We start from the raw sequence: 96,899 nt of genomic DNA, 5'->3' as shown, positions 1-96,899 counted from the left end.
CCAGCTGGTGACGAATTTGTCGAGGCCTTCGGTTTCGAGTTTGTCGACGATTTCGTCGTAGGAGATGCCGATCGCGTCGAGCTGGTTGAGGATTTCGTTGGATTCGGTGTAGGTGCCGGTGATGGTGTCGCCCTCGACGACGCCGTGGTCGGCGGTGGCCTCGAGGGTCTTCTCGGGCATGGTGTTCACGACGTTCGCGGCGACGAGCCCGGTGACGTAGAGGGTGTCGGGGAGGTTGGGGTCCTTGACGCCGGTCGAGGCCCAGAGGGGACGCTGGGCATTCGCGCCGGCGGTCTTGAGGACCTGCCAGCGTTCGGTGGAGAACTGCTCCTCGAAGATCTGGTAGGCCAGGCGTGCGTTGGCCAGGCCTGCCTTGCCCTTGAGGGCGGTGGCCTCGTCGGTGCCGATCTTATCGAGCCGTGCATCGATCTCGGCGTCGACGCGGGAGACGAAGAACGAGGCGACGGACTGGATCTTGGTCAGGTCGTGGCCGTTGTCCCTGGCCTGCTCGAGGCCGGTCAGGTAGGCGTTGATCACGGCACGGTAGCGCTCGAGGGAGAAGATCAGGGTGACGTTGACGCTGATGCCCGCGGCCAGGGTCGAGGAGATGGCCTCCAGGCCCTCGAGGGTCGCGGGGATCTTGATGAGCACGTTGGTGCGCTGGACCTTCGCGTGGAGGCGCTTGGCCTCGGCGATGGTGCCCTGGGTGTCGCGTGAGAGGCGGGGATCGACCTCGATCGAGACCCGGCCGTCGGCGCCGTTGGTGCGCTTGGCCTCGGCGGCGAAGATATCGCACGCCTGGGCGACGTCGTGGGTGGTGATGTCGAACACGGCCTGGTCGACGTCGGCGCCGGCCTCGGCGAGGGCTCCGACCTGGGAGGCGTAGGACTCGCCCTTCTTCAACGCCGCGGCGAAGATACTCGGGTTGGTCGTCACACCGACGACATCGAGGTCCTCGATGAGGTGCTTGAACTCACCGGAATTGATGCGCTCCCTCGAGAGGTCATCGAGCCAGATGGATACGCCGGCGGCCGAAAGATCAGCTGTGGGTGTTGTCATGATGTACTCCTTGTCCGCTCAACGCGGAGAAATATACGCGGAAGAAAGGTAACGAATATGTGTGGCTGAAGAAATGTACTGAAGAAGTGTGCTGAGAGTTATGGCTGGAGGGTGCATTGGAGAGTGCGGGACTCGTCCCGCACTCTCCAATGCACCTGTCCCCGCACCGGTAGTTGCAGTGCGATGCTCCTGCAACTACCGGTGCGGTGCTTCTGCTGTCAGTGCTGCTGGTGTTAGAGCTGGTCGCCGGTTTCGGTGGCTTGGTGGCCGGAGGCCATGGCGGGTGTGCCGTTGGGTGCCAGGGGGTCGGTGGTGGTGGCTTCGATGGAGTCCTTGGCGGCTTGGACGACGGCGTCGGCGGTGATGCCGAACTCGCGGTAGAGGGTTTTGTAGTCCGCGGAGGCACCGAAGTGTTCCAGGGACACGCTGCGTCCGGCGTCGCCGACGATGCCTTGCCAGCTCTGGGAGACACCGGCCTCGACGGACACGCGGGCCCGGACGGTGCGCGGCAGGACACTGTTGCGGTAGGCGGCGTCCTGGGCGTTGAACCATTCCAGGCACGGCATCGACACGACGCGGGCGCTGATGCCCTGGGCTTCGAGGGTTTCGCGGGCCTCGACGGCGAGCTGGACCTCGGAACCGGTGCCGATGAGGATGACGTCGGGGGTGTCGGTGCTGGCCTCGGCGAGCACGTATCCGCCCCGGGCGACGCCCTCGGCGGAACCGAACGTGGTTCCGGTCGCCGGACCGTCACCGCGCTCATACACGGGGATGTTCTGGCGTGTCAGCACGATCCCGGCGGGGTTCTGGGTGTTCTCCAGGATCGTCCGCCAGGCCACGGCGACCTCGTTCGCGTCACCGGGGCGGACGACGTCGAGCCCGGGAATGGTCCGCAGCGACGCGAGCTGCTCCACCGGCTGGTGGGTCGGCCCGTCCTCGCCCAACCCGATCGAGTCATGGGACCACACATAGATCGCCGGAACACCCATCAGCGCACCCAGGCGCACCGCGGGCTTCTGGTAGTCGCTGAAGATCAAAAACGTCCCCGAGAACGCCCGGGTGCTGCTGTGCATCACGATGCCGTTGACGATCGCCGCCGCGGCGTGCTCGCGGATACCGAAGTGCAGCACCCGCCCGTACGGGTTGCCCTTCCACGACGCGGTCTGACGGCTCTCGGGAATGAACGACGCCGCTCCCTCGATGGTCGTGTTGTTCGACTCCGCCAGATCAGCGCTGCCACCCCACAGCTCAGGCAGGACCGGGCCGATCGCGGTCAGGACCTTCCCCGACGCCGCACGGGTCGAAAGGTCCTTACCGGCCTCAAACGACGGCAGGCTCGCATCCCAGCCCGCCGGCAGGGTCCGTGCCTGGATACGCTCCAGCACGGCCGCTTCCTCGGCGTGCGAGGCCTGCCACGCATCGAAGCCCTCCTGCCAGGCCGCGTGCGCCTGAGCGCCGCGCTGCACCACACCGCGTGCGTGCTCCAGGACCTCCGGATCGACCTCGAAGTGCTTCTCCGGGTCAAAGCCCAACACTTCCTTCAACGCCGCGACCTCGTCCTTGCCCAGGGCCGAACCGTGGATCTTGCCCGTGTTCTGCTTCTTCGGCGCCGGATACCCGATGATCGTGCGCAACGACACGATCGAGGGCTTCGAGGTCTCGGCCTTCGCCGCGACCAGAGCCGAATACAGCTCCGCGACGTCCTCGACATACTTCCCGGTCTTCGTCCAGTCCACCCGCTGGGTATGCCACCCGTACGCCTCGTACCGCTTCAGGACATCCTCGGTGAACGCGACATCGGTGTCGTCCTCGATGGAAATATGGTTCTCGTCATAGATCACCACAAGATTCCCGAGCTCCTGATGCCCGGCCAGCGACGACGCCTCCGACGTCACACCCTCCTGAAGATCACCATCGGAGGCAATCACCCAGATCGTGTGATCAAAAGGACTCGTCCCCGCCGCAGCCTCGGGATCGAACATCCCCCGCTGCCGGCGCTGCCCATAGGCGAACCCCACCGCCGTCGCCAAACCCTGACCCAACGGACCCGTGGTGATCTCCACACCCTTGGTATGCCGGTACTCAGGATGACCCGGCGTCAGCGAACCCCACGTCCGCAACGCCTTCAAATCATCCAACTCCAACCCATACCCCGACAGGAACAACTGGATATACAACGTCAACGACGTATGACCCGGAGAAAGAACAAAACGATCACGACCGGTCCACTCCGGATCCGACGGATCATGACGCAACAACTTCTGAAACAAAACATACGCAGCCGGCGCCAAACTCATCGCCGTCCCCGGATGCCCATTCCCCACCTTCTCCACCGCATCCGCGGCCAGAACACGAACCGTATCAACCGCCCTCTGATCAAGCTCGGTCCAGGTCAGTGTTGGGTCCTCGGTGAGCGTCGCATTTGCTGTCGGATTCACGATTTATCTCCTTTGATTTCGGTCATCGGGCCTCTAGCGGCCGTACGGATGCTTTGTGGCTGGTATCCATGATGGTGAATCAAACGGGTAGGGGTAACACTGTTTTCTGACGGTTCTGCCTACCCTTAAGGGTTGGAAGCTACGTCTACTCAGATACACTGACACGATGAGTGCCGCAACCGACCATCCCCTGACGGAAGTATTCGGTCACACCCCAGACCTGCCGTGGCCGTTCCTGCAGGCCGTAGCGGCTCTGGCCGATGCTCCCCTCACCGACATCGCGGAGCGACTGCGTGAGGCGATATCTCCCTACCTCGCAACCAGCGCATTGGTCATCTTCACCGAGGAGTGCACTGGGCGCCCCCGAAAGAAGGCGGGTGAGGAGGAAATCATCTCCCGAGTCTCGATCGCCGAACTCGATGCACTCCGCTCAGCCCTTTCGGACGAGGAATCTTTCTTCGGCGAAGCCGAGCTCGCCGGTCGACCTCGCCCCGTACTTGCCCTGATACACACCTCCAGCCGCGCCCTTCTCGTCCTCACGGATCCTCGCTCCGTCGATCCGAAGCGCGAAGTGGGAATGGACGTGGTGTCCTATCTGTGGCGCATTGCCGCCCAACGGATCCATGAGAAAGTAGCTGACGCGCCGCCGTCCTTCCTGCTGGAATCACGGGCAGCCTCAGCTGAACGAGTCCGCGTGACGGCGGAACTGACCGATCTACACTCCACGACCCTGGAGACACTCCTGGCTGCTCTGCGATCATCCTCCCTCGACGATGCGGCAGCCCGCTCCACCGTCACCGACCTCACAGCCAAAGCCCTGATCGGGATCCGCACTCTCAGCGACCGTACGACGGACCTCATAGAGCAGCCCGTCGCGACAACTTTCGAGCGCCTGCGGGAGGACCTGCGACCGCTGACGCGCTTCAGCGGAATCAAGGTCGAGTTCGTCGAACCGCCGCTCAACGGAAGGGCCCTTCCCGGCGAAGTCGCCCACGCGGCGCGGGCCATCGTCCGAGGACTTGTGCTGGCCATGGTGGAGCAGCCCGACGTCAGCCGAGTACGAATCCATTGGGACTGCGATGGCGAAAACCTTCTTATCAACGTACGCGACGACGGCGGCGGTGCACTTGCAGCCGACTCGCCCAATATCAGCCGCTTGGATCGCCGGGTACAGGCGCTCACCGGACACCTGCAGATCGATGTCATGCCTGGTTGGGGTGCAGACGTCTTCGTCACGCTCCCGCTGGACCTACCGGCGCGTCCGGCAGGGGATGTCGCTGAGTGGAACCTCGCAGCGCGAGAACTCGAAGTGCTTCAGCACCTCGTCTCCGGAGAACGCAACCGCACGATCGCCTCACTACTGGGTATCAGCGAGAACACCGTCAAGTTCCATGTGCGGAACCTGTTCAAGAAGCTCGACGTAGGCTCACGCACAGAGGCCATCGCCCTGGCGCATAGCAACGGGCTTCGCTGACGGAATGACGACCGGTTGCACCGGACTGGCATGGAGCCCTGAATCAGTGGTTCGATGACTTGGCTGACTTACGGTGGGGGATCTTCGGGCACGACGTGGCAGCGGTTTCGGCCTCCGAGGCGGTAATGCGCGTCCTTCTATGACGCGATCTAGCCGAACAGGACCGCGGCTTCGTCGTAGCGCTCTTGCGGAACGGATTTCAGCTGACCCAACGCCTCCTCGAAGCTCACTCGTAGAATTTCAGTGCCTCTCAGGGCGACCATGGTGCCCCAGGAGTCCTCGACGACGGCGTCAATAGCGGCCATGCCGAGCCGAGTGGCAAGGACACGGTCGAAGGCGGAGGGCACACCGCCGCGTTGGATGTAGCCCAAGGTGGTTGCACGGGTTTCGATGGTGGTCCGGGTCTCGAGCTCCTGCGCCAGTTTGTCCGCGATTCCGCCGAGCCTCGGGCGGCCGAAAGTATCCAGCCCCCGCGGAGAGTGTGGTGATTCCAGGTGCTCTGGAACAAACCCTTCTGCAACTACTACCAGCGGCGCACGGCCGCGGGCGTTGGCCTGGGTGACCCACTGGGCTATCTGCTCAACGCTGACTTTCTGTTCCGGGATGAGGATGGCGTGGGCGCCCGCCGCCATGCCGGCATGCAGGGCGATCCAGCCGACGTGACGGCCCATCACCTCGACGACCATGCACCGGTGATGTGATTCGCCGGTAGTGCGCAGCCGGTCGATCGCCTCCGTGGCGATCTGCACAGCGGTATCGAAACCGAAGGTGTAATCCGTCGCATCGAGGTCGTTGTCCACCGTCTTCGGTACGCCCACAATCTTCAATCCGACGTCGGTGAGACGATTCGCTGCAGCCAGGGTTCCCTCACCGCCGATGGCAATGATCGCATCGATACCCAACCGGACCAGGTGAGCTTCGATGACTTCGGGACCACCGCCGTTGTCGAAGGGATTGGTGCGGGAGGTGCCGAGGATCGTGCCGCCCTGCTTGGCGATACCACGAACCATGGTGCGGGAGATGTCGATGACGTCACCCTGCACCACACCACGCCAGCCGTCACGGAAACCCACGAATTCGTGTCCGTGCACAGTAATGCCCTTCAATACCGCGCCGCGGACAACAGCGTTCAGTCCGGGGCAATCACCGCCGCTGGTAAGGATTCCGATTTTCACGTATGTACTCAGATCATGGGAGGGAATTGCAGGGACAAGGTGGCGTCATGAGAGAAGAAATGCGTTTCGAGTGCCGAGATCTCCCGCGTCATTGCGATTTCCGCAGTGACGACACGGACGGTGTAGCAGGACGGAGGCTAGGCGGGCGCCCACGTTGCGAGTACCGACATTGCCTCCTCGACGATGTCTGTAGCTGGGAGGGACGGCCGGTGGACGCCGGCCATCTGCTCCATGACCCGCACCACCTGGCAGCTGTAGCCGAACTCGTTGTCGTACCAGACGTAGAGAACAAGATTGCGGTCCGTGGAAACGGTAGCAAGGCCGTCCACGATGCCGGTACGACGGGAACCGACGAAATCCGAGGAAACCACTTCGGGCGAGTCGATGTAGTCGATCTGCTTGCGCAGGCCGGAGTGCAGCGACATTTCTCGAAGAAAATTGTTGACTGCGTCCTTGGTTGTCGCGTTCTCCAGGCCGAGATGCAGGATGGCCAGGGATACGTCCGGAGTGGGCACTCGGATGGAGCTACCGGTGAGCTTGCCCAGTAGTTCGGGCAGAGCTTTCGCGGCTGCTTCGGCTGCACCTGTTTCGGTGATCACCATGTTCAGCGGAGCGGACCGCCCACGACGATCACCCTTGTGGAAGTTGTCGATCAGGTTCTGGTCATTCGTATAGGAGTGGATGGTTTCCACATGGCCGTGTACCACGCCGAACCTCTCGTGAATGGCCTTCAGGACCGGGGTGATGGCGTTCGTCGTGCAGGACGCAGCGGAGATGATCCGATCCGTGTCCTCGATCGTGCGGTGGTTGATGCCGTGGACGATGTTCTTCAGATCACCTTCGCCTGGTGCGGTCAGGAGCACCCGAGCGACACCTCTGCTTCTCAAATGTTGGGACAGACCCTCGGCGTCGCGCCAGCGGCCGGTGTTATCGACCACCAGGGCGTTGTTGATGCCGTATGCGGTGTAGTCGATGGCGGCGGGGTCATCCGAGTAGATGATCTGGATCTGCACGCCGTTGGCCGTGATGGTGTTGGCATGGTCATCGATTCGGATAGTGCCGTCGAAGGGGCCATGGATCGAATCGCGCCGCAAGAGACTTGCCCGTTTGGCGAGGTCGTTGTCGGATCCTCGGCGAACGACGACGGCGCGCAAGCGTAGTCCATTACCACCACTGGCCTTCTCGATCAGGAGACGGGCCAGCAGCCTCCCGATCCGACCGAAGCCGTAGAGCACGACATCGGTGCCGGTACCGTCGCCATCGCCGCGCCTCCCTAGTATGCCGGCGAGCTCGGCACGAAGGAACTCCTCCAGGTCGGCTTCGTTGCCCTCGTCCCTGAACTTCTGGTGCAGGCGCGCGATATCTATCGCGGCCGAGCCGAGGTCGAGCTTCGCCAGGATGTTCAGTAGCGGGGCAGTCTCCTCCAAGGCCAATTCATCCCCACTGATCCGGCGCGCGAATCGGTGCGCCTTGAGGATATGCATGGTGGATTTGTTGGTCAGACTCCGACCATGAATGCTCACAACCACGTTGTTCTCGCGGTACAGCCGGCCGATCACCGGGATCATGGCCTCGGCGAGAGCTTCGCGGCCCATCCACGTATCGAGATAGGGGTCTGGTGTCTGTAGCATCGATTGCTCTCCTAAGGAGGGTCGGTCTGTTGACGAGCATCTGGGCACCCACTCCAGCGATGCGGACACTGACATCAGCTGCTCATCGATGAGTACTGCGGTCGTGTTCGCAATTTCCTCGACACCGGGCGTTGCTGCCACGTGGTTCGTTGCTTCGGAGGCAGGTTCCACCGGATCGTCGTTGGCGTCCGCTGCTCGAAGGTGGGCTCAGTGCTCATCGTCCCGCCGAGTCCGGGTAGTGAAAACGCTGTTTCGGGATGGTTTCGACCACCCTTTCGGGCAGCAGAGGGTGGTGGTGTATGCCGCGGGGCGGGTGTTGGGGGTGGGTGCGGGGTGGGTGTTGGGGGTGCGGGGTNACTCATCGCCGTCCCCGGATGCCCATTCCCCACCTTCTCCACCGCATCCGCGGCCAGAACACGAACCGTATCAACCGCCCTCTGATCAAGCTCGGTCCAGGTCAATTCCTGCTGTTGCGTCTGTGGCACGTTTCCGGGCCCCTCTCTGTCCGGAACGGCCATCTAGCTGTTGACGGGAAATGCCTCCAGGCACGCCGTCAGGCTGGCCGTTCACCATTGAATCCTGCAAAGTTCGGCTCCGACCGGAGACAGCACTGAGCCCGGGTGACTCATTCCGGGCATGCTTCCACAGTGGGCTTTCAAACCACACTATCCCTTCGGGCCTGCGTTGGGCCGTGGGAGTCGAAGAATGTCGTTCCTCACACCAGGACATTGCGCGGGACGCGTAACGACTCCCCATTGTCGGTTCAGTGCCTTCCATCGCTGCCGCCGCCATAGGGCGGCGGCAGCGAAGGGGAACGAGGGAGCGGACGTCGGCGCGGGCGATCACGACGACGGCGGCGGCGGAAGCGGAAAGGGCTCCGATTTCTACACGGTGTAAAAGGGTATGATGGGCACTGTCTTTTACTCCGGAAGAAACGAAAGTGTTGCCTTGTGAAGACCCAGCAGGTTCCTGCTCCGGCGCGTTCCCCGCAGGCCCGTCAGGGTTTCGGACGCAAAGCGAAGGCATACCTCGCTCTGACGAAGCCCCGCGTGATCGAGCTTCTCCTGGTGACCACTCTTCCCACCATGATCTTCGCCCAGGGCGGGTTCCCTCCGCTCGGCCTGATTCTCGCGACGATGGTCGGCGGAGCGTTTGCCGCCGGTAGCGCAGGAGCCTTCAACTGCTACATCGACCGTGACATCGACAAGCTGATGCACCGGACCGAGAACCGGCCGCTCGTCACGGGTGAGGTCACGCCCCGTGAAGCCCTCGTCTTCTCCTGGATCCTCGGCATCGTCGCGATCGGGGTGCTCTGGTTCGGAGCGAATCCGCTGGCGGGCATGCTCGGGATCGCCGCCATCTTCCTGTACGTAGTCGTGTACACCCTGGTGCTCAAGCGCCGCACCTCCCAGAACATAGTCTGGGGCGGGGCCGCAGGGTGCATGCCCGTCCTCATCGCCTGGGCCTCGGTCACGAACTCGGTGGACTGGCCCGCCGTCGTGCTGTTCCTCATCATCTTCCTGTGGACACCGCCGCACTACTGGCCGCTTTCCATGAAGTACAGCGACGATTACAACGCGGCCAACGTGCCGATGCTCGGCGCCATCGCCGGCGCGCGCGTCGTCTCGGTCCAGGTGGTCCTCTACGCGTGGGCGATGGCAGCATGCTCACTCCTGCTGATCCCCGCCGGGGCCGGCTGGGTCTACTCCGTTGCCGCCGTCATCGGTGGTGCGTGGTTCATCCGCGAGTCCCATCGCCTGTACTCCCTCGCGCAGCAGGGCGAGCTGACCAACAAGGCCGCCATGAAGGTCTTCCACGGGTCCATCAGTTACCTGACGGTCCTCTTCCTGGCCCTGGCCGTCGACCCGTTCGTCGGATCGGCAGTTCTGCCCTGATCCCGACGGCCGGGGCAGGTCCGACAGCGAGCGAGCGCCGGGGGACCGCTGTTCCCCTAGGCTGGCAGTCATGGACTTCACCGGCCTGATCGCCTACCCCGTCACACCCTTCCATGAGGACGGTTCCGTTTCGCACGGGGACCTCCACAACCACATCGAGGGTCTCGCGGCTGCGGACGTCGACGCGATCACGGTCCTCGGATCCTCGGGCAGCTTCGCCTACCTCGACCGGGGGGAACGCGCGGAGGTCGCGAGGACCGCGATCGACGCCGTCGCCGGCCGGGTGCCGGTTGCTGTGGGTATCAGCTCCGTCGGCACCCGGGAGGTACTCGAGGCGGCCGTCGACGCCGAAGCGGCGGGCGCTGCGGGACTCGTGCTCTCTCCTGTCTCCTACGTACCCCTTACGGATGACGAGGTACTGGCTCAGGTGCGCGCGGTCTGCGCCGCGACGGACCTTCCGATCTGCCTGTACAACAACCCGGGTACCACCCAGTTCGACTATTCCCTGCAGGTGGTCGCCGAACTCGCCGCCATCCCCCAGGTGGTCGCCTTCAAGGACACGGCGCCAGACGCGCAGACCTTCAACGCACGGCACCGCGAGTTGGAGGCCCTCGTTCCCGGCCCCTTCAGCCACGGGGTGAGTGGTGACGTCCTCATGCTGACGGGCGAGGTTCCGGCTGATGCGTGGCACAGCGGCCCGGCCGCGATCCTCCCGAAGTACTACGCGCGCCTGCGCCTTGCCGTCGTCGCCGGGGACCAGCGCGAGGTGGACCGCGTGCGGCACGTCCTCGGTCCACTGGTGGACCACGTCACGGGCCTGAGGAAGATCAGCGGTCTCCATCTGCTGGCGCGGGCCTGCGGGATCGCTGCCGGTGATCCGAGGCCTCCGCTGCTGCCGAGCCCGGGGTCCGAGTTGCGCGAGCTGGGCCGCCTCCTCGATGTGCTCGAGACCGAGTTCGACGACGACTGAGCGATTCGATTTCGTTACCACCGGCCCTGATGGCGGCGCGAGTGGCGTGGGCGTCATGAGCCTAGGCGACGGCCTGCGGGAGCCTTGATTGCGCGGTACTGCCGGGAAGGGTCCTCCGCGTGGTCCCCGTGTAGTGCGCGTGGATCGCCGCCGACATGAGCAGCGACGCCCCGAGCATGTGCAGCGCCACGAGGACGACCGGCAGGTGCAGGAAGTGCTGGGTATAGCCGATGGCTCCCTGGGCGAGCACGACGGCGGCCAGCAGGAGGAGCGCCCTGCGCAGCTTCCCCTCGACCTGGGCGCGGTAGGCGACGACGACGGCGAGCGCCACCGTGGCCACGAGCAGGTAGACCGGTAGCGCGTGGAGCCGTGTCATGAGATCGGAGTCGAGCCCGTTCCGGGCGGCGCCCTGGTCTCCTGCGTGTGGCCCGGATCCCGTCACGATCACGCCGAGGACGACGGCGACCGACGTCAGCACGGTCGAGGTGACGAGGAGCTGCCGCAGCAGGGGAGGGGCGGCCGGTGCGCGACGGAGCCGGTACTGCTCCGTGGACAGGCGGGCGCGATCGACGAGGACGGTCGCGAGCGCCACGAGGATCATCGAGACGATGAAGTGGAGTCCCACGACCCACGGGTTCAGGCCGGTCCACACGGTGATGCCGCCGATGACGGCCTGCGCCGGGATGCCGAGGAAGAGTCCGACGGACAGGCGGAACAGGTCCTTGCGCTCCCGCCGCAGGCCCAGCACGGACACGATCATGGCGACCGCGATGATGACGAGCACGAAGGTCAGGAGCCGGTTGCCGAACTCGATCACGCCGTGGAAGCCCATCTCGGGCGTGGTCACGATCGACTCCGGCGTGCAGCGCGGCCATTCCGGGCACCCTAGCCCCGAGGCCGTGAGCCGCACCGCACCGCCGGTCACGACGATGGCGATCTGCGAGACCAGGGACGCGATGGCCAGGCGGCGCACGAGTGGCGCGGTCGTCCGGGGTAGAGCGTCGGTAAATCGGGAGAGCGCGGGAAGGGTCATGTCGTCAGCTCCATTTGAACCAGCGGATGGCCGCCAGGCTAGCGAGGGAGGCCCAGGCGAGAAGCACGAGGCACGCGATGGGATCGAGGACGCCGTCCAGCAGGGCGCTCCGCAGGCCGTCGCCGAGAGCAGCGGACGGCAGGACGGAGATGAGCGGCTCGACGGCGGTGGGAAGGCCCGATGCCGGGATGAGGATTCCTCCGGCGGCGGCGAGGAGTATCCACACCAGGTTGGTGACGGCGAGTGTGGCCTCCGGGCGGAGGGTGCCGGCCACCAGGAGACCCAGTGCGGTGAAGGCAGCGGATCCGACGAGCAGCAGGAGTGCCGCCGGCAGAATACCCTCGGGCCGGGGGGACCATCCAAGCAGCACGGCCGCACCACCGATCACCACGAGCTGGACGGCCAGGACCGCGACGACGGCTACCGCCTTGCCGAGGATCAGTCCGGATCGGCCGAGTGGTGTCGTGGACAGGAAGCGGAGGACGCCGTATCGCCGGTCGAAGCCCGTGGCGATACCCTGGCCGGTGAAGGCCGTCGACATGGTGCACAGGGCGAGTACGCCGGGCGCCGCGATGTCGATGCGGCTGGGTCCATGAGCGTCCAGCAGCGGAGTGATCACCAGGGCCGCGAGTGCCAGGAGCGGCAGGACGATAGCGAGCACCAGTTGCTCCCCGTTGCGGAGCATCGCCAGGGATTCGTACGCGCCTTGGCGCAGGATGCGCGCGGGCAGGCCGGCAGCAGATCCACTCGTCGCCCTCGACGGCGACGTAACCGCTGCGCCCTGCGTACCGGACGTCGCCCTCATCGGATGCTCCGTCCGGAGATGTCGAGGAAGACGTCCTCGAGGGAGCGGGGGGCCAGGGAGATGGTCGTGGGCATGACTCCGCATGCGGCCCACCACTGGGCGAGGTGTGCTACGTCGGAAGCGGTGAGTTCTCCGCGAAGGACGTACTGCCCGGGCTCCGATTCGAGCTGGCGCAGGTGGGGGAGGAGCTCGGGCGGGAGCGTGAGCCCGGGCACCGTGTCGAACCGCAGCTCGCGCACGCCGTCGGAGTCCTTGTCCGCCGTGAGCTCGGCGACCGTACCCTCTGCGACGGTCCGGCCACCTTCGACGATGTACACGTAGTCGGCAAGTCTCTGCGCGTCGTCGAGCAGGTGCGTCGTGAGGATCACAGCGAGTCCGTCGGCTCGGAGCTCACGGATGAGGTCGAACACGATGGTGCGGGACTGCGGGTCGAGTCCGGCGCTCGGCTCGTCGAGGAACACGACCTCCGGCCGACCCACGAGGGCGCAGGCGAGGGCCAGCCGCTGTTTCTGCCCGCCGGAGAGCCGCCGGATGGAGACGGCGCCGAATTCGTCGAGGCCGAGCCGTTCGGCGAGGGCGTCGACGGGCAGGGGGGCGCTGTACATGGACGCGACATGGCGGAGAAGGGCGAGCGGGCGCACCGACGGCGGGAGTCCGCCGTCCTGCAGCATGACTCCGACGCGCGCCCGGAGGTGCGGCGATGCCCGGTAAGGGTCCTCGCCGAGAAGGCGCACGAGCCCGCCGTTGGCACGCTGCAGTCCCTGTGCGCACTCGAGGGTCGTCGTCTTGCCTGCTCCGTTCGCGCCCAGCAGCACGGTGACCGCTCCGTGCAGGGCACGGAGGTTCACGCCGTCGAGCACACGCATCATCCGGCCGTCGAGGGCGCCGACGGGGCCGAAATCCTTGATCAGGCCATCGATCTCGAGGGCAGGGGCGGTAGTCGGCACGCCATGATTCTACGTCAGGTAGTAGTCCATCGAAGGGTGCCTGATGGGTAGCCTCGCCTAAGTGGTGTGACGGAATACATTACGTCATGCTTATGTTGTGTATTTTGTCGCCAACGGAAGGATCGGACTGTGACCGCAACACCGCATGCCGCCGTTGCGCCCTCCGGTGGCGTCCTGGCCCATAGCGCGCCGGAACCTGAACTGACAGCGCAGATCGTCTCCCCCGACCCCGACGAGCGCACGCGTGACCGCGTGCTGTCGGCGGTCCTCGAGCGCGGTCCGGTGAGTGCTGCCGAGCTCGGCGACCGCCTCGGATTCACACCGGCCGCCATGCGCCGCCACCTGGATGCGTTGTCTCATGACGGGCTCATCGAGGTCAAGCGGGTCCGGAGTTCCGCGACCGGCGCCGGTCGCCCGGCCCGTCGCTACGTCCTCAGCCGACGCGGACAGACCAAAATGGGAAACGACTACCTCGATATCGCCATAGCCGCCCTGAGCCAGCTCGGCGAAGCTGCAGGTCCCGAGGCCATCGAGGAATTCGCCCGCATACGCTTCTCCGGAATGGAGGAGCGCTACCGTCCCCTCGTCGAGGCCGCAGGCCCGGATGTGGAGGCGCGTGCACGTGCCCTCGCAGGGGCCCTGAGCACGGACGGCTTCGTCGGGTCCACCAAGACCGTCGGACTTCCCCAGGGACGCGGAGCCCGTACCGCCCCACATGCCATCCGATCCGCGATGCCCAGCGTCCAGCTCTGCCAGGGACACTGCCCCATCCAGGGACTGGCCTCCGCCTTCCCTGCGTTCTGCGAGCAGGAGACCGGCGTGTTCGCCCGCCTGCTCGGCGTCGACGTCCGCCGCCTCTCCACCTTGGCCGGTGGCGGTCACGTCTGCACGACCCACATACCCCTGGGACGGACGACGGCGGCTCACGCCGCACCGGCCAGCCCGGACGCTCCCGGGAACGCCGCTCAACCGGCCGCCCCTGAAGCCGCGCCGCCCAGCACACCAGCAACGTTATCCATCCATCAGCAAGGAAGGCCATGATGACGGATCAAGTAGACCGCAAGCCAGCCGCGTCGGCAGTGCCGGAGTCGGTGATCAGCGACATTCTGGAGAAGAACCCGGAGCTCGAGGGCATCGGCACCTACCAGTACGGCTGGGCCGATAAGAACGAGGTCAGCGACAACGCGCGCCGTGGCCTGAGCGAGGACGTCGTCCGCGACATCTCCGCGAAGAAGAACGAGCCCCAGTGGATGCTCGATCTCCGGCTCAAGGGCCTCAAGTACTTCGACCGCAAGCCCATGCCCGCCTGGGGTGCAGACCTCTCCGGGATCGACTTCGACAACATCAAGTACTTCGTGCGCTCGACGGAGAAGCAGGCCAACACGTGGGAGGACCTCCCCGAGGACATCCGCAACACGTACGAGAAGCTCGGCATCCCCGAGGCGGAGCGTGCGCGCCTCGTCTCAGGCGTCGCGGCGCAGTACGAGTCCGAGGTGGTGTATCACCAGCTCCGCGAGGACCTCGAGCGCCAGGGCGTCATCTTCCTCGACACGGATACCGCACTGCGTGAGCACCCGGAGATCTTCAAGGAGTACTTCGGCTCGATCATCCCCGTGGGCGACAACAAGTTCGCGTCGCTGAACACGGCTGTCTGGTCCGGCGGATCCTTCGTCTACGTCCCCAAGGGCGTCCACGTCGAGATCCCCCTGCAGGCCTACTTCCGCATCAACACCGAGAACATGGGCCAGTTCGAGCGCACGCTGATCATCGCGGACGAGGACTCCTACGTGCACTACATCGAGGGCTGCACCGCCCCGATCTACACGTCGGACTCCCTGCACTCGGCCGTCGTCGAGATCGTGGTCAAGAAGGGCGCCCGCGTCCGGTACACCACCATCCAGAACTGGTCGAACAACGTGTACAACCTCGTTACCAAGCGTGCGATCGCACACGAGGGCGCGACGATGGAGTGGATCGACGGCAACATCGGTTCGAAGGTCACCATGAAGTACCCGGCCGTCTACCTCGTGGGGGAGCACGCCAAGGGCGAAACGCTGTCCATCGCCTTCGCAGGCGAGGGACAGCACCAGGACACCGGATCGAAGATGGTGCACATCGCACCCAACACCAAGTCCTCGATCGTCTCGAAGTCTGTCGCTCGCGGCGGCGGTCGGGCCGCCTACCGCGGACTCGTCCAGATACGCGAGGGTGCGAAACACTCCGCGAACACGGTCCGTTGCGACGCGCTCCTGGTGGATACGATCTCGCGATCGGATACGTACCCGTACGTGGACATCCGTGAGGACGATGTCACCATGGGCCACGAGGCCACCGTCTCGCGCGTCAGCGAGGAGCAGCTGTTCTACCTCATGTCCCGCGGGCTTCCCGAGGACGAAGCCATGGCCATGATCGTGCGCGGCTTCATCGAGCCGATCGCACGTGAACTGCCCATGGAGTACGCGCTCGAGCTGAACCGGCTGATCGAACTGCAGATGGAAGGGGCCGTAGGCTAGCGATGGCTGAAACCACCCACACGGAATTCACGCCCAACACCGCACCCGAGGGCGAGGTCACCGATCTCGGTGACCTCGACGAGAAGGCCCGCCTCGGTGCACCGTCAGGGGCCATCGACAGGTCGGCTGCGATCGACGGCTTCACGGAGCAGGGCGAAAGTCTCTCCGCGCAGAACGCCGGCAGCGAGCAGCTCGGCCTGAAGAAGCACAGCCACGGCAACGCGCCCGTAGTTCCCGAGGCGTCCCGGGGAGAGCGTCGCAGGTCCTTCGACCTCGCCGACTTCCCGACGCTCACGGGGCTCGAGGAGGACTGGCGTTTCACGCCGCTCAAGCGTCTCCGCGGCCTGCACACCGAGGAACTGAACGGCTCAGCCCCGTCGATCGAGGTCACGGGTGCGGGCAATGTCACCGTCGAGACCGTCGGTCGTGGTGACGCCCGCCTGGGAGCGTCGGCGACCCCCGAGGATCGCGTGTCCGCAGCAGCGTGGCACACCTTTACCGAAGCCACGGTCATCACCATTCCGAAGGAGACGGTGGCCGACGGCGAGGTCATGGTCAGCGTCACGGGCACGCACGCCGAGGCAGCTGCCCAGCACATCCTGATCACGGCCGAGGCATTCTCCAAGGCCGTGGTGGTCATCGACCACCACGGGTCTGCCACACTCGCGCAGAACGTCGAGATCGTCGTCGGTGACGGCGCGGATCTCACGGTCGTCAGCGTCCAGGAGTGGGACGACGACGCCGTACACGTCTCCTCGCAGCAGGCGAAGATCGGCCGCGACGCGCGCTACAAGCACGTCGTCGTCAGCCTCGGCGGTGACCTCGTGCGCCTCACGCCGTCGTCGATCTTCACCGCTCCCGGTGCCGAGGTCGAGATGTACGGACTGTATTTCGCCGACGCCGGCCAGCACCTCGAGCAGCGCCTCCTGGTGGATCACGCCGTACCGAACTGCAAGTCCCGCGTGACCTACAAGGGAGCGTTGCAGGGTGCGGGCGCGCACACTGTCTGGGTGGGTGACGTCCTCATCCGCAAAGCGGCCGAAGGCACGGACACCTACGAGACCAACCGCAACCTCATCCTGACGGACGGCGCGCGCGCGGACTCCGTCCCGAACCTCGAGATCGAGACGGGTCTCATCGAAGGTGCGGGCCACGCCAGTGCCACCGGCCGGTTCGACGACGAGCACCTCTTCTACCTGATGGCCCGCGGCATCCCCGAGGTGACCGCTCGCCGGCTCGTGGTGCGAGGGTTCCTCAACGAGGTCATCCAGCAGATCAAGGTGCCCTCCCTCGAGGAGCGGCTGTCCGAATCGGTGGAGCGCGAGCTCGCCGCAGGCAACCTCTGATGTCGGTGGAACCCCGCGGCGAGCTGATCTGCAACGTCGACGACATCGAGGTCAAGCAGGCTCTGCGCGTCCTCATCGACGACTACCCCGTCGTCGTCGTCCGCGATTCCGACGGGCAGATCCACGCGCTGGGAGACACCTGTTCCCACGCGGACATCTCGCTCTCGGAGGGCGACGTCGAGGGCTGTGCGATCGAATGCTGGGGCCATGGTTCCCAGTTCGACCTCCGCAGCGGTGCGCCGCTGCAGCTCCCGGCGTACGAGCCGGTCCCGGTATTCGCCCTCGAGATCCATGACGGCAACGTCTACGTCGATGTCTCGAATGTCACCAACGGAGCGCCGGCACCGCAGTTCGGCTGACCGCCGCCGCACACGCACTTCCTGCACACTTCCTGCACAGCAGGCGAAGGAGAAAGAACACGATGTCCACACTTGAAATCAAGGACCTGCACGTCAGCATCGACACCGAGCAGGGCAATGTCCCTATCCTCAAGGGCGTCACGCTGACGATCAACACCGGTGAGACGCACGCGATCATGGGCCCCAACGGCTCCGGCAAGTCGACCCTCGCCTCGACCATCGCCGGCCACCCCCGCTACAAGGTCGACGGCGGAACCATCACCCTCGACGGTGAGGACGTCCTGTCGATGAGCGTCGACGAGCGCGCACGGGCAGGCCTGTTCCTGGCCATGCAGTACCCCGTCGAGGTGCCCGGCGTGACCATGACGAACTTCCTCCGTACGGCCAAGACCGCGCTCGACGGCGAGGCGCCGAGCCTGCGTCACTGGACCAAGGACGTGAAGACGGCAATGGCGCAGCTGCGTATCGACGCCGACTTCGCCCAGCGCAACGTCAACGAGGGCTTCTCGGGCGGTGAGAAGAAGCGCGTCGAGATCCTGCAGCTGGAACTCTTCCGACCGCGCTTCGCCATTCTCGACGAAACCGACTCCGGACTCGACGTCGACGCACTCAAGGTCGTCTCCGAGGGCGTCAACCGCGAGCACTCGAAGGGCGAGATGGGCACGCTGCTAATCACGCACTACACGCGTATCCTCCGCTACATCAAGCCTGACTTCGTCCACGTGTTCGTCGCCGGGCGGATCGCCGAGCAGGGCGGGCCCGAACTCGCAGACCAGCTCGAGGCAGAGGGCTACGATCGGTTCACGGCGCAGACTCCGGTCGAAGCCTAGGACCACTCCGATTTCCCGGTCTTCGCTGCCGGGACGCTCGAAAGGAACAGTTCGATGAGTGATGTGCAGCAGGCGCAAACCGCGCTTGACGACGTCGAGGAAGCGCTGCGGGACGTGATCGACCCGGAACTCGGCGTCAACATCGTCGACCTCGGCCTTCTGTACGGCCTGAAGTACGCCGACGACGGCGCCCTCCTGATCGACATGACGCTCACGACGGCAGCGTGCCCGCTGACCGACGTGATCGAGGAGCAGGTCGGTCAGGCTCTGGACGGCGTCGTCGATGAATGGCGTCTGAACTGGGTATGGATGCCGCCCTGGGGTCCCGAGAAGATCACCGAAGACGGCCGCGATCAGATGCGGGCCCTGGGCTTCAACATCTGAGCAGCATCACAGGCACCCCGCCTGTCGAGGGGCGGTTCCAGCGAAGGCTGGGGCCGCCTTTCGTCGTTTCCGAGGGAAGTGGCTGCCCGGGCCGGTGCCGTCAGGCGCCCGGGTCGTGGGGATCCATGCCCCTGTCCCGGTCGCCGTCGTGCTCGCCCAGACCCCGCGCGGCAAGGGCCTCACCTGTCCGGTGCGCGTACGCGACGGCGCCGATGACAAGGGGAGTGACGGCGACACGTGCATTCCTCTCGAGGCCGCGCGCCCGAGCCGCCTCGCGCACGTCCATGAACAGCCCGGCGAGGTAGGGGATGCTCCGAAGCATGATGGACAGGGCGAGGGCGAAGCGCTCCGGGTCGGCGCCGACCACGCGGAACGGCCGGACAAGCCTGACCACTCCGTCGAGCAGGGACTGCATCGGGGTGGTGAGCGTCACCGCTCGGGCCGCCAGGAGGCAGGCGGTGATGCCCCCGACCACGGTGAAGGCCCGGAGCCAGCCCTGTGCCAGGCCCTGGTACAGGGCCAGGATCGCCAGCATCGGCGCCGCCGGAGCTAGCATCCGCAGGATGCGCAGGGGCGAGAGATGCGCGCCGATCAGGAGTGCACACAGTGTCACCGTCAGGGTGATCGCCGTCGTCGACGGCGATCTCCAGGTGACGACGGCGACGGCGCAGGCGAGTGAGGCGACGGCCTTCAGGGACAGGGGCGTGCGGTAGAGGAACCCCTGACCGTGCTGGTAGAGGCCGAGCGTGCTGCCGTACCCCCTCATGGCCCGTTCGTCCGGTCCAGGCCCGGCGCGTCAGCGGATCGTCCTGCCAGTGCGCGATAGCGGGCGACGGCGTCCGGGGGCGGACCGTCGAATACGATTCGCCCGTCGTCGATGACGAGGGTCCTCTCGCTCTCGAGCGCGAAATCGAGATTGTGGGTCGTGAAGACGACCTGCTGGTCGAGCCCTGCGATCAGCGCACGGACGAGGGCGTCATTCCGCAGGTCCAGCAGCGTGGTCGGCTCGTCGGCCACGAGGACACGGGGCTCCACGGCGAGGACCACCGCGAGTGCGAGGACCTGCCGCTCGCCACCCGAGAGGTCGTAGATGCTGCGGTCGGCGAGGTGCTGTATACCGAAACGCCCGAGGACCTCCTCGCCGCGGCGCAGGCGCTCGGCCGTCGGCAGCTTACGGGCCCTGAGCGAGAGCTCGACGTCCTCGCGTCCCGTAGGCATGACGAGTTGGGACAGGGGATCCGTGAAGACGAAGCCGACCGACTGCCGCACGGCACGGGCGTCGGTCCGGGTATCCCTGCCGAAGACAGCGACGGATCCCGCCGAGGGTGTTCGGAGTCCGTTGATGAGGCGCAGCAGGGTCGACTTGCCCGAGCCGTTGGCGCCGATGATCGATACGCGCCGTTCGGACAGCGTCAGCGTGAGCGGCTGCAGCAGCATCCGCTGGTCGTCGTCGGACCGGACCTCTGCGGCCCGGAACTCAATCACGCCTCGACCAGGATCTACTCACGGGCTGCTTCCACTACGCGCGCCGCGAGAGGAGGCGCGGGAATGCCCGGTGGACCGATACCGCGAGCAGGGCGGCGAGGATGTTTTTGAGGACGTCGCCAGGAAGATAGGCGGCGTCGATGAGGATGGCGTCACGGAGGGGCAACCCGGCATTGACCATGAGTCCGGCCACGCCCAGGGGATGGATGGTCAGCAGGCTTGCTGCGAGGCACGCCAGGAACAGCAGGGACGCCCGGAAGCGCGTGGCTCTGCGGATGATGACAACGGCGATGAGTCCGGCGACGAGGGCCGCGAGAGGGAAGGCCACCAGGTATCCCGCCGAGGGTCCCGCGAGCACGCCGAATCCGCCACTGAAGCCGCTGAAGACAGGTAGGCCGATGAGTCCGGCGACGAGATAGAGCAGGACGGCGGCGGTCCCGCGGGCCGGACCGAGGACGACGCCGGCCAGCATCACCCCGAGCGTTTGCAGGGTGATGGGCACGCCGAGCGGACCCACCGGGATACCGGGTACGATTGCAAGGGCGGCGATGAGGGCGGCGAAGACCGCGACCAGCGAGAGATCGGTGGTGTCCCACCGCTTGCGGGATGACGGTAGGCTGCTGCCGGCCGGTCCGGCGACGGTCTTCTCGGTCGGCTGCATGGCTTACGCTCCTTCAGCGGGCCGGAGTCGCACCGGTTGCTCCGGTGATATGTCGACTTCCTCCAGCCGTAACTGCTTCTGTACCGAGACTAGCGCCGGTCACCAGGGAATCCTTTGTGGGATTCCTACAACAAACGCCGTCTCTGGCACCATCGAAAGGCCTCATCGTGATCAACGTGTCGAACCTGGAGCTGCGGGCTGGCGCCCGCCTGCTCATGGACGAGGTGTCCTTCCGCGTGGACAAGGGTGACAAGATCGGACTCGTCGGTCGTAACGGCGCCGGCAAGACCACTCTCACCAAGGTGCTCGCCGGAGAGGCGCTGCCGGCCGGAGGCACGGTGACGCGTTCAGGTGAGATCGGCTACCTGCCCCAGGACCCGCGCACACCGAACATGGAGCAGCTCGCTCGGGACAGGATCCTCTCGGCGAGGAACCTCGACGCCGTCGTCACCGAACTCCGTCAGGCGCAGGAGGACATGGCCAGCGACAAGAACTCGGTGCGCAACAAGGCCATGGCACGCTACGACCGCATCGAGGCCGCCTTCCTCGCCGGTGGCGGTTACTCCGCGGAAGCAGAGGCAGCGGCGATCTCCTCGAACCTCTCGCTGCCCGAGCGCATCCTGAACCAGCCCCTCAAGACGCTCTCCGGCGGTCAGCGCAGGCGTGTCGAACTGGCGCGCATCCTCTTCTCGGGTGCCGAGACCATGCTCCTCGACGAGCCCACCAACCACCTCGACGCCGACTCCATCACCTGGCTGCGGGACTTCCTGAAGAACCACCAGGGCGGCCTGATCGTGATCAGCCACGATGTCGAACTGCTCGAGGCGACCGTCAACAAGGTGTTCCAGCTGGACGCCAACAGGGGGACGATCGACATCTACAACATGGGGTGGAAGCGCTACCAGCTCCAGCGCGAGACGGATGAGCGAGCCCGGAAGCGCGAGCGCGCGAATGCCGAGAAGAAGGCGCAGGTCCTCATGGATCAGGCCAACAGAATGCGCGCCAAGGCTTCGAAGGCCGTAGCCGCGCAGAACATGGCGAAGCGTGCCGAACGCCTGCTCGGCGGGCTCGATGCGGTCCGCACCTCGGACCGCGTGGCAGCACTCCGGTTCCCCGAGCCCTCTCCCTGTGGCAAGACCCCCATGACGGCGGAGGGACTCAGCAAGTCGTACGGCTCACTGGAGATCTTCACCGACGTCGACCTGGCGATCGATCGCGGATCGAAGGTCGTCATCCTCGGACTCAACGGCGCCGGCAAGACCACGCTGCTGCGGATGCTGGCCGGCGTGGACAAGCCCGACACCGGACAGGTCATCGCGGGCCATGGACTGAAGGTCGGGTATTACGCACAGGAGCACGAGACGCTGGACACGCAGCGCTCGGTCCTCGAGAACATGAAATCCTCCGCGCCCGACATGCAGGACGCCGAGGTGCGGGGCATCCTTGGATCGTTCCTTTTCTCGGGCGACGACGTCGACAAGCCCGCAGGCGTCCTCTCCGGTGGCGAGAAGACGCGCCTGGCTCTGGCCACGATCGTGGCGTCCTCGGCCAATGTCCTGCTGCTCGACGAGCCCACCAACAACCTCGACCCCGCGAGCCGCGCGGAGATCCTCGGTGCGCTGAAGAACTACAGCGGAGCCGTGGTGATGGTCAGCCATGATGAAGGCGCCGTGGATGCGCTCGATCCCGAGCGCGTGGTCCTGCTGCCCGACGGCATCGAGGACCTCTGGAACCAGGACTACCTGGAGCTGGTCACCCTCGCCTGACGGACCTGACGGACCTGACGTGCCTGGCGGGCGTCGACGAGCTTGACGGGCCTCAGGAACGCGCCGGGTCGGCCAGCGGGCCGAGCGCGCGTCCCGCGCTAGCGGATCCCCTGGGCGTCGAGGATGGCGTCCTCGTCCTCCTCCGAGGAGGGACGACGGCGCCGTCGGACCGGTCGGTCCGTGGCTGTCCCGTCCTGTTCGGCGTTCGTCCTGCGCTGCAGCCGTGCGGCATAGCCCAGTCCCACGAACGCGAGGACGCCGAATGCGAACCATTGCAGGGAGTACGAGAGGTGTGGGCCCTCGTCGATCGAGGGTTTCGGAGCCGCGACCGGTGTCTGCGCGGCTCCCGGCCGCTCGAGTGCGAGGAGACCGTAGGCGGCATCCTGGAGTGGATAGTCCAGCCGTTCGGACAGGGCGGCGAGGTCGATTGACGCCACCTGCCCCTCCGGTGCGCCGCGGTTGACCGAGGGCTCGCCCGGCTTCATCCTGGCGGTGACCTCGACCTGACCAGCGGGCGGTTCCGGTACCTCATCCGGGCGTCCTGCCTCGGCATTGCCGATCGGCAGCCATCCCCGATCGATGATCACGGCCGTTCCGTCGTCGAGCTTCAGCGGCGTGAGCACCTCGTACCCCGGCTGCCCGTTGAGAGGGCGATTGCGCGCGATGACCTGGTTGGCGACGTCATAGGTCCCGGTGAAGGTGATGGGGGTCCATTCCCGCGACGGTTGATACCGGTCGAACCCGTTCTCGCCCGGCACGTACCGCTCCGGGGTTGCGTCGTAGTTCGCCTCGATGCGCTGAATGTTCTCGACGACGGCCTCGCGCCGGTCCAGCTGCCAGCGACCCAGGCCGACGCAGCCCGCAGCGAGCACCATCACCATGACGAGCCACCCGAACCAGCGTACGGAGAAGAGGAAGCGGTACACCTAGCGGATCTCCGGCGGATGGTCGGCGGTCAGGGGGAGGGTCTCCTTCCACAGACCGCGCTCCCGGAGGTACTCCTCGAACCACTCCACATGGGTCGGGCAGGACGCCCAGGCCTTCCGGCGATCGGGGGTGTGGATGCGCGGGTTGTTCCACAGGAGCTGCCACGAGGCGTCGTCGCGGCACCCCTTACGCGAGCAGACCGGGCTCGCTCCGGCCGCACGCTGGGGAGCCGCGAACAGACCGAGGCCCGCGGTCGAGGCGACCGCGGGTCCTTGTACCGGTGGCACCTCAGGCATCTGTACCCGGCTTGCCGTAGCCGGCGGAATGCGAACCGTGCTGCGCGGGATGAGCCGCGTCGTCGATGATCTCCCCGCTCAGCACGTCATCATCACCGTCGTCGGGACCGGCGTCGACGACCCTGGCCTCGATCTCGCGGACCGGCGCACGATCGATCAGGGCATCGCTGTGCCTGATGTTGCTGGTGTCACCGCCGCCATTGGCGACGATGACGGCGAAATAGGGCAGGAAGACTGCACCGGCGATCATGACCCATTGCAGCCAGACGTAGGGAACCACGAAAACGAGGATGAAGCAGATGAGGCGGATGCTCATCGATATGGTGTAACGGATCATTCGTGTTCGCATCTCATCGCTGTGCGATTCACGTGCGTCTGAAATGCTGTGGACGTCTGTGTTGTGCTTCGTTTGCTTACTCATCACACTCCAAAAAGACTGCCTCTATTATCTCACTTCGGGCCTGGTTCCCGAAGTCGAGGGATGCGCCGCTAGGATCGTCGGGATAGTTTGACGCGTCGCCACAGGCAAGATCCGGGGAAGCTCGGAAGCTCCGCCGGCTCGTGCGCGCGATCGCCGATATGGACAACGTGGACCCCTTCCGGCCCGCAGACAGAGGAGTTCTCCCCGTGGCACCTGGTGCAGACAACACGACGACGGCTACCGGCCGCAGCGTCCTCATTACCGGAGGAAACCGCGGGATCGGTTTGGCCATCGCCAAGGTATTCGTAGCCAACGGCGACAAGGTTGCCATCACCTACCGAAGTGGTGACGTTCCTGAAGGGATGCTCGGCGTCAGGGCCGATGTCACCAGCGAACAGCAGATCGATGCCGCTTTCACCCAGGTCGAGGCGGAACATGGTCCGGTGGAGGTCCTCGTCGCCAATGCCGGCATAACGCGGGACACGCTGCTCATGCGCATGACCGAGAGCGATTTCACCGACGTCATCGATACCAACCTCACCGGTGCCTTCCGCGTGGTGAAGCGGGCGTCACGCGGAATGATCCGCCTCAGGCGCGGCCGCGTGATCCTCATCTCCAGCGTGACCGGACTGTACGGAGCGCCCGGCCAGATCAACTATTCCGCGTCGAAGGCCGGGCTGGTGGGCATGGCCCGGTCCCTCACCCGGGAACTCGGCTCGCGGGGTATCACGGCCAACGTCGTCGCGCCCGGATTCATCGACACCGACATGACGGCGGAGCTGCCCGAAGCCACGCGGAAGAGCTATCTCGCCACCATTCCCGCCGGACGCTTCGCCTCACCGGAGGAGGTCGCGGGCGTCGTGTCCTGGCTCGCCGGCGACGCCGCCGGCTACATCTCGGGTGCGGTCATCCCGGTCGACGGCGGCCTCGGCATGGGTCACTGAGGCACCGCCTCGCCATCCCGCGCGATCTTCTCCCAGCACTGCAACTCTCCACTCCAACCCCCACCCCAAGGAGCACCATGGCCACCCTCGAGGGAACCACAGCAATCGTCACCGGATCATCCAGGGGCATCGGCGCCGATGTCGCGCAGCTGCTCGCAGCGCAGGGCGCCGCGGTCGTCGTCAACTACCGCCAGAAGGCGCCCCGCGCCAACAAGGTCGTAGCGGGCATCGAGGCTGCGGGTGGCAAGGCCGTCGCGGTCGGCGCGGACCTGACCACGCCGGAGGGTCCGGCCGCGCTCGTCGATGCGGCCGTCTCGACCTTCGGGGGGCTGAACCTGCTGGTGCTCAACGCCTCGGGCGGCATGGAGACGTCGATGGGCGAGGACTACGCCCTTCGCCTCAACCGCGACGCACAGGTCGCCATGCTCACGGCTGCCGCCGATGTCATGCCGTCCGGCTCACGCGTCTTGTTCATCACGAGCCACCAGGCGCACTTCATCGAGAAGGTCGAGACGATGGAGGCCTACGAGCCGGTCGCCCGCAGCAAGCGGGCCGGTGAGGACGCACTGCGGGACCTGATCCCCCGACTCGACGAGAAGGGCATCTCCCTCGTCGTCGTCTCCGGCGACATGATCGAGGGCACGGTCACGGCGACCCTGCTCGATCGCGCCACCCCCGGCGCCATCGAGGCCCGCCGCCAGGAGGCGGGGCGCCTCTACTCGGTGGCGGAATTCGCCACCGAGATCGTGAGGATGGCGACGGCCGATGTCCCGACCGGCCACACCGAGTACGTGGGCGGTGCCGAGGACTTCATCGCCAAGAGCTGATCCGGGCCGGAGACGCTGCGCGTCCCGCAGTCCTGCCTCGCGAACGGTACAGGGCGGGACGGTCCAGGGCGGACGATCCGAGGCAGGAGGGCCTGCGCGATAGGTCAGAGACCGGCGAAATGGCGGACGACGTCGAGGTCCGGCAGGTCGAGCGCGGCGTCCGAGGCTGCCCGGACGGCGGGTTTGGCGTTGAAGGCCACGCCGAGCCCCGCCGCCGCCAGCATGTCGAGGTCGTTCGCGCCGTCGCCCACGGCGATCGTCGAGGACAGGTCCACACCCGCGCGATCGGCCTCGGCCCGGAGCACCCGCTCCTTCTCGCGGCGATCGACGACGGCACCGGACACGCGACCGGTGAGGACGCCGTCCTCGATCTCGAGATCGTTCGCGCGTGCGAAGGACAGACGGAGTCGCGCCGCCAGCGGTCCCAGTACCTGCGAGAAACCGCCGGATACGACGCCGACGGTGTGCCCGGCATCAAGATAGGCCGCGACGAGCAGTTCCGCACCGTCGCTCAGCTCGATCCGGCCGACCACCTCGTCGATCACGGACGCCGGCAGGCCTTTGAGAGCGCGAACCCGATGGTGCAGGGATTGGGTGAAGTCGAGTTCGCCGCGCATGGCTGCCTCCGTCACTGCGGCCACCTCCGCCTCCCGCCCGGCATGCGCGGCGAGCAGTTCGATGACCTCCTGCTTGATGAGCGTCGAGTCCACGTCCATGATCAGCAGCTTGGGGCCGGGCAGGTAGACCGGTGCCGGTACGACGGCAGCGTTGATCCCGCTGGAGGAACTCCAGGCCGTCAGGACCGAGCGCAGGACGTCGGGCCCGGTGGAGAGGCGCAGGTCCAGGGTCAGGGTGTCGTAGGTCGGCGATCGCTGAAAAGCTTCGTTCCTGATGGCGGCGCCGAACTCGTTCAGGGCGGTCACCAGCTGGTTCCGGTGGCCATCGTCGAGCTTCGGCGCGAATGCGACCACCCTCGTGTCTACCGACATGCGTATGCTCCCTGTCTGCGCCGCTGTCGGCGTCGTCTGCTGTGGTGATCGACGTAGAACGGTTCGTGACGTCGACGATGCCAACGCTCCTCGTCCGACACCCGCTGCTTCGGATCAACCCGGCGGGGGCGATCAACGCCACGGAAGACCGGCCTCGCAGGTTCGGCGGTTTCGCCACGGAGCCGCTCCTTAGCCTAGTGTCTAGAACCATGTGGAACGTTCTGGAACTGGCAGGCGTGAGCCTCATCAGGGGCGGCAAGACCCTTCTCGACGAGATCGACTGGCAGGTCGGCGCGGGGGAGCGCTGGGTGGTCATGGGACCCAACGGAGCGGGCAAGACCACCCTGCTCCAGCTCGCGGGTGCACGCCTGCATCCCACTCGCGGCGTCGTCGGGATCCTCGACGAGGTCATGGGCGCCGTGGACGTCTTCGAACTCCGCCCACGCATCGGGCTGGCCTCGGCGGCGCTCGCGTCGCAGGTACCGGACCACGAAACCGTCCTGAACGTCGTCGTCACCGCCTCCTACGGTGTCACCGGCCGATGGCGCGAGCAGTACGAGCGTCTCGACGAGCGCCGCGCCTTCCGGCTGCTGGACACGTGGGGCATGTCCCGGTTCATGAATCGCCCCTTCGGCTCGCTGAGCGAGGGTGAGCGGAAGCGCGTGCAGATCGCCCGGGCCCTCATGGCCGATCCGGAACTCCTTCTCCTGGACGAGCCCGCAGCCGGGCTCGACCTCGCGGGGCGGGAGGACCTCGTGAAGCGGCTGACGGAACTCGCCCGCGACGAGGATGCGCCCGCAATGGTGCTGGTCACCCATCACCTCGAGGAAGTGCCGCCCGGATTCACCCACGCCCTGCTGCTGCGTGACGGAAAGATGGTGTCCGCCGGTCCGATCGGCGTCGTCCTCACCGAAGAGAACCTGAGCGCTGCCTTCGACGTCGCCCTCAAGGTCACCGAGGAGAACGGTCGCTACAGCGCGGTCGCCCGGGCGTGATCTCCGCCCCTGACGGCCGCTCGGCAGCGGCAGGGGCGGCCTGATGCCGCTCGTACACCTCGACTCGGCCGATGATCCCCGCCTGTCGGACTACCGAAACCTGACGGACGTCCAGCTGCGGCTGGCCAAGGAGCCCGCCGAGGGGCTCTACATCGCAGAGAGTCCCAAAGTGCTGCGGCGTGCGATCGACGCCGGGCACGCGCCGCGATCCTTCCTGCTGGCGCCGAAATGGCTGCCCGACCTCGACGACGTCATCGCACGGTTCCCTTCCGTCCCGGCCTTCGTGGCGCCGGAGGCCACCCTCGAAGTGATCACCGGCTTCCGCCTCCACCGTGGCGCTCTCGCCGCCATGCAGCGGCCGGACCCTCGCCCCCTGACGGAGGTCCTCGCCGGCGCACGCCGTGTTGCCGTGATCGAGGACATGGTGGACCACACCAACCTCGGAGCCGTCTTCCGCTCGGCGGCTGCGCTCGGTATCGACGCCGTCCTGGTCAGCCCGCGCAGTGCCGATCCGCTGTACCGACGGGCCGTCCGTGTAAGCATGGGCAGCGTCTTCCAGGTGCCCTGGGTGAGGCTCACGTCCTGGCCCGGCGAGCTCGCCATGGTCCGGGCAGCGGGCTTCACCCTTGCCGCCCTTGCGCTCGTCCCCGGAGCAGTTCCACTCGGAGCATTCCCCGCGCAACGGCACGAGCGGCTCGCCCTGCTGCTCGGCACCGAGGGCAACGGTCTCAGCTCCGGCGCCCTTGCCGAGGTGGACGTAGCCCTGACCATTCCCATGCACGGCGGCGTCGACTCGCTGAATGTCGCGGCAGCAGCCGCGGTCGCGTTCTGGGAGTGCCGGTACGACGCCGACGCAGCTGCTATTTCGTGACGCAGGTGCGGCTGCGCTAGTATTGACAGCTGGCACAATTGCCACCCTTTCGTACCCCCCGTGCCTGGCAAAATCCAGGCAACCAGAGAAGGTAGTCCCGTGAAGTCTGATATCCACCCCAAGTACCAGCCCGTCGTGTTTCGCGACCTGGCCTCCGACCAGGCGTTCCTGACCAAGTCGACGGTCGGCTCAGCCAAGACCATCGAGTGGGAAGACGGAAACACCTACCCCCTCATCGAGGTCGAGATCTCCTCGGAGTCGCACCCGTTCTACACGGGCAAGCAGCGCATCATGGACTCCGCCGGGCGCGTCGAGCGCTTCAACGCCCGCTTCAAGGGCTTCGGCGGCAAGAAGTAGTCCCGTTCTTTCACACCGCAGGACACACGGGCGCACGCGCTCCATCCTTCAGGAAAAGCCACGCCGCTCCGGCGTGGCTTTTCCCGCTTAACGCACCGAACACGCGCACAAGGCCGTAACCCGCAGCGGGTCGGCACCAAGGAGGTCCGCAGCATGGAACAGGAATCGGACACGGATCGCCTGCATGGCGAGTTCAAGACGCCCGGCGGGAAGCTCACTGCCGTGGACCTCTCCATACGGGACGGGCGCATGGTCGATGTCTCCGTCAACGGGGACTTCTTCCTCGAGCCGGACGAGGCCCTGCTCGACATCAATGACGCACTAGAGGGGCTGCCCGCCGATACCGCGCCGGGCGAGATCGCGGCTGCCGTCACGGCCCGCCTCGATCCCTCGGTCGTCCTGTTCGGCTTCTCCGCGGGAGCCATCGCGACAGCCGTCCGGCGGGCGCTCGGCAGGGCTACGGGCTTCGCGGACCACGAGTGGAAGATCATCCCTCCGACGCCGCTGTCCACTCCCATGCATGTCGCCATGGACGAGGTCCTCACGCACGACGTCGGAGCGGGTGCACGCAACCCGACGATCAGGTTCTGGGAGTGGCAGTCACCGTCCGTGGTGATCGGCAGCTTCCAATCTGTGCGGAACGAGGTGGACCAGAGAGGCGTGGAGCGGCACGGCGTGACAGTCGTGCGGCGGATCAGCGGGGGAGGAGCCATGTTCATGGAGCACGGCAACGCCATCACCTACTCCATCTACGTCCCGCAGTCCCTCGTGGACGGCTTGAGCTTCGCCGAGTCCTACCCCTTCCTCGATGCCTGGATCCTGGAAGCGCTGGAGCGGCTCGGCATCAGTGCCTGGTACCAGCCACTCAACGACATCGCGACGGAGGTCGGGAAGATCGGCGGAGCCGCGCAGAAACGCCTCGCCAACGGCGGCATGCTGCACCACGTGACCATGAGCTACGACATCGACGCGGACAAGATGCTCGAGGTACTGCGCATCGGCAAGGAGAAGATGTCGGACAAGGGCACCAGGAGCGCCAAGAAGCGCGTGGACCCCCTGCGTCGGCAGACCGGCAGGACGCGCGAGGAGATCATCGAGGTGATGATCTCGACCTTCCGTCAACGCTTCGGCGCCGTCGACGCCACCCTGTCGGAGGATGAGCTCCGCCGCGCCGAAGACCTGGTGGAGCGGAAGTTCGGCACGGACGAGTGGCTCTACCGCGTGCCCTGAGCCTGAGCGGTCAGGGCACGCACGAGATGGTCCCGCTCCTCGAGGATGATGCGGCGGAGTGCGGCCGGGGCATCGGCGTTGGCTTGCAGCCAGTCATCCGTCCGCACGACGACGGGGTGGTCCGCGGGTTCTCCGTCGAGGTCCTGGCGGCCCGGGTACAGGCCCCGGACGATCCTGCCGGCCATCTCTATGCCGCGGGTCGCCCATACGCCGCGGATCGCCTGGAAGTAGGGTTCCTCGTACTGGCCGATCAGGTTCCGCGAACCCAGCATGAAGCCCTCGATCGCGGCACTGAGGAGTTCGTTCGACAGGCGCGTACCGTGGACGGCCTCCTCCCAGGTGGCTTTCTTGATCGCGGCATCCGGAATCGCCGCTGACGCCAGCGTGAAACCGACCCTGCCGGACGCCGTAGCGTCCGCGATCCTCTCCGCCTCGAGTTCACCCGGGAGTACACGCTGCTGGGCTGCGAGCCCCTGCAGGAAGAACCAGCGGAGTTCGGCGTCGAGCCGCAGCCCGCTGACGTTGTCGTCGCCGTCGAGCAGAGCGCGCAGGTGGTCCGCGGGGCGCGGTGCGGTGCGCGCTGCGGCCGCCAGCGCCCTGGCCCAGGCGAGCTGGTGGTCGGACCCTTCGTCGGCGCCGCGAAGCCCGTCCCACAGGAAGTTCCCCACCCGCTCGCGCAGAGCGGCGCGTGCCACCGCAGGGGCGAAGCTCTCGACCGCGGTCCGCGCATTCGCCAGCAGGACCTGAAGGACGCCGACGCCCGTCTCCGCGGGTGCGGCGAGCATCACGGCATCGAGGTAGGCATGGACCGGCAGGGCGGCATCCCTGGTGCTCGACCACAGGGCGGTGAGGCAGGTGGCGCGAGCAAGCGGATCCTTCAGACGGTGGATAGAGGTCAGAAGCGTCGAGAGGGACCGGTCGTCGAAGGAGAGCTTGGCGTAGGTGAGATCGTCGTCATTGACGAGGAGCAGATCGGGCTGCCTCCTGCCCGTCAGCGCCGGTACGAGCGTGCGTCCGCCCGTGACGGTCACGGCCTCCGATGCGGATCGGACCAGCCAACCGTCGGCGTCGAACGTGTAGAGCCCGACACGGATCCGGTGGGGGCGGGGCTCGTCGAGGCCTGTCACCGGGTCGACAGCGTCCTGCACGAGTGCCACGCCACCGTACGCGCTCCCGTCGACCGTGACCTCTGCCCTCAGGGACGGCACGCCGGAGGTCTGCAGCCAGGACTGCGACCAGGCCGTGAGGTCCTGCCCTGTCGCGTCGGTCAGCACGTCGAGCAGGTCCATGAGGGTCGTATTGCCGTATTCGTGCTTTCGGAAGTACTGGCGTGCGGCGGCGGTGAAGGCATCACGGCCGACGAACGCCACGAGCTGCTTCAGCACCGAGGCGCCCTTGGCGTAGGTGATGCCGTCGAAGTTCTGCTTTGCCGCTTCGAGGTCCGGGATGTTCGCGACGATCGGGTGCGTCGTCGGAAGCTGGTCCTGCACGTAGGCCCACGCTTTCCGTCGATTGGCGAAGCTGACCCACGAGGTGCGCCAGCGGGTGGCTTCGGCGAGGGCGAGGGCGCCCATGTAGTCCGCGAAGGACTCCTTCAGCCAGAGGTCGTCCCACCACGTCATCGTCACGAGGTCACCGAACCACATGTGCGCCATCTCGTGGAGGATCGTGTTCGCCCGGCCCTCGCGCTGGGCGTCCGTGACGGCGGACTGGAACACGTAGTTCTCCGTGAAGGTCACGAGCCCCGGATTCTCCATGGCGCCGAGGTTGTACTCCGGCACGAAGGCCTGGTCGTACTTGCCGAAGGGGTAGGGGTAGTCGAAGACGCCATGGAAGAATTCGAGGCCGCGCTTCGTGGTGTCGAAGATCTCCGGTGCGTCGAAGGACGGGGCGAGTGAACGGCGGCAGTAGAGGGCCAGGGGCACCTCGAGGCCTTCGCCCGCGGTCCCGGCCCCGCCCGTCCAGGTGTCGGTCTCCCGGTGGTACGGCCCGGCGAGCACAGTGGTGATGTAGGTCGAGATCCGGCGCGTCGGTGCGAAGACCCACCGCGACGTGCGGGCACCCGGCTCTCCGACCGGTTCCACGCTGGTCTCGATCCCGTTCGAGGCAACCGTCCAGTCGCTGGGGGCGAGGACGCTGAAGGAGAACGAGGCCTTCAGGTCCGGCTGCTCGAAGTTCGCGAAGACACGGCGGGCATCGGCCGGCTCGTACTGCGTGTACAGGTAGGTCTCGTCGTCCACGGGATCGACGAACCGGTGTAGCCCCTCCCCGCTGGAACTGTAGAGGGCCTGACCGGTCACCACCACGGTGTTCCCTGCGGCGAGGTCGTGCAGGTGGATCCGGGCACCGTCGCTGACGGCGGAAGGGTCGAGGGTCCTGCCGTTCAGCTCCACAGCGGTGACGTCACCGATGAAGTCGAGGAAGGTCCCACCGCCGGGCCGCCGGCAGGTGAAGACCACGGTGCTGGTGGTCCGGTAGCTGCGCGCACGGGCATCACGCGCCTGGGAAAGATCCAGTTCGACGGTGTAGCTCTCGGTCTCCAACAGCGCCGAACGGGCGGCCGCCTCGTCGCGGCGCAGGTTCTCGTTCTCCATCGGGCCATTCAACCACGCCCCCGGCAGCCGCCGATCCGGGTACCCGTCGCTTCGTTTCAGGCACGTCGACGCGACCTGTGTCCGCGTGACCGTCCATGTATCGGCACGTTCCGCACGGGGCAGCACGCGCCGTCCTCGACTGGCCGAGGACGCAGATGGACTACGTGCAGGGCGCCACGGGAGTGCAGACCGACGCGCGCAACGGCGAGTGGCGCGGCGAGGATCCGACCAACAGCGGACCCGTCGGCGACTTCCACGTCTCGGTGGCCCACGGGCGCGACTACCGCGACGTGTCGCCCCTGAAAGGCATCCTGTCCGGCGGCGGAGGGTTGACGCTCAACGTCACGGCGGCCATCACCCGCCTGGCCTGAGGCGCTCGTGACGACAAAGGCCCCGGCACGTGCCGGGGCCTTTGTCGTGGATCGGATGCCGCCTCAGCCGGGCTCGATGACCTGGCCCTTGCTGATGATGGTCAGGCCCGACTCCGTGACGGCGAAGCCCCGCCGGCGGTCGAGCTCGGCGTCCACCCCGATGCGCGCCCCGGGCGGGATCCGGACGTTCTTGTCGACGATGGCCCGCCGGACCACGGCGCCCGCGCCGACGTTCACCTTGTCGAGCAGGACGGACCCGGTGACCTCGGCCGATTCCGCGATGAACACGTCCGTCGCCAGCACGGAGCTCTGGACGGCTCCACCGGACACGACTACACCGGCGGAGACGATCGAGTCGTGGGCCTCGCCCGACTTCCCGGAGGAGCTGCGCACGAACTTGGCCGGCGGCGAGACGCTCTGGCGCGTGTAGATGGGCCACTGCAAGTTGTACAGGTTGAACAGCGGCAGCGGCGAGATGAGGTCCATGTTCGCGTCGTAGTACGAGTCCATGGTGCCGACGTCGCGCCAGTACTGGCGGTCCCGGTCCGTGGCGCCAGGGATGTCGTTCTGCGTGAAGTCGTACACCGCCGCGTCGTTGCGCTCCACGAAGTAGGGGATGATGTCCCCGCCCATGTCGTGCTTCGTGTCCAGGCGCGCGGCGTCGTCCTCGAGGGCCTTCACGAGCGCGTCCGTCGTGAAGACGTAGTTGCCCATCGAGGCCAGGAAGCTGTTCGGGTCGTCAGGCAGGCCGGGCGTGGAGTCCGGCTTCTCGACGAACGCGGCGATGCGTCCCGGATCGCTCTGATCCACCTCGATCACGCCGAACTGGTCCACGAGGTTCATGGGCTGGCGGACGGCCGCGACGCTCACGGACGCACCGCTCTTCACGTGGGCGTCGACCATCTGCGCGAAGTCCATGCGGTACACGTGGTCGGCGCCGATCACGACGACGATGTCGGGCTGCGCGTCGTGAATGAGGTTCAGGGACTGGTAGATGGCGTTCGCGCTGCCGAGGAACCAGCTCTTGCCACGGCGCTGCTGGGCCGGGACGGACGCGATGTAGTTGCGCAGCTGGGTGGACATCCGCCAGGTCTCGGAGATGTGCCGGTCGAGGCTGTGGGACTTGTACTGCGTCAGTACCACGATCTGAAGGTAGCCGGAGTTCACGAGGTTGGATAACGCGAAATCTATGAGCCGATAGCTCCCCGCGAAGGGTACGGCCGGTTTGGCCCTGTCCGCGGTCAGAGGCATGAGCCGCTTACCTTCTCCGCCTGCCAACACCACGGCAAGTACTTTCTTCGGTGCCACTTCTGACCCCCCGCTCTTCTTTGAGTGTTCTGCGTCCACGACCGGTGGTCGATCAAGCGTAGGTCTACCCGTCCCGGAACCCTTCCGGTCACTTCACACTAGAGGACTCCGACGCACTGCACTACGTTGGGTGAGTGCGAGTAGACATTGTGACCAAGGAGTTCCCGCCCGAGATCTATGGTGGCGCGGGGGTGCATGTAGCGGAGCTCAGCAGAGTCCTCGCGCCACAGGTGGACCTCCGGGTCCATGCGTTCGGCAAGCCCCGTCCGGAGGACTACCACGGCGCCTCGGTGCTCTCGTACGGAGTTCCCGAGGGCCTGTCCGTAGCCAACGCCGCCGTGCAGACACTCGGGACCGACCTGCAGATGCTGTCGGCCATCGGGGGCGCCGACCTCGTGCACTCCCACACCTGGTATGCCAACATGGCCGGCCACCTCGCATCGCTCCTGCACGGCATCCCGCACGTACTGAGCGCCCACAGCCTGGAGCCCCTCCGCCCGTGGAAGGCCGAGCAGCTCGGCGGCGGATATGCGGTGTCCTCCTGGGTGGAGAAGACGTCCTACGAGGCCGCGGCCGCCGTCATCGCGGTGTCTGCCGGCATGCGGGCGGACATACTCCGCAGCTACCCCGACGTCGACCCCGGCAAGGTGCACGTGGTGCACAACGGCATCGACGTCGCCCAGTGGTCCCGTGATGCGGGGGACGACGCCCTCCTCGCCCACGGGATCGACCCCGACCGGCCGAGCGTGGTGTTCGTCGGTCGCAACACCCGGCAGAAGGGCGTTCCCTACCTCCTGCGTGCAGCGGCCCACCTTCCGGCCGACGTGCAGCTCGTCCTCTGCCTCGGCGCCGCCGATACCCCGGAGCTGGCAGCTGAGACCGAGGTGCTCATCGCGAACCTGCGGGAGCGGCGCGGCTCCGTCATCCTCATCGAGAAGATGCTGCCCCGGCGTGAGGTCATCCAGATCCTGAGCCACGCGACCGTCTTCGCCTGCCCCTCCATCTACGAACCCCTCGGCATCGTCAACCTCGAAGCCATGGCGTGCGGGGCCGCCGTCGTCGCCTCGGCAACCGGCGGGATCCCGGAGGTCATCGACGACGGCGTGACCGGCACCCTCGTACCCCTCGAGCAGGTGCAGGACGGCACCGGGACCCCGCTGGACCCGGAGGCATTCGTCACCGACTTCGCGGCCGCACTGAACGTGCTGCTCGGCGATCCACAGAGGGCAGCAGCCATGGGCGCAGCCGGCCGCGAGCGGGCAGAGCGCCACTTCGACTGGGGATCCATCGCGGAGACGACCCTCGACGTGTATCGCAGCGTCCTCTGACGGCCCTGCCGCTCCGACTACCTTGCCGCTCGGAACACCTCGACGCTTCGGCATCCTCTCGAGGGACTCCACCGGCTGCCGGTGTCAGCGCCTGGCACGGGCGGCTTTCTTCGCTTTCTTCTCCTTGGCGACGCGGGCCAGGAGTGTCTTCTCGTCGATGGGTGCGTCTCCACTGGCACGACGGCGGCGCATGTACTCGGCCGCTTCCTGCTGGCGCTGGTCCTCGACCCCGGTGGCGATTGTCGACCGCAAGTGCTCCTGGCCGTAGCCGAAGGCCTCCACGAGATCCAGGGCGTGGGGGCGGATCTTTGCGAGCAGCCGGTTGATGTAACCGTCGAGCGTCCGTGCGCGCTGCGAGGACAGGCGGCCGTTCATGAGGAACCAGGCCAGGTCCTTCTCGATCAGGCACAGGCCGAACAGGTCGCGGAGTCGCGTGACGACCTCACGTGTCCCCGGATCCTCGATCTTCTTCAGGCCGCGCGTGAATGCCTCCCACTGGAGGAGCTCCGCGTGGGCGTGCGCCACCTCGATGAGCTCGTTCTGGTGCTCGTTGAAGAGCGCCGCTGACTTCTCCTGGGACTTGCCCCTGGCCCCGCGCAGCACGCCCGCGAGTTCGGCCACGCGCGTCTGCACCCGGTCGGTGAGCAGTTCGTGCTGGGTAGCCTCGTCGCGCATGGCGATCGCCGACTTCTTGCCGGATCCGGTGTCCGCGACGGTCTGGGCGACCCGCCGGAGTCCGGAGCGGTGCAGGGTCCTCCCCGCAGCCTGCGAGACGGCGTAGCGGGCGAGGACTCCGAAATCGACGCCCTTGAACTCCTTGGCGTAGTCGGTCAGGAGGCGCTTCGCCACGAGTTGCAGCAGGACGTTGTTGTCGCCCTCGAAGGTCACGTACACGTCGAGGTCGGCGCGCAGCGACGCGAAGCGGTTCTCGATGAGGAAGCCTTGGCCGCCGGTGGCCTCCCTGCACTCCTGCAGCGTGTCGAGCGCCAGCCAGGTGCTCAGTGGCTTGAGTGCCGCGGCAAGGGTCTCGAGGTCCTGGCGGTCCTCGTCGGTGTCGTGTCCGCCGGAGAAGACGTCGTCGAACTTCTCGAGGAGTTCCTCGTGCGCGAAGGAGGCGGCGTAGGTCGCCGCGAGGCGGGGCAGGAGCCGGCGTTGGTGCCGCTGGTAGTCCATCAGCACCTCTTCCCTCAGATCCGAGGAGGCATTGAACTGGCGCCGCTGGGTCGAGTAGGTGATCGCCGCGGTCAGTGCGAGCTTGCTCGCGGCCACGGCGGCACCGTCGAGCGAGACGCGGCCCTGCACCAGGGTTCCGAGCATCGTGAAGAACCGGCGGCCGGGGGAGGCGATGGACGAGGTGTAGGTGCCGTCCTCGGCGACGTCGCCGTAGCGGTTGAGCAGGTTCGTCCGGGGGACCCGGACGTCCGTGAAGTGCAGCCGACCGTTGTCGATGCCGTTGAGGCCACCCTTGATGCCGTCATCCTCGCCCCCCACGCCCGGAGTGAAGGAGCCGTCCTCGTTGCGGAGCTCGACATAGATCCCGTGCACGCCGTGGTTCACGCCGTTGGTGATCAGCTGCGCGAAGACGACGGCGGCGCGCCCGTCGATGGCTCCGTTGCCGATGTAGTCCTTCCACGCTGCGCGGAACGGCGTATTGATGACGAACTCGTCCGTAGCGGCGTCGTAGGTGGCGGTCGTGGCGATGCTCGCGACGTCGCTGCCATGACCGGTCTCGGTCATCGCGAAGCACCCGGGGATTTCCATGTTCATGATTCCGGGCAGCCATGCCTCGTGGTGCTTCTCGGTGCCGAGGTGCATGACGGCGGAGCCGAAGAGGCCCCACTGCACGCCTGCCTTGATCTGCAGCGAGGGATCGGCGACGACGAGCTCCTCGAAGCCTGCGACGTTGCCGCCGTGGTCGTCGTTGCCGCCGAAGGCCTTGGGGAAGGCCCGGTGCACGGCTTGCTGCTCCACGAGGTAGTGGAGCTGGTCCAGGCAACGGAGGCGGTGATCGTGGTGCGTGAGGCCCTCGATCTTGTGGACCTCCGGGCGGCCGGCGAGCTCACGGGCGACACGGCGCACGTGCGCCCATCTGCCAAGGAGCAACTCGCCGAGTGCCGCGGTGTCGACCGTAGCCTGCTCGTCGTCCCTGATGTCTGCGGTGGCGGGGATCTGCTGCGGTCTGGAGATGATCTGGGTCATGGCGTGTCCTTCGCTGGTGGGCGGGTGTCGAGGGAGGAAGCGGGAGTGGAAGCCGGGACGACGGGTGGGTTTGCGGTGTCCAGCGGCACGAACGCCTCGTACCTGCTGACGCCGTCGAAGAGCCAGCCCGTGATGTGGCGGGCCATCTGACCCTCGGTGGGCTTGTCGGGTCCATCGGCGGTCGAGAGCCAGTGCTCACCCGCTGCCCTCACCATGCCGATGGCTGCGGCAGGCCAGTACTCGGGAGCGGCGTCGTCGGGACCGCTCGGCCGATCGGGGGAGAGGAGGTAGGCGCGCATGGGTCGGGACACCATCTCGGTGACCGCGGCGAGGAAGTGGGCGAGGGTGTCCTGGCCACCGTCATCGTTCGTGGTCGACTCCGCGATGCCGACCCGGGTCACGAAGGCGTAGACGTTCGGTGAGGTCCGTGCCATCTGCAGGTAGGCGAGGACCATGGAGCACAGGCCCTCCCGAGGCGTGGTGGCTGCCCTCGCAGCTTCGAGGACCTTTTGCTGCATCTGGCTGATGACCACCTCGGCCACCGCGCGCTGCAGGCCGGTCTTGTCGCCGAAGTAGCGGTAGTAGACCGATTTCGACGTGTCGGCGGCTGCAGCGATGTCCTCCATCGACGCCCCGGGGCCGAGTGCGTCGATCGCCCTTCTCGCGGCCTTGATCAGCTCGCGGCGTCTCTGCGCGCGATGCTCCTCCCAGCGGCTGAACCGGCCGTCCGGAGCCGATGAAACGGCGTCGGACGCCTTGGCTGAGGCGCTCTTGAGAGCGGAGGCAAGCTTCATGATACCAACCGTATCAGGTACGCTAGGTATCGGTAATCCACCCACTCGCATCAGGAGCTTTTCCATGGCAGATCAGGCCGGGGCGCAGAACGCTGCCCAGTCACCCCGCACGGCAGTCGTCATCGGCGGTAACCGCATCCCCTTCGCCCGCGCTGGCGGTGCGTACGCCTACTCCTCCAACAAGGACATGCTCATCGCGGCGCTCGATGGGCTCGTGGCCCGGTTCGGTCTGCAGGGCGAGCGCATCGGGGAGGTTGCCGCAGGTGCTGTCCTGAAGCACTCCCGCGACTTCAACCTGACGCGCGAGGCCGTCCTCGGTTCGGCGCTCTCGCCGCAGACGCCCGCCTACGACCTGCAGCAGGCCTGCGCCACCGGACTCGAGACCGTGGTGGGACTGTCCAACAAGATCAAGCTCGGGCAGATCGAGTCCGGCATCGCCGGGGGTGTCGACTCCGCCTCCGACGCACCCATCGCCGTCAGCGAGGGCCTGCGCCGCGTGCTGCTCGACCTCTCGCGCGCGAAGACCACGCCACAGAAGCTCCGGATCCTCAGCACGCTCCGCCCGAAGGATCTCTCGCCGAACGCGCCAGGCACCGGTGAACCGCGGACTGGCCTCTCCATGGGTGAGCACCAGGCCATCACCACCGCGGCCTGGAAGATCACCCGTGAGGCCCAGGACGAACTCGCCTACCGCAGCCACCACAACCTCGCTGCTGCGTACGAGCGCGGTTTCTTCTCCGACCTCATGACTCCATACCGCGGCCTGACCAGGGATGCCAACCTCCGCGCGGACACCTCGCTGGAAAAGCTGGCAACGCTCAAGCCCGTCTTCGGCAAGGGACTCGACACCCCGGCGACGATGACCGCCGGCAACTCGACCCCCCTGACCGACGGCGCCGCCCTCGTCCTGCTCGGCAGTGAGGAATACGCGACGGCCAACAACCTGCCGATGCTTGCGAATATCGTCGACGCCGAAGCGGCGGCGGTGGACTTCGTCCATGGCGAGGAGGGACTGCTCATGGGAGGCGTGCACGCCGTGCCCCGCCTGCTGGAGCGCAACGGGCTCACCCTCGACGACTTCGACTTCTTCGAGATCCACGAGGCCTTCGCCGGGACGGTCCTCAGCGCCCTGGCCGCGTGGGAGGACGAGGACTACTGCAAGCGCGTCCTCGGACTCGACGGCGCGCTCGGCAGCATCGACCGCTCCAGGCTCAACGTCCACGGTTCCTCGCTCGCGGCCGGGCACCCCTTCGCCGCGACCGGCGGCCGCATAGTCGCGTCGCTCGCCAAGACACTCTCGGAGCAGGGCGGACGAGGCCTCATCTCCATCTGCGCCGCAGGCGGCCAGGGCGTCGTCGCGATCCTCGAGGCGAGGAACTGATGGCCGACACGTACCTGGATCTCGTCAACACACCCCTGCCGGCGAGGATCGCCAAGGCCCTCGGCCTGCCGCGTCCGTCGGTGCTGCGGAGGTACACCCCGGGCGAGGTGCTCGCCTCGAAGCCCGTGCTGGTAGCCGGCTCCGGCCCGGGAGCGGATGCGCTTGCCGAGGAGTTGCTGGGCTGGGACATCGAGGTCCGGCGCCACGTCCTGCCCGGTGAGAAGCTGAGCGCCGCCGTCGTCGTGCTCGACGGCGCCACCCGGCCGACCGACCTCGCAGCTCCCATGCTCGAACTCGGGCAGGCGGTACGGATGCTGGTGGCCGGAGGGCGGGTCGTCGGAGTCTTCCGCTCGTCCACGGATGCGTCCGGTCCCACCGAGGCGGCCGCCCGACAGGGTATCGACGGCGCCATCCGATCCGTCGCACACGAGCTCCGAGGTGGTGCAACCGCGAATGGCATCATCCTTCGCGGAGACACGACGACGACCGATCCCACGACGCTCGGGGCCCTACGCTTCCTCCTCTCCGGCAAGAGCGCCTACGTCGACGGCCAGTTCATCGAGGTGCGTTCCGCCCCGGCCGAGAGCATCGCCGACCTGGCGGCCTCGACGACGGCGGCCGGCGAAGGCGTGCCCGACCAGCCCCTGGCACGGAAGACGGCGGTGGTCACCGGAGCCGCCCGCGGCATCGGCGCGAAGATCGCGGAGGTGCTGGCCCGTGACGGCGCACGCATCGTCGCCGTCGACGTGCCGGCCGCCGGCGAGCAGCTCGTGGAGGTGGCGAATCGTGTCGGCGGAACCGCTCTCCAGCTCGACATCACCGAGCCCGATGCCGGAGCGCGCATCCTCGACCACGTGGGCCGGCGCTTCGGCCGCCTGGACATCCTGGTGCACAACGCCGGTATCACGCGTGACAAACTGCTCGCCAACATGGACGCGTCCCGCTGGGACTCCGTGATCGCGGTCAACATCGCCTCACAGCTGCGGATGAACGAGCAGGTGCTCGCGTCCCCGGTCTTCTCGGACACGGGGCGGATCGTCAGCCTGGCCTCGACGAGCGGCATCGCGGGAAACCGCGGCCAGAGCAACTATGCCGCATCCAAGGCAGGTGTGATCGGTATGGTCCGCGCGCAGGCAGCGGTGTTCGACGGTGCCGGCCGCACGATCAACGCAGTGGCACCCGGGTTCATCGAAACCGATATGACAGCGAAGATACCGGCACTCACCCGCCAGGTGGCACGTCGCCTCAGCAGCCTGCAGCAGGGCGGCCTTCCCGTGGACGTCGCCGAGACGATCGCGTTCCTCGCCTCGGACGCGGCGGCGGGAGTGAACGGGCAGGTGGTCCGGGTGTGCGGACAGAACCTGGTGGGCGCGTGAACGGGGCGCTTCCCGCCGAGGTCGAGCTGACCACGGTCCCCGGCCTCGCGGGCCTCTACCGGCAGGCACTCGCGCTCGCGGTGCGGAGGAAGGTGGGGCTTTTACCGACGCCGTCCGTCCTCCCCGCCGTGAGGCACAGGGTCGGGGGAGTGGCGGTGGACCTCGGCGGACTGACGCGCTTCCAGCACCTGCTCGGCTCCGCCGCGCGAGATGTGCTGCCCTCCGCCTACCTCCACACACTCGCTTTCCCGGTGGCCATGAGCGTCCTCACCCGGGCGGATTTCCCGTTGCCCCTCCTGGGTATGGTGCACCTGAGCAATGAGGTGCACCAGGACCGCCAGGTCAGCGCCTTCGAGAAGCTCGACGTCGTGTCGTGGAGCGAGGGCCTGCGCCCGCATCCGGCAGGACTGCAGGTGGACCTCGTGACGGAGATCGGCGTCGACGGCATCCGCGTCTGGTCGGGCCGCTCCGTCTACCTCGCCCGCGGCATGCGGCTCGAGACCCCGGATCCGCGTGAGCGGGGTCCGAAGGACCGGCCCGCCTTCAGCAGGCCCGCGACGACGGGCCTCTGGCGGCTCGACGCCGACACGGGCAGGCGGTACGCCGCAGTATCGGGAGACTGGAACCCCATCCACCTCAGCGGCCTCACAGCGAGGGCGCTCGGTATGAAGACGGCGATCGCACACGGCATGTACCTCGCGGCGCGGATGGTGGACGAGGCCGTGCCCGCACCCGCCGGCCCCCTGGTCTGGCGGATCAACTTCGCGAGCCCCGTTCTCCTTCCGGGTGCCGTGACAACGTCGTTCCTCCACAGGGGCACACCGGACGACGAGCGCGTCGACGTCGTCGGCTGGTCGGCCGCCCGGCAGCGCTTGCACTTCACGGGATGGGTTCGCGCGGAATAGTTGCATGGCGGGACCACCCTGTCCAGACAAGCGGTGATTTTTGGAGGAGAATCTTCCAAAGTCGTCCTTTTCGTTGGCGCGGCCTCCGTCGTCCGGGCAGACTCCAGACACCAGCCCACGAAGGCCGGCCCCACTGCATGGAAAGAGGAGTTCGTGAACTCTAAAGGTCTCAAAGCCGGCATGATCGCCGCTTCGGCCCTGATGGCATCAGCGTTGATGGCCGCAGGTCCGGTCCAGGCGGCACCTACGGCGCCCTCCGCCGGCACCGTGTCGCACACCCAGAACGAGAGCCAGGTAGCCCTGGACGCCTACTGGACCACTGACAGGATGAAGAACGCGAAGCCGGCCAACACCATAAACTCCGGATGGGCTGCGGAGGGCCGGTCGATCATGCCCAAGGCAGGGCAGGAATCAGTGGCGAAGGCCCCGAAGGAGACCGTCGTCGAAGCCCGCGCCACCGCCCAGACGGCGGTTCCCCACATCGGCAAGGTCTTCTTCAGCCAGGGCGGCCAGAACTACGTCTGCTCGGGCAACTCCGTCCAGAGCGGGAACCAGAGCACCGTGGCGACGGCAGGCCACTGCACGTACGACCTCTCCACCGGCTTCGTCACGAACTTCGTCTTCGTCCCCGCGTACAACAACGGCGCGGCACCCTACGGCAAGTTCACGGCACGCTCCCTGCATGCAGCCAATGAATGGGTGTCCCGCAACGACATCAACTACGACGGCGCCTTCGCCGTCATGAACACCCTGAACGGCAGGACGCTCTCGGCCACCGTCGGCGCGTCGAGCATCGGCTTCAACATGGCGCGTAACTTCGGCTACACCGCGTACGGATACCCAGCCGCCTCGCCCTTCAACGGCGAGCGACTCTACAGCTGCTCCGGCACGGCCTCGGCCGACCGCATCGGCGGTACCCAGTCGCAGGGCATCCCCTGCGACATGACCGGCGGCTCCTCGGGCGGCCCGTGGTTCGTCGGATCGGGCGCGGGCGGCACCCAGAACTCCGTAAACAGCTTCGGCTACAACACGCAGAAGAACGTCATGTACGGGCCCTACTTCGGTAGCTCCATCCTGGCGGCCTACACCACGGCGGCCAGCCGGTAGCCCAGCGCCACCAGAGCAACACCGGCATGAGCAGGGCGGTTCCCCTCGGGGAGCCGCCCTGACGCCTTCCGTCGACCCTGCGAAGACTCCGTATTCGCCACCCTAGACTGGAACCATGACCGGCATCACCATCGCTGACCGGGCGGCCGAGCTCGACGCCGCCGACCCCCTCGCACACCACCGCGATCTCTTCATCGGTAGTCAGAACGACGCCGTACGGGCCTATCTCGACGGCAACTCGCTGGGACGTCCGCTGGCGGTGACGGTGGACAACCTCACCTCGTTCATCAGGCAGCAGTGGGCCGGGCGCCTCATCCGGGGATGGGACGAAGGCTGGCTGGGGGTGCCCCAGCAGATCGGCGACCAGCTGGGCCGGGTGACCCTCGGCGCGGCCGCCGGGCAATGCATTGTCGCGGACTCGACGAGTGTCCTGCTGTACAAGCTCGCTCGGGCCGCGGTGGCCGCCCGCCCGGAACGCAGCGAGATCGTCATCGACCGCGACAACTTTCCCACCGACCGCTTTATCGTGGAGGGTATCGCCCGCGAGCGGAACCTCACCGTGCGGTGGATCGACGTCGCGTACGACGGCGGGGCGACAGCCCGGGATGTCGCCGCGGCCGTCGGGCCGCAGACTGCGCTGGTCCTGCTCAGCCACGTGGCGTACCGGTCCGGGCATATCGCCGATGTGCCGGGCATCACGAAGATCGCCCACGACGCCGGGGCCCTCGTCCTCTGGGACCTCAGCCACTCCGTCGGATCCGTGCCCGCCGAACTGGATGCGTGGGATGTCGACTTCGCGGCCGGCTGCAGCTACAAGTACCTCAACGGAGGACCGGGCGCTCCGGCATGGGCCTACGTGGCGCAACGGCACCTGCCGACACTCGACCAACCGATTCCCGGGTGGCTGGGCAGCGCCGATCCCTTCGCGATGGGTGCCGCGTACCAGCCGGCCGACGGCATCCGGAAGCTCGTCTCCGGTACACCTCCCATCCTCGGCATGCTCGCCATGCGCGACATGCTGAACCTCCTCGAGCAGGTCGGCATGCCCGCGGTCCGGAGGAAGTCCGAACTCCTGACGGCCTTCGCCATCGAGGCGGTCGAGGAGCTGCTCACCAAGCACGGGGTGGTCCTCGCCTCACCCCGGGCAGCGTCGGAACGCGGCGGCCACATCACGATCGACCATCCGGCCTTCGCCACGATGGTGCCCGGGCTCTGGGAGGACGGGATCATCCCCGACTACCGCAACCCTGACGGCATCCGGCTCGGGCTGTCGCCCCTGTCGACCTCGTTCCGTGAGGTCGCAGTGGCGATCGAGGCGATCGCCGGGCGCCTGGAGAGCTCTACCGGCGCGGCTGCCGTTGAATAGCGGACCGGCAGGCGATTCCCTCGTGGGGCCTGCCCCCGTGCTTCTGTGGGAACGCATCACCGACGGCTTCACCCAGGCGGCTCCGCCCGAGCTCGGCCTCGCCGCGATCATCGCCATCGTGCTCGCGGCCGCAGTCCTGTCGCTGCCTCGGCGGTCATGGCGCTACTTCGGCCTCTTCGTCACCGTGGTGCATGAGCTAGGGCACGCGACGGCCGCGCTGCTGACACTGCAGCGAGTCACCGGAATCACCCTTCGCCTCGACCACTCCGGCACGACCACGAGCATGGGACGCCGCGGCTGGCGCGCCGCCTTCACCACCTTCTGGGGCTATCCGGTACCCGCCATGGTCGGCGCCGCGCTCGTCTGGAGTGCCGCCCACGGCTGGGCCGGTGCCGCGCTGTCGGCCGGGGCGCTGGTGCTGGTCGCTGCGCTCGTCCTGATCAGGAACGGCCAGGGGGTTCTCATCCTGGGCGGCAGTGCGGCAGTAGCGCTGGCGCTCGTCTGGTTCGGGGGCGGGGCCTCCGCGGGCTATGCCTGCCTGGTCCTCGGAATCGCGCTGCTGGTCGGTTCCTGCCGCGACTGGGTGAAGGTGATGCGCGTGCATGCACGACGACGGGATCTCTCGTCGTCGGACGCCTACCTCTTGCGGGGGACCACTGGCGTGCCGTCGCCGCTGTGGCTCGGCCTGTTCGCACTGGTCATCGGTGCCGCGCTGGTCCTTGCCCTCGGACCGATAGCGCTGATCGCCGGAAGCGCCGGAAGTAGTGGTACTGGAGCCTGATCAGTCAGTTGCCGCAGTTGCGAGCGCGTCCCGAACTATAGGGAGCACCTCGTTGCCGGCACAGGTCGTCGAAGAGTTCATTGACGGCCTGGGAGATGCAGTCCCGTTCGTGGTCGGGTAGGTCGATGAGGCCGTGGAGGTATGCATTTACCTCGTACTCGTCGACGCCTCCGCCCATGCTGAAGTAGTGGAGCCACAGCTCACCCGTGGAGATGTTGGCGCGCTGCATCGCGTCATAGGTCAGGGCGAACTGCTCCTGGTCGGGACTCGTCTCGTTCACGTCATCCATTCCATGCACTCGGGCCGCCACGGGCACCACAGGCTCAGGCCAGTGGTGAGGACAGCATACGCACTCGGAGTGATCCTGCGCACGATCCCGAAGCCGTTGCCGCCCCCCGACCGCGGGTGTACAGCGTTGCAGGTCCTCGATCGACGGCCGTACGACGTGCATCGGGTCCATGGCTGGGGGGAGCCCCCGATTCAACTCCTGGGGCGAAGTCGTGTTAGAGTCTTTCTCGTTGCTTTCGCCGGTTTCGACCGCGAAAAAACCACCCGCGCGGGTGGCGGAATGGCAGACGCGCTAGCTTGAGGTGCTAGTCCTCTTCTGAGGGTGGGGGTTCAAGTCCCCCTCCGCGCACAAAGAAAACCCCGGTTCGCCGGGGTTTTTTTGTGCCCTCGACCACGTGGAGCGCCATGCCGACCACGCGTGTGCCGAAACTCGTCACTCGTGGGAGCTCGACCCGCATAGTTCTTTGCATGGCGAACCTAGAGGAGAGGCCCCGCAAGAACGGCCAGACGGCTTACATACTGCGATGGGCGGACAAGCGAACCCATGAGCGGAAGTCTCACCGGTTCGCCGACGAGCACGATGCACGGCGGATGCTCTTGGTTTTGGAGGCCCATGACCATGACACAGAGCGGGCCTTGGAGAATGTGCGAAAGCACTACCAGTCGGTTTATATCGTGAGCGACATGGTAAGTGACCACATCGAAATGCGAACCCGGGCAAACGGCTACACTGTGCGGCGGTACAAGGGCATACTTCGCAGGCACATAGATCCCATTTTGAGTAGCGTTGCTGCTACTGGTGTCGACTATCGCGATGTTCAAGTCCGCTGTTCGGGAGAAAAAGAGGCCCAATAATCCATGCCAGGGCGTCGCTGTGCCCCGAGACAGAAGAACCGAAGAGCCCGTTTCCTTCCTCACATAGTTGGAGTGGAGGCTACTGCAGTGCCACATCGAAGATTACCTACCCCTGTTCGTTTTCTTAGCGGCAACGGGAACGAGATTCGGTGAAGCCGCTGCCCTCTACGCTCGAGACTTCTCAGTCTCTTCGGAGGGGCACACGTTGATCGCAATCACGTGCGCTTGGACCCGAGACGAACAGAACCGGCCCGTCATGGGACCGCCGAAGACGTCCAAGTCGAAGAGGGCTATCCACCTCGAAACTGGTATCGCCCAGGGCTTCTCACAACTGCTATTAGAATCCGCACAAACAGGGCGTCACCTTTTCGCCAGCGCTAGCGGCGGTCCGATCGACCACAGGCGGGCGTGGGAGGTTTGGAATCGGGCTGTGAAAGCCGCACGACTAAGCGGTCTCACCAAGCAGCCGCGAATCCACGACCTGCGCCACTTGAATGCGTCTTGGCTTCTGCAAGCAGGTTTAGACATCTATAAGCTTCAGATCCATCTGGGCCATGAGTCGATCACAACTACTCTCGATCGATATTCCCATCTTCTCCCGGAAGGGACGGTCGAACGCGCAAGGTTTCGCCGATCTCGGTGCAGGGCATGGATGTAGTCATGGTTCCTCCTGGTTGGGGTTTCCACCCATGTGTGCGGACTGGCGGTGGCATCTGACCCTGCCCGTACGGTTAGACTCTGCGGCGTGTACTCATCGGCCGATGGTGAAGCTGTCGACGAGCCGGCCCGACGGGTCGATCGCCCTGCCGACGAGGCGGTCCTCGTAGACCAGCAGATCGACGTAGTGCAGCGTCGAACTGCTCACCGCGGTGAAGTCCCGGCGACCGGTCGAACGCAGTTTCGCACCCGCTCCCGAAACGACATAGGTCACGCCGTCCTGCGGAGTCGAGCGCTGGTAGTCGTGGTCATGCCCGGCCAGCACGAGCGGAACGCCCGCTGCCGCGAACAGGGGACTCCACGCGTCGCGAACCGCCTGGTCGGAGCCGTGATGGCCGGCGGAGTACGCCGGGTGGTGCATCGCGACCACTGTCCAGGCCCCCGGTGGTTGCGGTTCCGCCAGTGCCGTTCGCAGCCATCTCGTCTGTTCCTCGTCCTCCACACGTACGGAATCCATCACGAGTACCCGTACCGGACCCACCTGTTCCGTGTACCAGGGGCTCTGGCGGCCGAGGTGTTCGAGGATCTGTCGTTGTTCACCGCTGTCGTAGTCATGGTTTCCCAGCACCGGCAGCAGTTCGGCACCGCGGTCGATGATCGGGGCGAACGGCTCGGAGACGAAGCGCTCGGTCAGCTCGGCCTCTCCGTCCTCGTAGATCAGGTCACCGAGCAGGATCAGCGCATCGTAGGGATCCTCCCGGCTCTCAGCGCGCATGCGATCGGCCGTAGCGTATTCGGCGGCGTCTCCGGTCCCGGTGTCGCCGGCAATCGCCAGGCGTACGATCGGTGGCTCGGCGACCGGCGGCACCGGGCCGCCGGCGCTGGCCGCGGGCCGGTCCCGGGAGAAGAATGGCGTCGCAAAGGCCAGCGGGTACAGCACGACGAGAACGAGAGCAGCACACGCCAGCACCAGTCCCAAGATGAGTGCGGCTCGCCGGTGCGCCATGGACCCAGTGTGCGCGGTGGACGGGAGTCCCGCCACGCCGGTTTGCCCCTCAGAGGATGGCAGCCGCACGGACCAGCGCGGCGGAAGGACCCCTGCCCGGTTTTCCGTGACCGTCACGGCTGGGACGGAGAACACGAGGTCGCCGTCGCGGGAGACCAGGACTACATGTGGACGATGCTCGAGCTCATCGAGGCTCCATGTCGGGGCCACCCGTCATTCAAGACAGAGTGGATGCAGTCCTAGTGGCGGCGTGACTTGTCTCGACTGCTAAACCGGGGGAGGACGGAGTTCACGACGTAGCCGCCAATGAGGACGAAGGGCATCAGGGCGAACGGGCTGATGCGCAGGCCGAGTCCGGCGAAGCCCAGGGATGCGAGCAACGCCACCAGGAAGCTTGTGACGTTCACGATATGGCGCAGACGGCGGTCCGTCATGCGCTCAACCTCGCCCTGAGTGCGCGACGTCGTCCGCCACCACATCTACGGAATCACCGGCATCGAGTCCCGGACCCGCGCCCGCTACCGCCGACTGCACGAGAACCACATCGAGGCCCCGCTCGGCTCCATCCCCGTCGACAAGCTCTCCCTCGGGCAGGTGCTCACTTGGTTCGAGGGGATGGGCGTCGCGGACAAAACCAGAAGAACATTCACGCGCTGCTCTCGGCCGCGCTCGAGACTGCAGTCCGCCAGCGCCACCTCACCGAGAACTTGGCCAAGGGGATCCGCGCGCCCCGCTCGAGCGTGAGGACGCGCGAGGGCGTGGTCCTGACGAAGGCGGACGTCGAGCACATTGCCGAGACGATCGACTCCCAGTACGCCACCCTCGTCCGGATCTTCGCCGCGACAGGGTTGCGCTTTAGTGAGGCGCCGGCGCTGCGCCGGCGCGACATTCGCAAGGACGCCTCCGGCCGGTACACCGTGCACGTCACGAGGGCGTGGAAGCTCAGTGACGGCGGCTGGGCGATCGGCGGACCCATGGCCCCCAAAAGCCGGCGGCAGGTCTCAATGCAGCTATCCCTCACCGAAATGATCGACCAGCAGCTGGCACCGCTGCGCAACGACGAGCTGGTCTTCACCAACGCCAGCGGGGGAGCGCTGCGCAACACCCAGTTCCACCGCTTGTTCGGGGCCCGACCATCGCCGAACTCACCGACCCCGCCGCGTCGCCTCGACTTGACCAGGCACCCACGCCGCACGACCTCCGACACACACGCGCCAGCTGGGTCATCGTCAAGGGCGTGCCCCTGCCCGTCATCCAGGCGAGGCTCGGCCATGAGACGATCCAAAACACGGTCGACACATACGGCCACCTCGCCAACGACGCCGATAGCAACGCCGCGGATTTCCTCGACTAGGACGGACGGTCCTAAGGGACTTGAAAACTCTGCTCGGCTTACTCTGCGACCTAACTCAGAGGGCTGAGGCGCTTGATGTAGTGAACTCGGACACTCCCGGTTACATTCCCGGATTGCGTGCATGTTGACACTGTCAACGCGTCAGCCGGGGCAGCCCGGCGGGATGCCGTGCCGACCCGGCCTCGGTGTTCCTCCCATACCGGACACGGCAACGCCTGCCTACGACCTCCACCAGGACAGGGTAGGACAGTGAGGCCAGAACGATGAAGTACGGGGCATACAGATACAGGAACCTTGCCCTGGCCTCGAACAGCATCAGAAAGACGATGAGTCCCAGCAGGGCAATGCGGATTGCTGACACTTCGGGCCGCATCAAACTACGGGTGCGCAGGAGAAGCGGCGCAGCGACAAGGGAGAGTACGACGAACCATGTTCCCTGCCAGATCGACATCATCCACTGGTGGTTGGGGCGCTTGTTCCCGAAGAGGTCTTGGATGGCTTGATCGCTCGGCTGCTGGGAGATGAAGTTGTCCGAAGTGACTCTTCCTTCGCCCCAGGTGAAGAAGGATCCGTCGCCCATGACCCACGCGAGCTTGTTGTTGAGGAACGCAGTGTAACCGAGTGGCCCCATGTCGGAGACCCGGTCGGCGTAGACGGCGAGGCCGGCGCGGAGTTTCGCTTCCGATCCTTTGACCCTAACTGTGTCGAGGTAGTCGCGTTGGTTGTAGGCTCCGTAGAAACGCCCGTACGGGCCTTGCGTGGACTGCGATCCGACTTTGAGGAAGTGCCCAGGGTTCATGGCGACCGGGTTGGACTGCAGGTCGAAGTTCACCGCAGAGTTGTTCCGCTCCATGTGAGCGATGAGTTTGTGCCCTCCATAAAAGCTTCCGCCGACGATCATGATGCCTAGCAGGAGGGACGCGGCGCTCTTCCTCGCGGGCAGTAGGCAGAGCGCCGTGATGGCAGCCGCGACCAGGCAGATGATGACGGTGGGTTTGATCCCGTATCCGACTGCGGCCGCGAACCCGGCAAGGACCCACAACAGTATCCGGACCGTTGCTTTGTTCGTCCTCCGCGCCCTTACTAGGAGGCAAAGGATCAGGGATGTGAACAGGACGCTGGTCGTGTCCGAGTAGAAGGTAGTCGCCCAGGGAGAGAGCACGAGGAGCGCGGTGCATGGGATCAGAGAGAAGGCTGCTGCTTTCCTGCCGCCGAGCATCCGCGTCGCATAGTAGGTCAGGATCGTGCCGGCGAACAGGATGATCCCGTTGAGGAACGCTGTGGCCATACTGAGGTCAGAGAAGCCGAGCGAGAGAACGTACTCGAAGTAGCTTGCCAGCAGCAGGGTTAGGAGTAGGTTGTTCGGGTTGATCTGAAAGTACGGGCTGACATGCTCTATAGCACCGGTGGCAAGCCCCGAGGCGTCCCAGAAGATGGCGTAAGAATCCCAGTCAGGTGGGATCCGCACCGCGTAGGAGACTCTCATCTGCACGGCGAGAAGCACGGACCAAACTGCCACCCATGCCAGTGTGGTCAGCCACCGGTTCCGTGTGGCCAGAGGCGCGACCTTTGACACGGCCGAGAAGGCGCCCCCCATGATCGCGAGCACTGCCGCGCTGGCAGCGAGGGCCCATCCGGTGTTGTACGTCGACGCACCATAGTGTGGTGCCACCAGGTTCACGATGAGTGACCACAGCACGATCGCGCAGAAGGCGAGTCCCGCGAGAGTTGGAAGCCTAACCGCCCACTGGCCGCCCACCTTGCGCGACAAGTGGCGCGCCGGCGCCATCGCCGGGTATCCATCGGATGAACGTGACAGAGAGCTGCGTTCAGTTATGCTCATCGTTTCCCCTTGAGACCCAGACGTCGCCCTCAAGCATACGCAGGTCCCGCGAGCATCCCGATAACGACGAAAGCGCCCCACCCTCACGAAGAGGGTGGGGCGCTGTTGCTTGCGCTCGCCAATGAGCTCGGTGACCTGTACCCGGCTGCGAAGTCCGCGACCGAGCTCGAAGCCCTCGCGGGCGGCGTCGACTACTACGGCGGGCAGCAGATCTACGACGTCCTCGCCGAGGCATCCGCCAATGTGAACCCCGACTTCACCTGGGGTCCCACGATGACGCAGACCTACACCGACGTGTCCGACGGGTTCGGCACTGCCATCGGCGGTTCCGGCACCCTCATGGATGCCTCGAGAACGGACAGCAGAAGATCATCGCCGCCCTGAAGTCGCAATCCAGTCATGGCCTGTTCATGCAAAGGCCGTCATCCTGCTCATTCCTGCACCAGCGCGACGTCGGTGATCACCGGCCACTTGCCCTTTCCGGGCTGCTCGGTGGCGGTAGTCGGCGGCCCCAGGTGGTTCCATGCGCACCGCGCGGTGGACCGGTATGAAACAGCGGAGGCGGCTCAGGCTCAGATCTCCCAGCAGGTTCCAGGCTCGGAGTGCCTCGTGGTGCCACTGCACGTGGCCTGCGGCCGCCGATACGAATGATGGAGACATGACTCGTCCCAAGAGCACGGCAGATGTTGTTCTTCACTCCGTCTGAAGCGTTACGGATTAGGAGACAGGGTCGCAGGACAGCAGTGGAGCGCCAGTGCGGGGAGTAGCGATGTCTCGTCCTGGTGTGCTGGAACCTAGAGATCCATAGACGAAACCAAGCCGCACTCCTTCTATGCGTACACTTTCTGTGGGAAATTCGGCGCCCGAGTACGTGGAGATGGGAGTGCCGTCCTGACCGAGGCTTAGGTGCAGTTCATCGCCTGACGATCGCCGTTCTCGTGGTCATGCCACCCCGCCGGCGAGCGCAGCGAGCGGCCGCGGCGCAGCGCTCGGAGGAGCTGATTCAATCGCCGTGATCGTGAAGATGCTGTGATCGTTCACGATCGACCTGGCGCTCGAGCGCTTCCTGGTGGTCGGTCGCAAGCTGGCGGAGCGCCAGGGAGATCAGGTCCCGCTGTGGCGTGGGGAGCTGGCACTCTCCGGCTGCGTACAGCCTGAAGTCCTTCTCGTTCGCGCTACCCGAGATGCGAAAGTACCCCACCCACACAAGGGATAGATCAAGGTTCTCCTCGAGCACGATCTGCGCGAGTTGCTTCCTCTGCTCGTCGGCGTTCATCACATCCCCGTTCCATTGCTCTTAGCCTCCGTCCCTTCATGGTTTCAGCACGAGCGGGGGGAGCGGTGAGCCAACTTGTAGTTGACGCCGGCTGCTCGAGCGCGTTTGTCCGAAGCTTCGGGCAGAAGAAGCAGGACAAGGCCCGCATTGGCACCTACTCGAGGCCTACTCCGTCGCCGACTCGACCTTGCAACGAGCCTGATAAAAACCCGCCGGTCATATTCCTCGATCCACCGATGAATCGGCTCGATCCCCAGGCGCGCCCGGAGGTGTGGCACACCGTCGAACAACCGGCAAGCCGAGGCAGCACGGTCCTGCTCACCGCGCGGTACCTCGACGGAGCCGAACACCTCGACGACCGCATCGCGATCCTGCTCGTTACGATCGCCTCAGGCATCGCCTACGCCGCATGCCGGCTGTTCCTCGACATGCCGCGCGAAATCTTCGAGCGTTCCGATTCATGCCCATCGCGACGTCCAGGGTGCTCTGGGCGCACGCGCTCACCCCACTGGCAGCAAACCTCGTTTCGGTCGTGATCGTCGTCGCAGTCGCGCTGATTCAGGTATTCCACATCGGAGCATCCGTGGTTGCCGGGTCGCGACATCAGCTGACGTTAGGTCCCGTGTGCGGAATCGCTGCGTGCCACACGGTTCCGCCCTGTTCTGCCCTTACTGGTTGTCAGTACACTGAGGCACATGACCGGGCAGGACCCATCCCCGCCTCGGGCCGCTGCGTCTCCACTCATCGGTAGCGATCGTCCTGAGGATGAAGTTCCGAGCTCCACTGCCGACAGGGACAGCGGGGTTTCTCCACCGGTCGACGGCGAGACGGTCGACATGGTCCTGCGCACCCCGGCGGAGCGGTCCCGAACGTTCACCGGCATCCTGGTGAACACAGGTCTTGCCAATATAACGACCAGCTTCCTGTGGTTCGCCCTGACGTTCTGGGTGTACCTGGAGACCCGCAACGTGATCGCTACCGGGGTGGTCGGCGGTGCGTACATGCTGTTGATCGCACTTTCCAGCATCAGCTTCGGCACGTACGTCGATCGATACCGCAAGCTGGCAGTCATGCGTTTCGCCGGCGGCTTCACCCTGGTGATGTTCGTGCTTGCCGGAGCGATGTTCCTGCTGACACCCACCAACTGGTTGCTGGACCTGACGCAGCCCTGGTTCTGGGTGTTCACCCTGGTCATCCTGATCGGCGCCGTCGTCGAGAACATGCGTAATATCGCTCTTTCCACGACGGTGACCATCCTGATCGAACCGGACCGACGCGCTAATGCCAATGGGCTGGTGGGCATGGTGCAGGGGCTGATGTTCATCATCACCTCGGTGCTCTCCGGACTCTCGGTGGGCCTGTTGGGCATGGGCTGGACGGTCCTCATCGCCGTAGCGCTCACAGCGTTGGCTCTTGCCCACCTGCTCACACTGCGTATGCCCGAGGAGGTGCGCCCGGCAGCGACCGATGCACACGGAGGATTCGACCTTCGTGGCTCGCTTGCCGCAGTGCTGGCCATCGCCGGCCTGTTCGCGCTGATCCTGTTCTCTACCTTCAACAATTTCGTTGGTGGCGTGTATATGGCTCTGATGGACCCGTACGGCCTGGAACTGTTTCCGGTCGAGCTGTGGGGGATCTTCTTCGCGCTCGGTGCGACGGGTTTCATCGTGGGAGGGGCACTGATCGGCAAGTTCGGTCTCGGTTCCAATCCGCTGCGGACCATGCTCGTCGCCGTGATCGCGATGGGCGTCCTTGGAGCGCTTTTCACGGTGCGGGAGTGGGCGTGGTTGTACGTCGCCGGAATCTGGTTGTACCTCGCCCTGGTGCCCTTCGTGGAAGCTGCCGAACAGACGGTGATTCAGCGGACCGTGCCCCTCGAGCGGCAGGGGCGGGTCTTCGGATTCGCCATGGCCTTCGAGTCGGCCGCGGCCCCGGTCACCGCGTTCCTCGTCGCACCGATCGCCCAGTTCTGGATCATTCCGTACGCGCGATCCGCTGAAGGCTCAGTGCGCCTGGCACCACTTCTGGGGGAGGGTGTCTCCCGCGGGATCGCCCTGGTGTTCTTCATCGCTGGAATCATCATGATCCTGGCTGCTCTTCTGGCTTTCCTCAGCCCCGCCTACCGGCGTGTATCGAAGTCCTACTCACGCACAGTTGAGGACCCGTCCGAACAGTCACCTCCGACATCTGCGATCGGTGAGGACGTCGAACAACGTCAGATCTGAGGCTTCTTCCCACCGGTGTTACTGCGGTCCCTGTGAGGGTGACGGCGTCAGGTCCGAAGCGCGGAGGGTGTGGGCTGCGCATCCACTCCAAGCCGGATGATGTACGACCATCGACCATGGGACGGAAACACCGGGTGCCGTCGGCTGCTTGCCGCGGAAGCCATTGCCGCCCCTGCAAGGCCGCGACGAAGGAGATCCTGCCGGCCCGCACTCTCGGTAGGCTGGGAGAGCAACCGCTACCCAGGAGGACCACGTGGGCATTACCCCCGAAGATGAAGTCGTCAGGATCTGCCAGGAACTGATCCGCTTCGATACCTCGAACTTCGGCGACAACGCAGGGCCGGGCGAGCGGCAGGCCGCCGAGTACACAGCGGCCCTCATCGAGGAGGTGGGCCTGTCCACGCAGTTGTTCGAGGCAGCGCCCGGACGTACCTCCGTCGTCGCACGCATGGAGGGCTCCGATTCGTCGCTGCCCGCGCTCGTGGTCCATGGCCACCTCGACGTCGTCCCGGCGCAGAAGGAGGACTGGACGGTCGATCCCTTCGGCGGCGAGGAGAAGGACGGGCTGATCTGGGGCCGCGGCGCCGTCGACATGAAGGACATGGACGCCATGATCCTGTCCGTCCTCCGCTCCATGCAGCGCGACGGGATCAAGCCGCAGCGGGACCTGATCTTCGGGTTCTTCGCCGACGAGGAGGCCGGCGGCGCCTACGGCGCCTCCTGGCTGGTCGACAACAAGCCCGAGGTCTTCGAGGGTGCCTCCGAGGCCATCTCCGAGGTCGGGGGGTTCTCCGCGACCATCGGCGGCCAGCGGACCTACCTGCTCCAGACGGCCGAGAAGGGCATCTCCTGGCTACGGCTGGTGGCGCACGGCCGGGCCGGTCATGGTTCACAGATCAACACCGATAACGCCGTGACCGCCCTCGCCCGAGCAGTCACGCGTATCGGCGACTACTCCTGGCCCATCGAGCTGACCCCCACCACGCGGCAGTTCCTCGACGGCGTCACCGAGCTCACGGGTGTGGAGTTCGACCCCGACAACCCTGACATCCTGCTTCGGGAGCTGGGAACGGTGGCACGCTTCGTCGGAGCGACCCTGCAGAACACCGCGAACCCGACGGTCCTCAAGAGCGGTTACAAGCACAACGTCATTCCGGGCACGGCCGAGGCGCTCATCGACGTACGGACGCTCCCGGGGCAGCAGGACCAGGTACTCGAGATCATCCGTGGGCTCGCGGGTGAAGGCGTCGACGTCACCTATGAGCACAAGGACACCTCCCTCGAGGTGCCGTTCGCCGGGAACCTGGTGGACTCGATGATCGACGCGCTGCATGCCGAGGACCCGGGAGCCAAGGTGCTGCCCTACACACTCTCCGGTGGCACGGACAACAAGTCGTTGAGTCGCCTCGGCATCACCGGCTACGGCTTCGCGCCCCTGCAGCTGCCCGACGAACTCGATTTCACGGGGATGTTCCACGGCGTGGACGAACGAGTACCCGCGGACTCGCTACGTTTCGGCTCCAAGGTGCTCGCCCGCCTGCTCACCACCTACTGATCGGGCGGGACGGGAGAAGACCGGCATGACGACGTACCCAGGTGCAGCGGCGCAGCTCTTGACGGAGGACCTGCTCGAACGTTTCCGGGGGAGGGCCGGCGCCTACGATGCAGCGAACACCTTCTTCACCGAGGACTTCGACGAGCTCACGGCCGCCGGGTACCTGCGCACGCTCGTGGATGTCCGGCCGGGTAGTGCGGGCGGGATGGCTCGGGTTGCGGAGGCTCAGCGCACCCTTGCGTCCGCAGCGCCGGCAACGGCCCTCGGCGTCAACATGCACCTGGTGTGGACGGCAGTGGCCGGTCTGCTCGCCGACCGCGGGGACGACTCGCTGGAATTCATCCTCGAGGAGGCCGCACGGGGAGAGGTGTTCGCCTTCGGAGTTTCCGAGCCCGGCAACGACGCCGTCCTGTTCGACTCGGTGACCCGCGTCGAGCGCCTGGCCGACGGCGATTTCAGCTATACCGGGACAAAGGTCTTCACGAGCCTCTCGCCCGTCTGGACCCGTCTCGGCATCTTCGGGAAGCTCGCGGGAGAGGACGGCGCGGATGACGCAATCCTCCACGCCTTCATCCCCAGGGGCATTCCCGGCGTCGACACCCTGGCGGACTGGAACCCGCTCGGGATGCGCGCCACGCAGTCGAACACGACGCGCTTGACCGACGTACGCGTGCCGCCCGGAGCCGTGTTCCGGCGGCTGCCCGTCGGACCGAACGCCGATCTGCTGGTGTTCGGGATCTTCGCCGCGTTCGAGAGCCTCATCGCGTCGGTGTACCTCGGCATCGCCGACCGTGCACTGGAGCTGGCGACCGAGGCGCTCCTGAGTCGCAGGAGCCACGTCGCGGACCGCCCACTGTCCGACGACCCGGTGCTGCGCAACCTCCTCGCCGGCGCGGGGATGCGAGCGACGGGAGTGGAGGCGGAGCTCATCGGCGTCGTTCGTGATCTCGACGCGCGGTCCGACGTCGGCTCATCATGGTTCCCGCGCCTCGTCACGCTGAAGACGCATGCGGTCGAGGCGGCAGTGGAGGCAACGATGGTCGCCCTGCACGTAGGAGGAGGTTCAGGATTCTCGGCCGCGTCCGAGGTGGTCCGCCTGCATCGCGACGCGCTGGCGGGTCAGTTCCATCCTTCGACCGAGGAGTCGGCGCGGGCGACGGTTGCGACGTCGCTGCTTGGCCCGCCCTCCGCCTGAGCCTGCCCTGGCCCGCCACGTCGGGCGGCCGGAGCCTGGTTGCGAGCCCTACGAACCCTAGGCCGTGCGTTCGACGCGCAGGACCTTCCGCCTCAACCAGTACCTACGGCTGCCGCCCATGAAGATGCAGCTGCGCTCCAACTCCCACTTGCCGTACTCGGCGTGTTCGGTCACGAGTTTCCGGGCTGCAGGCAGCGATTCACCGGCGTGGACGGTGAGTACCAGATACTCGTACTGCCGTCCGTAGTCCCGCTCCCGGACAGCCGTCGCGTTCAGAAAATGTTCTCGCATATCCCTCCAATTCCGCTCACTTTACCGATAACGTCTAGGCCATGAGCATAGATCCGCGTGTCGCGCTCCAGTCCCTCGTGACAGCCCTCGAAGAGCATCTTGCAGCCTCGGCTTCGCGACGGCGGGAGGATGACCCCGCAGTGGAAGCGGCCTATCTCGGTATAGCCGATGCCTTCGAAGTCTATGAGGAAGCGCTCTACGACTCCTTCGGCGAAGTGACGCCGCTCGAAATCTACGAGGAGTCGGACGACGAGGGCGAGGACGGCGATAATGAGGACGCCGACTACGCGCCGGACCTCGTCGATGCCGAGGTGGAGCCCTAGGTCCCGAGTGCCGAGTCCTGAGCCGACGAGGGATCGGTCAGGACATGGAGATGTTTGGTGCTGACAGTGGCGGGGGAAGGCGTCAGGCCATGAGCGCCGAGACCTCGTCGAGTACCTGCGAGATCGGCTCGGCCACGGGCGCGCTGCTGGTCTGCAGGATCTCCTTGAGCTGCTGCAGGGTCCGCGCGCCGATGATGGCCGAGGCCACACCGGGCCGGTGCAGCAGCCACCGGAGCGCCAGTTCGTGGGGCTGCAGGTCGAGCCCACGGGAGGCGGTGCACAGCGCCTCCGTGATGCGCTGTGGTTTTCCAGCGAGGTAGGGCTCCACGTAGGGCGCCCAGACGTCCGACGCTCCACGGGACTCGGAAGGGATCCGGCCCCGGTACTTTCCGGTCAGGACGCCCCGGCCGAGTGGACCCCAGGCGAGGATCGCGGCACCGAACGCCGTCGCTGCGGGAAGGACGTCCCGTTCGATGCCGCGATTGACGAGGGAATACTCCACGTCGTTGACGAGGAGCGGGAACGACGCCGTCGCCGCGGCCCGCGCGAACTCCCACCCCGCGTAGTTGGAGACACCCACGTAGCGGGCGCGGCCCGACGCGTAGGCGGTCTCCAGGGCGCTGAGCGTCTCGTGCAGCGGAACGGCGGGGTCGGGGGAGGGGGCGAGCCACAGGTCGGCGTGGTCGGTGCCGAGGAGGGAGAGGGAGGCATCGAGCGAATCGAGCATCCCCCGACGGGATGCATCGAGGCGTCGACTGCCGGATCGGGTGGTACCGCCCTGCACCACGAGGACGAGCTCCGAGCGGGCGACTGTGTCATTGATGAACCCGCCGAGCATCGCCTCGGCCTGGCCCTCGCCATAGCGGGCGGCGGTTTCCACGAGGGTGCCGCCGGCGTCGGCGAAGAGGCGGAGCTGCTCGCGGGCGCCCTCCTCGCTGACTTCCTGGCCCCAGTTCATGGTCCCGAGTCCCAGAGCCGAGACGGTCAGGCCGCTCGCTCCCACGTTTCGCCGTTGCATGCAGCCAAGCCTAGGGCCTGTGCCCGGCCTCATGGCTTAGGGTCGAAACCGTGCATTGGATAGAAGCGGTCATCCTGGGGTTCGTCCAGGGCCTTACGGAGTTCCTGCCCATCTCGTCGAGCGCCCACCTGCGGATCGTGGGTGAGCTCCTTCCCAACGCCCAGGACCCGGGGGCGGCGTTCACCGCCATCACGCAACTCGGGACGGAGGCCGCCGTCGTCGTGTTCTTCTGGCGGGACATCGTGCGGATAGTGAAGGCCTGGTTCGGTGCACTGCGGGGCAGGGTGCCGCGGAATGACCCGGATGTCCGCATGGGCTGGCTCGTCATCCTCGGCAGCGTGCCCATCGTGCTGCTGGGCCTCCTGTTCCAGGACCAGATCGAGGGGTCGTTCCGCAGCATGTGGATCGTCGCGACGATGCTGATCGTCTTCGGCCTCATCCTGGCCGTGGCCGACCGCGTGGGACGCCAGACGCGGGACCTGCAAAGCCTTACCTACAAGCACGGCATCCTGTACGGGTTGGCGCAGGCACTGGCCCTCGTCCCGGGCGTGTCGCGCTCTGGCGGAACCATCACCGCCGGCCTGCTCATGGGGTACACCCGAGAGTCCGCCGCCCGCTACTCCTTCCTTCTTGCCATTCCCGCCGTCTTCGGCAGCGGAGTCTTCCAGCTCGTCAAGAGCTACGACGAGGCCGGGCCGTATGCCCTGCCCGAGACGGCGCTGGCCACCGTGGTGGCGTTCGTCGTCGGGTTCGCGATCATCGGCTGGTTCCTGAAGTTCGTCACGACGCGCGGCTACGGGCTGTTCGTCTGGTACCGCATCCTGCTCGGTCTCGCCCTGTACGTCCTCCTCGGGTTCGGCGTCATCAGCGCCTGATGGCGGGCCGTAAGGTAGAACGTGTGATTGCGTGGAAATCGACTCCTGTCCCAGAACTCGACGGAACCCAGTCGGGCATCAGCCTGTTCGACACGGCGACGCAGGAACGGACTCCGCTGGAGGTGCATCCGGACCGCAGCCTGTATGTCTGCGGCATCACCCCCTACGACGCAACCCACATGGGCCATGCGTCCACTTACGTCGCCTTCGACCTCCTGAACCGCACCTGGCGTGACGCCGGCTCTGTCGTTTCCTACGTCCAGAACGTCACGGACGTCGACGATCCCCTGCTGGAGAGGGCCACCGCGACCGGCGTCGATTGGCAGGACCTCGCAGCGGATCAGATTGCCCTGTTCCGCGAGGACATGGAGGCGCTGAACGTCCTGCCGCCCGATCACTACATCGGTGCAGTCGAGGCGATCGACTGGATCATCCCCGCCGTCGAGGGACTCGTGGCCCGCGGCCTCGCCTATGCCGTCGCTGGCGTGGGCGGCGAACCCGACGGCGACATCTACTTCTCCCTCGACGCTGCCGCCGTCCTCGACGAGGACGACGCCGACCGCTGGTTCCTCGGTCAGGTCTCGCACCTCGACGTCGAAACGATGGTGGCACTGTCCGCGCAACGCGGAGGCGACCCGACGCGCCCCCACAAGCGCCATCCGCTCGATCCGCTCCTCTGGCGCACGGCCCGGACGGGGGAGCCGCAGTGGCCCGGCGCCACACTCGGAGACGGCAGGCCCGGATGGCACATCGAGTGCGCCGTGATCGCCCAACGGTTCCTTCCGGCGCCCTTCACGGTGCAGGGCGGCGGTTCGGACCTCGTGTTCCCGCACCACGAGATGAGCGCATCGCATGCGTGGGCGGCGGCCGGCACTCCGCTGGCGCAGCACTACTCCCATGCAGGCATGGTCGGCTACGACGGCGGGAAGATGAGCAAGTCGCGTGGCAACCTCGTGCTGGTCTCGAAGCTGCGGCGGTCCGGCGTCGACCCGGCGGCCATCCGCCTCGCCATCCTCGCCCACCACTACCGCTCGGACTGGTCATGGACGGATCGCGTCCTCGACGACGCCGTCGCCCGCCTCGGGACCTGGCGGGACGCCGCGCACCTCGCGTCCCCGTCCGATGTCGCCATCCTGCTCGACAGCGTCCGGGGTCACCTGGCCGACGATCTCGATGCGCCCTCCGCGCTCTCGAGCGTCGACGCCTGGGCTGTCACCGCCCTCGCAAGCTCCGGAGGCGGCTCAGGAAATGGCTCCGGCCGGCAGGGGTTGACCGACGTGCTGGACGCCCTGCTCGGGGTGCGCCTCTAGGAACAGGTCCTGCGAGGGGAACACGCATGGCGAGCAGTGGCCGAAGGGCTACTGCTCGCGGCGCCGCTTCTTGAGGTACCGCTCGAACTCGCGGGCGATCGACTCCCCGCTCGCTTCCGGCAGGTCGACGGTGTCCTTGGCCTCCTCGAGCTGTCGAACATAGGCGGCAACCTCGGGATCCTCGGTGGCGAGCTCGTCGACCCCGCGTTCCCAGGCCTCCGACTCCTCCGTCAGCAGGTGGGTGTCCACCGTGATCTGGAGGATCTCCTCGAGCTTGTTGAGCAGCGAGAGCTGTGCCTTGGGTGACGGTGACTGACCGACATAGTGGGGTACGGCGGCCCAGAGGGACATGGTGGGGATGTCCGCGAGGAGCCCCATCTCGGCGAGGACGCCCACGATGCCGATGGGCCCCTCGTAGGTCGACGGCTCGACCTCGAGGCTTTCCCGCACAAGGTCGTCATCGGAGGTGACCGTCACGGGGATAGGACGGGAATGGGGAACATCGGCCAGCAGCGCGCCCACGAGGACGATGCAGTCGACGCTGAGTTCCTTGGCCAGCGCGACGAGCTCCGCGGTGTACGCCCGCCACTTGTAGGACGGCTCGACGCCGTTGACGAGGATGAGGTCGACGGCGGAGTCCGGGACGATGGCCTTGCTGATCCGTGTGTTGGGCCACTTGATGCGCCGTTGGCCCGAGGAGTTCCGCTTGATCATCGGGCGGGTGAACTGGAAGTCGTAGAACTCGTCGGCGTCGATGGTGGAGATCCGCTCGCTGCCGAAGAACCTGCCCATGTACTTCAGGGCATCGCTGGCCGCCTCGCCGGCGTCATTCCAGCCTTCGAAGGCTGCGAGCATGATCGTGATGCGCCGCTCGGGTTCGCCGGCATCCTGGAAGAGGTCCTGTACGCCGGTCGGCTGGTTTTCTTCGAAGCTGTCCACGTTCACACCCTAAGCCCCGGCGTGCAGCGATGTCAGGCGAGGCTGGACGGCTACGCGGAGAGCTGACGCACGGGTCTGTCAAGGGGTCGCCGTAGACTTGGATACATGGCAAACCACCCCACCGGCAGCGTCCACACCCTTGCCCGCATCGAGCTCGACCCGGACGGGACCGGCTCGGTTGGGAACTTCCGCGGCTTGCAGGGCGTGCTGTGGGACATGGATGGGACGATCGTCGATACCGAGCCCTACTGGATCCGCGCAGAGACGGACCTGGTCGAGTCCTACGGCGGGACGTGGACCATGGACCAGGCCACGGCTCTCGTGGGCCAGGCGCTGACGTTCTCGGCGGGCCAGCTCCAGCAGGCGGGCGTGGACCTCGGGATCCGGGCCATCATCGATCTCCTGACCGACCGTGTCGCCGCCGATGTCCGGACCGAGGTCCCCTGGCGTCCGGGCGCACGGGAGCTGCTGGAAGCTCTCCGCCATGAAGGTGTCCCCTGCGCGATGGTCACCATGTCCGAATCCCTCCTGGCGAATGCCGTCGCATCACAGTTGCCGGAGGGGACTTTTTCCCATCTCGTCACGGGTGACCGGGTGAGCGCGGGGAAGCCCGACCCGGAGGCCTACCAACTGGGCTTCGACCTCCTCGCCGCTGACCATCCCGGACTCACCAAGGATCGGATCGTCGCCATCGAGGACTCACTGCCCGGAGTGACATCGGCCCTTGCTGCCGGCCTCGTCACCCTGGCCGTGCCCCATTTCGTGCCGCTGCCGCCCGATGCCCGACGGACCGACTGGGACAGCCTCGAAGGACGCACGCCGGCCGACCTCGCGGGACTGCTCGTTCCCGACCCGGACACGGCTGCCCTGGGGGCGGAGGCATGACCAGCAGCCCCCCACCCGCGAAGGCGGAAGCGAGCCCGGGGCTGTCTCTCGGACGCATCGCGGGGATCCCGGTCGTGCTTGCGTGGTCATGGTTCGTCATCACGGCGTTCATCGTCCTCGTCTTCGGTCCGCGCGTCGCTAACGCCTTCCCCGGCATCGGCGCCGGAGCCTACTCCGTCGCCCTCGGGTATGCGCTGCTCCTCGCCGCGTCCGTCCTGCTCCACGAACTAGCCCATGCACTCACCGCCCGGGCCTTCGGCTGGCCCACGACGCGGATCGTGCTGAACCTCTGGGGCGGCCACACGCAGTTCGCCAGCTTCAACGCGTCGCCCGGGCGGTCCCTGCTCGTGGCACTGGCGGGTCCAGCGGCGAACTTCGTCCTCGCGGCTCTCGGCTGGGGCATCCTCCAAGCCATGACTCCCGGCTCGGTCGCCTACCTGCTGACGACCATCCTGATCTGGGCCAATCTCCTCGTGGCGGTGTTCAACGTGCTGCCCGGCCTGCCGCTGGACGGTGGACGCCTCGTCGAGAGCGCGGTCTGGAAGGCCACCGGCAGCCAGGAGAAGGGCACTGTCGCAGCGGGCTGGGGTGGCCGCATCCTCGTGGTGCTCCTGCTCGTCGTCGTCGTGGGGCTGCCGCTGCTGCAGGGCCGGTGGCCGGACCTCACCGTCATCATCATCGCCGTGGTGATGGGCGCCTTCCTGTGGATGGGTGCCACCGCCGCCATCGAGAACGCTCGGATGCGACTGAGGCTGCCTGCGATCAGTGCAGGCAGACTGCAGCAGCGCGCCCTGGGCCTTCCCGCCGGGACCACCGTCCTGGCAGCCCGCCGACTCCTGCGTGAGAACCCGGGCGCCGCCGTCGTGCTGACCGGCGCAACGGGGGTGCCGGAGGCGGTGGTCGACGAAGCCGCGCTGCTCGCGGTTCCCGAGGAGGCAGCGGGCACGACGGCGGTCAACGCCGCCGCCCGGCGCCTCGCCACGGGCGCCTACGTTCCCGAGTGGGCCGAGGGCCAGGAGCTCGTGCAGTTCCTCGCCCGGCTCGAAGGCAACGAATACGCGGTGCTCGACCGCCAGGGCGCTGTCACCGGCCTGCTCCATCAGCGGACCGTCGTGCAGGCCATCACCGGCAAGGGCACGCCGGGCACCTGATGCGCGGCGCGGACCTGCCGCCTTCCGGTGCCCTCCGTCCCTCCGGCCGACCTGATCAGCCGACGAATCGCTGTTTCCCCGACCATCCGTAGTACTGCCTCATCCATGCCGGTCAAGCCGGCACCTGTCGAAGGACCACCATGAACGACACTCCGACCACGAACCCGACCGCTTCGGGCCCACACGGAGCGGCAGTACGCCGCGGCCCGTTCCGTCCCGGCGAGCGCGTGCAGCTGACGGATGAGAAGGGTCGGATGAACACCATCACCCTCACTCCCGGCGGCGCATTCCATACGCACAAGGGGTTCCTCCAGCATGACGCGCTCATCGGCACCGTCGAAGGCACGATCCTCGAGAACACCAGCGGGCAGCTGTACCAGGCGCTCCGCCCGCTCCTGTCCGACTTCGTGCTGTCCATGCCGCGAGGCGCGGCCGTCGTCTACCCCAAGGACGCCGGCCAGATCGTGACGATGGCCGACATCTACCCCGGATCGCGCGTGGTCGAGGCCGGCGTGGGTTCGGGCGCCCTGTCCATCTCGCTCCTGCGTGCAGTCGGAGATTGGGGCTACCTCCACTCCTTCGAACGCCGCGAGGAATTCGCCGACATCGCCCGCGGCAACGTCGAAACCATCTTCGGCGGGCCCCATCCGGCGTGGCAGATCACCCTCGGGGACTTCCAGGAGCAGGTGGTGGAGCATGAGGCGCCCGGCTCCGTGGACCGCGTAGTGCTCGACATGCTCGCACCATGGGAGTGCCTCGAAGCCGTGGCCACCGTCCTCGCCGCAGGCGGCGTCTGGATCAGCTACGTCGCGACCGTCACCCAGCTCTCCCGCACGGCCGAGGCCATCCGCGCCGACGGGCGATTCACCGAGCCCGAGGGCTGGGAGTCCATGGTGCGCGGCTGGCACCTCGAGGGCCTCGCAGTCCGTCCCGACCACCGCATGGTCGCGCACACCGGCTTCCTCCTGACGACGCGCAGGCTGGCCGACGGCGCGGTCGGCTTCACGCCGAAGCGCCGCCCCTCCAAGACGGGGTTCAGCCAGGAGGACCTCAACGCCTGGACACCGCAGGCCGTAGGAGAGCGCGACGTCTCCGACAAGCGCCTCCGCCGTGTGGCCCGGGATGCCGCCTCCACCATCCAGCGCGGCTCCCTGTCCCCGGAGGAGGCGCAGGCACGCCGCGACGCCATCGCCGACGGCGGAACGGTCGAGTAGGCCCGACGGCGGTGATCCGGCCGCGATTCGGCGACGATGCGGGGTCGGGACGGACGCCGGGGGGGGAGAGGTTCGCGACGGTGGCCGACGTCGGAAAGTGCGGCAAGAGGCAGCATCACCAGCGCGTCGGCGGCGTCGAAGATACCGCACGGGATCCCAGGGTCGATGCGGGCGTTAACAGTGCACTGCGCGGAGGGGGGTCTGCGCTAAGGTCGAAAGACAGCTGACGGAAAGAACCTAAGGTGGCGAACCGAAATGCCGGAATCCGAAGACAACGCTCCCGCAGCTGATCTCGGGGGAGGGACGCCGCAGGTGGACGCAACCGTGGCGCAGCGCCAGTTGAATATTCTGCGGGACAAACTGCGCCATATCGATCGACAGCTCGCGGCTGCCACCCAGAACAACGGGAAGCTCGTCGGGGCCCTCGAGTCCGCCCGGACGGAGATCGTCAGGCTCAAGGCCGCCCTCGAGAAAGAGGGCGCTGCTCCCTTCAGTTTCGCCACCGTCATGCAGGTCAACCCGAGGCGACCCTCCGAGCCCGGCACCACCACCGAGGCCACGGTGCAGGACACCGCGGACATCCTGCAGTCCGGGCGTAAGCTCCGCGTCACGGTGAGCCCCCTCATCAACGTCCGACAGCTCGCTGCCGGTCAGGAGGTGCTGCTGAACGAGTCGCTCACCATCGTCGCCGCGCTCGGCTTCGAGCGGGCGGGCGAACTGGTCACGGTCAAGGAGCTCCTGGGCGCGGACCGCGCGCTGGTGGTGGGCCGTACGGACGACGAGCGCGTCATCAAGCTCAGCGGGCCCCTGCAGGCGGAGAAGATCCGTGTCGGTGATGCCCTCGCCGTCGACACCAAGTCCGGCTACGGCCTGGAGAAGGTGCCCCGGAGCGAGGTGGAGAACCTCGTCCTGGAGGAAGTGCCGGACATCGCCTACGGCGACATCGGTGGCCTCGGCCCGCAGATCGAGCAGATTCGCGACGCCGTCGAACTGCCGTTCCTGCATCCGGATCTCTACCGGGAGCATGGGCTTAAGCCCCCCAAGGGAATCCTGCTCTACGGTCCTCCGGGCTGCGGCAAGACACTGATCGCGAAAGCGGTCGCGAACTCGCTGGCCGCCCGAGCCGCCGAGCGTGCCGGCGTCGAGCAGGTCCGCAGCTACTTCCTCAACATCAAGGGGCCGGAACTACTCGACAAGTACGTCGGCGAGACGGAGCGCCATATCCGGCTCATCTTCGCCCGGGCACGGGAGAAGGCGTCGGACGGAAGTCCGGTCGTCGTGTTCTTCGACGAGATGGAATCGCTCTTCCGCACGCGCGGCACAGGTGTGTCGTCCGACGTCGAGACCACGATCGTCCCGCAACTGCTGAGCGAGATCGACGGCGTGGAAAAGCTGGAGAACGTCATCGTCATCGGGGCCTCCAACCGTGAGGACATGATCGATCCCGCGATCCTCCGCCCGGGTCGCCTCGATGTGAAGATCAAGATCCAGAGGCCCGATGCCGAGGGTGCGGCCGAGATCTTCGCGAAGTACATCACCCCCAACCTCCCGCTGCACGCGGACGACCTCGAGGAGAACGGCGGGGATCCTCAGACCACCATCGCCGAGATGATCCGCCGGACCGTCGAGCAGATGTACTCGACGGACAAGTCCAACGAGTACCTCGAGGTGACCTACGCCAACGGCGACACCGAGATGCTGTACTTCAAGGACTTCAACTCGGGCGCGGTCATCCAGAACGTCGTGGACCGCGCGAAGAAGTACGCCATCAAGGACCTGCTACTGGATGGCAGCAAGGGACTGCGCATCGAACACCTGATGCGTGCCGTGATCGACGAGTTCCGCGAACACGAGGACATGCCGAACACCACGAACCCGGACGACTGGGCGCGCATCTCCGGCAAGAAGGGGGAGCGGATCACTTACATCCGCACCATCGTGCAGGGCAAGGCGGGCCAGGAGCCGGGCAAGTCCATCGAGACGACGGCGAATACGGGTCAGTATCTGTGATGGACACGGGTGGACGGCGGGCCCGTTCTCCGGGAGGGCTACCGCCCGTCGGTCAGGGGATCTCGGTCCACCGGGTCATGGGGACGGAGACGGAGTACGGCATCATCGCGCCCGCGCTGCCGTCCGCCAATTCCACCCTGCTGTCCTCCCAGGTGGTCAACGCCTACGCTGCCACGCTGCGTGAGGGGCTCGGCAATCTCGCCGGAACGCGCTGGGACTATACGGACGAGACCCCGCTGACGGACGCGCGCGGCTACCGGATGGACCGCGCACGTGCACACCCCAGCCAGCTGACCGACGAATCGGAGGAGCTGACCGCAGAACAGATCGCCCTCGAGCGGGGCGAACCTGCCGAGGCCGCTGTCCTCATGAATCTCGTGCTCAACAACGGGGCTCGGCTCTACGTCGACCACGCGCACCCCGAGTACTCCTCGCCCGAGGTGACGAATCCGCTCGACGCCGTCCTCTGGGACAGGGCGGGGGACCTCGTCGCCATCACCGCGATGGAACGGATCGCTGCCACACCGGGCTTTTCGCCGGTCATCCTGTACAAGAACAACACGGACAACAAGAGCGTGTCCTACGGCTCCCACGAGAACTACCTCGTCCCGAGGAGCGTGCCCTTCCCGAAGCTGGCGGAGGCGCTGATCCCCTTCTTCGTCTCCCGTCAGGTCATCTGCGGTGCCGGGCGGGTGGGCCTCGGTCCGCTCAACCAGGAGCCGGGCTTCCAGATCAGCCAGCGCGCCGACTTCTTCGAGAACGAGATCGGACTGGAGACCACCGTTCGGCGCCCGATCATCAACACGCGCGACGAACCGCACGCCGTTGCGGAGAAGTACCGGCGCCTGCACGTCATCATCGGTGACGCGAACCTGCATGAGGTGTCGAACTACCTGAAGGTGGGGACGACGGCGTTGGTCCTCGCGCTCATCGAGCAGGGACTGGCGCCGGTTCCCGTCCTCGAGGACCCGGTCGAAGCCCTTCACGCCATCAGCCACGACGCGTCGCTGACGACCACGGTCCGACTGACGGACGGCCGGATGATGACAGGGGTAGAGCTGCAGGAGCTCTACTGCGAGGCGGTCCTCGCCGCCCTTCCCGCGGACGCTGACGAGCAGACGCGCGACGTCGTCGACCGCTGGCAGGCATTGCTCGTCACTCTGCGGCGGGACCCGATGGATGCTGCCCGGCACGTGGACTGGATCGCGAAGCTGAAGGTGCTCGAGGCCTACAGGGCGCGGGACGGGCTCGCCTGGACGGATCCGCGTCTGGCGCTCGTCGACCTGCAGTACGCGGACCTCCGAACCGAGCGGGGCATCTACCAGCGCCTGGCACGGCGCGGCGATGTCGAGCTGCTCGTCGATCCGGCGGACGTAGCCCGGGCCGCCGTGGAGCCGCCGCGGGACACGCGGGCCTACTTCCGGGGCCGCTGCATCGCCGAATATCCGGCGCAGGTCGTCGGTGCGAGCTGGGACTCGCTCATCTTCGAGCTCCCCGGCGAGCGACGGCTGCAGCGCGTGCAGACGAGGGAGCCGCTCCGGGGAAGTGCGGCGCTCACCGAGGAGTTGTTCGATGCTGCAGCCGACGCCGAGGACTTCCTTGCCCGATTGTTGAGCGGCCCCGATCGTCGCGTGTCACCATAGGAACCTGATCACCGAACCGATCACGACCACGACCACGAAAGGTCTGCCATCATGGCTTCACAGGACCGCATCACCACCGGCGGCTCGTCCTCGGAATCGGAGGAGGAGCTCCCCGAGCCCGTGCCCTCTGCTCCCGCCGCACAGGAGTCCACCCAGACGCAGGGGGTCGACGACCTGCTCGACGAGATCGACGGTGTCCTCGAGTCCAATGCGGAGGAATTCGTGCGCGGATTCGTGCAGAAGGGCGGCCAGTAGCGGATGCTTCCGGATGATGCAGCAGCAGCGGTTCCGCGGGCCGCCTCGGCCTCCTTCGCCGACTACCTCGGAACGCACCATCCCGGGCTGCTGCCGTCCAACCGGACGCTCGGTCCGGGAACCGCTTCCACCGACGCCTCCCACCTCGCTCCGCACGCCACGACGATCGTCTCGCTGACGTTCCCCGGCGGCGTGCTGATGGCCGGTGACCGACGTGCCACCATGGGCAACGTCATCGCGAGCCGACATATCGAGAAGGTTTTCGCGGCTGATCGCTATTCCGTCCTCGGTATCGCGGGGAGCGCCGGTATCGGGCTGGACCTGACGCGACTGTTCCAGGTGGAGCTCGAGCACTACGAGAAGATCGAGGCCACCCTGATGAGCCTCGACGGCAAGGCCAACCGCCTCGCGGCCATGGTTCGTCAGAACCTCCCGATGGCGATGCAGGGTCTCGCCGTCGTCCCCCTCTTCGCCGGCTTCGACACCGACCGCCACGTGGGGCGGCTCTTCTCCTTCGACGTCACCGGCGGACGGTACGAGGAGCAGGAGCACCACTCGGTCGGCTCCGGATCGGTGTTCGCGCGGGGATCGCTCAAGAAGCTGTGGAGCCCGCGCCTGGACGAGGCATCGGCCGTGCGCGTGGCCGTCGAAGCGCTGTACGACGCCGCCGACGACGACTCAGCGACCGGCGGACCGGACGCCGTGCGCGCACTGTGGCCGGTGGTCTACGTTGTGGACGGAGCCGGGACGCGTCGGATTCCCGACCGTGACCTCGAGACCGTTGCGCACACCATCATTGACGCCCGTTCTTCGGCGGGCCGGGAGGCATAGGTCATGACACAGCAGTTCTACGTCTCGCCCGAGCAGCTGATGAAGGACCGCGCGGACTTCGCGCGGAAGGGAATCGGCCGGGGCCGATCGGTGGTCGTGATGAGCTGCCGGGACGGCATAGCGCTCGTCGCCGAAAATCCTTCTCCCTCGCTGCACAAGCTGGGCGAGATCTACGACCGCATCGCCTTCGCTGCGGTGGGGAAGTACAACGAGTTCGAGAGCCTCAGGCAGGCAGGCGTGCGGTACGCCGACGTCCGGGGATACTCCTACGCGCGCGAGGACGTGACCGCGCGCGGACTCGCCAGCGTCTACGCCCAGAGCCTCGGAGCCGTCTTCACCGCCGAGAGCAAGCCGTTCGAGGTGGAGCTCGTGGTCGCCGAGGTCGGCCATAGCCAGGACGCGGACCACCTGTACCGCCTGACGTTCGACGGTTCCATCGCCGACGAGCCGGGCTTCGTGGTCATGGGCGGTGCCGCCGACTCCGTCGTGGATGCCCTGCGCAACTCCTGGTCCGCCGACCTCTCGCTCCCGGAGGCCGTTCGCGCGGCAGCGCAATCCCTGAGACGCGAGGGCGCGGGTACCGCCGTGCCGGCCGACGCGGAGCACCACGTTCCGCCTGCGCTGGATCCGTCGCTGATCGAGGTTGCCTTCCTCGAACGGGATCCGGACACCCTGCGCGGAAGCCGCCGCGCTTTCCGGCGCATCGGCGGTCCGGAACTCGAGAATCTGCTGCAGCATGGACAGGACACCTGATGGACCGTCGCATCTACGGAGTCGAGACCGAGTTCGGCATCTCCTACTCGGGGCCGACGTCACGGCCGCTCTCACCGGAAGAAGTAGCGCGCTACCTCTTCCGCAAGGTCGTCAGCTGGGGGAGGTCCTCCAACGTCTTCCTGACCAACGGCTCGCGCCTCTACCTCGACGTCGGATCACACCCGGAGTACGCCACAGCCGAGTGTGACGATCTCGCGCAGCTGGTCGCTCACGATCGCGCGGGAGAACTGATCCTCGAGGATCTCGTGGCGGAGGCACAGCGCAAGCTGGCCCATGAGGGGTATGACGGCCAGATCTATCTTTTCAAGAACAACACGGACTCCGCGGGCAACTCCTACGGCAGCCACGAGAACTACCTCATCCCCCGCAAGCTCGAGTTCGCCCGGCTCGCCGACATCCTCATCCCCTTCCTCGTCACGCGGCAGCTCCTGGTCGGGGCCGGCAAGGTCCTGAAGACGCAGACGGGTTCCCTCTACGCCTTCTCGCAGCGGGCTGACCACCTGTGGGAGGGCATTTCCTCGGCCACCACCCGTTCCCGACCGATCATCAATACGAGGGACGAGCCGCACGCGGACGCGGAGCACTACCGCCGGTTGCACGTCATCGCCGGTGATTCGAACATGTCCGAGACCACCACGCTGCTGAAGATCGGTTCCGTGGACCTGCTGCTGCGCATGGTCGAGGCCGGTGAGCTGATGCGGGACTTCCGGCTGGAGAACCCCATCCGCAGCATCCGTGAGATCTCGCACGACCTCACGGGCCGCCAGCTCCTGAAGCTCGCCAACGGCCGGCAGATGACGGCTCTCGAGATGCAGCGCGAATACCTGGCGCGAATGACGGCGTTCGTCGGCGAGCACGGTGCGCACAATGACCACGTGCCCACCATCCTCGACCTGTGGGAGCGGGATCTGGATGCGGTCGAGACGGGCAATACCTCAGCGATCGACACGGAGATCGACTGGGCGATCAAGAAGAAACTCATCGACCGGTACCTCGCTCGTTCCGGAGGCGATCTCGACTCGGCCAGGGCAGCACAGCTGGACCTGACGTACCACGACATCTCGCGGTCCCGCGGCCTGTTCTTCCTGCTGCAGGCGCGGGGGGAGGCCGCGCGGGTCGTCGATGACACCGCCGTCAAGGAGGCGGTGGACCACCCGCCGCAGACCACCCGCGCCCGGCTGCGTGGCGAATTCGTCCGCCGGGCCAAGGAGGCGAACCGCGACTACACGGTCGACTGGGTACACCTCAAGCTCAATGACAGGGCACAGCAGACCATCCTCTGCAAGGACCCTTTCACCTCCGTCGACGAGCGGGTGGAGGCACTCCTTCAGCAGTTGTGACGTGTCGCACGGCCGGTATCGGGCACCGCGTGGTCCCGGGAAGCGGGCTGCCAGGGCTTTTCAAGGAGAAACTGCACAGCCGGAGCCGTTAGGCTTGTCAGGGCCCTTTGTTCTGCAGGCAGCCTGAACTGGACATCAATCTGAAAGTAGTTCTGTGCGAAAAGTACTAGCAACCCTCCTTCCGCTGCTGATGGTGGTCACGGCCTGTGGCGGCACGACGACGGGAAATTCGGCGGGCGCCGCCGAGGTCTTCGACACGATCAAGGTGAGCGGCGGGTCGGACGAGGAAGCGCCGAAGGTCGAATTCGAATCACCCCTCGACATCAGCGGCGTAGCGGCGAAGACCGTTACGGAAGGCGATGGCGACGCCGTCGAGGCCGGGGAGCAGATCCGTTACAAGCTGGTCGCACTCAATGCCACGGACGGCGAGATCCTCGGCGAGACCTACAGTCAGGGCGACCCCCAGGTCCTGCCGGTCGACGACACGCTCAAGGAGCAGGACGCCGAACTCTACGAGGTCCTGGTCGGAACGAAGATCGGCGCGCAGGTCGCCTATACCCGCCCTGCGCCTGAGCCCGCCGAGGGGCAGAGCGCGACGCCGGAGCAGCTGATCGTCCTCAAGGTCATCTCCGCCGAGCAGCCTCCGCCCGAGCCCGAGGTCCTCTCGCCCGAGGACGTCAAGAAGCTCGACGACGAGGGCCAACTGCCGACGTTCACCTTCGGAGACGACGGCGCTCCTGCGGTTAAAATCCCCGAGAACGAGCCCGCGGACGATCTGGTCGTCAAGGTGCTCGAGGAAGGCGACGGTGAAGTCCTGACGGACGCCGACACCATCTCCGCGAACTACACCGGCTGGACCTACGCCGACGGCGAGAAGTTCGACTCGAGCTTCGATCGCGGCGAAGCAGCATCCTTCCCGCTGAACGGTGTCATCACCGGCTGGACGAAGGGCCTGGCCGGACAGAAGGTCGGCTCCAAGGTCATGCTCGTCATCCCTGAGCCCTGGGCCTACCCCAACGCCCAGGAGGGCCAGCCCTCCGGCACGCTCGTGTTCTACGTCGAGATCGTCAGCAAGGAAGCGGCGCAGTAGTCCTGCGCTCTCCGCAACCAACAGCTCCAGGAAAGGAATCCATGTCCTTCGGACAGCGCGACTTCGACCGGCAGAAGCCGGAGATCGACTTCCCCTCACACGACGTCCCCGCCGACCTCGTGATCGAAGACATCATCGAAGGGAAGGGCGACGAGGCGAAGCCCGGCAATACCGTGTCCACCCACTATGTGGGCGTCGCGTTCTCGACGGGCGAGGAGTTCGACGCCTCGTGGAACCGCGGCGCTCCGCTCGACTTCAAGGTCGGCGTGGGCCAGGTTATCCAGGGTTGGGACCAAGGGCTCCTCGGCATGAAGGTCGGCGGTCGCCGTCGGCTCGAGATCCCGTCCCACCTCGCCTACGGTCCGAGCGGGGCCGGTTCGGCCATCGGCCCCAACGAGGCACTGATCTTCGTCGTGGACCTCCTGGCGGTCCGCTAACACCACGGGCCGGCCGTCCCGGCCCAGTAATACCGCAGCTCCGTCCGGAAGGGACGCAGGTCAACCCAGGTTGGCGTGCGTCCCTTCCGCCGCTTCCCCGAAGGTAGGGTTTCACCGTGTCCGCAAAACGTACCGAACGCCTCCTCACACTCGTGATCATGCTGCTCTCGAGCCGGCGTGGGTTCACGAAGGAGGAATTGTTCCAGGAGATCGATCTGTACCGGGAGGCGACGTCGGTCGCTGCACGCGAGAAACTCTTCGACCGGGACAAGGCCGCACTCCGCGAGCAGGGCATCCCCCTGGAATCATTCAGCGAGGACACCCTCTTCGACAACGACAACACGGTGCAGCGCTACCGCATCAACGCCGAGGACTACCGGCTCGGCGGCGTGACCTTCCTTCCGGAGGAGTACGCCGTCCTCAACCTGGCCGCCGGTGTATGGGACCAGGGATCGCTCGACTCCGCCGCGTCGCGCGCCCTCAGGAAGCTGAGCTCCCGCAGCGTCGACGGCGGTACCGCGCTGACTCCGCTCATCCAGCCGCGCATCACCACCGACGCCCCCTACTGGGACGTCGTCTGGCTGGCCCTGACCTCCCGAGCCCCCATCCGCTTCCCGTACCGGGCCGCGAGCACCGGGCGCGAAGAAGTCCGCACGGTGCACCCCTGGGGCATGGGAGCGAGGTTCGGCCACTGGTATGTGGTGGGCTACGACACCACGCGCAGGGCCGAACGCTTCTTTCGCCTGTCCCGCATGACCGGAGAGCCAGTCCTGCTGAAGGGGACGTTCGACGTCCCAGCCTCCTTCGACATGAACCAGACGCTCTCCTCACTATCGCGCAGTGAGCCCGACCGGACAGCCGTCGTCGCCGTCCGGCCCGGATCCTGCCAGGTGCTGCGCGTCCGCAAGGATGCCGAGGTCCTGCAGACCGGGGAGGAGTGGGATATCCTCCGCGTGCCTTACGCGGCATCCAGCCCCATGGCGGCCACCATCGCCGGGTTGGGCGTCAATGCCAGAATCGAGGAACCACAGGAGTTGGCCGTCGAGGTGTCGCGCCTGCTCGGGAGCGCCTACGACGCCGCTCTCGCCGCGCCCGAGGACCTTGAGATGACCGAGGGGGTTCGTCCGGCTCCGCGGCGGAAGTCCTCGTCGCAGGACCACCTGCTTCGCCTCCTCGACCTGGTGCCCTACCTCCTCGCCCACCCGGGGTCCGAGATAGGGGAGACCGCCAGGAGGTTTGACGTCTCCGAGAATCAGCTCACCAAGGACCTCGACCTGCTCTTCGTCAGCGGACCGCGGCACTACCCGGACGGCCTCATGGACGTGAACATCGAGGACGGCAGGATCTACCTCACCAACGCGCGCGACCTGGCGGAACCCGTGAAGCTGAGCATGGACGAAGCATGCTCCCTGATCGTCGGACTGCAGGCACTGCGCGAGCTGCCCGGCATGCGCAACAACGAGGCGATTGTCAGCGCCCAGACCAAACTGACCGCCGCCGCAGGCGACGCCGCCCACATCGGCACGGCTGTCGCCACCAAGCTCACGGAGGACGACATCGATCCGACCCTCGAGGTGCTGCAGGCCGCCCTCCAGTCGGGCGTGCGGGTGGAGGTGGACTACTTCGTGCCGACGCGTGACGAGATCACGCACCGCCTGCTCGAGCCCATCCGGATCTTCCTTCACCAGGACACCTGGTACCTCGAAGCGTGGAGCGTGGACTCCGACGGTCTGCGGAACTTCCGCCTCGACCGCATCCAGAGCGCGGCCCTGACCGACCAGCCCGCAACGGCCAGTGTGGACGAGGAGTCCCTCACCCGCGACAGGCGGACCGTGTCCCCCTATCGCTCCGGGGCGGAGGACCACACAGTGACGCTCGTCCTGGAACCCAGGGCCCGCTGGATTGCGACCCAGTACAACGCCGACGCCATCCTGGAGTTGGGTGAGGACCGCCTCGCCGCGCGTCTGAGGGTGGCATCGAGCTCATGGATTCCCGGCCTGGTCGCGGGACTCGGAGGGCTGGCCGCCGTCGTCGCCCCGGAGGAATTGCGCGATGAGACCCTCCGATGGCTGGAGGCAGCCCGCGCCCATCAGGCACTGGCCTAGACTGAAGCCATGTTGTGGTGGATGTGGATCGTGCTGTGGGTTGCGCTGGTGGCCGTCAGCGTGATCTTCCTCGTGGCGGTCGGCTTCCGCGTCTTCCGACGCGGGATGCGAACGCTGGGTGAATTCGGGGAAGCCATGGACCGGCTCGAGATGAACGTACCGCCCGACGACGGCGTCACGACGTCAGCCCTGGGAGTGCCAGGAATCGCCGTACCGGCCGTGTTCTCCGCCCCCAGGGATGTTCGGGTAGCCCGGGAGCAGGCGAAAACGGGTCGGTTGGACGATCGTCGCAGCAGGCGGGTCAGGAAGCGCGTACTGCGCGGACAGCCGCAGCTCCTGCAGGACATGCCCCACCTGTGACCTAAACTGTGATGGGGATCAACGAGAGGAATTGGGCATGAGGCTCGAAGGCTGGCACATCGTCATCATCATCGTTCTTGCGATCGTTCTGTTCGGAGCGCCGAAACTCCCGGGCCTGGCCCGCAGCGTCGGTCAGTCCCTGCGGATCTTCAAGTCCGAGGTGAAGCAGATGAAGGACGAGAACAACACCGCCGAGTCCGATACGGCTCCCGTCGAGGGCAGGGTGGTCAACAACCCCGCGCCGTCGACGTACGACCCCACGTTCCAGACGCCCGGGCAGCACCCCGGACAAGAGCCCCCGCACTACCAGGGCAAGGGGAGCGTCGACGGGCACCCCGATGGGCGCTCAGAGGGGCATACCCAGGCGGGACCGTCCCAGCAGAGCGGCACCTCGAACACCAAGCTGTAGGCGGAGCGCTCTCCCGTGACACCCGCGAAGGTCCGTGCGCGCAGGAAGGGTAACCCCGAGGGGCGGATGGCCCTGAAGGAGCACCTGCGCGAGGCGCGGAACCGCCTTTTCAAGTCCGCTATCGCCGTCCTCGCCGCAACCGTGGGCGGCTTCTTCCTCTATGACCCGGTCCTGAAGGCGCTCGGCGCTCCGATCGTCGCGATCAACGACCAGGAGGGCCGGACCGCCTCCCTGAACTTCGACACCGCGGCATCCCCGTTCGACCTGATGATCCAGGTCGCGATCTTCCTGGGCGTGGTGATCTCGAGCCCGGTCTGGCTGTACCAGCTGTGGGCGTTCATCACTCCGGGGCTGAAGACCAAGGAACGCCGCATCGCTCTGGGTTTCATCGCCGTCGCCGTGCCGCTGTTCCTGATGGGCATCTACCTCGCGTGGCTGATCCTGCCGAACGCGGTGAGGGTCCTGACCGACTTCACACCCGACGAATTCTCCAACCTCATCAGCGTTTCCGTGTACTTCGCCTTCGTCCTGCGCCTGATGTTGGCGTTCGGGGTCGCGTTCCTGCTCCCCGTAATCTTGTTCGGGCTCAATGCGGTGGGACTGGTGTCCGGCAGGCAGATCCTGAAGGCATGGCGGATCACCGTGTTCCTCGTGTGCCTGTTCGCGGCGATGGCCGCTCCGGGTGGTGACGCGCTGAGCATGTTCTACCTCGCGGTGCCGCTGCTGCTGCTGTTCTTCGTCGCCATCGGGCTCTGCCTGCTCAACGACAAACGCCGGGCCCGGCGTGCCGCTGCACGCGAGGCGGAGGTCGAAGCGACGGTCGACACCGCAACACCCCTCGACAGCCTCTAGACGCCCTGTCCGAAGACACGGTGGGCACTCCTCCCGCAAGGATGATCCACCGCCGCACGCTCTGCGCGTATACGGGGCGCCCGGTCCCACCGAACGTCTAGGGTGGAAAGATGAGCACCCCCGCGGAGAGATACGCAGCTGCAAAAGCCCGCACGGAACACTCACGGACCCAGCTGTCCCACTTCGAGCGAACGCTGGACTTCGAGCTCGATCCATTCCAGCGGGAGGCCTGCACCGCGCTCGAGGCGGGCCGGGGCGTACTCGTCGCGGCGCCGACCGGAGCGGGCAAGACCGTCGTCGGCGAGTTCGCCGTCTTCATGGCGTTGCAGCGCGGACTCAAGGCCTTCTACACCACGCCGATCAAGGCCCTCAGCAACCAGAAGTATTCGGAACTCGCGGCCGTGCACGGCAACGACCGCGTGGGGCTGTTGACGGGTGACACGAGCATCAACCCGGACGCGGACGTCATCGTGATGACCACCGAGGTTCTGCGGAACATGCTCTACGCCAATTCTGATGCCCTCGACAATCTCGGCTACGTGGTCATGGACGAGGTCCACTACCTCGCTGACCGCTTCCGTGGTGCTGTATGGGAAGAGGTGATCATCCACCTCCCCACCGAGGTCAAACTGGTGTCCCTCAGCGCAACGGTGTCCAACGCCGAGGAGTTCGGGGCCTGGCTCGATACCGTCCGTGGAGATACGGACGTCGTCGTGTCCGAACACCGACCGGTGCCGCTCTGGCAGCACGTCATGGTCGGACACAGCCTGATCGACCTGTTCGCGGGTGATATCGCCTTCGACGAAGCCGCGCCGGCCGGATCCGAGGTCGGAGCACGCGATCAGTACGAGGTGAATCCCGAACTGCTCGACCTCGCGAGCAACGAGATCCGGCTCAACCAGCGAGCGAACTGGGGCGACGGCGGGCGGCGCGGGAAGTCACGGAACGGGCGGGGCGGCCCGCCGCAGCAGACCGCCGTCCGGCGGGCCACGAGGCCCCAGGTGATCAGCGCGCTGGATCGGGCGGACCTCCTGCCGGCGATCACGTTCATCTTCTCCCGGGCGGGCTGCGAGGCCGCCGTGACACAGTGCCTGAACGCAGGCCTGTGGCTCACCACGGAGGACGAACGCGACGAGATCAGCGAGACCATCGACTCCGCCACGACGGACATCCCGCGGGACGATCTCGAGATCCTCGGGTTCTGGACCTGGCGCGAGGGGCTCATCCGCGGCTTCACGGCTCATCATGCCGGTATGCTCCCGACCTTCAAGGAGATCGTCGAGCGCCTGTTCGCCGCCGGTCTGGTCAAGGCCGTCTTCGCGACGGAGACCCTCGCGCTCGGCGTGAACATGCCGGCGCGGACCGTCGTGCTCGAGAAGCTCGACAAGTTCAATGGCGAGGCCCACGTGAATGTCACGGCGGGGGAGTACACGCAGCTCACGGGACGCGCGGGACGTCGCGGGATCGACGTCGAGGGCCATGCCGTCGTGCTCTGGCAGCCCGGAACGGACCCCGGCGCAGTCGCGGGACTTGCTTCGCGCCGCACCTACCCCCTGAACTCGAGCTTCCGTCCCACCTACAACATGAGCATCAACCTCATGGCGCAGTTCGGCCAGGAGCGGTCGCGGGAGATCCTCGAGACGTCCTTCGCCCAGTTCCAGGCCGACAGGTCCGTCGTCGGCCTGGCGAAGCAGGTCCGCAGCCGCGAGGAGTCCCTGAAGGGTTACGAGAAGTCGATGACGTGCCACCTCGGCGACTTCCGCGAGTATGCGAACCTGCGGCGGGAGTTGTCGGAGCTCGAATCGAGCGCCTCACGCGACAGGTCCCGTACCCTGCGGTCTGCTGCCGAGTCCTCCCTCGAATCACTGCGGCCAGGAGACGTCATCGACGTACCCGGCGGCCGCACACAGGGTTTCGCCGTCGTGCTGGACAGCGACACCTCCCGGGAGCCACGACCGACCGTGCTGACCCTCGAGACGCAGATCCGCCGCGTCGGCGTCCATGACCTCGACGGACCGGTGGAGGTCCTCTCCCGGATCCGCATCCCGAAGCATTTCAGCGCGCGGAGCCCGAAGGATCGGCGCGACCTGACGTCATCGCTCCGGAACGCGCTCCAGGACAAGAGACCGCCGCGACAGGGGGCGGACCGTGTCGCCGCCGGGCACTCGGCATCGGCCGCAGCGGAGGAGCGAGCCATCACCGAACTCCGTCGTCGCCTGCGGGCCCATCCGTGCCACGGCTGCAGTGAGCGGGAGCAGCATGCCCGCTGGGCTGAACGATGGTGGAAGCTGCGCCGTGAGACGGACAAGCTCGCCGGTCAGATCCGCGGCCGCACCAACACGATCGCGAAGACGTTCGACCGCGTCTCGGAGGTCCTCGGTCACTACGGCTACCTGGAGTACACCGGCGACACCGTCATGGTGAGCGCGACCGGACAGAAGCTCCGGCGTATCTACGGGGAGAAGGATCTGCTGATCGCCCTGTGCATCGAGGCAGGTGCCTTCGACGACCTCGACGCCGCGGAGCTCGCGGCCATCACCACCGTGCTGGTGTATCAGGCCAAGCGGGAGGAGCGCGGGGTGCGTCCGGTGATGCCGAGCGTAGCTCTGGAGGGGTCGGCCGAGACCATCATCCGCCAGTGGTCACAACTGAACGACGTCGAGGAGCAGCACAGGCTGCCCGTCACGAGCGAGCCCGAGCTCTCGCTGGTCTGGCCCATGTTCAAGTGGGCCCAGGGCCGGTCCCTGCAGGCCGCCCTGAGCGGGACGGAGCTCGCTGCCGGTGACTTCGTGCGGTGGTCGAAACAGGTCATCGACCTGCTCGACCAGGTGGCGAAGGTACCGGACCTTCCCGGCGGGCTGCAGCAGACCTGCGTGCGGGCCATCAGGCTGGTTCGTCGAGGCGTGGTGGCATACTCGAACATCAGTGAATAGGTACCTCTCCCGGTCAGGTCCGCCGATGTCCTGACCTCCTCCACAGAAAGTCTTCCAGCATAGCCATGCCCATGTCCCAGCGCCCCCTCCCCGTCCTCTACCGCAACGGCTCCGTCTACAGCCCCGCCGATCCCTTCGCCACGGCGATGCTCGTCGACGGCGGGACGGTGGCGTGGGTGGGAACGGAGCACGCAGCCGCGAACCTGACCGGGCCTGACGTCCGTACCGTCGATCTCGACGGTGCACTGATCACCCCGGGGTTCGTCGATGCGCACACCCATACGACGGAGACGGGCATCGCGCTCGGATCGCTCGACCTCACCTCCTGCCGCTCGTTGCAGGAGCTCCTCCGGGCTGTGTCGACCGCCTCTGCAGCCGGGGCCTCGACGATCCTCGGGTTCGGCTGGGACGAGTCGCAGTGGCCCGAGAAGCGCGTGCCGACCGCCGCCGAGCTGGACCGGGCGGGCGACGGCGCGCTCGTCTACCTCGTGCGGGCAGACATCCATTCGGCCGTGGTATCAGGCACCCTGGCTGCGGGACTGGGCCTCTCGGCCGTCGACGGCTGGAGTGACGGGTTCGTGGTGCGTGCGGCCCACGAGGCAGCACGGCAGGCTACCCGCAGCCTGACCGTGGACCAGCGCCGCAGCTACCAGCAGGCTGCGCTCCTCCATGCCGCCTCCCGTGGGTATGTCGCGTTGACGGAGATGGCGGCCCCTCACATTGCCCCGCGAGAGGATCTCGAGACGCTGCTGTCCATCGACGGGCCGAACCACGAGCTGCCGTTGCCGGAAGTGATCCCGTACTGGGCCGAGCTGACCACCTCCCGCGCCGGCGTGCGCGAACTGATGCAGGGGTTCGGCGGAAGGCTTGCGGGCCTGGCCGGCGATCTCAACGCCGACGGATCGATCGGGTCGCGGACCGCAGCCCTCCGGGAGCCCTACAGCGACGATCCAGGCTCACAGGGGACGCTCTACCTCAGTGACGACGAGGTCGCGGCGCACCTGCTCGCGACAACCGAAGAGGGGGTCCAGGCAGGCTTCCACGTCATCGGCGATGCCGGGCTCGACCTCGTCCTCCGCGGTCTCGAGCGGACCGCCCAGCAACTCGGCGTGGAGGAGGTCCGACGGGCGCGTCACCGCCTCGAGCACGTCGAGCTGGCCGATGACGCCGCGATCGCCTCCCTTGTCCACTTCGGCGTCGCCGTGAGCGGCCAGCCCGTCTTCGATGCCCTGTGGGGCGTGGACGGGGGCCTGTACCACCAGCGCCTGGGGGAGCGTAGCGGTGGAATGAATCGCTTCGCCTCGTTCCTGTCCGCGGGCGTCCTGGTGGCGCTCGGGTCGGACAGCCCCGTGACGCCCCTCGACCCCTGGGCCTCGGTCCGTGCCTGCCTCCGGCACAGCACTGCATCGGAGAATATCTCGGCCAGGGCTGCCTTCATCGCACACACCAGGGCCAGTTGGCGGCTGTCCGGCCGCAGTCCGATGATGGGTCAGCTCGCCCCGGGCACTCCGGCGTCGTTCGCCGTCTGGAAGGTCGACGAGCTCATGGTCCAGACGCCGGACAACCGGGTCCAATCCTGGAGCACGGATCCGCGTGCAGGTACGCCGCTGCTTCCCGCCCTGGACACGGAGAACGCTCCGCTGTGCCTGGAGACCGTTCATGACGGGAAGCGATTGTACGCGGCGGACGGCTTTCAGAACGAGTAGCAGAAAGCACCCTGCACGAGGTTTTTTCGGCGGGCGAGCGACCATGGTCTGACCTGCACCGAAGCACGTTTTCGCAGGTCAGGGCTTCGTTGACACGTACTCCACAGCACGTAAGCTTTTGCCCTACGGGTTAGAAGAACTTCTGCGGAAGGGAACCTGGCCGGTCTCTACGAGCGCAACGCATCGGCCTTCTTCAATGGCGCGTGTTGCCACTTGGATGGAGCCGGCACTCACAGGGGCGGGTCCACGCATCATAGAGAACAGTGCCGTCATCAGGGTCGGTACCGGTACGAAGATGTGTGGATCTGCCCTGGACCCGGTTCGGTGGATCCTTCCGGCGCGATCATGACAGTCGCCTATACTTACGAACTGGCTCCGCCTGCGGAGCAGTCCGTGCGCGATGCGCATCATCGATGGAAAGGCCCACCTGCGTGCGAGTCGTCACGATCATCCCCACCTTCAACGAGATCGAGTCACTCCCGCTGACCCTCGCGCGTCTGCGTGCCGCAGTACCGGCGTCGGACGTCCTCATCGTCGATGACAACAGCCCCGACGGAACAGGCGAGCTCGCCGATCGGGCTGCCGCAGCCGACGATCAGGTCCATGTACTGCACCGTCTCGGCAAGGCGGGCCTGGGCGCCGCCTACATCGCGGGGTTCCGCTGGGCACTCGAGCGCGATTACGACGTCCTGGTCGAGATGGACGCCGATGGTTCCCACAGGCCGGAGCAACTGCAGAGCCTCCTCGACGCCGTGGACCGCGCGGACCTGGTGATCGGGAGCCGGTGGGTGAGCGGCGGCAGCGTCGTGAACTGGCCCGCGCACAGGAAGCTCCTGTCCCGCGCAGGCAGCACGTATTCGCGCCTCCTGCTGGGACTGCCGGTCCGCGACGTCACCGCGGGCTTCCGGGCCTTCCGCCGCTCGACCCTCGAGGCGCTCGACCTGTCCGCCGTCGCGTCGGTCGGATACGGTTTCCAGGTCGACATGACCTTCCGGGTAGCCCGACTCGGCCTCACCATCGTCGAAGTGCCCATCACCTTCGTGGAGCGTGAATTGGGGGCGTCCAAGATGAGCGGCAACATCGTATTCGAAGCGATCGCCAACGTCACCCGCTGGGGTCTGGCAGCCCGCTGGAACAAGCTGATCGGGCGTCCCTGACCGTTCCCGAACCACGAAAAAGGCACCCGCTACCAGCGAGTGCCTTTTCCATGTCAGCTCATAGTGCTAGGCGGAGCGGCGCTCTCCGCGGCGCTCGCGCAGGATCGTCAGGCGATCCTGCAGGATCTGCTCGAGTTCCTCGACCGAGCGACGCTCGAGGAGCATGTCCCAGTGTGTCCGGACGGGCTTGTCATTGGAGGTGTCGGGCTTCTCCCCGTCGACGAGGAGCGCTTCCTTGCCGGTCTTGGAAACCCAGGTAGCAGGGATGTCCGCCTCGGACGAGAAGGTCACGAAGACCCGCTCCCCGTCCTCGCAGCGGTATTCGACCCTCTGACGGGGTGCAGGCTCGACGCCGGATTCCGTCTCCATCGACTGCGCTCCGAGGCGCATGCCTCGCAGGCTGCGATCACTCATGTTGTTCTCCTTGTCACCGTGCCCCTCGTGAGGCGAGGAGTCGTTGCCGCTGTTTCTCGACGCCGATGCCGGTGCTTCGTACCTGCCGACATCTGCGATACCTCTCGCGCCCACGGGTGCGAGGGAAGTCCTTTGTATAACACCGGCTGCCCCCGGGATGTTCCTGGGGTCGGTCGGGCAAACACCTAAGTGTACAGGTCCGGTGTCGTAGGGCGGGAGATCAGGACCTCCGTGCGAGCACCTGGACGGTGAAGCGCGCCGCGACTTCGAGCACGACGGACTCCTGGGTCCCGGGCCGGCCGCCGCCGTCAGCGGCTGCATGGCGCGCCGCCGGCCCCATCACGAGCGCGGAGCGGGCAAGTCCGTACGGCAGGGACATCGAGTAGTCGAGCTCCACTCGGTCCGCCTCGACGAGGCTCCCCTCGAATGACGCGAGGACGTCGTCGGCCTTTTGTGCCGGCACGGACAGCAGGGGACCCACGGCGTGGAGTCCTGCGAGGTGGCCCGGCCTGGGCGTCACGACGACGACACACCCGCCCGGTGCGAGCACACGCACGAATTCGGCCGGATTCCGCGGTGCGAAGACGTTGAGGACGATATCCACGGTTCCGTCGGCGAGCGGAAGCGGACGCCACACATCCCAGACGATGCTTATGCCCTCGGGGAGCCGCCGGGCGGCGCGGCGGAGCGCGACCTTCGAGACGTCGAGCGCAATGGGAAACACGCCGGGAAGAGCGCGCGCCAGCCCCTCGAGGTAGTAGCCCGTGCCTGCTCCTGCATCGAGGGCGACGGCGGCCGGCGCAGGGCGGCGCAGGACGGCCTCCACCACCGCATCACGCAGCGGGAGGTAATGGCCCGATCCGAGGAAATCCTCCCTCGCGTCGACCATCTCCGCCGAGTCACCCTCAAACGGCGATCCCCGGCCGGTCAGCAGGTTCACATAGCCCTGACGGGCTGTGTCGAATCGATGCCCGCGTGCACACACGAGGGTGCGGACGTCCTGCTGGAGGTACTCGGAGCACACGGGGCAGGTGAGGATGCGGTGGGGGAGGGCGGGCATCGTCCCATCCTAGGGAGAATCGATCGGTCCTTCCTGCCCGGCACCGTTGACTCAGGCCACTATTTCGGGTCTGATCAGGAGGGTGAAACCAGACCAGATCGAACTCCTGACCACCACGGGCGCGCCAACCCTTCATCCGGACGGTTCCCGCCTGGTCGTCGCCGCCACCCGTCCCGATTTCCGCGCCGACGCATATGTCGGCCAGCTGTGGGAGATCACACTCGACGGCGGACGACGCCGGCTGACCCGCGGCTTCCTCGACACCTCGCCCGAGTACTCGCCCGACGGCGAACTGCTCGTGTTCCTGCGCGCCGAGCCGGGAGGCAAGCCCCAGCTCTTCGCGGTACGCTCTGCGGGCGGCGAGCCGGTTCAGCTGACGGACCAACCACTCGGCGTCGGCCGGTTCCACATCTCTCCGGATTCCACCACCGTCGTCTTCACGGCACGCGTTCCCGAGCACGGTCGTTACGGAACAGTCGACGGCGTGAGCGCCGGCCTCGAGGACCCACGCCTCGTCACGCAGTACAAGTACCGGATGAATGGCCTCGGTTACACGACGGACAAGCGGTCGCAGCTCTTCACGGTAGCGATCCCCGACCTCGACGCCGAGCCCTATATCACGGCCGTCGGCAGGCTCGGCCAGAAGCCCGTCGACGGACCCGGCGCGCTCGAGCAGCAGGGGGCGGTGCCATCCGCCACCCAGCTGACCACAGCGGATGCCGACCACCTCGACCCGGCTTTCTCGGCCGACGGCCGGCAGATCTTCTTCACCGCAGCACTCGCGGAGGACGCGGATTCGACGCTCGTGTCGGACATCCACTCGATCGGCCTCGACGGAGGTACCCCCCGGCAGCTGACCAACCTGGGTGGGGCTACCCTGCTCGGCTGCGGTACCGCGCGTCCCAGTGCCGACGGCACGTCGGTGTTCTTCCTGGCCTCGGACCTCTCGGCGTCAGGACTCGATTTCGTCGCGCGCAACACGGCCCTGTACGTCCTGCCGACGAACGACCCGGAAGCCTTCCGGCGCCTGACCGACCCGGAGACGGTCGACTTCGGCGATGTGCAGGAACTCATCGCGGACGGGCCCGACTCGGTGCTCGCGTTCAACCGCACCAGGGGTATGGGTGAGCTGCTGCGGATCTCGTCAGGGGGCGAGATCGAGATCCTGGTCTCCGGTCCCACCGTCGTGACGGGCGCCGCCACTGCGGGCAACACCGTCATCGTGTCCATCACCGACCCCTCGACGTCGGGCGACGTCGCCGTCGTCGAAGGCGGTTCGGTCCGTACGCTGTCCGATTTCTCCGCCGCCCTGCGCACGGAGACGCGCATCGGAGAACTGCAGGAGCGCACCTATACCGCGCCGGACGGAACGCCCGTGCACGGCTGGGTCGTCCTGCCGGAGGGTGAGGGACCGCACCCCGTCCTGCTCGTCATCCACGGCGGTCCCTTCGCCCAGTACGGGTGGGGCTACTTCGACGAGGCCCAGGTCTACGCCGCCGCAGGCTACGCGGTGCTGTTGTGCAACCCGCGCGGCGCGGCCGGCTACGGCCAGGAGCACGGCAGGGTCATCAAGGAAGCGATGGGCACGGTGGACCTCGACGACGTCCTCGCGTACCTCGATGGCGCGCTCGCCGAGTTCGACGCGATGGACGACGAGCGACTGGGAGTGATGGGCGGGTCCTACGGCGGCTACCTGACGGCCTGGACGATCGCGCACGACCACCGCTTCCAGGCGGCGATCGTCGAGCGCGGGTACCTTGATCCGCCGTCGTTCGTGGGATCGTCCGACATCGGCTGGTTCTTCTCGGAGCAGTACACCGGGACGGATCCGACGCACGTCGAGAGCCAGAATCCGTTCGCGAAGATCGGCAACGTGCGGACGCCGGCGTTCGTGATCCACTCCGAGGAGGACCTGCGCTGCCCCATCGAGCAGGCTCAGCGCTACTACACGGCCCTCAAGAAGCAGGGGGTGGAAACCGAGATGCTGGTGTTCCCGGGTGAGACCCACGAGCTCTCGCGGTCCGGTTCGCCCTGGCATCGCAGGCAGCGGTTCGACCATATCCTCCGGTGGTGGGCGAAGTACCTCCCGACGGCAGCCAACTCCTCGGATCCCGCGGCCCGATAGGGAGGCAGTAGCGGTGGGGACACCGGTCGATCATCGGCGTAGCGGGTCAGAAGTCCAAGCCCCGCCGTGCCTCGTCGATGGTCGGCTGGGCCCACCGCCCGTGTTCCTCGTTCGCAGTAAGTGAGCGGAGGATCGCCCGATCGAGATAGAGCTGCCCGTTCAGGTGGTCCGTCTCGTGCTGGACGATACGCGCCGGCCAGCCCTCGAAGCCGGCTGTCACCGTGATGCCGTTCGGCTGCAGGTACGTGGCCTTGATGCTGCGGTGGCGTTCGACCACGGCCTGGTAGCCCGGGACGGAGAGGCAGCCCTCGTAGAACGCGTCGACGGCGTCCCCGTCCGCTTCGTAACGTGGATTGATGATCACCGTGAAGGGCAGGGGCGTGCGCAAGCGGGCCGCCGCAATCGCCTCGTCCTGGACGCCCTGGTCCTCGAGGACGGCGATCCGCAGGGGGATGCCGATCTGCGGAGCAGCAAGACCCACGCCCGGGGCAGCGTGCATGACGCGCCGCATCGTGGAGATCAGGCGGCCGAGGAGCTCGTCGTCGAGCTGTCCCGCAAAGTCCTGTGCAGGATGGCGGAGGACCGGATGGCCTGCCGCCACGATCGGTGGGAGCTCTGCGTCGAGGACTGCCTCGACGTGTGCGACGAGCGCCCCGGGCGCGGTGAAGGACGACGTAGCAGGCGACGGCGACGGGAACTGGTTGCTTGGAGCATCGGCACTCATGCCTCCAGATAAGCACAATCCCGGACAGGTCCGGGTCCCGGCGCCATTGCCGGTTCGCCGGTGGCGCAGGACAATCAGACGTGCCGGTCCTCGGGGTGAGGCTCGGTCCGGGATACCGGATCCGATGGCCGAGCGGCAGCACGGCGGATGGAGGCAGGATGAGCACGGCAACCGCGGACGACCAGCAGGCAGCGGAGCACACGGCGGACAGCCATGACCTGATCAGGGTGCAGGGCGCGCGGGAGAACAACCTGAAGGATGTCACGATCGACATCCCGAAACGGCGACTGTCGGTGTTCACCGGTGTCTCGGGCTCAGGCAAGAGCTCCCTCGTCTTCAACACCATCGCCGCCGAGTCGCAGCGCATGATCAACGAGACCTACAGTGCCTTCCTGCAGGGCTTCATGCCGACCCTGGCCAGACCCGATGTGGACGTCCTCGAGGGACTGACGACGGCGATCATCGTGGACCAGGAGCGCATGGGCGCAAATCCCAGATCCACCGTCGGTACGGCGACCGACGTCAACGCGATGTTGAGGATCGTGTTCTCGCGCCTCGGACAACCGCACATCGGGTCCCCACAGGCCTTTTCCTTCAACGTCGCCTCGATCAGCGGAGCCGGTGCCGTCACGATCGAGCGCGGCGGCTCCACCATCAAGGAGCGCCGTAGTTTCACCATCACGGGCGGCATGTGCCCGCGGTGCGAAGGTATGGGTTCCGTCACCGACATCGACCTGACGCAGCTCTATGACGAGACGAAATCGCTGAACGCGGGGGCTATCACCATTCCCGGCTACAGCATGGAGGGCTGGTACGGCAGGATCTTCAGCGGCTGCGGTTTCTTCGACGCCGACAAGCCCGTCCGGCAGTTCACGAAGCGGGAGTTGCAGGACCTGCTCTACAAGGAGCCGACGAAGATCAAGATCGACTCGATCAACCTGACCTACGAGGGCCTGGTACCGAAGATCCAGAAGTCGATGCTGTCCAAGGACCGTGAGTCGATGCAACCGCACATCCGGGCCTTCGTGGACCGGGCGGTGACCTTCACCACCTGCCCAGCCTGTGACGGGACGCGGCTCAGCGAGGCTGCACGGTCATCGAGGATCGACGGTGTCAGCATCGCCGACGCGTGCGTGATGCAGATCAGCGATCTCGCCATCTGGGTGCGGGGGCTGAGCGAACCCTCCGTCGCACCGTTGCTGAAGGCGCTGGGGGAGACCCTCGACTCGTTCGTCGAGATCGGTCTCGGATACCTCAGCCTCGATCGCCCCTCGGGCACCCTGTCCGGCGGCGAATCGCAGCGGACCAAGATGATCCGCCACCTCGGCTCCTCCCTGACAGACATCACCTACGTCTTCGACGAGCCGACCATCGGCCTGCATCCGCACGACATCGAGCGCATGAACGGTCTGCTGCTGCGCCTGCGCGACAAGGGCAACACCGTGCTGGTGGTCGAGCACAAACCGGAGATGATCGCCATCGCCGATCACGTCGTCGACCTCGGTCCGGGAGCCGGTACCTCGGGTGGAACGGTGTGTTTCGAGGGCACGGTGGCGGGGCTCCGGGGCAGCGGAACAGTCACCGGACGACACCTCGACGACCGTGCAATGCTCAAGAAGGCGGTCCGCCCGCGTCGGGGCGTCCTGGAGGTCAGGGGCGCCACCTCGCACAACGTGCAGGATGTCGACGTCGACATTCCGCTAGGCGTGCTGTGCGTGGTGACGGGCGTAGCGGGTTCCGGGAAGAGTTCGCTCATCCACGGCTCGGTGTCGGGGAGGGACGGCGTGGTCGCGGTCGATCAGACGGCCATCAAGGGTTCGCGCCGCAGCAACCCCGCAACCTACACCGGCATGCTGGAGCCCATCCGCAAAGCCTTCGCCAAGGTCAACGGCGTCAAGCCGGCTCTGTTCAGCGCGAACTCCGAGGGCGCATGCCCCACCTGCAACGGAGCCGGAGTCATCTTCACGGACCTCGCCATGATGGCGGGCGTGGCCACCACCTGTGAGGTCTGCGGTGGCAAGCGATTCATGGCCGAGGTGCTCGAGTACAAGCTGGGAGGCAGGGACATCAGCGAGGTCCTGGCGATGCCGGTCACGGAAGCAACCGGGTTCTTCGCGATGGGTGAAGCGAAGGTACCTGCTGCACATGCCATCCTCAGCAGGCTGTCCGACGTCGGCCTCGGGTACTTGAGCCTGGGGCAACCCCTGACGACGCTGTCCGGCGGTGAGCGCCAGCGCCTCAAGTTGGCCACCCATATGGGCGAGAAGGGGGGCATGCTGGTGCTGGACGAACCGACGGCTGGCCTGCATCTCGCCGATGTCGAGAACCTGCTGGGACTGCTGGACCGGCTGGTCGACGCCGGCAAGTCCGTCATCGTCATCGAGCACCACCAGGCGGTCATGGCGCACGCGGACTGGATCATCGACATCGGCCCGGGCGCCGGCCACGACGGCGGAAAGGTTGTGTTCGAGGGGACACCGGAAGAGCTCGTGGCCGCACGGCCGACGCTCACGGGACGTCATCTGGCGACGTACGTGGGCGCCTGAGCGGAACGGGCGCCTGAGCGGACGGTCGCCTTACCGCCGCCCGCCAGGAGGCCACTACGTTTGGCCCAACCGTTGAGGAACCGCGAGGGGTCGACCGTAGTTCCGCGAGGCGTCGACCGTAGTCCATAGCTGGGCACCGACGCAGCCGCCACCCAGGAAGCGGCGCAGGACCTCACCGCGGCCCACTAGCGCGGCCGCTCGCCCTTCGGTCGAGCGGCCGAAGCCGGCCACGGCGGTCATCGTGGATCCGCCGGCCGGCTCCTCGCAGTGAGGAAGGTCTACGTAGCGGTCCCCGCCTCGCCCGCCAGCACTTCTCTTACGGTCGCCAGGAAGCGGCGCCGCTTGTAGGTCAGCAAGCCGCCGGCAACCACGAGTGCCCCTGTGGTGAGTGTGAGGAGGCCGGCACCAGGATTGGCGGAGAAGTGCTTCGCCAGGGCGGCCATCGTGATCGTCGCCGGCGGACCGAAGACACCCTCGGCAGGTGCAGCGGCGCTCGCGGGTGCGCGTGGGTCATTCGCGCCTCCTCCTGCTGCCGACGGCACGCCCGCGTCGTGGTGCAGCGTGCCCCGCTCGTCTTCGATGACCGGTGTCACGGGAACGCTCTGCTCGGAGAACAGGGGATCGGCGCCACTGCCGAACGGGGCGACCTGGGTCTGGTAGGTCTCACCGTCCTCCAAGCCGTCCACCACCACGGTTCCGGCACCATCATCAGCCATCAGGATCTCGCCCACCTGTTCGCCCAGTGAGTCGATCGCCCGAACGAAGAACGCTCCGGCACCTCCCACCGTGTCAACAGCCGTACCCTCCGGTGTGGGGTTCACGGGTGTGGGGTTCACGGGTGTGGGGTTCACGGGTGTGGGGTTCACGGGTGCGGGGTTCACGGGTGCGGGGTTCACGGGTGCGGGGTTCACGGGTGCGGGGTTCACGGGTGCGGGGTTCACGGGTGCGGGGTTCGCTGGTGTCGGGTCGACGGGTGCGGGGTTCGCTGGTGTCGGGTCGACGGGTGCGGGGTTCGCTGGTGTCGGGTCGACGGGTGCGGGGTTGGCTGGTGTAGTTCCGGGCGCGGGCTCGGTGCCCGGCGTCGGCGTAACGATGACAACCTCGCCATCGCCTGGAGTGCCCTCGTCGACGTCGTCCTCAACCTCATCGACGTCGTCCTCCACTTCGCCCTCACCGTCATCCGCTCCATCGGTTCCATCACCGAAGAGGAGCAACTCGATGTTGTGAAGCGTGTCGGTTCCGTGCTCACCGGTGGTGTGCCGGACGGTGGTGATTGATCCCGGTGAGCCCATCGTGCCGTTTCCGCCGCTGGTGGTGATGGTGTAGTTGAACTCGAAGTCCGAGAAGTATGCCGTGTCGGTTCCCTCGATGGCGGTGAGGATTTCCCTGACAACGATGATGTTCGCGGGGTCCAGGGTCCCTGCGAACACGGCCTGCTGGAGGGTCGGGCCCGTGAGTGTTCCGTCGGAGTTGCGCTGGTACTGAGCGTTCATCCCGGCGGCGCTGCCGATTTCGGTGGCCGCGTCGCTGGCATTGGTCCGGACGCTGAGCCGGACATTGAGGTAACGGTCGCCGTCGATGATGTCATCGGCGCCGCGGCCCTCAAGGAAATCGCTCCCGCCGCCGCCCAGGAGGATGTTGCCTTCGCCCCAGACATGCGATCCCGCCAGCACGGGGCATTCCTTGGATGCGGACGCGTTGACGACGTCGGCGAGCGGAGTCGGCAGGGACGGGATCAGCTCGTTGAGCCCAGTGATCCGGTCCACACCGGACTGGTCCATTGCATCGCAGCCGATGAAGCCGGCGCCCCCCAATGTCCTGGGAATGCGGTCGTCGCCCCGGAGCTTATCGTCGAAGGGACCGCCGGAGAGCGCTTCAACCTCGTTGTACCTGTCGCGGACGCCCACCTGCAGGATGTCCAGCGGCTCGATGGGGAGGTCAAGGTCGGCGTCCTGAGGCTGCGGATCGTAGAGGCCGGTTTCCCAGTCATAGCCGGATGCCCCTGCTACTTTCTCCACCCCGGGGCCGGCAATGCCGATGTCGTCCCCGCCTTCCATGTCGTAGTCGTCGTCGCCGCCCTGGCCCATCAGGACGTCATTGCCGGGCTTCTGGGAGTCATCAAGGAAGAACAGGTTGCTGGAGTCGCCGATCAGCAGGTCAGGTCCGTCACCGCCTTCGGCCCAGTCGTTCCCACCACCACCGAATACGGCGTCCAGCCCTTCACCGGCGATCACGAAGTCGTCGTCTTCCCCGGCAAAGGTCTCATTCGAGTTCGCCCCGCCGTTGATGAAGTCCCGTCCGTCCCCACCGAAGAGCAGGTCCAGGCCCGGGCCGCCGTCGATCGCGTCATTGTCCGGCCCGCCCTTCAGGATGTCGCCTCCGGCAAGGTCAGTGATGATGTCGTTTCCGTCGCCGCCAAGGACGGTGTCGGCGCCGTCGCCACCTTCGATGACGTCGTTACCCACGCCACCCCACATGGTGTCGTTGTCCACGCCGCCGTAGATCCGGTCGGCATTGATAGATCCGTTGTACACGGCCTGTCCGTTGATTCCGGCCGGGTCCACCGAGTTGGAGGCCCGGTACTTGATGGTGCCGTCCGGCATGCGGATCAGCAGAGCAGACTCCTTGCACTCCGACCCGGGGTCGTCCGCGACAGCGTTGCCGACGGAGGCGAAGCCCTGAGGAGTTCCATCGAGGTTCTTCAATTCGAACTTGCAGTCAGCAGTGGCGAAAGCGTCTGCCTTCAGTGCCTGTGCATTGGTGTTACGCATCATCATCTCCGCGAAGGAGTTTCCTTCGAGCTGCGCCATCAGGTTCATCCCGGGTGTGCGTGCCAGGTAGTACAGCCGGTCACCGTTCTGCAGGTCGGTCATCTGGCTCTCGAAGACATAGTTGAAGGTGCTGCCGAGCAGGCCGCCGAACAGGTTGGTCCGTTCGGCGAGGCCGCCCATCCACAGGTCGATGTCGTCGAGGCCGGTGATCGAGGAGTTTCCCTTGTCGGCCCAGGCGTCCGTGCTGTTCATGAAGGCCACGGCGTCCTCGGGGGCCACCTCGCCGGCAAGGGCGTCCGGGCTGACGATCAGCCGGGCTGCTGTGCGCTTGGCCTCCGTCGTGGTGGCTGCCAGGATCGAGGGGTGTTTGCCGTAGGCGGCCACGAAATTGACCAGGGACTCCGGATGCTTGATGTTTTCGCCGAAGTCGATCCAGTTGGTATAGGGCTTGAGCTGGCTGTCATTGGTGGCCCCGTGTATCTCCTTCCGAAGCCCGTTCAGTGTGGGCAATCCCTCCGACCGGGCGCGCGTCAGGTTGATCGCCGCCAGGTCCATGGGCAGTCCCAGTAGCTTGTTGCGGAGCGTATCGGTCACGAACTCATCGAGTTCACTGCCCACCTGGTCCGACATTCCCATGATGATGCTGCCGGCCGCTTCCTCCGAGGTGAGGCCGCCAGCGGGGCCGCCGTCGGTGTAGGCGGGCGGATTCAGGAACCCCTCGAGCAGTGACACGTCGTTCTGCGAGCCCCTGACGTCGTCGGAAGTCCCGAACACGGTGTCCGTTCCAGGGCTGTCCTCGTTCCGGCGGGAGATGGTTTCCGTAAGCATGGAGTGGCCAAAGCGATATACGGCATGCGCGAACTCAGCGCTGACCGCCGGATTGATGTCCGTCTGGGCGAAAGCAAAGGGCTCGAAAATGTTGAGGGCAGGCTGGATCTTTCTTGCGAACTCCTCGAACACGAGGTGCTGGTACTCCATTTCGGTGACGAAGCGCGCGGCCTGGAAGAGCCGCTCCCCGTTCCAGCCGCCTGCGCCTTCGACCAGCTTCCACTCCGCCAGGGCGGCAATGCCCCTGGCAGAGGTGTCGTTTCCGAGGACCCGCTTGACGTCTTCGACCAGGCGGTCATGCTCGGAGTGGAAAACCTGGTGTATTGCGGTCAACCCGATGTTCTCGTTGACCCTGCCGTCGCCGGCGATGAAGTGCTCGTTCAGCAGCTCGTCGTCGTAGGTACCCGGGGCCTGGCTCATGAAATCGGCGGAAGCCGCCTGGTCGCCGTCGGGGCCCGGGGATGTCCGCGGTGTGGCCGGGTTGTGGTCGGCGTCCTGAGGTGTTGGATCGGCGTTGTGCGCGATGTCCGTCAGGAACGGAGTGTTGAAGTACAGCACGTCCTGGGGCACGAGGGTTCCCTGCCCGCCATTCGCGGCGCGGTCTGCCTCTACCAGACCGGACGGGGTGACGAACTGCGGGAGCCCGTTCTTGGGCCCGGGAATGAATTTCCCGTAGGCGTCAGCCGCGAGCATGGGGACGTCGAGGACGTCCCTGTCCAGCAGCTGTATGCCGAGCAGCTCCCGGGCCTGCTTTTTCGTGTCCGACCAGGTGGCCAGGCCACCGGCCCTCAGTGTGCCGTCCGGGCCACCCAGCATTGAGCCCGTTGACACGGGGTGCCCCGCGGCGTTGTTGGCATATTCGCGCAGGAAGACCTGGTGCGAGGAGTGTGAGGAGTAGGTCTGGCTTTGGTCGACCCACGGCGAATTGGTGTTCAAGGCATCCTGGACATCGTCCGCAGTCCCCAGTCGGTCGTCCGCACCCGGCTGGTTCTGGCCCCGGGTCAGGACCATGAAGCGCATGTGCGGATTGAGGTCGTCGGCGTTGCCGAAGACGTGGTCCGGGCCTGCGATCAGCGGGTCATCGGCCTTGAGCGGAACATAGACCGTGCCGCCGCCCTTGACCGTCTGGTCGATGCCGTGGTCGAAGAACTGCCCGAAGAGGGTGAAGAGAGAATTGTAGGGCGGTGAAAGTCCGACGTCGGTAGTCACGTTGGGGATGAACAGCGTGTTGTGCGAGGGGACGCAGCCGTCGGGTGCGGCTTTGACAGGGGGAGTCGCCCCAGCATCGGGGTCCGTGGCGCAGGGCACCACGCCCTCGTTGCCTTGGGTCCGCGCAGGGAAGCCGGCAGCGGCGACAGCTGCCGGGTTGGTCGACGTTTGATCGGCGATCAGGTTGCTGATGGTGCGCGGCCGCGAATCGAAGACGTTGCCCGATTTCTGTGTGTAGCTCGTGGCCGCGGGGGGCCCGCCGAAGGATCCGCTCTCGGCTGCGCCGAAGGACTTGGACCCGAGGCGCGGGAATACCTGATCCGATGCGCCGAAAGTTTCCTGGCCCGGCTGGAGGTTGTTGCAGCTTCCGTCAACCGTGCGGAGGCCTTGGGACAGCAGCGGGCTGGCAAGCTGGTTGGGGCCGGTCCCCACCAGGGCGCCGCACGGCCCGGTTTCGGACGTGGTGTTGGCGACGTGGGCTTCGGCGATCTTGATCTGCTTGAGGATGAAGGACAGGTCAGCGGGGGTCACGGTGAAGCCGGCGCCGACCGGAGCCTGTACAGCATTGGCCGCTACTGGCGGCAGGCCCATCGAGGCGACCAGGGCCAGCATTCCTGACGCGGCGATCGCCCGAAATGTATTCCCGGCTCTGTTCCGGTGCGTCCGGTGCATGAACTCGCTCGACGTTGCATTCATCCTTCGTCTGCTCCCCAGTATGGCCGACTTCCTAATTCCGTCGACGAGACAGGCCCACGATCTACGACGCTCCTAGGGAAAACCTTGCAACGAGTGACAATCGCTACTGATTGTCGGCCCAAAGCTCCCCAGAGCAGATCGGCGGAAGAATGGGAATTCGGATCGAGTACCGCAAGTGAGTAGTCCGATGACGAGGCGCGTAGTCACCACTCTTGTTCGCTTCTTC

At 66.5% G+C, this 96,899-nt stretch carries 86 protein-coding genes, 1 tRNA gene and 1 pseudogene; 56 read left to right on the top strand and 32 right to left on the bottom strand.

Annotated elements, in window-relative coordinates:
• Together tal and tkt are read right to left on the bottom strand one after the other, a co-directional pair.
• Positions 1-1,059 (bottom strand): transaldolase (gene tal / locus D6T63_RS16490; RefSeq protein ID WP_120150146.1); only part of this gene is annotated, 1,059 nt, incomplete at its 3' end.
• A gap of 233 nt (positions 1,060-1,292) precedes the next feature.
• A complete protein-coding gene (gene tkt / locus D6T63_RS16485) occupies positions 1,293-3,497 on the bottom strand; it encodes a transketolase (RefSeq protein WP_120150145.1) in 2,205 nt (734 codons plus the stop codon).
• 166 nt (positions 3,498-3,663) lie between these two features.
• Between tkt and D6T63_RS16480 the strand changes: the two genes are divergently transcribed.
• Positions 3,664-4,971, top strand: coding sequence for a helix-turn-helix transcriptional regulator (locus tag D6T63_RS16480; RefSeq protein WP_120150144.1), 1,308 nt, complete (start codon positions 3,664-3,666; stop codon positions 4,969-4,971).
• A gap of 149 nt (positions 4,972-5,120) precedes the next feature.
• Here the strand turns inward: D6T63_RS16480 and D6T63_RS16475 are convergent, their stop codons facing one another.
• From D6T63_RS16475 to D6T63_RS20265, 3 genes and pseudogenes are all read right to left on the bottom strand, one after another.
• A complete protein-coding gene (locus D6T63_RS16475) occupies positions 5,121-6,146 on the bottom strand; it encodes an ATP-dependent 6-phosphofructokinase (protein WP_120150143.1) in 1,026 nt (341 codons plus the stop codon).
• Between the two features lie 137 nt (positions 6,147-6,283).
• Positions 6,284-7,777 (bottom strand): glyceraldehyde-3-phosphate dehydrogenase, encoded by a 1,494-nt coding sequence (locus D6T63_RS16470; protein WP_120150142.1) that lies wholly within the window; start codon positions 7,775-7,777, stop codon positions 6,284-6,286.
• A gap of 356 nt (positions 7,778-8,133) precedes the next feature.
• Positions 8,134-8,295: pseudogene (locus D6T63_RS20265) on the bottom strand (hypothetical protein); the annotation flags it as partial.
• 432 nt (positions 8,296-8,727) lie between these two features.
• On the opposite strand from D6T63_RS20265, the gene D6T63_RS16460 reads away from it, so the two are divergent.
• Together D6T63_RS16460 and D6T63_RS16455 are read left to right on the top strand one after the other, a co-directional pair.
• Entirely contained in the window at positions 8,728-9,672 is a 945-nt protein-coding gene (locus D6T63_RS16460; protein WP_120150141.1) for a heme o synthase, read from the top strand.
• Between the two features lie 70 nt (positions 9,673-9,742).
• Positions 9,743-10,642, top strand: coding sequence for a dihydrodipicolinate synthase family protein (locus D6T63_RS16455; RefSeq protein ID WP_120150140.1), 900 nt, complete (start codon positions 9,743-9,745; stop codon positions 10,640-10,642).
• A 61-nt stretch (positions 10,643-10,703) separates the two neighbouring features.
• On the opposite strand, the gene D6T63_RS16450 is transcribed toward D6T63_RS16455, so the two are convergent.
• The 3 genes from D6T63_RS16450 to D6T63_RS16440 are packed head-to-tail and all read right to left on the bottom strand — an operon-like array spanning position 10,704 to position 13,427.
• Entirely contained in the window at positions 10,704-11,675 is a 972-nt protein-coding gene (locus D6T63_RS16450) for a COX15/CtaA family protein (RefSeq protein ID WP_120150139.1), read from the bottom strand.
• Between the two features lie 4 nt (positions 11,676-11,679).
• Positions 11,680-12,480 (bottom strand): ABC transporter permease, encoded by an 801-nt coding sequence (locus tag D6T63_RS16445; RefSeq protein WP_120150138.1) that lies wholly within the window; start codon positions 12,478-12,480, stop codon positions 11,680-11,682.
• A complete protein-coding gene (locus D6T63_RS16440; RefSeq protein ID WP_235830814.1) occupies positions 12,477-13,427 on the bottom strand; it encodes an ABC transporter ATP-binding protein in 951 nt (316 codons plus the stop codon). Before D6T63_RS16440 ends, D6T63_RS16445 begins: the two co-directional genes overlap by 4 nt.
• Positions 13,428-13,556: 129 nt before the next feature.
• On the opposite strand from D6T63_RS16440, the gene D6T63_RS16435 reads away from it, so the two are divergent.
• The 6 genes from D6T63_RS16435 to D6T63_RS16410 all read left to right on the top strand — a co-directional run bounded on the left by D6T63_RS16435 (position 13,557) and on the right by D6T63_RS16410 (position 18,859).
• Positions 13,557-14,468, top strand: coding sequence for a helix-turn-helix transcriptional regulator (locus tag D6T63_RS16435; RefSeq protein WP_407923757.1), 912 nt, complete (start codon positions 13,557-13,559; stop codon positions 14,466-14,468).
• Complete coding sequence (gene sufB / locus D6T63_RS16430) at positions 14,468-15,940, top strand: Fe-S cluster assembly protein SufB (RefSeq protein WP_120150137.1); 1,473 nt, start codon at positions 14,468-14,470, stop codon at positions 15,938-15,940. The genes D6T63_RS16435 and sufB overlap by 1 nt, the downstream gene beginning before the upstream one ends.
• Before the next feature lie 2 nt (positions 15,941-15,942).
• On the top strand, positions 15,943-17,286 hold the full coding sequence (gene sufD / locus D6T63_RS16425) for a Fe-S cluster assembly protein SufD (RefSeq protein WP_120150136.1): 1,344 nt from the start codon (positions 15,943-15,945) through the stop codon (positions 17,284-17,286).
• Positions 17,286-17,645, top strand: coding sequence for a non-heme iron oxygenase ferredoxin subunit (locus D6T63_RS16420; RefSeq protein WP_120150135.1), 360 nt, complete (start codon positions 17,286-17,288; stop codon positions 17,643-17,645). Before sufD ends, D6T63_RS16420 begins: the two co-directional genes overlap by 1 nt.
• A 62-nt stretch (positions 17,646-17,707) precedes the next feature.
• A complete protein-coding gene (gene sufC / locus D6T63_RS16415; RefSeq protein WP_120150134.1) occupies positions 17,708-18,475 on the top strand; it encodes a Fe-S cluster assembly ATPase SufC in 768 nt (255 codons plus the stop codon).
• A gap of 54 nt (positions 18,476-18,529) precedes the next feature.
• Positions 18,530-18,859, top strand: a complete 330-nt coding sequence (locus D6T63_RS16410; RefSeq protein ID WP_120150133.1) for a metal-sulfur cluster assembly factor — start codon at positions 18,530-18,532, stop codon at positions 18,857-18,859.
• A 100-nt stretch (positions 18,860-18,959) separates the two neighbouring features.
• Here the strand turns inward: D6T63_RS16410 and D6T63_RS16405 are convergent, their stop codons facing one another.
• From D6T63_RS16405 to D6T63_RS16395, 3 genes are all read right to left on the bottom strand, one after another.
• On the bottom strand, positions 18,960-19,625 hold the full coding sequence (locus D6T63_RS16405) for an energy-coupling factor transporter transmembrane component T family protein (RefSeq protein WP_120150132.1): 666 nt from the start codon (positions 19,623-19,625) through the stop codon (positions 18,960-18,962).
• Complete coding sequence (locus D6T63_RS16400) at positions 19,622-20,296, bottom strand: energy-coupling factor ABC transporter ATP-binding protein (RefSeq protein ID WP_120150151.1); 675 nt, start codon at positions 20,294-20,296, stop codon at positions 19,622-19,624. Before D6T63_RS16400 ends, D6T63_RS16405 begins: the two co-directional genes overlap by 4 nt.
• Before the next feature lie 82 nt (positions 20,297-20,378).
• Positions 20,379-21,005 (bottom strand): biotin transporter BioY, encoded by a 627-nt coding sequence (locus D6T63_RS16395; protein ID WP_120150131.1) that lies wholly within the window; start codon positions 21,003-21,005, stop codon positions 20,379-20,381.
• A 167-nt stretch (positions 21,006-21,172) separates the two neighbouring features.
• Here D6T63_RS16395 and D6T63_RS16390 point away from each other — a divergent pair, with 167 nt between their 5' ends.
• Positions 21,173-22,771, top strand: coding sequence for an ABC-F family ATP-binding cassette domain-containing protein (locus D6T63_RS16390; protein WP_120150130.1), 1,599 nt, complete (start codon positions 21,173-21,175; stop codon positions 22,769-22,771).
• A 98-nt stretch (positions 22,772-22,869) separates the two neighbouring features.
• Here D6T63_RS16390 and D6T63_RS16385 read toward each other — a convergent pair whose 3' ends face one another.
• From D6T63_RS16385 to D6T63_RS16375, 3 genes are read right to left on the bottom strand one after another with little or no spacing between them, the layout of a single operon-like run.
• The gene (locus D6T63_RS16385; RefSeq protein ID WP_120150129.1) at positions 22,870-23,697 is read right to left on the bottom strand and encodes an SURF1 family cytochrome oxidase biogenesis protein; all 828 of its coding nucleotides are present in this window, start codon (positions 23,695-23,697) and stop codon (positions 22,870-22,872) included.
• Positions 23,698-23,994 (bottom strand): hypothetical protein, encoded by a 297-nt coding sequence (locus D6T63_RS16380; RefSeq protein WP_235830813.1) that lies wholly within the window; start codon positions 23,992-23,994, stop codon positions 23,698-23,700. It lies immediately after the preceding gene.
• Positions 23,987-24,415: a DUF3099 domain-containing protein gene (locus D6T63_RS16375; RefSeq protein ID WP_120150128.1), complete on the bottom strand. Its 429-nt coding sequence runs from the start codon at positions 24,413-24,415 to the stop codon at positions 23,987-23,989. The genes D6T63_RS16380 and D6T63_RS16375 overlap by 8 nt, the downstream gene beginning before the upstream one ends.
• Before the next feature lie 206 nt (positions 24,416-24,621).
• On the opposite strand from D6T63_RS16375, the gene fabG reads away from it, so the two are divergent.
• Both fabG and D6T63_RS16365 read left to right on the top strand, forming a co-directional pair.
• Positions 24,622-25,359: a beta-ketoacyl-ACP reductase gene (gene fabG / locus D6T63_RS16370; protein WP_235830811.1), complete on the top strand. Its 738-nt coding sequence runs from the start codon at positions 24,622-24,624 to the stop codon at positions 25,357-25,359.
• A 77-nt stretch (positions 25,360-25,436) separates the two neighbouring features.
• A complete protein-coding gene (locus D6T63_RS16365; protein WP_120150127.1) occupies positions 25,437-26,186 on the top strand; it encodes an SDR family oxidoreductase in 750 nt (249 codons plus the stop codon).
• A gap of 104 nt (positions 26,187-26,290) precedes the next feature.
• On the opposite strand, the gene serB is transcribed toward D6T63_RS16365, so the two are convergent.
• Positions 26,291-27,175, bottom strand: a complete 885-nt coding sequence (gene serB / locus D6T63_RS16360) for a phosphoserine phosphatase SerB (RefSeq protein WP_120150126.1) — start codon at positions 27,173-27,175, stop codon at positions 26,291-26,293.
• A gap of 209 nt (positions 27,176-27,384) precedes the next feature.
• Between serB and D6T63_RS16355 the strand changes: the two genes are divergently transcribed.
• The 4 genes from D6T63_RS16355 to D6T63_RS16340 all read left to right on the top strand — a co-directional run bounded on the left by D6T63_RS16355 (position 27,385) and on the right by D6T63_RS16340 (position 30,628).
• Positions 27,385-28,170 (top strand): ABC transporter ATP-binding protein, encoded by a 786-nt coding sequence (locus D6T63_RS16355; protein WP_120150125.1) that lies wholly within the window; start codon positions 27,385-27,387, stop codon positions 28,168-28,170.
• A 43-nt stretch (positions 28,171-28,213) separates the two neighbouring features.
• Positions 28,214-29,041, top strand: a complete 828-nt coding sequence (locus tag D6T63_RS16350; protein WP_120150124.1) for a TrmH family RNA methyltransferase — start codon at positions 28,214-28,216, stop codon at positions 29,039-29,041.
• A gap of 99 nt (positions 29,042-29,140) precedes the next feature.
• Positions 29,141-29,398 carry a type B 50S ribosomal protein L31 gene (locus D6T63_RS16345; protein ID WP_120150123.1) on the top strand — a complete coding sequence of 86 codons (258 nt, stop codon included), beginning with the start codon at positions 29,141-29,143 and terminating at the stop codon, positions 29,396-29,398.
• Positions 29,399-29,551: 153 nt separating this feature from the next.
• Positions 29,552-30,628 (top strand): lipoate--protein ligase family protein, encoded by a 1,077-nt coding sequence (locus D6T63_RS16340; protein ID WP_120150122.1) that lies wholly within the window; start codon positions 29,552-29,554, stop codon positions 30,626-30,628.
• Here the strand turns inward: D6T63_RS16340 and pepN are convergent.
• A complete protein-coding gene (gene pepN, locus D6T63_RS16335) occupies positions 30,613-33,222 on the bottom strand; it encodes an aminopeptidase N (RefSeq protein WP_120150121.1) in 2,610 nt (869 codons plus the stop codon). The genes D6T63_RS16340 and pepN overlap by 16 nt on opposite strands.
• Positions 33,223-33,317: 95 nt before the next feature.
• On the opposite strand from pepN, the gene D6T63_RS16330 reads away from it, so the two are divergent.
• Positions 33,318-33,593 (top strand): hypothetical protein, encoded by a 276-nt coding sequence (locus D6T63_RS16330; RefSeq protein WP_220725956.1) that lies wholly within the window; start codon positions 33,318-33,320, stop codon positions 33,591-33,593.
• Positions 33,594-33,656: 63 nt separating this feature from the next.
• Here the strand turns inward: D6T63_RS16330 and glgC are convergent, their stop codons facing one another.
• The gene (gene glgC, locus D6T63_RS16325; protein WP_120150120.1) at positions 33,657-34,901 is read right to left on the bottom strand and encodes a glucose-1-phosphate adenylyltransferase; all 1,245 of its coding nucleotides are present in this window, start codon (positions 34,899-34,901) and stop codon (positions 33,657-33,659) included.
• 134 nt (positions 34,902-35,035) lie between these two features.
• Between glgC and glgA the strand changes: the two genes are divergently transcribed.
• Complete coding sequence (gene glgA / locus D6T63_RS16320) at positions 35,036-36,229, top strand: glycogen synthase (protein WP_120150119.1); 1,194 nt, start codon at positions 35,036-35,038, stop codon at positions 36,227-36,229.
• 84 nt (positions 36,230-36,313) lie between these two features.
• Here the strand turns inward: glgA and D6T63_RS16315 are convergent, their stop codons facing one another.
• The gene (locus tag D6T63_RS16315) at positions 36,314-38,428 is read right to left on the bottom strand and encodes an acyl-CoA dehydrogenase family protein (RefSeq protein ID WP_120150118.1); all 2,115 of its coding nucleotides are present in this window, start codon (positions 38,426-38,428) and stop codon (positions 36,314-36,316) included.
• Positions 38,425-39,222, bottom strand: a complete 798-nt coding sequence (locus tag D6T63_RS16310) for a TetR/AcrR family transcriptional regulator (RefSeq protein ID WP_235830809.1) — start codon at positions 39,220-39,222, stop codon at positions 38,425-38,427. Before D6T63_RS16310 ends, D6T63_RS16315 begins: the two co-directional genes overlap by 4 nt.
• Positions 39,223-39,286: 64 nt before the next feature.
• Between D6T63_RS16310 and D6T63_RS16305 the strand changes: the two genes are divergently transcribed.
• From D6T63_RS16305 to D6T63_RS16280, 6 genes are all read left to right on the top strand, one after another.
• The gene (locus tag D6T63_RS16305) at positions 39,287-40,603 is read left to right on the top strand and encodes an acetyl-CoA C-acetyltransferase (protein WP_120150117.1); all 1,317 of its coding nucleotides are present in this window, start codon (positions 39,287-39,289) and stop codon (positions 40,601-40,603) included.
• A complete protein-coding gene (locus tag D6T63_RS16300; protein ID WP_120150116.1) occupies positions 40,603-41,979 on the top strand; it encodes a 3-oxoacyl-ACP reductase in 1,377 nt (458 codons plus the stop codon). Before D6T63_RS16305 ends, D6T63_RS16300 begins: the two co-directional genes overlap by 1 nt.
• Entirely contained in the window at positions 41,952-42,884 is a 933-nt protein-coding gene (locus tag D6T63_RS16295; protein WP_147394416.1) for a MaoC family dehydratase, read from the top strand. The genes D6T63_RS16300 and D6T63_RS16295 overlap by 28 nt, the downstream gene beginning before the upstream one ends.
• A 153-nt stretch (positions 42,885-43,037) precedes the next feature.
• Entirely contained in the window at positions 43,038-43,991 is a 954-nt protein-coding gene (locus D6T63_RS16290) for a trypsin-like serine peptidase (protein WP_235830808.1), read from the top strand.
• 115 nt (positions 43,992-44,106) lie between these two features.
• Positions 44,107-45,357 carry a kynureninase gene (gene kynU / locus D6T63_RS16285; RefSeq protein WP_120150113.1) on the top strand — a complete coding sequence of 417 codons (1,251 nt, stop codon included), beginning with the start codon at positions 44,107-44,109 and terminating at the stop codon, positions 45,355-45,357.
• 22 nt (positions 45,358-45,379) lie between these two features.
• Entirely contained in the window at positions 45,380-46,138 is a 759-nt protein-coding gene (locus D6T63_RS16280) for a M50 family metallopeptidase (RefSeq protein ID WP_182977061.1), read from the top strand.
• 4 nt (positions 46,139-46,142) lie between these two features.
• On the opposite strand, the gene D6T63_RS16275 is transcribed toward D6T63_RS16280, so the two are convergent.
• A complete protein-coding gene (locus tag D6T63_RS16275; RefSeq protein ID WP_147394415.1) occupies positions 46,143-46,418 on the bottom strand; it encodes a hypothetical protein in 276 nt (91 codons plus the stop codon).
• Between the two features lie 274 nt (positions 46,419-46,692).
• Here D6T63_RS16275 and D6T63_RS16270 point away from each other — a divergent pair.
• The 3 genes from D6T63_RS16270 to D6T63_RS20260 all read left to right on the top strand — a co-directional run bounded on the left by D6T63_RS16270 (position 46,693) and on the right by D6T63_RS20260 (position 47,939).
• Positions 46,693-46,775: transfer RNA gene (locus D6T63_RS16270), tRNA-Leu, on the top strand.
• Between the two features lie 119 nt (positions 46,776-46,894).
• Positions 46,895-47,281: a hypothetical protein gene (locus D6T63_RS16265; RefSeq protein ID WP_147394414.1), complete on the top strand. Its 387-nt coding sequence runs from the start codon at positions 46,895-46,897 to the stop codon at positions 47,279-47,281.
• 67 nt (positions 47,282-47,348) lie between these two features.
• On the top strand, positions 47,349-47,939 hold the full coding sequence (locus D6T63_RS20260) for a site-specific integrase (protein ID WP_120150109.1): 591 nt from the start codon (positions 47,349-47,351) through the stop codon (positions 47,937-47,939).
• Between the two features lie 93 nt (positions 47,940-48,032).
• Here D6T63_RS20260 and D6T63_RS16255 read toward each other — a convergent pair whose 3' ends face one another.
• The 3 genes from D6T63_RS16255 to D6T63_RS19370 form a co-directional block, all read right to left on the bottom strand.
• Positions 48,033-48,944 carry a metallophosphoesterase family protein gene (locus D6T63_RS16255; RefSeq protein ID WP_182977060.1) on the bottom strand — a complete coding sequence of 304 codons (912 nt, stop codon included), beginning with the start codon at positions 48,942-48,944 and terminating at the stop codon, positions 48,033-48,035.
• 239 nt (positions 48,945-49,183) lie between these two features.
• Complete coding sequence (locus tag D6T63_RS16250) at positions 49,184-49,378, bottom strand: hypothetical protein (protein ID WP_120150107.1); 195 nt, start codon at positions 49,376-49,378, stop codon at positions 49,184-49,186.
• A 212-nt stretch (positions 49,379-49,590) separates the two neighbouring features.
• Complete coding sequence (locus D6T63_RS19370; protein ID WP_182977059.1) at positions 49,591-49,920, bottom strand: hypothetical protein; 330 nt, start codon at positions 49,918-49,920, stop codon at positions 49,591-49,593.
• On the opposite strand from D6T63_RS19370, the gene D6T63_RS20130 reads away from it, so the two are divergent.
• Positions 49,900-50,298, top strand: coding sequence for a tyrosine-type recombinase/integrase (locus D6T63_RS20130; protein WP_182977064.1), 399 nt, complete (start codon positions 49,900-49,902; stop codon positions 50,296-50,298). The two genes, D6T63_RS19370 and D6T63_RS20130, sit on opposite strands and share 21 nt — an antisense overlap.
• 133 nt (positions 50,299-50,431) lie before the next feature.
• On the opposite strand, the gene D6T63_RS16235 is transcribed toward D6T63_RS20130, so the two are convergent.
• Complete coding sequence (locus tag D6T63_RS16235; RefSeq protein WP_120150105.1) at positions 50,432-52,141, bottom strand: glycosyltransferase family 39 protein; 1,710 nt, start codon at positions 52,139-52,141, stop codon at positions 50,432-50,434.
• Between the two features lie 105 nt (positions 52,142-52,246).
• Between D6T63_RS16235 and D6T63_RS16230 the strand changes: the two genes are divergently transcribed.
• Complete coding sequence (locus D6T63_RS16230; RefSeq protein ID WP_235830807.1) at positions 52,247-52,525, top strand: hypothetical protein; 279 nt, start codon at positions 52,247-52,249, stop codon at positions 52,523-52,525.
• Positions 52,526-53,144: 619 nt separating this feature from the next.
• Here D6T63_RS16230 and D6T63_RS16225 read toward each other — a convergent pair.
• A complete protein-coding gene (locus tag D6T63_RS16225; protein ID WP_120150104.1) occupies positions 53,145-53,420 on the bottom strand; it encodes a hypothetical protein in 276 nt (91 codons plus the stop codon).
• Positions 53,421-53,482: 62 nt separating this feature from the next.
• Between D6T63_RS16225 and D6T63_RS20255 the strand changes: the two genes are divergently transcribed.
• From D6T63_RS20255 to D6T63_RS16205, 4 genes are all read left to right on the top strand, one after another.
• Positions 53,483-53,953: an ATP-binding cassette domain-containing protein gene (locus D6T63_RS20255; protein WP_182977058.1), complete on the top strand. Its 471-nt coding sequence runs from the start codon at positions 53,483-53,485 to the stop codon at positions 53,951-53,953.
• A 300-nt stretch (positions 53,954-54,253) separates the two neighbouring features.
• A complete protein-coding gene (locus tag D6T63_RS16215) occupies positions 54,254-55,642 on the top strand; it encodes an MFS transporter (RefSeq protein ID WP_235830816.1) in 1,389 nt (462 codons plus the stop codon).
• A gap of 253 nt (positions 55,643-55,895) precedes the next feature.
• Positions 55,896-57,197: a M20/M25/M40 family metallo-hydrolase gene (locus D6T63_RS16210; RefSeq protein WP_120150102.1), complete on the top strand. Its 1,302-nt coding sequence runs from the start codon at positions 55,896-55,898 to the stop codon at positions 57,195-57,197.
• 25 nt (positions 57,198-57,222) lie between these two features.
• Positions 57,223-58,392, top strand: a complete 1,170-nt coding sequence (locus D6T63_RS16205; RefSeq protein WP_120150101.1) for an acyl-CoA dehydrogenase family protein — start codon at positions 57,223-57,225, stop codon at positions 58,390-58,392.
• Positions 58,393-58,449: 57 nt separating this feature from the next.
• Here the strand turns inward: D6T63_RS16205 and D6T63_RS16200 are convergent, their stop codons facing one another.
• Entirely contained in the window at positions 58,450-58,683 is a 234-nt protein-coding gene (locus D6T63_RS16200) for a DUF5703 family protein (RefSeq protein WP_120150100.1), read from the bottom strand.
• A gap of 41 nt (positions 58,684-58,724) precedes the next feature.
• Here D6T63_RS16200 and D6T63_RS16195 point away from each other — a divergent pair, with 41 nt between their 5' ends.
• On the top strand, positions 58,725-59,006 hold the full coding sequence (locus tag D6T63_RS16195; RefSeq protein WP_120150099.1) for a hypothetical protein: 282 nt from the start codon (positions 58,725-58,727) through the stop codon (positions 59,004-59,006).
• An 82-nt stretch (positions 59,007-59,088) separates the two neighbouring features.
• Here D6T63_RS16195 and D6T63_RS16190 read toward each other — a convergent pair whose 3' ends face one another.
• Positions 59,089-60,024, bottom strand: coding sequence for an aldo/keto reductase (locus D6T63_RS16190; RefSeq protein ID WP_120150098.1), 936 nt, complete (start codon positions 60,022-60,024; stop codon positions 59,089-59,091).
• Positions 60,025-60,074: 50 nt separating this feature from the next.
• Here D6T63_RS16190 and D6T63_RS16185 point away from each other — a divergent pair, with 50 nt between their 5' ends.
• Positions 60,075-60,899, top strand: a complete 825-nt coding sequence (locus D6T63_RS16185; RefSeq protein WP_120150097.1) for an undecaprenyl-diphosphate phosphatase — start codon at positions 60,075-60,077, stop codon at positions 60,897-60,899.
• A gap of 23 nt (positions 60,900-60,922) precedes the next feature.
• Positions 60,923-62,209, top strand: coding sequence for a cysteine--1-D-myo-inosityl 2-amino-2-deoxy-alpha-D-glucopyranoside ligase (gene mshC / locus D6T63_RS16180; protein ID WP_120150096.1), 1,287 nt, complete (start codon positions 60,923-60,925; stop codon positions 62,207-62,209).
• A gap of 48 nt (positions 62,210-62,257) precedes the next feature.
• Here the strand turns inward: mshC and D6T63_RS16175 are convergent, their stop codons facing one another.
• Positions 62,258-63,148, bottom strand: a complete 891-nt coding sequence (locus tag D6T63_RS16175; RefSeq protein ID WP_235830806.1) for a PAC2 family protein — start codon at positions 63,146-63,148, stop codon at positions 62,258-62,260.
• A 105-nt stretch (positions 63,149-63,253) separates the two neighbouring features.
• Between D6T63_RS16175 and D6T63_RS16170 the strand changes: the two genes are divergently transcribed.
• From D6T63_RS16170 to D6T63_RS16085, 18 genes are all read left to right on the top strand, one after another.
• Positions 63,254-64,033, top strand: a complete 780-nt coding sequence (locus D6T63_RS16170; RefSeq protein WP_120150095.1) for an HAD family hydrolase — start codon at positions 63,254-63,256, stop codon at positions 64,031-64,033.
• Complete coding sequence (locus D6T63_RS16165; protein WP_120150094.1) at positions 64,030-65,184, top strand: site-2 protease family protein; 1,155 nt, start codon at positions 64,030-64,032, stop codon at positions 65,182-65,184. Before D6T63_RS16170 ends, D6T63_RS16165 begins: the two co-directional genes overlap by 4 nt.
• Before the next feature lie 140 nt (positions 65,185-65,324).
• Positions 65,325-66,398, top strand: coding sequence for a tRNA (adenine-N1)-methyltransferase (locus D6T63_RS16160; RefSeq protein ID WP_120150093.1), 1,074 nt, complete (start codon positions 65,325-65,327; stop codon positions 66,396-66,398).
• A gap of 255 nt (positions 66,399-66,653) precedes the next feature.
• Positions 66,654-68,408, top strand: coding sequence for a proteasome ATPase (arc, locus tag D6T63_RS16155; protein ID WP_120150092.1), 1,755 nt, complete (start codon positions 66,654-66,656; stop codon positions 68,406-68,408).
• 77 nt (positions 68,409-68,485) lie between these two features.
• Positions 68,486-70,051 carry a depupylase/deamidase Dop gene (gene dop, locus D6T63_RS16150; protein ID WP_120150091.1) on the top strand — a complete coding sequence of 522 codons (1,566 nt, stop codon included), beginning with the start codon at positions 68,486-68,488 and terminating at the stop codon, positions 70,049-70,051.
• 51 nt (positions 70,052-70,102) lie between these two features.
• The gene (locus tag D6T63_RS16145) at positions 70,103-70,306 is read left to right on the top strand and encodes a ubiquitin-like protein Pup (protein ID WP_120150090.1); all 204 of its coding nucleotides are present in this window, start codon (positions 70,103-70,105) and stop codon (positions 70,304-70,306) included.
• 3 nt (positions 70,307-70,309) lie between these two features.
• Entirely contained in the window at positions 70,310-71,137 is an 828-nt protein-coding gene (gene prcB, locus D6T63_RS16140; RefSeq protein WP_120150089.1) for a proteasome subunit beta, read from the top strand.
• A gap of 3 nt (positions 71,138-71,140) precedes the next feature.
• The gene (gene prcA, locus D6T63_RS16135; RefSeq protein ID WP_120150088.1) at positions 71,141-71,890 is read left to right on the top strand and encodes a proteasome subunit alpha; all 750 of its coding nucleotides are present in this window, start codon (positions 71,141-71,143) and stop codon (positions 71,888-71,890) included.
• Entirely contained in the window at positions 71,890-73,251 is a 1,362-nt protein-coding gene (gene pafA, locus D6T63_RS16130; protein ID WP_120150087.1) for a Pup--protein ligase, read from the top strand. Before prcA ends, pafA begins: the two co-directional genes overlap by 1 nt.
• 154 nt (positions 73,252-73,405) lie before the next feature.
• Entirely contained in the window at positions 73,406-74,341 is a 936-nt protein-coding gene (locus tag D6T63_RS16125; RefSeq protein ID WP_147394412.1) for an FKBP-type peptidyl-prolyl cis-trans isomerase, read from the top strand.
• 41 nt (positions 74,342-74,382) lie between these two features.
• Positions 74,383-74,778, top strand: a complete 396-nt coding sequence (locus D6T63_RS16120) for an FKBP-type peptidyl-prolyl cis-trans isomerase (protein WP_120150085.1) — start codon at positions 74,383-74,385, stop codon at positions 74,776-74,778.
• Positions 74,779-74,894: 116 nt separating this feature from the next.
• Positions 74,895-76,883, top strand: coding sequence for a helix-turn-helix transcriptional regulator (locus D6T63_RS16115; protein WP_120150084.1), 1,989 nt, complete (start codon positions 74,895-74,897; stop codon positions 76,881-76,883).
• Positions 76,884-76,892: 9 nt separating this feature from the next.
• Entirely contained in the window at positions 76,893-77,243 is a 351-nt protein-coding gene (locus tag D6T63_RS16110; RefSeq protein WP_147394411.1) for a hypothetical protein, read from the top strand.
• Between the two features lie 37 nt (positions 77,244-77,280).
• Positions 77,281-77,652, top strand: coding sequence for a Sec-independent protein translocase subunit TatA (gene tatA, locus D6T63_RS20045; RefSeq protein ID WP_120150082.1), 372 nt, complete (start codon positions 77,281-77,283; stop codon positions 77,650-77,652).
• Positions 77,653-77,718: 66 nt separating this feature from the next.
• Complete coding sequence (tatC, locus tag D6T63_RS16100) at positions 77,719-78,504, top strand: twin-arginine translocase subunit TatC (RefSeq protein WP_120150081.1); 786 nt, start codon at positions 77,719-77,721, stop codon at positions 78,502-78,504.
• Between the two features lie 110 nt (positions 78,505-78,614).
• A complete protein-coding gene (locus tag D6T63_RS16095; RefSeq protein WP_120150080.1) occupies positions 78,615-81,437 on the top strand; it encodes a DEAD/DEAH box helicase in 2,823 nt (940 codons plus the stop codon).
• A gap of 71 nt (positions 81,438-81,508) precedes the next feature.
• The gene (locus D6T63_RS16090; protein WP_235830805.1) at positions 81,509-83,143 is read left to right on the top strand and encodes an amidohydrolase; all 1,635 of its coding nucleotides are present in this window, start codon (positions 81,509-81,511) and stop codon (positions 83,141-83,143) included.
• 431 nt (positions 83,144-83,574) lie between these two features.
• Positions 83,575-84,300 (top strand): polyprenol monophosphomannose synthase, encoded by a 726-nt coding sequence (locus D6T63_RS16085; RefSeq protein ID WP_120150078.1) that lies wholly within the window; start codon positions 83,575-83,577, stop codon positions 84,298-84,300.
• A 66-nt stretch (positions 84,301-84,366) separates the two neighbouring features.
• Here D6T63_RS16085 and D6T63_RS16080 read toward each other — a convergent pair whose 3' ends face one another.
• Positions 84,367-84,714, bottom strand: coding sequence for an RNA polymerase-binding protein RbpA (locus tag D6T63_RS16080; protein WP_043445375.1), 348 nt, complete (start codon positions 84,712-84,714; stop codon positions 84,367-84,369).
• A gap of 220 nt (positions 84,715-84,934) precedes the next feature.
• Complete coding sequence (locus tag D6T63_RS16075) at positions 84,935-85,774, bottom strand: putative RNA methyltransferase (protein WP_120150077.1); 840 nt, start codon at positions 85,772-85,774, stop codon at positions 84,935-84,937.
• An 82-nt stretch (positions 85,775-85,856) separates the two neighbouring features.
• On the opposite strand from D6T63_RS16075, the gene D6T63_RS16070 reads away from it, so the two are divergent.
• Complete coding sequence (locus D6T63_RS16070; RefSeq protein ID WP_120150076.1) at positions 85,857-87,899, top strand: S9 family peptidase; 2,043 nt, start codon at positions 85,857-85,859, stop codon at positions 87,897-87,899.
• Positions 87,900-87,945: 46 nt separating this feature from the next.
• On the opposite strand, the gene D6T63_RS16065 is transcribed toward D6T63_RS16070, so the two are convergent.
• Positions 87,946-88,623, bottom strand: a complete 678-nt coding sequence (locus tag D6T63_RS16065; protein WP_120150075.1) for a peptide deformylase — start codon at positions 88,621-88,623, stop codon at positions 87,946-87,948.
• A 158-nt stretch (positions 88,624-88,781) separates the two neighbouring features.
• On the opposite strand from D6T63_RS16065, the gene D6T63_RS16060 reads away from it, so the two are divergent.
• A complete protein-coding gene (locus tag D6T63_RS16060; protein ID WP_120150074.1) occupies positions 88,782-91,169 on the top strand; it encodes an ATP-binding cassette domain-containing protein in 2,388 nt (795 codons plus the stop codon).
• Positions 91,170-91,447: 278 nt separating this feature from the next.
• Here D6T63_RS16060 and D6T63_RS16055 read toward each other — a convergent pair whose 3' ends face one another.
• On the bottom strand, positions 91,448-96,673 hold the full coding sequence (locus tag D6T63_RS16055; RefSeq protein ID WP_235830804.1) for a peroxidase family protein: 5,226 nt from the start codon (positions 96,671-96,673) through the stop codon (positions 91,448-91,450).
• Positions 96,674-96,899 lie beyond the last annotated feature (226 nt).

The sequence above is a fragment of the Arthrobacter cheniae genome, assembly GCF_003602275.1.
GTDB lineage: Bacteria > Actinomycetota > Actinomycetes > Actinomycetales > Micrococcaceae > Arthrobacter_D > Arthrobacter_D cheniae.
Note: the sequence above shows the minus strand (reverse complement) of the source record. Positions and strands in the feature narration are given on the sequence as shown.

Bases quoted from the DNA above. Each gene is read 5' to 3' on its own strand.
- D6T63_RS16380 (WP_235830813.1), bottom strand. From the start codon at position 23,994: ATGCCTGAGGTGCCACCGGTACAAGGACCCGCGGTCGCCTCGACCGCG.
- D6T63_RS16375 (WP_120150128.1), bottom strand. From the start codon at position 24,415: ATGAGTAAGCAAACGAAGCACAACACAGACGTCCACAGCATTTCAGAC.
- D6T63_RS16200 (WP_120150100.1), bottom strand. From the start codon at position 58,683: ATGCGAGAACATTTTCTGAACGCGACGGCTGTCCGGGAGCGGGACTAC.
- D6T63_RS16095 (WP_120150080.1), top strand. From the start codon at position 78,615: ATGAGCACCCCCGCGGAGAGATACGCAGCTGCAAAAGCCCGCACGGAA.
- D6T63_RS16350 (WP_120150124.1), top strand. From the start codon at position 28,214: ATGCCGCTCGTACACCTCGACTCGGCCGATGATCCCCGCCTGTCGGAC.
- D6T63_RS16190 (WP_120150098.1), bottom strand. From the start codon at position 60,024: ATGCAACGGCGAAACGTGGGAGCGAGCGGCCTGACCGTCTCGGCTCTG.
- sufD (WP_120150136.1), top strand. From the start codon at position 15,943: ATGGCTGAAACCACCCACACGGAATTCACGCCCAACACCGCACCCGAG.
- D6T63_RS16055 (WP_235830804.1), bottom strand. From the start codon at position 96,673: ATGAATGCAACGTCGAGCGAGTTCATGCACCGGACGCACCGGAACAGA.
- D6T63_RS16170 (WP_120150095.1), top strand. From the start codon at position 63,254: ATGGCAAACCACCCCACCGGCAGCGTCCACACCCTTGCCCGCATCGAG.
- prcA (WP_120150088.1), top strand. From the start codon at position 71,141: ATGACACAGCAGTTCTACGTCTCGCCCGAGCAGCTGATGAAGGACCGC.
- D6T63_RS16255 (WP_182977060.1), bottom strand. From the start codon at position 48,944: ATGGCGCACCGGCGAGCCGCACTCATCTTGGGACTGGTGCTGGCGTGT.
- arc (WP_120150092.1), top strand. From the start codon at position 66,654: ATGCCGGAATCCGAAGACAACGCTCCCGCAGCTGATCTCGGGGGAGGG.
- D6T63_RS16455 (WP_120150140.1), top strand. From the start codon at position 9,743: ATGGACTTCACCGGCCTGATCGCCTACCCCGTCACACCCTTCCATGAG.
- D6T63_RS16080 (WP_043445375.1), bottom strand. From the start codon at position 84,714: ATGAGTGATCGCAGCCTGCGAGGCATGCGCCTCGGAGCGCAGTCGATG.
- D6T63_RS16410 (WP_120150133.1), top strand. From the start codon at position 18,530: ATGAGTGATGTGCAGCAGGCGCAAACCGCGCTTGACGACGTCGAGGAA.
- D6T63_RS16480 (WP_120150144.1), top strand. From the start codon at position 3,664: ATGAGTGCCGCAACCGACCATCCCCTGACGGAAGTATTCGGTCACACC.
- kynU (WP_120150113.1), top strand. From the start codon at position 44,107: ATGACCGGCATCACCATCGCTGACCGGGCGGCCGAGCTCGACGCCGCC.
- D6T63_RS16400 (WP_120150151.1), bottom strand. From the start codon at position 20,296: ATGCTGCTGCAGCCGCTCACGCTGACGCTGTCCGAACGGCGCGTATCG.
- D6T63_RS16160 (WP_120150093.1), top strand. From the start codon at position 65,325: ATGAACGACACTCCGACCACGAACCCGACCGCTTCGGGCCCACACGGA.
- dop (WP_120150091.1), top strand. From the start codon at position 68,486: ATGGGGACGGAGACGGAGTACGGCATCATCGCGCCCGCGCTGCCGTCC.
- D6T63_RS16470 (WP_120150142.1), bottom strand. From the start codon at position 7,777: ATGCTACAGACACCAGACCCCTATCTCGATACGTGGATGGGCCGCGAA.
- D6T63_RS16090 (WP_235830805.1), top strand. From the start codon at position 81,509: ATGTCCCAGCGCCCCCTCCCCGTCCTCTACCGCAACGGCTCCGTCTAC.
- D6T63_RS16300 (WP_120150116.1), top strand. From the start codon at position 40,603: ATGGCCGACACGTACCTGGATCTCGTCAACACACCCCTGCCGGCGAGG.
- D6T63_RS16405 (WP_120150132.1), bottom strand. From the start codon at position 19,625: ATGAGGGGGTACGGCAGCACGCTCGGCCTCTACCAGCACGGTCAGGGG.
- D6T63_RS16450 (WP_120150139.1), bottom strand. From the start codon at position 11,675: ATGACCCTTCCCGCGCTCTCCCGATTTACCGACGCTCTACCCCGGACG.
- D6T63_RS16445 (WP_120150138.1), bottom strand. From the start codon at position 12,480: ATGAGGGCGACGTCCGGTACGCAGGGCGCAGCGGTTACGTCGCCGTCG.
- tatC (WP_120150081.1), top strand. From the start codon at position 77,719: ATGGCCCTGAAGGAGCACCTGCGCGAGGCGCGGAACCGCCTTTTCAAG.
- D6T63_RS16365 (WP_120150127.1), top strand. From the start codon at position 25,437: ATGGCCACCCTCGAGGGAACCACAGCAATCGTCACCGGATCATCCAGG.
- D6T63_RS16355 (WP_120150125.1), top strand. From the start codon at position 27,385: ATGTGGAACGTTCTGGAACTGGCAGGCGTGAGCCTCATCAGGGGCGGC.
- pafA (WP_120150087.1), top strand. From the start codon at position 71,890: ATGGACCGTCGCATCTACGGAGTCGAGACCGAGTTCGGCATCTCCTAC.
- D6T63_RS16305 (WP_120150117.1), top strand. From the start codon at position 39,287: ATGGCAGATCAGGCCGGGGCGCAGAACGCTGCCCAGTCACCCCGCACG.
- D6T63_RS16395 (WP_120150131.1), bottom strand. From the start codon at position 21,005: ATGCAGCCGACCGAGAAGACCGTCGCCGGACCGGCCGGCAGCAGCCTA.
- D6T63_RS16120 (WP_120150085.1), top strand. From the start codon at position 74,383: ATGTCCTTCGGACAGCGCGACTTCGACCGGCAGAAGCCGGAGATCGAC.
- D6T63_RS16145 (WP_120150090.1), top strand. From the start codon at position 70,103: ATGGCTTCACAGGACCGCATCACCACCGGCGGCTCGTCCTCGGAATCG.
- prcB (WP_120150089.1), top strand. From the start codon at position 70,310: ATGCTTCCGGATGATGCAGCAGCAGCGGTTCCGCGGGCCGCCTCGGCC.
- D6T63_RS16310 (WP_235830809.1), bottom strand. From the start codon at position 39,222: ATGAAGCTTGCCTCCGCTCTCAAGAGCGCCTCAGCCAAGGCGTCCGAC.
- pepN (WP_120150121.1), bottom strand. From the start codon at position 33,222: ATGGAGAACGAGAACCTGCGCCGCGACGAGGCGGCCGCCCGTTCGGCG.
- D6T63_RS16235 (WP_120150105.1), bottom strand. From the start codon at position 52,141: ATGAGCATAACTGAACGCAGCTCTCTGTCACGTTCATCCGATGGATAC.
- D6T63_RS16110 (WP_147394411.1), top strand. From the start codon at position 76,893: ATGTTGTGGTGGATGTGGATCGTGCTGTGGGTTGCGCTGGTGGCCGTC.
- D6T63_RS16315 (WP_120150118.1), bottom strand. From the start codon at position 38,428: ATGACCCAGATCATCTCCAGACCGCAGCAGATCCCCGCCACCGCAGAC.
- D6T63_RS16340 (WP_120150122.1), top strand. From the start codon at position 29,552: ATGGAACAGGAATCGGACACGGATCGCCTGCATGGCGAGTTCAAGACG.
- serB (WP_120150126.1), bottom strand. From the start codon at position 27,175: ATGTCGGTAGACACGAGGGTGGTCGCATTCGCGCCGAAGCTCGACGAT.
- D6T63_RS16265 (WP_147394414.1), top strand. From the start codon at position 46,895: ATGGCGAACCTAGAGGAGAGGCCCCGCAAGAACGGCCAGACGGCTTAC.
- D6T63_RS16250 (WP_120150107.1), bottom strand. From the start codon at position 49,378: ATGACGGACCGCCGTCTGCGCCATATCGTGAACGTCACAAGCTTCCTG.
- tatA (WP_120150082.1), top strand. From the start codon at position 77,281: ATGAGGCTCGAAGGCTGGCACATCGTCATCATCATCGTTCTTGCGATC.
- D6T63_RS16195 (WP_120150099.1), top strand. From the start codon at position 58,725: ATGAGCATAGATCCGCGTGTCGCGCTCCAGTCCCTCGTGACAGCCCTC.
- sufB (WP_120150137.1), top strand. From the start codon at position 14,468: ATGACGGATCAAGTAGACCGCAAGCCAGCCGCGTCGGCAGTGCCGGAG.
- sufC (WP_120150134.1), top strand. From the start codon at position 17,708: ATGTCCACACTTGAAATCAAGGACCTGCACGTCAGCATCGACACCGAG.
- D6T63_RS16330 (WP_220725956.1), top strand. From the start codon at position 33,318: ATGTATCGGCACGTTCCGCACGGGGCAGCACGCGCCGTCCTCGACTGG.
- D6T63_RS16060 (WP_120150074.1), top strand. From the start codon at position 88,782: ATGAGCACGGCAACCGCGGACGACCAGCAGGCAGCGGAGCACACGGCG.
- D6T63_RS19370 (WP_182977059.1), bottom strand. From the start codon at position 49,920: ATGGGTCCGCCGATCGCCCAGCCGCCGTCACTGAGCTTCCACGCCCTC.
- D6T63_RS16165 (WP_120150094.1), top strand. From the start codon at position 64,030: ATGACCAGCAGCCCCCCACCCGCGAAGGCGGAAGCGAGCCCGGGGCTG.
- D6T63_RS16065 (WP_120150075.1), bottom strand. From the start codon at position 88,623: ATGAGTGCCGATGCTCCAAGCAACCAGTTCCCGTCGCCGTCGCCTGCT.
- D6T63_RS16215 (WP_235830816.1), top strand. From the start codon at position 54,254: ATGGTCCTGCGCACCCCGGCGGAGCGGTCCCGAACGTTCACCGGCATC.
- D6T63_RS16075 (WP_120150077.1), bottom strand. From the start codon at position 85,774: ATGCCCGCCCTCCCCCACCGCATCCTCACCTGCCCCGTGTGCTCCGAG.
- D6T63_RS16420 (WP_120150135.1), top strand. From the start codon at position 17,286: ATGTCGGTGGAACCCCGCGGCGAGCTGATCTGCAACGTCGACGACATC.
- D6T63_RS16205 (WP_120150101.1), top strand. From the start codon at position 57,223: ATGACGACGTACCCAGGTGCAGCGGCGCAGCTCTTGACGGAGGACCTG.